This is a genomic window from Variovorax palleresanus (assembly GCF_051144945.1).
Lineage (GTDB): Bacteria > Pseudomonadota > Gammaproteobacteria > Burkholderiales > Burkholderiaceae_C > Variovorax > Variovorax paradoxus_S.
This window is the reverse complement of sequence record NZ_JBJNVP010000002.1, coordinates 836,028-948,149: the sequence shown is the minus strand read 5'-3', so window position 1 is coordinate 948,149 and position 112,122 is coordinate 836,028. Positions and strand designations below refer to the sequence as shown.

The following is a 112,122-nucleotide window of genomic DNA, read 5'->3' as shown; positions in this document are numbered from 1 at the left end:
GGGCACCAGCCTGCTGCAGATCGAGAACGAGTTCTACGGCACCATCCGGCCCAAGCGCGTGATCAACCCCGGCGAGCGTCCGCTGCATGCGCTGCGCGAGCGCGGTGTCGAGTACGTCGAGGTGCGGCTGATGGACCTCGACCCCTTCGAGCCGGTGGGCATCAACGCGCAGACGATGCGCTTCCTCGACGTGTTCCTGCTGCAGTGCCTTCTGAGCGACAGCCCGGCCGACACGCCCCAGGAAATTGCCGAACTGGCCCACAACCAGCACCTCACCGCCGCACGCGGACGCGAGCCGGGCCTGCAGCTGCTGCGCGGCGGGCGCAACGTTTCGCTGACCGACTGGGGCGTGGAGCTGGTCGAGCAATGCCTGCCCATCGCCGCGGCGCTTGACGCTGCCAATGGCGGCACGCAGCATGCCGACGCGGTGCGCGCAGCGCTTTCCGCCCTGCAGAACCCGGACAGCCTGCCCTCGGCGCGCGTGCTGGCTGCCGTCGAGGAGCGGCACGGCAACTCCTTCATCGGCTTCGTGCGGGCCCAGTCCGAGCAGACGCGCGCCACGCTGCTGGCGCTGCCGTTCTCGGCCGAGCAGCAGGCCGCGTTCGAGCACATGACCGAGGAATCGATCCAGGAGCAGAAGCGCATCGAGGCCGCGGACACCATGCCGTTCGAGATCTACCGCGAGCAATACGTGTCGCCGGCACGCCTGGGGCTCGGCCGCGGCCGGATGGCCGTCGCGGCCTGAACCGTCCCTGTCCTACGCGTCTCACCGTCACACAGCCCGCCTGACGACAGCGGCGGGGGCCGATGGCCTACAGGCATTGGCCGGCATGACCCACTGCGGGCGCCGCCACGGTGGCGACCATGGGAGCATGCATCCCGCAAGCTCCAGTTTTTTGTTCCGGCCCGCGGTTTGGCCGGAAATCCCGGTATGACTTTCAAGGCCTATCTTGTCGAGGACAGTGCCCTCATCCGTGAAAACCTCGTCGGTTTCCTTCACGACGTGGCCGACGCCGACGTGGTGGCCTGCGCCAGCAGCGAGGAAGAGGCAGTGCGCTGGCTGCGCCAGCATCGCGACGACTGGGACCTGACCATCGTCGACCTGTTCCTGGAGCGCGGCAACGGCCTTGGCGTAATCAAGGCCTGCCGCAACCGCAAGGCGAAGCAGAAAGTGGTGGTGCTGAGCAACTACGCCACGGCCGACATGCGCCAACGTTCCGAGCAACTGGGCGCCGATGCCTTCTTCGACAAGTCGGCCGAACTCGACCAGCTGGTCGCCTATTGCGAAACCCTGCGTCACGCGCGCGACTGAGCTGGCGGCCGGCCGGCAGGGTCGGCCTGCTTTTCTGAGGTAAAACGCCTCGCGGCCGCCATGGCCCGCACATCCCCATTCCCCAGCAAAGCAGCGAGAGCGACACATGAGCAACAGCATCATCGATTTCAAGGGCCGAGTGGCCATCGTGACCGGGGCGGGCGGCGGCCTCGGCCGCCAGCATGCACTGGCCCTGGCAGCGCGCGGCGCCAAGGTGGTGGTGAACGACCTGGGCGGTCCCGGCGACGGCTCCGGCGCCTCGGTGAGCGCGGCACAGGCCGTCGTCGACGAGATCAAGGCCGCGGGCGGGGAGGCCATGGCCAACGGAGCCTCGGTGACCGACTTCGACGCGGTGCAGGCCATGGTGCAGCAGGCTGTCGAGGCCTGGGGCCGGGTCGACATTCTGGTGAACAACGCCGGCATCCTGCGCGACAAGAGCTTCTCCAAGATGGAGCTTGCCGATTTCAGGCTGGTGGTCGACGTGCACCTGATGGGCGCCGTGAACTGCACCAAGGCCGTCTGGGCGCTCATGAACGAGCAGAAATACGGCCGCATCGTCATGACCACCTCGTCGTCGGGCCTCTACGGCAACTTCGGCCAGAGCAACTACGGCGCCGCCAAGCTCGCGCTGGTGGGCCTGATGCAGACGCTGAGCATCGAGGGTGCAAAGAATGACATCCGCGTCAATTGCCTGGCCCCGACGGCCGCCACCCGCATGACCGAGGGCCTGATGCCGCCGGAGGTTCTCGATGCGCTCAAGCCGGAGGCCGTGGTGCCCGCCATGCTGGTGCTGGCCTCCGCGGACGCGCCGAACCGCACCATCCTTTGCGCGGGCGCCGGCACCTTCGAGGCGGCGCACATCACCCTGACGCAGGGCGCCTGGCTCGGCATCGGTGTGGACACACCGGAACAACTGGCTGCGCGGCTCGCCGAGGTGACTTCGCGCGAGGGCGAGATCGTGCCGCAGAGCGGCACCGCGCAAGGCAGCAACGAGGTCGGCAAGGCCATGGCCGCAAACGCGCGCAAGGGCTGACGCGCACCCCCGTTCATGGCGCTTGACCTGAAGTGCACTCGAGCATTTCCAATGAATCGACCGGAGCTTCCGGTTCATTCATTCCACGAGGACAAGCAGCCATGAACACGACCACTACAGACAACAAGGCGCTGGTGCAGCGCATCCATGCCGAGCTGGACAAGGGCAACGGCCAGCTCTTCATCGACAGCCTGGCCGACGATGCCCGCTGGACGCTGGAAGGCACCACGCCGTGGTCGCGCACCTACGCGGGCAAGGCGGCCATCCGCGAAGAGCTGATCAAACCGCTGTTCGCGCAGTTCGCGGGCCGCTACGTGAGCAAGACCGAGGGCATCATTGCCGAGGGCGACCGGGTGGTGGTGCTGTTCAGCGGCGACGTGCCCACCAAGGCCGGCAAGCGCTACAACAACCGCTATTGCTACATCTATCGACTCGAAGGAGGCAAGGTGAAAGAGCTGACCGAGTATTTCGACACCGCACTGGTCCAGGAGGCGCTCGAGGCGCCGCCCGCCGCTGCTCTCCATGCCCATGCCGGCTGACCGCGGCACCCCTTTTCACATCGGCGAGCTTGCGACGCGCACCGGCCGCACCGTGCACGCCATTCGCTGGTACGAGGCGCAGGGTCTCGTGCCCGGCGTCTCGCGCGACGAGGGCGGCCGGCGCCTCTACGGGGAGCTGCACGTCGGCTGGCTGGACCTGATCGACCGGCTGCGCCGCACCGGCATGTCCATTGCCGAGATGCGGGAGTACACCGCGCTCGCGTTGCAGGGCAAGGCCACGCTGCATCAGCGCCGCGGCATGCTCGCAGCGCACCGTGCGCGCGTGGCCGAAACCATTGCCGACTGGAAACGCGCCCTGTCGCTGGTCGATCGCAAGATCGACTTCTACGACGAGTGGATGCACACCGGCCACCGGCCGCCGCTGATTCCCGCCGAAACACCCCGCCTCCGGGCGCTCGCGCCGAAACCGTCAAAACCACGGAAATCCCCATGACCATCGCCGAACTTGCCCCCATCCCGCTGCCCGCGGGCATCCGCTCGCGCCAGGTCGACAACGGCAATGGCCTGTCCATGCACGTGCTGGAAGCCGGCTTCGATGCGCCGGGGCGTCCTTGCGTGCTGTTGCTGCACGGTTTTCCGGAGCTGGCCTACAGCTGGCGCAAGGTGATGTTGCCGCTGGCCGAGGCGGGCTTTCACGTGGTCGCACCCGATCAGCGCGGCTATGGCCGGACCACGGGCTGGCAGCAGGGCTACGACGCCGGGCTGGAAGAGTTTCGCCTTCTCAACCTGGTACGGGATGCGGCGGGGCTCGTGTCCGCGCTGGGCCACCAGACGGCGGCGGTGGTGGGCCACGACTTCGGCTCGCCGGTGGCGGCCTGGTGCGCGCTGACCCGTCCGGACGTGTTCCGCTCGGTCGCATTGATGAGCGCGCCGTTTCCCGGCCCGCCGAGCGCTGGGGCGGCACCCGTGTTCGCGCAGGTCATCCGGCACCTGCTCGATGGCCTCGCCGCATTGCATCCGCCACGCAAACACTACCAGTGGTACTACTCGGGGTCCGAGGCCGATGCCGACATGCGGCAGGCACCGCAAGGGCTGCATGCCTTCCTGCGCGGCTATTACCACCAGAAGAGTGCCGACTGGCCGCAGAACCGGCCCTTCGCGCTGGCCGCAATGAGCGCCGCCGAACTGGCGCGCCTGCCCACCTACTACGTGATGCGGGCCGACCAGACCATGGCCGAGACGGTGGCCGACGAAATGCCCTCGGCCGAACAGATCGCCGCCTGCCGATGGCTGCCCGAAGAGGATCTGGCCGTGTACACCGCCGAATACGCGCGCACCGGCTTCCAGGGCGGGTTGCAGTGGTATCGCTGCGGCACGGGTGGGCGCTACATTCCGGAAATGCAGGCTTGGTCGGGGCGCACGATCGACGTGCCCGCATGTTTCATTGCGGGCTGCGGCGATTGGGGCGTGTTCCAGAAGCCCGGCGACTTCGAAGCCATGCAGGCAACGGCCTGCACGCAGCTACGCGGCGTGCACTGGATCGAGGGGGCGGGGCACTGGGTGCAGCAGGAGCAGCCCGCCGAAGTGAGCCGCCTGCTGCTGGATTTTCTGGCTACTCCGCGATAAAGCCCGCGTCCCTGCGGATCGATTCGCGGTCGCGGTGGTTGCTGAGACGGCCCAGCGTGTTGTCGAGCAGGCGCTTGAGCTTGTCGGCCGCGCCGCGGAAGGCCTCGTCCAGGCTGGTGGCGTGCTGCGTGACCGCAAGCGGTTGATGGTGGGCAAGGCGGGCTTCCATCACGCAGCATTTGTCGCCGCCGCCGGCCTTGTCGTGGTTCTCGTCGCTCAGATGCACCTCGACGCGTGTCACGTCTTCGACGAAACGGCCCAGTTGCTGCTTGATCTCGGTGTCGGCCCAGCGCTCCAGGGCGTCCTTGTTGTTGATGCCGTTGCTCGTGTTGACCTGAATCTGCATGCCATGTCCCTGCTGATGGATGAACGAGCCCCTACTGTGCGCCCTAAACGGTGACCCTGCGCGTAGGCGTGTTCCCCACCCCCGGGCCGGGCAGGGTCCGGGACCCGGCTTTTCAGCTCCGGATGTAGCTGGTGAGCTGGTCGATCGTCTGCTCGTGCTCGCTGATGATGTCGTCCATCAGGTCCTGGATGGAGATCATGCCCACCACCTTGTCGCCGTCGACCACGGGCAGGTGGCGGAACTTGCGCTGGCTCATGAGCGACATGCAGTCTCGCGTGTGGGTCTGCGGAGTCACGGTCATCACGTCGGGCGTCATGATCTCGGAAACCTTCATCTCCTTGGAATTCTTGCCCTGCAGCGCCACCTTGCGGGTGTAGTCACGCTCGGAAAGAAAGCCTACCAGCCGGTCGCCGTCCATCACCATCAGCGCGCCCACCTCGAAGCGTGCCAGGGTGGCCAGCGCATCGAACACGCTGGTGTCCGGCGAGGTGCGCCAAGCCGCGGAATCGTGGCGCTTGAGCAGTTCGGAGACGGGTTTCATCGCGGTAACTCCATCAAAAAAGTTTAGCTTCGACCGACGCGTCCATGCGCCGCACTCGGTCAAATGATAGGGGCGATATCGGTGGAACCGCTCCCAGCAATGCAAAAACCTCTAGGGGATTGCGCGCGTCGCGTCGCGCCGCGCGCCAGCGAGCGAACTAAGGTGTTGGCGCCAGCACGCGGCTGAGCGCCACGGGGTTGCCCGCGACGGTCTTGACCAGGCCCTTGTCGTCGAAATTCACCTGGTACTCCGACCAGCTGTCGCGCCAGTAGCGCCAGGTGGGTGCGTCGATGCTGGGGTTCTCGCCGGCCACCGGATAGCCGATGGCCATCAGCACCTGTTCGCGCGTCATGCCGGGCGCCACCTTTCCGGCGACGATGGCGTCGCGGACGGCGGGCGGGAAAGCGGCCATCTTCTGCTTCGGATCTTCGGTCACCACGTAGCGCTTCGCGAAGTCGGCGAGCGTGATGTTGCGGCTGTAGTCGTTCTTGATGCGCTGGGGCTTGCCCGCGAGATCGGCCTCGAACCAGCGGAAGTCGTAGGCCGTGATGCGCGCCGGCGTGCCCACCGCCACGATGCTCGTGCCTTGCTCGTCGTAGTTGATGTCGCTGATCGAGCTGCCGTAGGTCCGCATGTTGCAGCACAGGTAGCCGCTGAGCATCGGGCCCTGCGGCGGCGAGGGGCGCTGCGCATGGACGACGGTCGCGGGAAGGACGGTGGCTGCCAGCAGGGCGGCAGCGGCAAGGCGCTTGAACATGGATTTCCCTCGGTACTTATTTATTGAAGATGGCTGCGGCGCAGCGCGCGGATTCTAGAGGCCGAGGCACCCCGGACGCAGGCAGAATCGGCACTCGAGGCTATCGAAAGCATAGCGGTGTGACCTAACGCACATTCCGGGTCCACAATGCCCATCCGCCCTTCGGGCCGATTCCCAGACAAAGCGAAAGAAAGAGCATCCATCGATGGCGATCCAGTGGTTCCCCGGGCACATGTACACGACCCAGAAGGCCATCACCGAGCGGGTGAAGGACATCGACGTGGTCATCGAGCTGCTCGATGCGCGGCTGCCGGGCTCCAGCGCCAACCCGATGCTGGCCGAACTCACGGCGGGGCGGCCCTCGCTCAAGGTGCTCAACAAGCAGGATCTGGCCGACCCCGGGCGCACCGCGCTCTGGCTCGCGCACTACAACGCGCTGCCGGCCACGCGCGCCATCCCGCTCGACGCGAGCCTGACCACGCCCGCACAGGCCATCGTGCGCGCCTGCCATGAGCTCTCGCCCAATCGCGGCGGCATGGCCAAGCCGATGCGCGTGCTGATCTGCGGTATTCCCAACGTCGGCAAGTCGACGCTCATCAACACCCTGACCGGCAGCCGCAAGGCCAAGACCGGCGACGAAGCCGGCATCACCAAGCTGGAGCAGCGCATCACGCTGGCCGACGACTTCTACCTATGGGACACGCCCGGCATGCTGTGGCCGCGCATCGTGGTGCCCAAGAGCGGCTACAACCTTGCGGCCAGCGGAGCGGTGGGGCGCAATGCCTTCGACGAAGAGGAAGTGGCGCTCGAACTGCTCAACTACCTCAAGACGCACTATGCGGCGGGCATCGCGGAGCGATTCAAGCTGGTCGAGCTCGATGCAGCAACCATCGCCGGGATGAAGGACGAGGACGTGCTCGACACCATCGGCCGCAAGCGCGGCGCGCTGCTAGGCAAGGGGCGCGTCAACCTGCAGAAGGCGGCCGAGATCGTGATGCACGAGTTTCGTGCCGGCAACCTCGGGCGCATCACGCTCGAGACACCCGAGGAGTTTGGGCAGTGGCTCGCGGAAGGGCAGCGCATCGACGCCGAGCGGCAGGCAAAGAAGGCCGCGCGCGGCAAGAAGCGCAAACCGGGCGCCGAGCCCGCCGAAGGCCAGACGCCCGAGCCGCACTGAACTGCGCGCGCTCAGCGCTCAGCGAATCTGCAGCCGTGCGTCCTTCGGATAGCTGATGGTGTAGTCGGCCGCCACCCGAGCAGTCTTGCCCGCGTCGAGGTCGAAGCTCCACATCGCGAGGCCAGGCTGCTTGTTCCAGGCCAGTTCGCCGGGCTGGGGCGAGAACTGCGCAGCCACGCGCACCTGCTCGTCGACCGACACCGGGGCGGCCTCCAGCACCTGCACCGCAATCGGCGTGCGGTGGCGGTTCTCGACCACGTAGGCGCGCTGCACCTTGCGCTCGGCGCGCGAGCCGACGAAGCCGCCCGTGCCCTGGCTGTCCTGCTCGGGCTCGGGCTGCACGCGCACCAGCTCGTCGCGGCCAAAGGAGAGCGTCAGCTTCGAATCGCTGGGCGCGTTCCAGCGGCCGCTGCCCACGAAGTTGCCGTCGCGGTAGAGCTGCAGCGCACCGGCCGGCCACACGCCCGCCGGCTGGGCCAGTTCGGCAACCAGGAAAGCGCTCGCGTCCACGCGCGGGCTGGTGCGTGCGGCAAGCTTCGCCGTGTCTTCGTGCTGGCCCAGCGCAAGCGTCACGCGCTGGCCGTTGGAGGGTACGTCGATACCTTGGGGCACCGCGAATTCGGTGGCAAAGCTGTTGTCGAACACATTCACGTCGAAGAGCGGCTCTGCAGCCTCGGCCATTGCACGCTTGTCGGCGGACGCCATGGGCGCCGGCGCCGCCATCATGGCGGCCGGGGCCGGGCTTGCCGGCGCACGCTGCGGCGGTTCGATGCCGATGCGCCATGCGTTGGGCGTGCGGCCCGCGGTTTCGCGGCGCGGCTGCCCGGTGGAGAGCACCAGTTTCACGCCGCGCCAGTCTTCGCCCGTGGCCTGTGCCACCAGGGCCTGGCGTTCGATGCGCACCTTTCGCGTGGCGGTGTCGAGCAGCGCGCGATACGTGGGTGTCCAGCCGGGGCCGTTGACCTGGTAGCTGAGCTTCACCTCGGCATCGGCGCTGGCGGCCAGCGTGACGGTCACGGCCATCACCTGGGCGCCGTTGCCTTGCGAGCGCTTTCGCTCGGCCACCAGCGGGTTGAGCTGGCGGTCGATGTCGGCCTGCCTGCGCTGGATCTGGTGCTGCTTCAGCAGCGAGTCCTGACCGGTGCGGCGCATGGCCTCGGTCATTGCGGCGAGGTTGCGCGCGTCCAACGGCGCGCGTGCGCCCTGGGCCGATTCGCCGCCGCCGCCCGAGAGGCCCTTGAGATAGCCCGTCACCATGCCGAGCGCATCGTTCTCGGCCTGGAGCGCTGCCTTCTGGTCTTCGAGTTCGCGGATGCGGCCGTCGAGCGCGCTGGTCGCGCAGCGTGCCGAGAGTTCGCGCGGCTCGCTGAGCACCGAGGTCTCGCCCACGCGCACAGACGCCCCGGCCGAAACCTGCAGGCTCTGCACGTCGAGCGCCGCGGGCAGGCAGGCGAAAGTGACGGATCGGCTGCCGGCCGCGACGCGCGCCACGCGCTCCACCGTCGCGCTGCCGGGATAGACCTTGACCTGGGTGATGCGGGATGCATCCGCGCCGGTGGCGAGGGCCGTGGCCTGTGCATGGGCACCGATGCCGAGCACCAGCCAGGCCGCAGCAACGGCGGTGGCGCGCAAATTGGCACGAAAAGAGAAAGAAGAGGAAGAGATAGCTTTCATCGGAGCCTCGGTAGTGGATCGTTCCTCCACTCATACGGCGGGCCTCGCCGACCGGGGTTAAGCCTCCGCAAAAAAAGTGCGCTGTCGCCAAGGCAACTGGCCGGGCGTTGCGCGTCGCGGGCGCGACGGCGTGCAGCGGGGCCGCTTCGTAGAGTGGCTTTTTCGACGCTTCATCCTTCTTCGTGAAAGACCGCCATGCTCGACACCATTCAGGCCATCAACAAGACTGCCGCCTTCAATCGCTGGGCCGGCTTCGAAGTGACCCGCGCCGCTGACGGCGAAGCCGAACTGCGCATGGCGTGGCGCGAGGAAGATATGGGCCAGTACGCCGGTTTCCTTCACGCGGGGCTCATCGGGGCGATGCTCGACACGGCCTGCGGCTTTGCGGCCGCCACGGTGGCGGGGCGGGTGCTGGCTTCGCACTTCTCGGTCAACTGTTTGTCGCCCGCGCTGGGCCGCGCCTTCATTGCACGCGGCAAGGTGGTGAAGGCCGGGCGCAAGCAGGTGTTTGCGACCGCCGAGCTCTATGGCCAGGGCGAGGGCGACGGCCTCAGGCTCGTGGCGACGGGGAGCGCAATCCTGGTTCCGGTGGAAGAGGCCCCTCCGGCGAAGTAGCCCGCGGAGGGGTGCTCGCGCGCCGAGGCTTGAGTCCGAATAGAGGCCGCATCCAATTGACGCGCCGGATCAGCCCGTCGGTGAGCGCCCAGCAGCCGGCGATGGTCAACGCCACCAGCAAGGCCGGCTCCAGCACCGGGCCCAATGCAAAGGGTGCCAGCAGCGCAACGCCGGCAATGACCAGCGTCTGGTGCAGCACGTACCACGGGTACACCGACTCGTTGGCCCAGCGCAGCCAGGGCCACGGCCGGTTCAGGTAGCGGTGGCCATGGCCCAGGATGGTGGCCACCGCCAGCCACAGGTAGAGCATGCGCAAGGTGTCCATCAGCACGCCGGAAGGTGGCCCCTTGGCGCCGAGCCGGAGCAAGATGAAAGTGGCGATCACCGCCGCAGCCAGCGCCAGCGAAACCCGCCGCAGGCGTTCCAGTTCGCGCCACACGCCCGTGTCCACGCCCATCCAGTAGCCGTACAGAAACACCGTGAAGTAGATGCTGTGCAGGTGAAAGTCGCGGATCAGGTTGTGCGTGGGCGGAAAGTGCCGGGCCAGCAGCATCGTCCAGACCAGCAGCGGAAGCGCCGGCAGCAACAGCAGCTTCCAGCCGCGCAGCCCGTTGAAGCGGCAGCGCATCCACTGGCCGGCGGGCGATTTCCACAGCGGCAGCGTCAGCGCGACGATGGCCGTGTAAGTGAACAGATAGGGCAGGTACCAGAGGTGGTTCCAGGTGATGCCGAACTCCGCGCCGGCAAAAGCCTGCTTGGGCCACGGATCGCCCATCGACAGATAGCGCAGCAAAAACGCGCCGAAGCCCGGCGCCACCAGGCCGTTGGCCACGCCCTCTGCATAGGCCTGGTAGGGCACGATCACCGCCATGCCGAAAACCAGCGGCAGCATCAGCCGCACGCCACGGCTGCGCAGCAGGCCCCAGCTGCCCTGGTGGCGGCTCAGGAAGCCCAGCGACACGCCCGAGACCAGGAACACCAAGTCCATGCGCCAGAGGTTGAGCACGCGCATCGGCCACTGCAGCCATTCGGCCGCATGCGGGCTCTTGAGGTGCCAGGGCCAGTCGGCCACGTAGTACATCGCCACGTGGTAGAGGATGACCAGCAGGAAGGCCAGCGCGCGCAGCGCGTCGATGTCGTGGCGGCGGTCGGGTGCTGCGGACCGGGTGTCAGGGGTTGCGCTCATCGGACGCTCCTCGAAAACGCGTGGGAAGGAGGGGCCGATGGTTGCGTTCTTGCGCCGCGCGCGGTCTGCCTGAGGGACGGATCGCGGCCCTTTTGTGACGAGCGGTGGGCTCCGGGGGACGAAATTTTCCCGCCGAACGCGTGGATCGCGAGAATCCCGGGCATGGGAGATTCCCGAAAAAAGAACCTGTACGAGCGCTATGAACCCATCCGCCGCTGGGTGGAAGTGGGCTTCTGGGTCGTCTTCATGGGGCTGCAGGCGGTGTTCAACACCATGGTGGCGCTGGTCGATGCGCGTGATCGCGCAGTGCCGCGCGCCACCTGGGAAATCGTGACCTGGGAGGTGTCGAGCCACTTGGTGCTGCTGGCACTGGTGCCTGCCGTGGTCGCCGTCCAGCGCCGGCTGTCGCCGCTGGCGCGCACGAATCTGCTGCGCTACCTGGCGTGGCACGCGGCCGCCAGCGTCGTCTTCAGCCTGGTGCACGTGGCCGCGATGTTCGCGCTGCGTGCCATGGTCTATTCGGCCATGGGCGAGCGCTACGACTTTGCGGGCTGGACCGGACGCTGGGGCTACGAATACCTGAAGGACGTGCGCGCCTACCTGTCAATGGTGTTCGGCATCTGGGTCTACGGTGTCTTCATGCTGCGGCTGCAAGGCGAGGCGCGCGTGCTCGATCCGCCCGAGCCCGCCCAACCCGCTCTTGTGGAACCCGCGGTGCCGCCCGCCCGGCCGGAGCGCTTTCTGGTGCGCAAGCTGCGGCGCGAATTTCTCATTGCCGCGGGCGACATCGACTGGCTCCAGGCCGAGGGCAACTACGTCGGCCTGCACGTCAATGGCCACGACTACCTGCTGCGCGCCACGCTCACCGATTTTCTGACCCAGCTCGACCCTGCCCATTTCGTGCGAGTGCACCGCAGCCACGCGGTCAACCTGGGCCGCATCAAGGAGATCGAGCCACTCGACGGTGGCGATGCCCGGCTGCACATGGCCGATGGCACCACGGTGCCGTGCAGCCGCCGCTACCGCGAAGCCCTGCGCGCAGGGGCGACTTGAGTGGCCGGGGCAGGCCCGTGAGTGTCCTGTTCCGGTGCGAGCCTGAATCGTAAAGCCCCTTTATGGCTCATTTCGCACCATCGAAGAGCCTATAGGCACCATTTTTGCTTTCTTGCGGCGCTGCTCCGAGCAATTCGGGTGCACGCACCAATTCAAACCAGAAAACTGCAAGAAGCTCCCATGGACGCACTCAAACAGGGCGCTGACGCGCTGTTCATCCTTCTCGGCGCCATCATGGTGTTGGCCATGCACGCCGGTTTCGCCTTTCTCGAACTGGGCACGGTTCGCAAGAAGAACCAGGTCAATGCGCTGGTCAAGATATTGGTCGACTTCTCGGTCTCGACCATCGTGTACTTCCTGGTCGGCTACGGCGTGGCGTACGGCACCCACTTCTTCGTGGGCGCCACCGAGCTCGCCGCCAAGAGCGGCTACGAGCTGGTGAAGTTCTTCTTCCTCTTGACCTTTGCCGCGGCCATTCCGGCCATCATCTCGGGCGGCATCGCGGAGCGCGCCAAGTTCTGGCCGCAACTGATCGCCACGGCGGTCATCGTCGGCTTCGTTTACCCGCTGTACGAGGGCATCGCCTGGAACAAGGCTTTCGGCATCCAGGCGTGGATCGCCTCGGCCACGGGCAGCGAGTTTCACGACTTCGCGGGTTCGGTGGTGGTGCATGCGGTGGGCGGCTGGCTCGCGCTGCTGGCCGTGCTGCTGCTGGGCGCGCGCCGCAACCGCTACCGCGGCGACGGCTCGCTGAGCGCGCATCCGCCGTCGAACATTCCCTTTCTGGCGCTGGGCGCCTGGGTGCTTTGCGTGGGCTGGTTCGGCTTCAACGTGATGAGCGCGCAGAGCATCGACAAGATCTCGGGCCTCGTGGCCGTCAATTCGCTCATGGCCATGGTGGGCGGCACCCTGGTGGCCCTGGCGCTCGGCAAGAACGACCCCGGCTTCGTCTACAACGGACCGCTCGCCGGCCTCGTGGCGGTGTGCGCCGGCTCCGACCTGATGCACCCGCTGGGCGCGCTGGTGGTGGGCGGCGTGGCCGGCGCCATCTTCGTGGTGATGTTCACGCTCACGCAGAACAAGTGGAAGATCGACGACGTGCTCGGCGTGTGGCCGCTGCACGGCCTGTGCGGCACCTGGGGCGGCATCGCGGCCGGCATCTTCGGCACGCAGGCGCTGGGCGGCATCGGCGGCGTGAGCCTGTGGGCGCAGCTCATCGGCACCTTGATCGGTGTGGCCTGGGCTGCGCTGGCAGGGGCGGCGGTGTACGGCGCACTCAAGGCCACGATGGGGCTGCGGCTCACGCAGGAAGAGGAATACGACGGGGCCGACCTGTCGATCCACCATATTTCGGCGACGCCGGAGCGTGAGGCCAACTGGTAGGGCCCAGCGCGACGCTGAAGCGCATTTGTCCGTGATGCGCTTCATTTTTGAAGCGTATTTGCCTAAAATGCGCTTCATGTGGATCTGGCAAGCTAAAGAATGGCCGCACTTCGAGGTCGACGCGCAGGCGCTGCAGCCCGCGCTGTCGGCTGCGCGCCTGGCACAGGGGCGCATGCTGGGCGTAGCCGGCAACCTTCAACTCATCGATCTGAGCGAACTCCAACTCGGCGAGTGGACGCAGGAAGCCATCGCTACAGCGCAGATCGAGGGTGAAACGCTGCAGGTCAATTCGGTACGGGCCTCGGCGGCCCGGCGGCTGGGGCTCACGCCCGCCGATCGCGTGCCAAAGGATGCACGCACGGAAGCCACGCTCGACATCGTTGAAGCGGCCATCGCGCGCTGGAATGAACCACTGGCAGAAGGCAGGCTCCTCGATTGGCATGCCGCGCTTTTTCCAAACGGGCGAAGCGGCATCACGCGCATCGTCACTGGTGGCTACCGTGTCCACGAAGACCCCATGCAGATCGTCACGCCGCGCATTGGCAAGCCCGACACGGTGCACTATGAAGCACCTCCTTCCCGTGATGTGCCAGCGCAGATGAAGGCGTTGCTCGAATGGTTCGAAGAAGGGCGGCAGCACCCGAAGATTGATGGCATCGTGCGCAGCGCCATCGCACACCTATGGTTCGAAGCCATTCACCCGTTCGAAGACGGCAACGGCCGCATCGGCCGGGCGCTGAGCGACTTGGCGCTGGCGCAGGACCTGCGCAGCAACCAGCGACTGTTCAGCCTCTCGCAGCAGCTGTGGCTCGACCGCGCCGGGTACTACAACCAGCTGCAGGCTGCCAGCGCGCAGGGGCATATGGATGTCACACCCTGGGTGCGCTGGTTCATCGGCTGTATCGAAAAGGCGTGCCTCTCGACGCTGGCGCAGATCCAGGCCGCAGGCGCCAAGGCCGGGTTCTGGGCCCAACTGGACACCGCGCATCCGCAACTTACGCCGAGCCAGCGCAAAGTGTTGAACAAGCTCTATGACGCCGGTCCCGATGGATTCCTGGGCGGCATGAGCACGGAGAAATATGTGGCCATTGCGGGCGTGTCGCGCGCCACCGCATATCGGGAACTGACCGAGATGGTGGCATCCGGCTTGCTCGAAAAAACGGGGCAAGGCAAGGCAACTCGGTACGCGCTCATCCGCTCGAGGTAGCTGCGAGCAGCACAAGAAGCACGAAAGCGCAGCCTGTAGCAAACTCGCCCGACCAGTCCGCTTCAATTTCGCCAACGCCAACGCCAACGCCAACGCCAACGCCAACGCCAATGACCCAAACGCCCCCCGCCCTCGAAGTCCTCCCCCGCGACCTCTCCGCCTACCGCAAGGGCAACATCGGCATCGACTACGTGCATCGCTTCGAGTCCGGCAAGCCCGGCCCGCACGTGCTGATCAACGCACTCACGCACGGCAACGAAATCTGCGGCATGACCGCCGCCACGCATCTGCTCGACACCAACGTGCGCCCCAAGATCGGCACGCTCACCGTGAGCTTTGCCAACGTGGAAGCGTACGAGTCCTTCGACAAGGCGCTGCCCTTCGACAGCCGGCAACTGGTGCACAACCTCAACCGCATCTGGTCGCCCGAATGGCTCGACGGCACCGAGGACAGCCCCGAACTGCGCCGCGCGCGCGTGCTCCGTCCGGTGGTGAGCGCGGCCGACCACATCCTGGACATTCACTCCACCAGCCAGCCGGTGATTCCGTTCTGGGTGTACCCCGCATTCGACCGCAATGCCGAGGCCGCAATGGCCATCGGCCGCCCCTCGGTGCATCTGGTGATGCCCGAAGGCCTCGGCTCCGGCACACCGCTGATCCAGCACGGTCGCCACGGCCTTTCAGAAGGCAAGGGCGTGGCGCTGGTGGCTGAATGCGGCCAGCACTTTCTGCGCTCGGCCTCCGAACTGGCCACCGCCATCTCGCTCGATTTTCTGGCGCACTTCGGCCTCATCGACAAGGACCCCGCAGTGCCGGCGCCCGGCCCACAGCGCCGCTTCGAACTGCTGCAGACGCACGTCATCAAGTCGGAAGACTTTGCGTTCGTGCGCCCGCTGATCGGCTTCGAGACCTTTGCCAAGGGCGAACTCATCGCCACCAACGGCCCGGACGAGATCCGCGCGCCGTGCGACGACTGCACGATCTTCATGCCCGCGCAGCGGGTGATCGTTGGGCGGGAGGCGGTTTACTTGACGAAGCCGCTTTGAGGCAGCGATGAAGCTCAGGGCTCCTTCAGCTTCGATATTTGCTCGCGAAGCGGCGGCAGATCGTGCTGAATGGTTTGCCAGACGATCGCGTGATCGACAGTGAAATAGCCGTGAGAAAGCGCGTTGCGCATTTCGTAGGCAAAGCGCCAGGGGACATCGGAATGGGCCGCCGCAAATTCTGCATGATGCTTCACGACATTGTTGCTGGCCTCGCCGATCACTTCCAGGTTGCGCACCACGGCGTCTTGCGTTTTTCGGTCTGCCAGATAGCTTTCGCGCGTGGCTTGGCTCGTGTAGTCGCGAATGCTGTCAATGGCTTCCAGGATATGCCCCAGATAATCCGCAAGACGTTGCGGATCGCCTCGGCTCATATCGGCACAGCCTCGCGCAGCACCTGATCGCGGAACTTCGGAGGCAATCCGTTGGGCGTGAGCACGTCGACTTCCATGCCGAGAAGGCTTTTCAGTTCGTACCTGATGGCTCCGAGGTCCAGGAGTGTGGTTTGTTCCGTGGGCTCGACCAGCAGATCAAGATCGCTGTCAGGCCCGTCTTCTCCACGCAAGACGGAGCCGAACACCCTCACGCCGCTGACGTGGTGACTCAGTGCAATCTCGCGAATGCGCTCGCGATGCTGTGACAGGGCTTCAGAGGGACGCATGCTGCGGAGTGTAGTGCCGCCGCCCATTTGAATCATGTCGCAATGAACAACGCCGGATCCACCATCGCCCGATTGAGCATCACAGACCAATGCAGATGCGGCCCCGTCACGCGGCCGGTGGCGCCCACAGCAGCCAACCGCTCGCCGGTCTTCAGCACATCGCCCACCTTCACATCGACGCGGCTCAGGTGGCAATACATCGTCAGCAGGCCGCCGCCGTGGTCGAGCCACACCGTGCCGCCGTTGAAGAAATAGTCGCCCGTATCGATCACCCGCCCCGGCAACGGCGCCAGCACCGGCGTGCCGGTACCGGCGGCGATGTCCATGCCGCTGTGCGGATTGCGCGATTGGCCGTTGAACACGCGGCGTAGGCCGAACGAGCTGGAGCGGCGGCCCGGCACGGGGACGCGCATCTGCAGCGAGGCATCGGGCGGCAGATCGGTGAACGTTGCCATGACGGTGGCCAGGTGCGCGCGTTCTCGCTCATAGCGTGCTTCGTCTTCGGGCGACAGATCGACCGTGCGCGGTGGCACCGTGAGGCGTTGCTCGCGGTACTGCTTGGGGGCCACGGTGTAGGCGACCTGTTTTTCGGCGCCGCTCTCGGAGCGCACAACGATGCTTGCGTCGCCCGGAGTGGCGGCGAGCGGAATGCCCACGAGCGCTGTCCACTCGATGGCGTCACCCAGCACGAGCAATGGCACGTCGCCTGAAAAGGCGGCCGGTCGTTTGGCGCTGGGACCCAGCGACAGGCGTGCTACGCCGCCCGGCACCTGGGACGCGTGCGGCCAGACGTCGGGGCGCTGTTGCTTCGGCTTCGCAGGGGGCGCGGCACTGACGTGCGTTGCAGCAGGCAGCGCCAGCAGGCTCAGCGTGCCGAGCAATGCGCGGCGGCGATTCAGAGCGGGCGAGGGGAGATCGGGAAGATGGGTTTTGCTGCGCATAAGGGCGAATGAATGAAGGTGTGCGGCGGCGCTGCTGCGTTACTCCAGCCAGGTACCGGGCGCCAATCCGTCCAGCGTGTGCGGCCCGATGGCAGCGCGAATCAGGCGCAGGGTGGGAAGCCCCACGGCGGCGGTCATGCGCCGCACCTGGCGGTTGCGGCCTTCGCTGATCGCCAGTTCCAGCCATGCGGTCGGAATGTTCTTGCGTTCGCGGATGGGTGGTTGTCGCGCCCACACATCGGGCGGAGGATCGAGCAGGCGCGCACGGGCCGGGCGCGTGAGGCCGTCGTTGAGCTGCACGCCTTGGCGCAACGCGGCAAGCGCCTCTTCAGTGGGCACGCCTTCCACCTGCACCCAATAGGTCTTCTCCATCTTGAAGCGCGGATCGGCGATGCGCGCCTGAAGCTGGCCGTCGTTGGTGAGCAGCAGCAGGCCCTCGCTGTCGGCATCGAGGCGGCCGGCGACGTAGACGTCAGGAATGTCGATGAAGTCTTTCAGCCCGCGCCAGCGGCCCTCGGGCGTGAACTGGCTGAGCACGCCGTAGGGCTTGTTGAAGCGGATCAGGCGGGACGGGATTACTTGCCCCAGCTGTCCCGCATGCCCGCGGCGCGATTGAACACCCGCTTGCCGCCTGCACCAGCCTTCGCGTCGAGCACGAAGTACCCATGCCGCTCGAACTGAAACGCCGCGCCATCCTGAGCCTTGGCCAGTGAGGGCTCGGCGTACGCAGTGCAAACCTCCAGGCTCTGCTTGTTCAGCTCATCCATCAACTCTCCGCTGCCCGGATTCGCCGCCGCAAACAGCCGCTCATACAGGCGCACTTCGGCCTGCACCGCATCCGCCGCGGCCACCCAGGTGATGTTGCCCTTCACCTTGATGGCGTCCGCGCCGGGCGTGCCGCTCTTGGTGTCGGGCACCAGCGTGGCCTGCACTTCGACGAGCTTGCCGTTCGCGTCCTTGGTACCGCCGGTGCATTCGATGACGTGGCCGTATTTCAGCCGCACCTTGTTGCCCGGGAACAGGCGGAAGAAGCCCTTGGGCTGCACTTCTTCGTAGTCGGTGCGTTCGATCCACACCTCGCGGCCGAGCTTGAACTCGCGCTTGCCCATCTCGGGGTGGTGCGGGTGCACGGGGGCCGAGCAGTCGTCGAGCACGCTTTCATCCTTGTTGGGGCCGCCCATCAGCTCGCCCCAGTTGGTGATCACCAGTTTGACCGGGTCGAGCACGGCCATGGCGCGCGGTGCCGTGGGGTCCAAGGTGTCGCGCAGCGCGGCCTCCAGGCTTGCGTAGTCGATCCAGCCGCCGGACTTGGTGGTGCCGCTGCGTTCGCAGAACAGGCGCAGCGCCTCGGGCGTGTAGCCGCGGCGGCGCAGGCCCGCCAGGGTGGGCATGCGGGGGTCGTCCCAGCCGTCGACGTGCTTTTCTTCGACCAGCTGGCGCAGCTTGCGCTTGCTGGTGAGCACGTGGGTGACGTTGAGGCGCGCAAATTCATACTGGCGCGGATGCGGGCTGGCAATGAGGCCGCCTTCGGCCAAACGGTCGAGCAGCCAGTCGTAGAAGGGGCGCTGGTCTTCGAACTCCAGCGTGCAGATGGAATGGGTGATCTGCTCCAGCGCGTCTTCGATGGGGTGCGCAAAGGTGTACATCGGGTAGATGCACCACTTGTCGCCGGTGTTGTGGTGAGTGGCCCGGCGCACGCGGTACAGCGCGGGGTCGCGCATGTTGATGTTGGTGCTGGCCATGTCGATCTTGGCGCGCAGGATGGCGGCGCCGTCGGCCACCTGGCCACCCTGCATGGCGCGGAAGCGCGCAAGGTTTTCGTCGGGCGTGCGGGTGCGGAAGGGGCTGTCGGTGCCGGGCGTGTTGAAGTCGCCGCGGTTCGCGCGAACTTCTTCGGCCGTCTGTTCGTCCACGTAGGCAAGGCCGGCGCCAATCAGGTATTCCGCCGCGCGATACATGAAGTCGAAGTAGTCGCTCGCAAAGTATTCGTGCGGCTGCAGGGTGCCTGGCGCGCTGGGGCGGTCGGCCAGGTAGGTTTCGTAGCCGAGCCATTGGACGGCGTCGCGGATCGAATCGACGTATTCCTGCTCTTCCTTCTCCGGGTTTGTGTCGTCGAAGCGCAGGTGGCACACGCCGCCGTATTCCCTGGCCAGCTCGAAATTGAGCCAGATGCTCTTGGCATGGCCGATGTGCAGGTAGCCGTTGGGCTCGGGCGGAAAGCGCATGCGCACCTTGGCGGGGTCGGCCATGCCCTGGGCGTGATGGGCGGCGTCGCCGGGCGAGCCACCCCATTTGCGGCCAGAATAGGCCCCCTGCGCAAGGTCGTTTTCGATCACGTGACGCAGGAAATTACTCGGTGCAGCGGTCGTTTTCGCGCTGTCTTTGTCGGTCGGGGAGGTCATTGCGGCATTCTAGAGTGCACCCCCTGCCGGTTACCTTTGGCAACGTTCTTCACATTGCGGCGGGCAACCGCTTTGCATTTGGCGCGTTCAATACATACATGGGCAGGAAACGCCCCAACTAGGAGTCCAAGATCATGAGCCTCACACGTTCAACCTTTTTCAAATGGGCCGCCGCGGGTGTCGTGGCAGCCGGTGCATTGTTTGCGGCCACTTCGGCCAGTGCCCGTGGCGACGTGAGCTGGTCTGTCGGCGTGGGTCTGCCAGGGGTGGCAATCGGTGTGGGCGCTCCGGCCTACTATCCGGCGCCGGTCTATACGGCCCCCGCGCCGGTGTACTACGCGCCGCCGCCTCCGGTGTACTACCGCCCGCCGCCGCCGGTCTACTACCGTCCGGCCCCGGTGTACTACGCGCCGCCGGCCTACTACGCGCCCCGCTATTACGGTCCGCGCCATCACTACGGCCATGGCCACGGCCATCGCCACTGGCGCTAAGCGCGGTAGCTGGGGAGGGATTCCCGCCATGTGAAAAAGCCGGTCTCTCAGGGCCGGCTTTTTTATGCGCGCTTCGAGCCTGCAAATTTCACATTGCGCGAAACAGGTGCCCGTAGAGCCGGCTGACCGGAATTTTCTCGGGCCGGCCGCGCAGGTCCAGATGCAGCTTGCCCGCCTCGTCGCGGTGCACCGCTTCTATGGCCGAGCTGCGCACCACCACCGCGCGGTGCACCTGCCAGAAAACCTCGGGGTCGAGTTGGGTCAACAGCTGCTTCAGCGGCGTGCGAATCAGGTATTCGTGCGTGGCGGTGAGCACGCGAATGTATTTGTCCGCCGCCTCGAAATACAGCACCTCGTCGATCGGGACCATGCGCACGGTGCTGCCGCCGGCTTCGCTGGCTGCAATCATCCGGAGCGGGGCAGTGCCGGGTGCCTGCGCACCGCCGGACGCAGCCGCAAGCACCTGGCGCCACTGCGCAAGGGTTTGCTCCAGCACGTCGTCGGCTCCGTTCGGGGCTGGTTTCGATGGCTGCTGTGCGGTCAAGGCCTGTTGCAGCCGCAGCACGGTCTTGCGCAGGCGCTCGGGCTGCACCGGCTTGAGCACGTAGTCGATGGCCCGGGTTTCGAAGGCGCGGGCGGCGTATTCGTCGTAGGCGGTCACGAAGACCAGTTGCGGCATGGGCGCCTCGTCGGTGGGCCAGCTGTCGGCCAGTTCGGCGGCAGCGCCCAGGCCGTCGAGGCCGGGCATGCGAATGTCGAAGAACAGCACCTGCGGCAGCAGGCGCAGGGCCTCGCGCACGGCGGTCCGGCCGTCGCCCGTGATGGCGAGCACCTGCAGTTCGGGCCATGCGGCGGCCAGTTCGGCCTTAAGGGCCTGGGCGAGCAGGGGCTCGTCTTCGGCGATGAGGGCAGTGGGGTTCATGCGCGTGCCGGCAAGGGAAAGCTGATGGTGGTGCGGGTTCCGCCCGCGGGCTCGGGGGCCAGGCTCATGCGGCCCTGGTCGCCGTACACGGTGGCCAGCCGTTCGCGGACCTGCGCGAGCCCGAAACCGCCGCCTTCCGACGGCGACGGGTTTGCAGCGAGGGCGACCCCGGTGTCGCTCACTTCGATGACCAGCCGGCCCGCCTCCTGGCGGGCGTGCACGATGATATTGCCGCCTTCGACCTTGGGCTCGAGCCCGTGGCGGATGCTGTTTTCCACCAGCGGCTGAAGCAGCAGCGGCGGCACGGGCGTGTCGCGCAAGTCTTCCGGCAGATCGAGCGTGTAGCGCAGGCGCTCGCCCATGCGCACGGACATCAGTTCGAGGTAGTCGGCCAGCCGTTCGAACTCGGCCGAAAGCGGATGCGCCAGCGCGCGCGAGCCGTTGAGCGTCATGCGCAGGTAGTTGTTGAGCCGGTCGAGCATGGCAATGGCGCGCGGCGGGTCGGTTGCAATCAGGGCGCGCAGGTTGGCCAGCGTATTGAACAGCATGTGCGGTTCAAGCTGGGTTTCGAGCAGCTTGAGCCGCGCCTCGGTGGCATTGCGCTGCGCCAGTTCGATCTGGCCCCGCATGTGCTTGCTCCTGCCAAGGCTGTAGAAAAAGAAGCACATGCAGACCGTGGCTGTCACTGTGATGATGATCGTGGTGGCGAGCCTGCGCTCCGCGAAGCTGCGGAAATTGAGCAGGGGCTGATGGGTCCACGCATCGCCAATGGCATTGCCCCCCAGGAAGCCGACCGTCACACCGGCCGCCACCAGCAGATAGCCCCAGGGGCCGGACGGCCAGAGGATTTCCTTGTGGCCGCTGATGAGCAGCCGGCCCACGTCGATGAAGAGCCAGCTGATCAGCCCGATCGACAGCGAATACACCATTTGCGAGCCCCAGTCCCCGTGCTGCGTGATGGCCAGCGCCGCGGCAATGAAGCAGCAGAAGACGACGGTGATCAGCCCATGCCGAAGCATGCTCCGGACGTTCTCCGCGCGAAAACGAGAGAGCGCTTCAACACTCATTGGTGCACCCTTGGCGCTGCGCGCCGTCCCGCCAAGCGGGAGCGAGCGGGCTTGGGGCGGCCCTGCGCTCCGCTCATCCGCGCTCCCCGGAGCGTAGCGCGCGCCGTTCGCGTTCCACCAGCCGGTCATAGAAATTGCCGCCTGGCGCCACGAACCAGATCACGGCGCCGTGTATCAGGAGGCCCAGGCCCCAGCCCATGAGCGGGTACACCGCCCAGCTATGGCCGCGCGATGCCGAGAGCGCCACCAGCCCGAGGTTGACCAGCACATAGACGAAGGCATGGATGTACCAGCCCATCTTGGCGCCGGCGCGGCGTCGGGCGAGCTTCTCGACGTCGGGGGTGGAACGGTTTGCTTGTGTGGGGTTCATGACGGTTCTCCGATAACGAATGGTTCGAGGGCAGTCGATGAATCGGCTGGCGATCTTAGGCCGCGGGGGCTGCCACGGCCATGGCGTCGGTGCGGATGGCCAGCTTCCACAGGCGCACGGCCCGCGCCGCGAAGATGCCGCTGAAGGCGCCGTACAGCATGGGCACCGCGACGGCGAAGCTGGCCTGCTGGCGCAGTTCGGGGTGCATGGCCAGGGCCGCGCCCACCACGTACTTGGTGAAGAAGATGCCCATCATCAGCACCAGCGGCACCGCGCTCCCGGCCACGTGAAACTCGCGTGCGGCCCGGTCGTAGCGCGTGCTGGCGGGCAAGGGCTGCTGCAGCACCACCAGCACCAGCGCAGTCGCGACCACCGCCCAGCCGAGCAGGGCGCCGGGCGAATGGCCAAAGGCCGAGATCACGCCGGCCAGCGAGAGGCCGGTCATGGCAACCGGCACCATCGTGACCTTGGCCAGGCTGACACTGCCGGACATCAACTGCTTGCAGCCCAGCCACAGGAGCAGCACGAAAACGGCGAAGACCCACTTCGGGGTGTGAAGAATGATTTGCAGCAGCACGGCGTTTCTCCAACAAGAGGTGATTCGATGGGCCGGACTGTGCCGGCGCGCCCGCATCCGGGCCACGGGTCTGCGACGAAACGCAGGTCCGCGGCGCGAGACGCAGCCACCGGGCGCGAAACGCGCCGTTCGCAGCAGCTTTACCGTCGCTTTACGGTTCATAAGACAGGCGCGCTACGATGCAGCGCTCCACTAGCAGCCGTACTTGCGCACTGCCACATCACATGGAATCTCCGAACTCCGAGCCTTCTTCCGGCGATTCGCCTGCTGTTCAACCGGCAACACAACCTTCCTCGTCTCCGCCGCCACGGCCGCCCTCGCGCCGGAGGCTCTGGCTCGGAAGCCTGATCGCGCTGCTGTTGCTGCTGGCGCTGGGAGGCGGCGCCTGGTACCTCATCAACCGCAAGGCCAGCCCAACCGGCGGCCCGGGCTTCGGCGGCGCGACCGTCACGGTCGGCCATGCGGCGGCGCGCGAAGTCGAGCTGCCGGTCACCATCGATGCGCTCGGCACGGTCACGCCGCTGGCAACCATCACGCTCAAGGCGCAGGTCGGCGGCGTGCTGACCGAGGTGCTGTTCACCGAAGGGCAGACCGTTGCCAGGAACCAACTGCTCGCGCGCATCGATCCCCGGCCCTACGAGCAGGCGCTGATGCAGGCCCGCGGCACCCGCCAGCGCGACGAGGCGCAGCTCGAAGCCGCGCGCGTCACGCTGGCGCGCTATCGCACCCTGCTGGGGCAGGATTCCATCGCGCGGCAGGACGTCGACACCCAGGCCGCGCTGGTCCGCCAGCTCGAAGGCACGGTCACCACCGACCTGGCCGCCGAGGCCGCCGCCAAGCTGAACCTCGACTACACCCGCATCACCTCGCCGGTGGCCGGCCGCATCGGCCTGCGTGCCGTGGATGCGGGCAACACCGTCACGGCCAATGCGACCACGGGCATCGCAGTCATCACGCAGATGAACCCGATCGACGTGCAGTTCTCGGTGCCGCAAGACCGGGTGCCCGACATCCAGTCGCAGCTTGCCAAGGGTGAGCCGCTGCCGGTCACCGCGTTCGACCGCACCCGCGCGGTGACGCTCGACACCGGGACTTTTTCAACGCTCGACAACCTGGTCGACACCACCACCGGCACGGTCAAAGCCAAGGCCCGCTTCGGTAATGCAGAGACCACGCTGTTCCCGAGCCAGTTCGTCAACGTGCAGATGCTGCTGCGCAAGGTGCGGGCGGTGGTGGTGCCGGTGACGGCCGTGCGCACCGGCCCCAACGGCGACTATGTGTACGTGATCGACGAAGACCGCAAGGTGTCGACGCGGCCGGTGAAGCGCGGCGAAGCCAACGCCGAGGTGGTGGCCATCACCTCGGGCCTGCGTGTCGGCGAGAACGTGGTGACCGAAGGCGGCGACCGCATCAAGGACGGCGCGGTCGTGCAGCTGCAGGGCGACCGGCCCGCGGCGGGGCCGCGCGGTGCGGCTTCGGGTCCGCGCGGACAACGCGGAGAGCGCGGCGAAGGCGGAGAGCGGCGGCGCCAGCGCCCCCCGCAATGACGAGCAACCAAGACACACGGAACCAGCGAGCGCGTTCGCGATGAGCCCCTCCCGCCCCTTCATCGAACGGCCGGTGGCCACGGCGCTTCTGATGGTCGCCATCGTGCTGGCCGGCCTCGTCGGCTTGCGGCTGCTGCCGCTGGCCGCGCTGCCGCAGGTCGACTACCCGACCATCCAGGTTCAGACCCTCTATCCCGGCGCCAGCCCCGAGGTCATGGGCCGCACCGTCACGGCCCCGCTCGAGCGCCAGTTCGGCCAGATGGCCGGCCTCAACCGCATGAGCTCGGTGAGCTCGGCGGGCGTGTCGATCGTCACGCTGCAGTTCGCGCTCGACCAGACGCTGGACGTGGCCGAGCAGCAGGTGCAGGCCGCCATCAACGCGGGCAGCTCGCTGCTGCCGGCCGACCTGCCGGCGCCGCCCGTGTACGCCAAGGTGAACCCGGCCGATGCGCCCATCCTCACGCTGGCCGTGAGCTCCGAGACCATGCCGCTCACCGAGGTGCAGAACCTCGTGAACACGCGGCTCGCACAGAAGATCAGCCAGGTCAGCGGCGTGGGGCTGGTGTCGCTTTCGGGCGGGCAGCGGCCGGCCGTGCGCATCCAGGCCGACACCAACGCCCTCGCGTCGGTGGGCATCGGCCTGGACACGCTGCGCAGCGCCATCACCGCGGCCAACGCCAACAGCGCCAAGGGCAGCTTCGACGGACCGAAGCGGGCCTACACCATCAACGCCAACGACCAGCTCGTGACGGCGGACGACTACAAGAACCTCATCGTCGCGTGGAAGAACGGCGCGCCCGTGCGCATGACCGAGGTGGCGCGCGTGGTCGATGGCGCCGAGAACACGCAGCTGGGCGCCTGGGCAGCGCTTCGCGCCGGCGAGGAGCCGGCAACGCTCTACCCGGCCATCATCCTCAACGTGCAGCGGCAGCCCGGGGCGAACGTGATCGGCACGGTCGATGCCATCAAGAAGCAGCTGCCCGAACTGCAGGCATCGCTCCCGGGCTCGCTCAAGGTGGAGGTGCTGAGCGACCGCACCACCGGCATCCGCGCCTCGGTCTCGCACGTGCAGATCGAACTCGGGCTGGCCGTGGTGATGGTGGTGCTGGTGATCTTCTTCTTCCTGCACAGCGTACGCGCCACGATCATCGCCAGCCTGGCGGTGCCGATCTCGCTCGTGGGCACCTGCGGGTTGATGTACCTGCTGGGCTACAGCCTCAACAACCTGAGCCTGATGGCGCTGACCATTGCCACCGGTTTCGTGGTGGACGACGCGATCGTGATGATCGAGAACATCGCGCGCTACCTCGAAGAGGGCGACCCGCCGTTCAAGGCCGCGCTCAAGGGGGCCACGCAGATCGGCTTCACCATCATCTCGCTCACGGTGTCGCTCATTGCGGTGCTCATTCCGCTGCTGTTCATGGGCGACGTGGTGGGGCGGCTGTTCCGCGAGTTTGCCGTCACCCTGGCCATCACCATCCTGATCTCCGCCGTGGTGTCGCTCACGCTGGTGCCGATGATGTCGGCGCGCTGGCTCAAGCCCCAGGCCGAGGAGGGCGGGCGCTTCGGTGCCAGCGTGCAGCGCTTCTTCAACCGCGTGATCGCGCGTTATGACGTGTGGCTGCAATGGGTGCTGCGCCACCAGCCGCTGACGCTCCTCGTTGCGCTGGCCACGCTGGCGCTCACGGTGCTGCTCTACGTGGTGATTCCGAAGGGGCTTTTTCCCACGCAGGACACCGGACAACTGCAGGCCCGCATCGAGGCGGCGCAGGACGTGTCGTACACGCGAATGGCCGAGCTGCAGCAGCAAGCCGCCAAGGCCATCCTGGCCGACCCCGAAGTGGCCAGCGTGAGCTCGGTGGTGGGCGTTGACGCCGCCAACAACACGGCGCTGAACACCGGCAGCATGCTCATCAACATGCGCGCCGACCGCGGCAACCAGGAAGCCACAATGCAGCGCCTGCGCGAGCGCGTGCGTGCCGTGGCCGGCGTGACGCTGTACCTGCAGCCCACGCAAGACCTGACCATCGACGCCGAAACCGGCCCGACCGAATTCCGCGTCTCGCTCGAAGGGGTGGACACCAACACCGTCGATGCCTGGGCGCAAAAGCTGGTGGAGCGCCTGCGCTCCGAACCCCTGGTGCGCAACCCCACCACCACGGCGGGTGCCCAGGGCCTGGCCGCGTACGTGGACATCGACCGCAACACGGCCTCGCGCCTGTCGGTGACGGCCAGTTCGGTGGACGACACGCTCTACAGCGCGTTCGGCCAGCGCATCGTCTCGACCATCTTCACCGAAACCAACCAGTACCGCGTGATCCTGGAAGCGCAGCGCGAAGCCCTGGCGTCGCCGCAGCTGCTGGGCAACCTGCAGCTGCGCACGGGTGGCGGCGGTGCGACCACGCTGTCGTCGATTGCCACGGTGCGCGAGCAGCCGGCGCCGCTGCAGGTCACGCACGTGGCGCAGTATCCGGCGGCCACCGTGGGCTTCGACACGGCGGAGAACGTGGCGCTCGGAAAGTCGGTGGCGGCCATTCGCGCGGCGGCCAAGGAAATCGGCATGCCGTCGAGCATGACCATGACCTTCCTGGGTGCGGCGGGTGCTTACGAAAAGTCGCTTTCCAACCAGCTGTGGCTCATCCTGGCGGCGGTGGTGTGCGTGTACATCGTGCTGGGCGTGCTGTATGAGAGCTACATCCATCCGCTGACCATTCTCTCGACGCTGCCCTCGGCCGGCGTGGGCGCGCTGCTGGCCTTGATGGTCACCGGCAACGACCTGGGCGTGATCGGCATCATCGGCATCATCCTCTTGATCGGCATCGTGAAGAAGAACGCGATCATGATGATCGACTTTGCCATCGACGCCGAGCGGCGCGAGGGCAAGTCGCCGCAGGAGGCCATCCACCAGGCGGCATTGCTGCGCTTCCGGCCCATTCTGATGACCACGCTGGCGGCGCTTTTCGCGGCGCTGCCGCTGATGTTCGGCTGGGGCGAGGGCGCCGAGCTGCGCCGGCCACTCGGCCTGGCGATCTTCGGCGGGCTGGTGGTGAGCCAGGTGCTCACGCTGTTCACCACGCCGGTGGTCTACCTGGCGTTCGACCGGCTGGGCCGCCGCTTCGGGCCCAAGCGGGAGGCCGCGGCCGCATGAACCTCTCCAGGCCTTTCGTCGAACGTCCGATTGCCACGGTCCTTTTGACCATCGGCATCGCGCTGGCCGGGATCGCGGCGTTCTTCGTGCTGCCTGTGTCGCCGTTGCCGCAGGTCGACTTTCCCACCATCTCGGTGACGGCCAGCCTCGCGGGCGCGAGCCCGAGCACCATGGCATCGAGCGTTGCCACGCCGCTGGAGCGGCGGCTCGGCGTGATCGCGGGTGTCAACGAACTCACCTCGACCAGTTCCAACGGCTCGACGCGCATCAGCCTGCAGTTCGACCTCAAGCGCAACATCGACAGCGCCGCGCGCGAGGTGCAGGCCGCCATCAACGCGGCGCGGGCCGACCTGCCGGCCACCTTGCGCAGCAACCCGACCTACCGCAAGCGCAACCCGACGGCCGCACCCATCGCGATCCTGGCGCTCACCTCCAAGACGCGCACGCCGGGGCAGATCTACGAGGCGGTGTCCAACATCGTGAGCCAGAAGCTCTCGCAGGTGGAGGGCGTGGGCGAGGTCGAGATCGGCGGCGGTTCGCTGCCGGCCGTGCGGGTGGAGCTCGAGCCCTTCTCGCTCAACCGCTTCGGCATCAGCAGCGAAGACGTGCGCGCCGCCATCCAGGCCAACAACGCCAACCGTCCCAAGGGCGCGATCGAGAACGACGAGCGCCGGCTGCAGATCTACACGCCCTCGCCGGGCCGCCACGCAGTGGAGTACCGCGACATGGTGATCGCCTGGCGCAACGGCGCGGCCGTGCGGCTGGGCGACGTCGCGCGGGTGATCGACAGCGTGGAGAACACGCGCACCCTGGGTCTCTTCAACGGCCAGCCGGCGGTGGTCGTGCTGGTCACGCAGGAGCCCGGCGCCAACATCATCCAGACCGTGGACGGCGTGCGCGAGCTGCTGCCCGAACTGCGCGCGCAGCTGCCGCAAGACATCGAGGTGCAGGTGGCCTCCGACCGCACCAACTCCATCCGCGCCTCGCTGCGCGAGATCGAGGCCACGCTGATGATCTCCATCGCGCTTGTGGTGCTCGTGGTGGGCCTGTTCCTGCGCCGTGCGCGTGCCACCATCATTCCGGCCGTGGCCACGGTGGTGTCGCTGCTCGGCACCTTCGGCGTGATGCACCTGCTGGGCTACAGCCTGAACAACCTGAGCCTGATGGCGCTCACGGTGGCCACCGGCTTCGTGGTGGACGACGCCATCGTGGTGCTCGAGAACACCAGCCGCCACATCGAGGCCGGCGTGGGCCGCATCGAGGCGGCCCTGCGCGGCGCGCGCGAGGTGGGCTTCACCGTGCTGTCGATCAGCCTGTCGCTGGTGGCGGTGTTCATACCGCTGCTGTTCATGGACGGGCAGATCGGCCGCCTGTTCCGCGAATTCGCGGTCACGCTGTCGGTGGCGGTGCTGATTTCGCTGGTGATCTCGCTCACCACCACGCCCATGCTGTGCGCCATGCTGCTGCGGGCCGAGCAGCCCGGTGCCAAGCCGCCGGGGCGCCTGGCGCGCATGGCGGAAAGCGTCTATCAGTGGAGCCTGCGCACCTATGCCCACAGCCTCGACTGGGCGCTCGCGAGCAAGGCCGTGGTCATGGTGGTGCTGCTGGCCGTCATCGGGCTCAACGTGTACCTGTTCTCCGCCATTCCCAAGGGCTACTTCCCCGAGCAGGACAACGGCCAGCTCAATGCGGGCCTGCGCGCGGACCAGAGCATTTCGTCGGCCGCGCTGAGCGAAAAACTGCGCCAGGCGGTCGACATCATCCACAAGGATCCGGCCGTCGATACCGTGGTGGGCTTCGCGGGTGGCAGCCGCTCGGGCGGCGGCTTCATGTTCGTCAACCTCAAGCCGGTGTCGCAGCGTAGCGAGAAGACCGCCGCGGTGGTCAACAGGCTGCGGCCGCAGCTCAACCAGCTCACCGGCCTGCGGGTGTTCCTGAGCCCGGTGCAAGACCTGCGCATGGGCGGGCGTTCGAGCAACTCCGCCTACCAGTACACGCTGAAGGGCGACAACCTGGCCGACCTGCGCACCTGGACCGCCAAGCTGGCCGATCGGCTGCGCCAGGAAACGGCGCTGACCGATGTCGACAGCGACCAGGCGGACAACGGCGTGGAGACCTACGTCGATGTCGACCGCGAAAGCGCCGCGCGGCTGGGCGTGACGTCGAGCGCGGTCGACAGCGCGCTCTACAACGCCTACGGCCAGCGCTCGGTCGCCACCATCTACGACGAGCTCAACCAGTATTCGGTGATCATGGAATGGGCACCACGCTACCAGCGCGCGCCCGTCGTGCTGAAGGACCTGTACGTACCCTCGACGCTCACCACCAGCACCACCGCGAGCGGTGCCTCCGTCGTGAGTTCGCTGGCCAACACCACCGACGCGACCACCGGCACCTCGACCACCACGTCGGCCAACCCGGCACTGCGCACCGCGTCCACCGGCCAGGCGCTGGCCGCGAACACCACGCTGATGGTGCCGCTGTCGGCCATTGCCAAGGTCAGCGAGCGCGCGGTGCCGAGCTCCATCGACCACCAGGACACGGAGCTCGCGAGCACAGTCTCGTTCAACCTGGACGAGGGCGTCACGCTGCAGGAGGCGCGGCGCATCGTCGCGCAGGCCGAGGCCGACATTGCCATGCCCGTGAACGTGCGAGGCAGCTTCCAGGGCACGGCGCTGGCGGCGCAGCAATCGCAGGGGCAGCAGCTGGCGCTCATCGTGGCGGCCATCGTGGTCATCTACATCGTGCTCGGCATACTCTACGAAAGCCTGATTCACCCGATCACCGTGCTGACCACGCTGCCTTCGGCGGGCGTGGGCGCGGTGCTCGCGCTGCTGCTGTTCCGCATGGATTTTTCGATCATTGCGCTGATCGGGCTTTTCCTCCTGATCGGCATCGTGAAGAAGAATGCGATTCTGATCATCGACTTCGCGCTCGAGGCCGAGCGCGCCCGCGGCATCTCGGCGGTGGAAGCGGTGCGCGAGGCCTGCCTGCTGCGTTTCCGGCCGATTCTCATGACCACGCTGGCCGCCGCGCTGGGCGCGCTGCCGCTGGCCATCGGCTTCGGCCAGGGCGCCGAACTGCGCCAGCCGCTGGGCGTGGCGATCATCGGCGGCCTGGTGGCGAGCCAGCTGCTCACCCTGCTGACCACGCCGGTGGTCTACGTGCTGCTCGACAAGCTGCGCCGGCGCTCCGGCAACGAGCGCCACCTGAGCCGCGCGGCAAGCTCACCCGTATGAAACCCACCCCCGTCTCGCTCACTTCGTGTAGCTCGACTCTCCCCTCAAGGGGGCAACACCGGCGGCCCGGCAAAGCCGGTTCCGCGGTGTTCCCGGCCTCCGAGAAAATGAATCCCTTGCCATGACACATCGCACCCGCATCCCTTCGCTGTCCGCGCTCGCCTTCGCGGCCATGGTGGCCGGCTGCGCCGTAGGCCCTGCATACCAGGTGCCAAGCTCGGCCATGCCCGCCGGGTGGAAAGAGCAGAAGACCGCCGAGGGCTGGCTGCCCGCCGCCCCGGCCGACGCGCTCGACCGCGGCGATTGGTGGAAGCTCTTCGGCGATGCCGCGCTCGACGAGCTGGCCGCCAGGGTGCAGGTGTCGAACCAGAACATTGCCGCGGCCGTAGCCAACTACGCGCAGGCGAAGGCCCTGGTGCGGGGAGAGCGTGCCGCGCTGTTTCCCACGGTTTCGCTCGACGGCAGCGGCCGGCGAAGCGGCAACATCGGCGGCAGCAGCAATGCGTCCAATGCCTTTTCCGCCACGCTGGGTGTCGACTGGGCACCCGATGTCTGGGGCCGGTTGCGGCAGGCCGTGACCAGCGCCGAGGCCAATGCGCAGGCCAGCGAGGCCGACCTGGCGTCGGCACGCCTCTCGGCCATCGGCGACCTGGCGACCAATTATTTTTCTTTGCGCGAAGCCGACGCCGAGATCGTTCTGCTCGACCAGACCATCGAGGGCTACCAGCGCGCCTTCGAGATCACGAGCAACCGCTACAAGGCCGGCATCGCGGCCCAGACCGACGTGCTGCAGGCGCAGACCCAGCTCGTGACCGCGCAGGCCGAGCGCGTGGGCCTGCAGCGCTCCCGCACCACGCTGGAGCACGCCATTGCCATGCTGGTGGGCGTCGCCCCCGCCGACTTCAGCCTGCCCGCCGCGCAGTGGACACCCACGGTGCCCGGCATCCCCACCGGCGTGCCGTCGACCCTGCTGCAGCGCCGGCCCGACATTGCCGCAGCGGAGCGCGCGGTGGCCGCGGCCAATGCGCAGATAGGCATTGCGCGGTCGGCGTACTTCCCGAACTTCGGGCTCAGCGCTTCGGTGGGCAGCAGCGCGAGCCGCGTGAAAGACCTGTTCAACGCATCCAACACGCTGTGGGCGCTCGGCCTCTCGGTGGCGCAGGTGGTGTTCGATGCGGGCGCCATCGGCGCGAGCGTCGACTCGGCCAAGGCGGCCCACGAAGCCAGCGTGGCACGCTACCGGCAGGCGGTGCTCACGGCGTTCCAGGCGGTGGAAGACCAGTTGACGGCCGGCGCCGCGCTCGCACAGCAAGAGGGCCTGCGGCGCGAGGCTTCGGCCGCCGCCGACAAGACCGAGCAGCAGTTGCTCAATCGCTATCGCGCGGCCCAGGTGAGCTACACCGAGGTGGTCACGGCGCAGGCAGCCGCCCTCAGCGCGCGGCGCACGCTGGTGCAGCTGCAGGTCAATCGGCAGACCGCCGCGGTGGCGCTGATCCAGGCCTTGGGCGGCGGCTGGCAACAGCCTACTCCCCTCCGCTGAGCGGAGTGAACTGGCTGTGCGCGAGATGGGCGGCTGCCCATCTCCTCAGCCCCGGCGCGGATAGCGCTCGGAGCCGTTCTTCTTCACGGCGCGATGGTCATGCGCTCAGTGCGCGTGACGGTCCATCGACCCGCCGAGGTAGTCCTTGTCGGTCACCAGAACCCAGAGCGCGAGCACCAGGATCGCCGCCGCCACGAGCACCGCATTCACCATCGCTTTCTCGACGGTGGCAAAGCCGAGTACCCAGGGCGACACGGCCAGCCAGATGGCAATGGCGCCTTCGGTCCACTCTTCCCATGCACGCGGTACCAGGGTCGCCCCCAGCGCCACGGCGCCGAGCACGATGCCTGTCGCCACTGCGCTCCACATCGCGTAAGTGACGTCCTGGAACCCCAGGACCCAAGGCGAGATGATCAGCCACGCACCGAGCGCAACGCTGACCGGGTCTTGCCAATGTTTCACCTGCTTCATGGTCATTACCTCCTGTCGCGGCACACAACCGCGACAGTCGTTCGACTATTCGGGCTCGGGCGGGGTTCCGCCAATGCGGCACTGCAGCACGCGGATTCGGCTCGGAGGCCTAATTTCCGCGCGGCACCGGCGGCACCAGATAGGCCCCTGACTCGAACAGCTGCGCCTCGGCCTGGTCGATGCGCCGGATCACCGGCTTGCCCGCGCGGCTTGCGAGCAGTTCGACCAGCGCCTCGGTCACGGCAACCCCCGCCGCCACCGACGGAAAGAAAGAAGGGCTGTTGATCGTGAAAAGCAGCGTTTCGTCCGCCAGCAGCGACAGCGGCGATGCCACGCTGTCGGTGATGGCGACGATGCGGCAGCCGGCCGCCTTGGCCGCCTCTGCCACCTGCAGCGCCTCGCGCGAGTAGGGCATGAAGCTGGCCACCACCAGCGCGTCGCCCTTGGCAAAGGCGCGCTGCTGCATTTCGAGCGAGCCGCCCTGGCCGTCGACCAGGTGCACGCTGGCGCGGAAGAGCCGATACACGTAGACGAACGAAAACGCGATCGGAAAGCAGGCCCTGAAACCCGCCGCATGCACGGCCGGCGCTTTCTCGATCAGCGCACAGGCTTTTTGCAGCGCCTGCTCGCTCTGCTGGTGCGTGGCCTCGAGGTTGCGGCGCTGCACCTCGAACATCTCGGCCGTCAGGCTTCGGTCCTGCGCGCGGCCGATGAGTTGCTTGGCCCGCCCGCCGTAGGTTTCGCTGCCGAGGCCCATGTCGCCGGCAAAGGCTTCCTTGAGTTGCGGCCAGCCCGCATAGCCCAGGTGCTGCGCAAAACGCACCAGCGTGGCCGGCGTGCTCTGCGCGCGCGTGCCCACGTTGCGCATCGATGCGGTCACCACCTCGTTGGGGTGGTCGAGCACGTAGCGCGCAACCTGCTGCAGGGCCGGGCTCAACTCGTTGAAACGCTGGCGGATCTGGTCTCTGGCGCCCATGGCGGTGTCTCTCTTCTGGCGGTCGTTGGAACGAATGTACCGGACATGGAACGACGCAACAGTTGACGGAACAAATGTTCCAAACAATAATCCGGCGGAAACGTTAGTTCCAAACACGCAATCGCCATCCACCGCCGCCCAGCCGCCATGACGCACGTCTTTCACCGTCACCTTCGCCAGACCCCGCCCGTTGCCGCCGGCTCCGGCGGATTGTTCATCCGCGACGCCGAAGGCCGCGAATACCTCGATGCCTCGGGCGGCGCGGCCGTGTCGTCGCTCGGCCACGCGCACCCCGAGGTGCTGGCCGCCATGCATGCGCAGATCGACAAGCTGGCCTACGCGCACACCAGCTTCTTCACGAGCGAAGTGGCCGAGCAACTGGCCGACGAGCTGATCGCTTTCGCCCCCGAGGGCATGAGCCATGCGTACCTGGTGAGCGGCGGGTCCGAGGCGGTCGAGGCGGCGCTCAAGATGGCGCGGCAGTATTTCGTCGAAATCGGAGAGCCGCAGCGCACGCACTTCATCGCGCGCCGCCAGAGTTATCACGGCAACACGCTCGGTGCGCTGGCCGTGGGCGGCAATGCATGGCGGCGCGAGCCGTTCGCGCCCATCCTCGTGCCGGCCACGCATGTGGCGCCGTGCTACCCCTATCGCGAGCAGCGGGCCGATGAAAGCGCCGAGCAATACGGCCTGCGCCTTGCGGCCGAACTCGAAGCCGCCATCGTCGCGCAGGGCGCCGATCGCGTTATCGCCTTCGTGGCCGAAACGGTGGGCGGCGCCACGGCCGGCGTGCTCACGCCCGTGCCGGGCTACTTCAAGGCCGTGCGCGCGGTGTGCGACAAATACGGCGTGCTGCTGATCCTCGACGAGGTGATGTGCGGCATGGGCCGCACCGGCACGCTGCATGCCTGCGAACAGGAGGGCGTGGTGCCCGACCTGATGACCATTGCCAAGGGCCTGGGCGGCGGCTACCAGCCGATCGGCGCGGTGCTGGCGCAGGGCAGGATCGTCCAGGCCATGTCCAAGGGCAGCGGTTTCTTCCAGCATGGCCACACCTATCTCGGCCATCCGATGGCCTGTGCGGCGGCGCTCGCGGTGCAGCAGGTGATCCGGCGCGACGGCCTGGTCGCCAAGGTGCGCGAAGACGGCGCGGCCTTTGGCGCCATGCTGGCCGACGCGCTCGGCGGCCATGCGCACGTGGGCGACATCCGCGGCCGCGGCTTCTTCTGGGGCATCGAGCTGGTGGCCGACCGCGCGAGCAAGGCGCCGTTCGATCCGGCCTTGCAGGTCAACGCAGCCATCAAGAAGGACGCCATGGCGCGCGGCCTGCTGTGCTACCCCTTTGGCGGCACGGTCGATGGCCGGCAGGGCGACCACGTGCTGCTGGCGCCACCGTTCATCGCAACGCGGCAAGACCTGCGGGAAATCGCCACCCGCCTCGCTGCTTCGATCGACGCGGTGACGAGTGCCGCCGCGCGCTGACCACTTTCGATTTTCTTTCGCCGTTTTCTTCAACCGCCGTTCCGAGGAGCGCTCCCATGCCCAAGCTTCGTCTGCCGATTCCCTTCGGTGCTGCCGCTCTCGCGGTGGCCTTCGCCCTGTTGTTGCCGCACACGTCCGCACAGGCCCAGGACAACAACGACACGCTCGCCAAGATCAAGGCAAGCGGCACCATCACCTTCGGCTACCGCGAGTCGTCGTTCGGCTTTTCGTACCTCGATGGCAACCTGAAGCCCGTGGGCTACAGCATCGAGATCTGCAACCGCATCGTCGAGGCAGTGAAGAGCGAGCTCAAGCTGCCGGCCGTCGAGATCAAGTACCAGGCCGTGACCTCGGCCAACCGCATTCCGCTGGTGCAGAACGGCACGGTCGACATCGAGTGCGGCTCCACCACCAACCTGGTCGAACGCCAGAAGCAGGTGGCGTTTTCGCCCGACATCTTCCGCTACAACGTGCGCATGCTGGTCAAGGCCGATTCGGGCATCAGGAGCATTGCCGACCTGCAGGGCAAGACGGTGGTCACCACCACCGGCACCACCTCGTTCCGTCTGCTGCGCGAAGCCGACAAGGGCCGCAATCTCGAGGTGAACAACCTCGGCGGCAAGGACCACAGCGATTCGTTCCTGCTGGTGGAAAGCGGCAGGGCGCAGGCCTTCGTGCTCGACGACATCCTGCTGGCCGGCCAGATCGCGAATGCGCGCAACCCGAAGGACTTCATCGTCACCGGCGAGAGCCTGCGCACCGAGAACCAGTCGCTCATGTTCCGCAAGGACGACCCGGCCTTCAAGGCGCTGGTGGACCGCGTGGTGTCGGGCATGATGAAGTCCGGCGAGATGGAGAAGCTCTACAACAAGTGGTTCACGTCGCCGATTCCGCCCAAGGGCATCAACATCAACTACCCGCTCAACGCCGAGACCAAAGAGGCTTTCGCCAACCCGTCTTCGAAGGGCATCTGACCGCCGTTTCCGCATGACCCGCATCGCACTGATCCACGCGCTTTCGCATTCGGTGGCGCCCATCAACGCCGCCTTCGAGCGCGACTGGCCCGAAGCCGTGCGCATGAATTTGCTGGACGACAGCCTGTCGGCCGATCTGGCGCGCGGCGGCCACGGGCTCGACGCCGCCATGCACGAGCGATTTCAGCGGCTCGCGCAGTACGCGGTCGATACCGGCGCAGAGGGCATTCTCTTCACCTGCTCGGCCTTCGGGCCGTGCATCGAGGCGGTGGCGCGGCGGCATGCGGGCATTCCGGTGCTCAAGCCCAACGAGGCCATGGTTGCCGAGGCCGCGCAAGCTCAGACCGAAGGGCAGGGCAAGCTCGGCCTCATCGCAACCTTCGCGGCCACGCTCGTGTCGATGCCACCCGAATTCCCGTCCGGCATCGCGCTCGAACCCGTGCTCGCCGAAGGCGCGCTCGATGCGCTGAACGCTGGCGACACGCAGCGCCACGATGCGTTGATTGCCGCGCAGGCGCTGGCGCTGCGCCAACTCGGTTGCACGCGCATTGCGCTCGCGCAGTTCAGCATGGCCCGCGCACGCACCGCCTGCGAGCAAGCGAGCGGCCTGCCAGTGCTCACCACCGTCGACAGTGCGGTGCGGGCCCTGCGGCTGCGCGCCGGTCAAGTCCCCGGATAAGGCCCGCAATTGTCAGGGGCCAGCTGAACCGGGCCTGACTCGATGCCTCGCCATAATTGATGCTCTTTAAAGGAGTAAGCGTGGACATCGTTTTGCTGGTGAAGGCCGCGGTCATGGGCATCGTCGAGGGGCTGACCGAGTTTCTGCCCATCTCGTCGACCGGACATCTGATTCTTGCGGGCTCGTTGCTCGGCTTCGACGACGCCAAGGCCAAGGTGTTCGACATTGCCATCCAGACCGGTGCGATCTTCGCGGTGATCCTGGTGTACTGGCAAAAGATCCATTCCACCGTGGTGGCGTTGCCGCGGCAGGCCAGGGCCAGGCGTCTTGCGCTCAACGTGGTCATCGGCTTCATTCCCGCCGTGCTGCTCGGGCTGATATTCGGCAAGATGATCAAGGAGCAGCTCTTCACGCCCGTGGTGGTGGCCAGCACCTTCATCATTGGCGGTTTCATCATCCTGTGGGCCGAGAAGCGGCCGCCGGGCTCGATCCGCATCGAGCACGTCGACGACATGACGATGTGGGACGCCCTCAAGGTCGGCCTGGTGCAGTGCTTCGCGATGATTCCGGGCACCAGCCGTAGCGGCTCGACCATCATCGGCGGCATGCTGCTCGGCCTGTCGCGCCAGGCCGCCACGGACTTCTCGTTCTTTCTTGCCATTCCGACGCTGATCGGCGCCGGCGCCTACAGCCTCTACAAGGAGCGCGCACTGCTCTCGATGGCCGACGTTCCGTTGTTCTCCGTGGGGCTGGTGTTTTCGTTCGCGAGCGCGTGGCTTTGCGTGCGCTGGCTGCTGAAGTACATCAGCACGCACGACTTCATTCCGTTTGCCTGGTACCGCATTGCCTTCGGCATCGTGGTGCTGGCCACTGCATGGACCGGCACGGTGGTCTGGGCGGAGTGAGCGCGATGCGCCGCCGCGCCGGGGCTGCGAAGAGCCGCCCGCCTCAGCGCAGCAAAATGGTTCCATTGACCGTGTGCGCCGCTCCGGCTCGCGAGCCGAAGGCCAGCTTTCTATAGATGTCCCTGGTGCGGCGTTCCACCGCCAGCCGGGGCGTCGAAAGCGTTTCGGCGATGTCGCGGTGGGTCATCCCCTGCACCACGAGTTCCAGCATGTTGCGTTCGCGCAGCGTCAGCATCACGTCCGGCATGGACAGCAAGTCGCTGGCGTGATCGGCATGCCACGCGAGAATGCGCCGGGCAATGGCCGCATCGATGAGCGCGCCGCCTTGTTCGATGCTTCGCAGCGCGATGCTGAGTTCCAGATCGTCGCGTACCTTCAGCAAATAGGCCGCGGCGCCTGCGCGCAATGCCGAAAAAATGGCTTCCTCGGTGCGCAACGAGGCGGAAATTGCCACCGCGGACACCTGCGGGTGGTGCGCTTGCAGCCATTCGATGAGTTCGATTCCGCGGCCGTCCGGCAACCCGATGTCCACCAGGGCGACGCCGAAGTGCTGGCTCTCGAACAATTGGATGGCCGTCGCGTCGTCGTCGGTCCACGCGATCTGCGGCTCGTCGCATCCGAGCATCGACAAAACGTAGTGCAAACGTTCCTGCATCCCCCGGTCGTTTTCGACCACGAGGGTCGGGCTCAGGGAGATGGCTTCAAGGGCTTCCGACTGAGAAGTTGACATTCGTGGGACATTTTGGAACGGGGGCCTGCGAAGTGGGACGTTTTTACTTATTCTCGCCGAATGTTACAGGCGATTGCAATTTGTATCATCTGGTTTGTTCCCCTCTTGACAGGGCCTTTGCGGGGGCCGGCCCATCCGAGCGGATGTAGACGAAAAAATGCGCCGCGCGCGGGAGGCTCGGCGACCGCAGGGCGCTCAGGCGGCGGGTGCCAGCGGCATGCGCAGCGTCAGTTGCGTCTCGCCGGGCCGCGAATGCAGCTGAAGATCGGCCCCGAGGCGGCGGGCACGCGTGCGCAGACTGCGCAAGCCGGCGCCGGCCCCCTTGTCGACGCCATCCACCACGAAGCCGCGGCCGTCGTCGCGCACGCTGAGCTGCAGTTCGGCCCCGGCGCGCGTCACGGCCACGTCCACGCGGCGGCTTGCGCTGTGCTTGAGCACATTGGTCAGTGCCTCCTGCAGAAAGCGCAGCAGGTCGAGGCACTGCGAAGGCGGGAGTTCTAGCGTCTCGATGTTCGACACCTGCCACCGGCAGTCGATGCCGTTGGCGTCGAGCGACTGCGAGGTGCGGTGCCGCAGCGGCGCGAGCAGCTCGCCGAACGCCCGGGCGCCGTCGTGGCGGCCGGTGGCGTCGATGATCAGCCGCAGGTCGTCGCGCAGGCGCTTGAGCAGGGCCAGCAGTTCGGGCGCGGAGAGGTTCTCGGGCTTGCGTTCGAGCGTCGCGATGCTGCCGACCAGCATGCCGCCGAGTCCGTCGTGCAGGTCGCTTGCGAGGTTGACGCGCTCGCCGATGCGCGCATGCGCCAGCTCGAGCGCGTGCTGCTGCGCGAGCGTGGCGGCCAGCTCGGCCTTGGCGGCGTTCACTTCCTCGATCAACTCGGTGTTGAAGTTCTCGATGCGTTTCAGGCTCTGCACGAAGCGTGCGGCCTGGGTCAGCGCCATGCCGAGCAGCAGCAGGTACGACGAGATGGTCGTGTAGTAGACGTTGCTGTCGATCACCTGCGTGAACACCAGCAGATCGTGGGCACCTGCGACCGCGGACACCGCCATGAACGGCGCGAGCAAACGCATCGGACTGCCGGGATGGCGCCAGGCATGCACGATGGACGCGCTGTTGACGGCAATGGTGATGAGGCCGCCCACCAGGGTCCAGAAGGCGCGATGCATGGGAAGGCTCGGGCCGTTGGCCAGCCACAGGTCGAGCACGCCGGCCAGCGTGACCAGCAGTGCCGCCAGTTCCAGGCGCGGCATGCGGCGGTCGCAGAAGCGCAGTGCGAAGACGACATAGGAGGCGCTGAACAACAGCAGCAGCGAGGTGTTAAGCGCCTGCCAGCTGTGGTTGGAGGCAAAGGGCCAGGGGCTGGTTGCTATCTGGTTGTAGCCGAACAGCAGCCACAGCACGTCCATTACCGCGAACCAGCCGTAGGCGGTCTCGCGCCGGCGCATCAGCCACAGCGCGGCGAAGAGGGCCGAGACCGCGGCGCTCACCGCGAGGCCCAGCACCTGCAGGTCGCGGCGCACGATGTGCTCGTCGGTGAACGCGGCCTGCATCGTGGCCGGCGTGCCGAGGCTGACCGGGCCGAGGCCCGCCTGGTAGGCGGACAGGCCCGAGACGCGCACCAGCAGCGTGTTGCTGCCGCTTCGTAGCAGCGGCGGTGCCAGCAGCCAGTAGCGCGGCGTGTTCCAGGCGCGTGTGAGCGGCTCGACCAGGCTCTCGTCGCGCGAGATCGGCGTGCCGTTGAGAGACACCGCACCGGCCATGTTGAGGTAGTGCAGCAGCAGCCCAGCCTCCCGCACCTGTTCCGGCTGCTCCCAGGTCAGCCGGTACCAGACCACGCCGTCGAAGCCCGGCCAGCGTCCGGCCCAGCTGTCGGGCAGGGTAACGGGCGTCCAGCCGTCGGCCGGCGGGGCGGTGTCGTTCCAGCCCGGGCTGCGCACGGCTTCGACATGGAGTGGAGGGGCCGGCTGTTGCGCCCGCGCCATCGCCGGGACGGCGACAAGGAGGAGGAAGAGGAAAAGGAAGGCGCCAATCGACGCAGCAAGCCATGCCCGCGGGAGAGGTTCTCGGTGTGGCATTTACCAATTTTCGGGGATGGCCCCGTCGAGCCCGGAAAGACACACTTTGCCACGTTTGTTTTATTTGCTTTCGAAAAAGAGGAAGTCCATGCCAGTCCAGATCGGCACCAGTGGCACCCGTCAAGGGTTGCGCAAACTTCGGCATCTGCCTGCGATTGCGTTGCTGGTCGCGGGAAGCGCCTACGCGGCAGGATTTGCCGGTGGCACGGCGGGCAATGTCGGCCCTGCAACCAACAACGGGACGGCAGGCGCCGGAGGCGCTGCGGCCGTCGTCTCGGGAAACGGGGCCACGGCGGTCGGTGCCGGTGGTGATGGCGGCATCGGAACCGCGGGTGGCGTCGGCGGCGTGGGCGGGGCGGGAGCCAGCGCAACCGCAAGCGGCGCAACCGCCGTCGGGGGCGGCGGCGCTGGCGCACTGGGCGAAGCGGGGGGAACGGGCGGCGCAGGGGGACGTGGCGCCCAGGCCTCGGCGGGCGGCGCGATCGCGCTCGGCGCGGGAGGCGTGGGCACCGACGGTTGTTGCGGCAGTACCGGCCAGACGGGCGGCAGCGGCGCTCAGGCTTCGGGCAATGCGGCGATCGCCATCGGAAGCGCCTCCGGCACCAGCCAGGGCGCCGTGGCATCCGGCAACGGCAGCACCGCGATCGGCGGCGCCAGCGGCGGTGCTTCGGGTGCGGCCGCACTGGCCACGGGCAGCGTGGCGATCGGGTCCGGCAGCCAGGTCGCGAGCGGTGCGAACGGCAGCGTGGCCATCGGCGCGAACTCCGTCGCCACGGCGGCCAACACGGTGTCTTTCGGAACCGCGGGCCAGACGCGCGGCCTGGTCAACGTCAGCGCGGGGTCGGTAACCTCCACGAGCACCGACGCCGTCAACGGCAGCCAGCTGTACACCGTGCAGCAGACCGCCAGCACCGCGGCATCCACCGCCTCCGCGGCACAAACCGCCGCCTCTGCTGCACAAACCACTGCCAACGCAGCCGTGGGTGCCGCGGGCGCGGCACAGACAACCGCCAACTCCGCACTCGGCTTGGCGCAGAACTCGGCGCAGTACGGCGCAGGCGGCACTTCGCTGCAACTCAATGCCAACGGCGGCGCCGGCACCACCATCAGCAACGTCGGCGCGGGTCAGGTTACGACGGATGCCGCCAATGTCGGTCAGGTGCAGCAGGCCCAGCAGACCGCCATCACCACGGCCAACAACTTCACCGTTCAGCAGGTCACCGCATTGCAGGCCTTGATGAACCAGGCATTGGCCAGCGGTGTATGCGCGGTGGGCGCGGGCGGCGCCGTGGCCTGCGGGCCCGGGGCCAGCTCCAGCGGCGCCGGCAGCACGTCGATGGGCACCAACGCGAAGGCCAATGGCGAGAACACCGTCGCCATCGGGAATGGCGCGCAGGCCAACCATGCGGGCTCGGTCGCCATCGGCGCCGGCGCCAAGGCGCTGGCCGATCCCACCACCGCCGTGGGCAACAACGCGGTGGCCACCGGCAACAACGCCGTGGCGCTGGGGGCCAACACACTGGCTTCGGGCAGCAATGCGGTCGCGCTGGGGCAGGGCTCGGTGGCCGATCGCGACAACACCGTCTCGGTAGGCAACGCGGCCACCGGCCAGTTGCGCGGCATTGCGAATGTCGCCCCCGGTCTGCTGGGCACCGATGCCGTCAACGTCAACCAGTTGCAGCAGGCGGTGAGCAACGCAACCAACCAGGCGAACGCCTTTGCAGCGCAGGGCGTTGCGGCGGCGCTGGCCATGCCGTCGATGCCGACACTGCCGGTGGGCAGGAAATGGATGGGTGCCGCCGTGGGCAACTACGCCGGCGCGTCGGCGATCGGCTTCGCTTTCGGCTACCAGGTCAGCGACAACCTGAACCTGGGCCTGGGTGTCTCCACCGCAACCAGCAGCGGCAGCAGCAACCGCATTGCCGCCCGCGTGCAGGCGGGCTATGCATGGTGAGGCGCGGCAGAGAAGGAGGCCGGCGCGATCAGTGCAGCAAGCCGTGCCTTCGGGCCTGGTAGACGGCCTCGGTGCGCGAGGTGACGGCCAGCTTGCGGTAGATGTTCTTGGTGTGGCATTCCACCGTCAGCCTGGAGATCGACAGCGATTCGGCCATGTCGCGATTGCTCAGCCCCTGCGCCACCAGTTCGAGGATCTTGCGCTCTCGCGGGGTCAGCGCCACCGGGAGCGGGGCCGGCGCATCGGCCGCCACCACGGCGGGTAGCGGCGGCTGCTGCGCTGCAAGCCAGCCGAGGATATGGCGCGCAATGGCCGGATCGATGGGCGCGCCCCCTTGCTCGGTGCTGCGCAGCGCAATGCTCAGTTCGAGGTCGTCGCGCTCCTTCAGCAGGTAGCCGATGGCGCCGGCACGCAGCGCCGCGAAGATGATTTCCTCGGTCCGCCAGGCCGAGATCACCACCGCCGGCACCTTGGGATGCGTCGCCTGCATCCAGCCGATCAGTTCGACCCCGCTGCCGTCCGGCAGGCCGATGTCGACCAGGGCGATGCCGAAGCTCCGGGCCTCGAGCATGTTCTTGGCCGTGGCAATGCTGTCGGCCCATGCGATCTGCGGCTCGTCGCAGCCGAGCATCGACAGCACGCGGCCCAGGCGCTCGCGCATCGCCGGGTCGTCTTCGACGACCAGCGAGGGGCTCAAGGAAACGGCTTCAACGACTTCCGGTTGGGACATGGACATGTGCTCGGAGCATTCTGATCGGTGGCAAGGCCGGTAGGTCGTTTTTACTGATTTTCGGGGATTGTTCCAGGGTGGGTCAGTCCAGCGTCACGCCGCCGCTCATGTTGACCACCGTGCCGGTCATCGCGCCGGCGTGCTCCGAAGCCAGGAACACCGCGGTGCCCGCCATCTGGTCCAGAGACGGCAGCCGCTTCACCAGCAGACCGGCCGGCTTGGCCGCGAGCATCTGCTCGACCGTCATGCCCATGCTTTCGGCCACTGGGCGGAAGACCTCGCGGCTGTGCGAGCCCGCAGCGGCGGCCTCGGGAATGGCGTGCGATCGGATGCACACGCTGCGGATGTTGAAGGCCGCCAGCTCGCCTGCCATGTGGCGCGTGAGGGCCTCGACGCCCGCGCAGGCCACGGCGTGGCCCAGATAGCCCGGCCCGGGCAGGCGCGAGGCCGGCGTGGACACCGAGATGATCACGCCGCCGCCTTGCTGCGCCATGTGCGGGGCCACGGCCTTCGCGGTGAGGAAATTGCTGCGCGTGTAGGCCTGGACCGGGAGGAAGTAGTCCGCCAGCGAGAGTTCCGCCAGCGGCCGGCCCTGAACATGCATCACGCCGACGGCGTTGAACGCGATGTCGATGCCACCGGCCCGTTCGGCCACCTCGCTGGCGTGGCGCAGCATGGCCGCCTCGTCGAGCGCATCGACGACAGCCACTTCGGCACTGCCGCCCATGGCCACGATGTCCTCGGCCACGGCATCGAGCCTGGCGCGCGTGCGGCCCGCGAGGAAGACCTTTGCACCTGCGCCGGCAAAGGCCCGGGCCACCGCGCCGCCGATGGCGCCGCCACCGCCATGAACGACGGCGCACTTGTCCTGCAACGAATTCGACGACATGAACTTCTCCTTGGTGGTCGCCAGCGGAATGCGGGCGTTCGAACCAAGGACGACGGTGCCGGCGCCACCCGACAATGGCGACAGATTTTTTTCGATCAGACCTGCGGGATGCGCGCCGCAATCACGCCCGGGTCGTACCAGGTGACCGGCCGAATCTCGAACACGCCGGTTTCGAAGTCCAGCCGGCGCGCGGCATCGCGGGCCTGCTCGAGGGTGTCGCAGTCGACGATGTAGATGCCCATCAGCTGTTCCTTGGTCTCGGCAAAGGGGCCGTCGGTGACGAGCGGATGGGCGGTGGCGGCGCGGCGCACCGTGGTGGCGGTGTCGGGCATCAGCCGCAGCACCGTGCCGAGCCGGCCCTTGGCCTGCAGCTCGTCCCGCAGGTCGGTGTGCCGTTCGAGCATTTCGTCTTCGACTTCCGGCGCCCACGCGGCAACAGCGGACTCCGAACCGTAGATGAGGATGGAATAGAGCATCGGTCTTCCTTCTGGGGGCTTGGAGGGTCAGGCCGCAGGGTTGGTGCGGCCGCGCGGTGGGCGAATGTCTTCCAGCCGGTCGAGCATGAGGCGGATGTGCGCGGCTTCGGCGGCGGTGCGGGCGAGGGCGATGGCCTTGGCGAACGCGACACGCGCTTCTTCGATGCGGCCGAGCTGCATCAGCAGCCCGCCCTTCAGGCCGTGGAAATGGAAGTAGGCGGCCAGAGGCTGCGCCAACGGCCCGATCATTGCAAGCGCTGCCTCGGGCCCGCGCAGCTTGGCGATGGCCACCGCGCGGTTGAGCGTGACCACGGGCGAGGGCTGCAGCACTTCGAGCGCGGTATAGATCCGGTCGATTTCGGCCCAGTCGGTGTCCGCCGCGCTGGCTGCCTGGGCGTGCGTTGCCGCGATGGCCGCCTGCAGCTGGTAGGGTCCGGGCTGCCCGCGGCGCAGGGCCGCCTCGACGAGCGCCAGGCCTTCGTCGATGAGCGCCCGGTTCCAGAGGCTGCGGTCCTGGTCTTCGAGCAGGACGACCATGCCTTGGGAATCGAGCCGGGCCTCCGCCCGGGCATGCTGCAGCAGGAGCAGTGCGGCCAGGCCCATGAGCTCGGGCTCGTCCGGGAACAGATCCAGCAGCAGCCGTGCCAGCCGGATCGCCTCGTCGCACAGCGTGGTGCGCACGTGCTCGGCGCCGCCGCTTGCGGAATAGCCTTCGTTGAACAGCAGGTAGACCGTGGTGCACACGGCCGCCAGCCGCTCGCCGCGCTCCCGTGCACCGGGCGCATCGAAGGGGATGCCAGCCGAGGCGACGCGCTTCTTGGCGCGCGTGATGCGCTGCTCCATGGCGCTTTCGCCCACCAGAAAGGCACGCGCAATTTCCTGTACCGAGAGGCCCGACACGACGCGCAGCGCCAGGGCGATCTGCTGCGTCAGCGGCAGATCCGGGTGGCAGCAGACGAACAGCAACCGCAGCACGTCGTCGCGGTAGTGCGCGTGGTCCAGCGCTTCGACGAGCCGGGCTTCGGCATCGTCCGGATCGGAAATCGAAGCCTCGCCTTCGGGCAATGCGTCATGCCGCTGGCGGCGCCGCACCTCGTCGAGCGCGGCATTGCGCCCCACGAAGATCAGCCAGGCCAGCGGGTCGCGCGGTGGCCCGTTGCCGGGCCAGTGCTGCAGGGCGCGCAGGCTGGCTTCCTGGTACGCCTCCTCGGCCAGGTCGAGTTCGCGAAAGTAGCGCAGCAGCGCCGCCACCGCGCGCGGCCGCGAAGCGGTCAGCGTGGTGGCGATCCAGGCCGTGTCGGTCATGCGCATGGGCTTCATCGTTCCTGTCACCCCAAGGACGAACGAGTATGCGTCGAGCCGACAGCCGCCGTGAAAAAAATCCGCCTCGTGCGGAGACGCGGCACCTGTTGGCCGAGCCGTTGCCGATCAGCCCAGCAGGTTGCGCAGCGACGCCTCGATGGCCGCGGCGGTGGCCAGCGGCTTTTCCATGGGAAACAGGTGGCTGCCGTCGAGCATGGCAATGCGTCCCTTGGTGACCTGCTGGGTCATCTTCATGCCCACCTGCTTCATCTCGGCCGACTGGCGCCCACCGATGAAAGCCACCTTGCACTTGAGCGGATTGCGGCGCAGCAGGGCGCTCAGGTTGTGGGGCAGGGTGTTGTAGATCGCGGTTTCCACGTTGCGATCGAAGCTCAGCTCGCGGGTGTCTTCGCTGTCGAAGGTGCCGTGGTCGATGTAGTCGTGCAGCACCTGCTCGTCCCACTTGGCAAAGGCCTTCTTGCGGCGAAAGTGCTCGAACACTTCCTCGCGGTGCGCCCAGCGGTTCTTGCGCCGGCGGCTGATGGCGCCGGGCGACACGGTCTTCATCAGCGGGGTGCGCTTGACCAGGCTCAGCGTGTTCGCGCGCCAGCCACCGAGAACGGGGGAGTCGAGCAGCACCACGCCGCAGGTGAGCGCCGGATGCATGGCCGCGCACATCAGGCTCAGGAACCCGCCGAGCGAATGGCCGACCAGGAACACCGGCCCGCCCGCGCGGTCGGCATGCTGCTGCGCGAAGTCGGCCAGCTGCTGGACCAGGTGCGGCCAGTTGTCGGTGACGGGGTACTTCGGGTCGTGCCCGAACTTCTCGATGGCATCGACCTCGAAGCCGCGGTTGCGCAGGCTGTCGAGAACGACGCGGTAAGTGCTCGCAGGGAAACTGTTGCCGTGCGAAAAAACGACCGGAGGCACGGGATTCAGATCAGCTTTTCGTCGGGCGTGGAGATTTTCCGCAGCGGGCTGTGGCGGGTTGCCGGCATCTTCAGCGGATGTTCGGTGGCGGCGTCGTCCCACACCGGGTCTTCGATGCTGTCGAACACCTCGCGCAGCTTCTGGCCCCAGCTGTTGTGCATCATGCGGTAGTAGGGGTTGTCGGCGTCGATGCAGATCACGCGATCGGTCTCGAGCTTGTTGGCCTCGTACACCACCAGATCGAGCGGCAGGCCGACCGAAAGGTTCGACTTCATGGTCGAGTCCATCGACACCAGCGCGCACTTGGCGGCTTCGTCGAGCGGGGTTTCGGGCGTGAGCACGCGGTCGAGCACGGGCTTGCCGTATTTCGATTCGCCGACCTGGAAGTAGGGCGTCTCGGTGGTGGCTTCGATGAAGTTGCCGGCCGCGTAGACCAGGAACAGGCGCATGCCTTCGCCCTTGACCTGCCCGCCGAAGATGAACGAAACGTTGAAATCGAGCCCCGCATGCTTGAGCGCCTCGGCGTCGCGGTCGTACACGTGGCGCACGGCCGAGCCGAGCACGCGCGCGGCGTCGAACATGCTCGTGGCGTTCCAGATGGTGATGGGGGCGCCCTGGGTACCGTCTTCGCGGGTTTCGCGCAGTTCCTCGATCTGGAGGATTTCGCGCACCGACTGCGAGATGCTCAGGTTGCCCGCCGACAGCAGCACCATGACGCGGTCGCCCGGCTGCTCGTACACGATCATCTTGCGGAAGGTGCTGATGTGGTCCACGCCCGCGTTGGTACGCGAGTCGGAGAGAAACACCAGGCCGGCGTTGAGTTTGATGCCTACGCAGTAAGTCATGAGTTCGTCTCGCATGAATCAGGCCCGGTCAGCCGGCGGCACTGTGTTCACGCGTGTTCAGTTTTTGGAGGGCATAGAGCGCGTCGAGGGCTTCGCGCGGGCTCATCGTGTCGGGGTCGAGCGCAGCCAGCGCGGATTCTACGGCGCTGGCCATGGGAGCTTCAGCCGCGGGCGGCGGTGCGAACAGGTCGACCTGGGCACGGGTTTGCGCATGCTGCGACTCGAGTGCCTCCAGCGCCTGCCGCGCATGGTTGACCACCGCGGCGGGCATGCCGGCAAGCCGCGCCACCTGGATGCCGTAGCTCTTGCTGGCCGGGCCGGGCTGCATTTCGTGCAGAAACACGATGTCGCGGCCCGCTTCGGTGGCGCTCACGTGCATGTTCACCGCAGAGTGGTGCGTGGCCGGAAACTCGGTCAGCTCGAAGTAGTGGGTGGCAAAGAGCGTGAAGGCCTTGCTGCGGTCGTGCAGCTGGGCCGCGATGCCGGCGGCCAGCGCCAGCCCGTCGAAGGTGCTGGTGCCGCGGCCGATTTCGTCCATCAGCACCAGCGACTGGGCGGTGGCGCTGTGCAAAATTTGCGCGGCCTCGGTCATCTCGAGCATGAAGGTCGACTGCGCGTTGGCAAGGTCGTCTGCCGCGCCAATGCGCGTGTGGATCGCGTCGATCGGCCCGAGCCGGCAGGCCGCGGCCGGCACGTGCGAGCCGATGGAAGCCAAGAGCACGATGATCGCCACCTGCCGCATGTAGGTCGACTTACCGCCCATGTTGGGGCCGGTGATGATCTGCATGCGCTGCTGCGGCCCCAGCTGCGTGTCGTTGGCGATGAAGCCGCCCGACGATTTTTCGGCCAGGCGGGCTTCCACCACAGGATGCCGGCCCTGCTGGATCTCGATGCACGGGTGTGACACGAAGCTCGGTGCGCGCCAGTGCAGCGTGTGCGAGCGCTCGGCCAGCGCGCACAGCGTGTCGAGCGTGGCAATGGCACCGGCCAGTTGCGTGAGCGCCGGCACCGAGGGCTGCAGCGCATCGAGGAGCTGTTCGTAGAGCCATTTCTCGCGCGCCAGGGCGCGGTCTTGCGCGCTCAGCGCCTTGTCTTCGAAAGTCTTGAGCTCGGGCGTGATGAAGCGCTCGGCGTTCTTCAGTGTCTGGCGGCGGCGGTAGTTGTCGGGCACCTTCGAGAGCGCGCTTTGCGTCACCTCGATGTAGAAGCCATGCACGCGGTTGAACTGCACCCGCAGGTTGCTGATGCCGGTGCGCTCGCGTTCGCTGATTTCGAGCTTCAGCAGAAAGTCGTCGCAGTTCTCGCTGATGGCGCGCAGCTCGTCGAGCTCGGCGTCATGGCCGGTGGCGATCACCCCGCCATCGCGCACCAGCGCCGACGGATCGGGCTTGATGGCGCTCACCAGCAGGTCGGCGCAGCCCGGCGGCGGCGCCAGCCGTTCGGCAATCCGGTCGAGCAGCGCGGCCGATGCGGGAAGGAGCGGCGCCAGCTGCTCGGCCTTGGCGAGCGCCAGGCGCAGCGCCAGCAGCTCGCGCGGGCGCACCTGCCTGAGCGCGATGCGCGCCGCGATGCGCTCCACGTCGCTCGTGTTCTTGAGCTGCTCGCGCAGCGAGCGCCAGGGCGCGGCCGTGCCGCCCAGCACCGTGGACTGCAGCGCGCCGATGGCTTCGAGCCGGGCCTGCGCCTCGCCGCGGTCGCGCCGGGGCGACAGCAGCCAGCGCTTCAGGAGGCGGCTGCCCATGCCGGTCATGCAGGTGTCGAGCAGTGAGAACATCGTGGGCGAGTCTTCGCCGCGCAGCGTCTGCACCAGTTCCAGGTTGCGCCGCGTGGTCGGCGGCAGCTCGATCAGGTCGCCGTCGCGCTCCACCGAAAGGCGCTGCACGTGCGAGAGGGCGCGGCCCTGCGTGTGCTCGGCGTAGCCCAGCAGCGCGGCGGCCGCGGCATGCGCGTTGGAAAGCGATTCGGCGTTCCAGGCGGCCAGGCTGTTGCTGCCCATCTGCTCGCTGAGCTTGCGTTCGCCCAGACCCCCGTCGAACTGCCAGGCCGGGCGGATCGAGAGCGTGAAAGGCGTGGCCGCGCGCGCGGCCTTCAGGCGCTGCTCGAAGGCCGGCGTGACCTCTGCGCTGTAGAGCAGCTCGCTCGGCGCGATGCGCGCGATCCAGGCTTCGAGCGCGTCGGCCGGGCATTCGGCCAGCCGCAGCTCGGCTCCTGTGACGCTGAGCCAGGCCAGCCCGCAGAAATTGCGCGTGCCCGCATGCACCGCGAGCAGCAGCGATTCGCTCTTGTCGTTGAGCAGTTCCGAGTCGGTCAGCGTGCCGGGCGTGACCACCCGCACCACCTTGCGCTCGACCGGCCCCTTGCTGGCGCCGACCTCGCCCACCTGCTCGCAGATGGCGACCGATTCGCCGAGCTTGATGAGCCGTGCAAGGTAGGTGTCGACCGCATGAAAGGGCACGCCGCACATCACCACCGGCTGGCCGGCCGACTGGCCGCGCTGGGTGAGCGTGATGTCGAGCAGGCGCGCGGCCTTTTCGGCGTCGGCCCAGAACAGCTCGTAGAAGTCGCCCATCCGGTAGAACAGCAGGGTGTCCGGATGGTTTGCCTTGAGGCCCAGATATTGCGACATCATGGGCGTATGCCCGGAGAAGTCGCTGGTCGAGGGGGAGGGTTGCGCAGTCGTCGTTTTCACTCGGACGATTATCGGGGACGCCGGACGGCTCGGCCGACGGTCAACCTGGCCGGCTTGCCGATGCGAATCAGCGTGCACCCCGCCGTTCTAAAATCTGCCGGCGCGAACCCCCGCGTGAAGAACAAGGCGCCCATGGTCCACCCGGATGAATTCAAAGGCGGCCCTGACGCAGACGCACTGCCCGACACCGCCACCTTGCCCGCAGAGCTTGCCGCGCTGTACCTTTGCATGTCGCCGGCCCAGCTCGCCGACCTGCGCAAGTCGAGACGGCCCGATGGGCGAGCAGGCAATGGCCCGCCCGTCATCAAGCCGGTGGAAAGCGCCGCAAAGGGACCGAAAGACCCGGTGCTCTACGAACTGGGCACCTTGCGCGACTTTGCGAAGTCGGACACCGCCCCAACGGCCTTCGACACCGCGTTGAACTCCGGCATGCTGGGCTGGGTGTCCGCCAAGCTGCCCTTCTTTGCCGAGCTCGAACCTCGTGTCAAACGCGGCCGGCGCGTGCTCGTCGGCGGCGCCTGGGACCGGGCGGACCCCCTGCGCGAGAAACGCTTCGTGGAGCTGGCGAAGGGCCGCATCCGCTTCACGTCACTGACATGCGCCGAAGCCGCCGCGAGCCTGTGGGCCGACGTTGCAAGCCACTCGGCGTTCGCCGAAAAAGGGCTTGCCCTGCTCAGGAGCGAGACAGAGGCTATCGAGGCCTCGCTGGCAGCCACCGCCCTCCTGGCCGCGGCTTCGAATCCGGATGCGGTGAAGACCTGACCCCATATCCAGCCTGACCATGGACGAGTACCGATGCTGATCAACTGCGTTGCCTATGAAAACGGCGCCAAGCTCGCCGATATTCCAGTCGAGGACATCAGCGAATACATCATCCGGCCCGGCTGCTTCGTCTGGGTGGCGCTGAGCGACGCCACGCCGCAAGAGCTGGCCCAGATGCAGGAGGAGTTCAACCTGCATCCGCTGGCGGTGGAAGACGCCCACCACGGCCACCAGCGGCCCAAGGTGGAGGAATATGGCAACTCCCTCTTCGTGGTGATGCACCTGGTCGAGCCCTCGCCGGAGGGCGAACATTGCGTGAACGTGGGGGAGGTCGACGTGTTCGTGGGCAAGAACTACGTGCTCTCGGTGCGCAACCGCAGCAAGCAGGGCTTTCTGGGTGTGCGCGAGCGCTGCGAGCGCGAGCCCGAGTTGCTGCGCAACGGTGCGGGCTTTGTGCTCTATGCGCTGATGGACGCGGTGGTCGACCGCTACTTTCCGGTCATCGACGCGCTCGAGGTGGAGCTGGAGGCCATCGAGCAGCAGATCTTCACGCAAGGCGGCGCGGCGCGCGACAAGATCAAGCAGCTGTACGACCTGAAGCGGCGCAGTCTGATTCTCAAGCGCGCAGTGGCGCCGCTGGCGGAGGCGGCCGGCAAGTTGCACGGCGGGCGGGTGCCGCAGATCTGCGTCACATCGCAAGAATATTTTCGCGACGTGGCCGACCACCTGGGGCGCATCAACGGCTCCATCGACGCCATGCGCGACACCATCGGCACCGCCATTTCGGTGAACCTTTCGATGGTCACCATCGAGGAGAGCGAAGTGACCAAGCGGCTTGCCGCGTGGGCCAGCATCTTTGCGGTGTGCACCGCATTCGCGGGTATCTGGGGCATGAACTTCGAGCACATGCCCGAGCTGAAATTGCGCTATGGGTATGCGGCGGCGCTGACGCTGATGATCGGCACCTGCAGCTACCTCTATTACCGATTCAGGCGAGCCGGCTGGCTCTGAGTTTTATGTCTTTCTCCCTCCCCTTCCGGGGGAGGGTGGGGGTGGGGGCAGGCGGCGCATCAAGAGCCAGCGGCCTTTTCATAGGCCGCGTGCCCCCATCCCAACCTTCCCCCGGAGGGGGAAGGAGCAACGCGGGTCACTCGTCGTGCGTGTCGTGCGTCGCTACCGCGCCGCGCCGCCAGTAGCCCGAGGCGCGAATCCACTTCGGGTTGGCTCCGCGTTCGCCCACCAGGTGCGCGCGCAATGCCTTCGCAATCGCCGATTCGCACCCTACCCACGCATGAAAGTCGCCGGCCGGCAGCTTCATCGCCTCCAGCGCGTCGAGCAGCACGGGGCTCAGGCCCGGCTCGGCACCGCGGCGGTGTACCCACTGCAGCGTGAGTTCGGCTTGCGTCTCGAACGGAATCTGGTCGGCTTCGCTGTCGACCTCCGCCAGCACCACCACCCGCGCGCCGGCCGGCAGCTCGGCCAGGCGCCGGGCGATGGCGGGCAGGGCGGTGTCGTCGCCGATCAGCAGATGCCAGTCGAACTCGGTCGGCACGATGAACGAGCCGCGCGGGCCGCCGACGCCCAGAATGTCGCCGGGCTTGGCCTGCTCAGCCCATTGCGTGGCGGGGCCGGCCTCGTGCAGCGCGAAGTCGATTTCGAGCGTGTTGGCCTTGGCGTCGTACCGGCGCGGCGTGTAGTCGCGCATGGTCGGGCGGCCGCTCGCGGGCCACACCGGGCCGTCTGGGCCGACAGTCGGAAGCGTGAGCTGGCCTGTTGAGGCGTCGGGGAAAAAGACCTTCGAGTGATCGTCGAAGCCCAGGCTGGTGAAGCCCGCGAGATCGTCGCCCGTCAGCGTGATGCGGATCAGATGCGGCGTCACGCGCTGCACCGTCTTTACCGTGAGTTGGCGAAAGCGAAGCTCGTGGCGCACGCGGCGCGGGGTGCGGTCGGGCGCGCCGACAGGGGAGGTTGTGGTGGTGAAGTCAGTCATTCAAGAAAATTCTTTCTAGATGCGTTCCAGTTGCTGGGCGGCGCTGTCGAGCACCGCGGCGAAATCGTGGGCTTGTTGTTCGGTGAGGGGCTTGCCCGAGAGGCGCATGCGCATCGCGAGCTTCAGGTTCTCGATGGCGCGCGTGACCTGCGGCGGGCGCCCGCCGCGTGGGCCGGCGCCGTCGACGCCGCCGTTCATGCGGGCCATCATCGCGTCGGCCGTGTCGCGGTTGGCGGCCAGAAACTCCTGGCCGCTGGCGGTGATGCTGTAGCGCTTGCGCCCGCCGGTGTCGGCCGTTTCCACGCTGAGGTAGCCCATTTCTTCAAGCAGCGTGAGCGTGGGGTAGACCACGCCGGGGCTCGGCGCGTAGCTCCCGCCCAGGCGGTCTTCGATGGCCTTGATGAGTTCGTAGCCGTGCGCCGGCTTCTCGGCGATGAGCTGCAGCAGCACGAAGCGCAGGCCGCCATGGCCGAAGACCCGCCCGCCGCCGCGTCCGCCGCGGCCTCCTCCGTGCATGCGCTCTTCGCCGCCGCCGTGGCGGGGGCCGCAGCCGCCGGAGAGGCCGTCTTCGTGTTCGCCGCGGGGGGCGTGGCAGTGGTGATGGTGGTGGTGGCCGAAGTGGAAATGTCTCATGGCGGGCATCCTTTCCGAGGTGTGTCTAGATTATTTTAGATATATCTAAAATAAAGTCAAACCGATACCCATCGGAAGCCCGCACTCGCAGCAACAAGGGCGCAAAGACGCGAACTGTTCAAGTCCGAACGAGTGATCTGTGTATGCCCTCACTCTCGGCGTCACAATTCGCGTGACGCTCTCGCACCATTTGTATATATTGCGACAAAACAATACAAAATGCTGCGTTCTCTCCGTGCTGCATTGCAGCACCCAGAGCCAACCGGTCCGTGCCAACGACAGGATCAAATCCAATGTCATTGTCCGTCTGGGTCAGGATTCGCTTGCCGCTGGTGATCTTCGTGGCCGGCGCGGCGCTGTCGATCGCCCTCGGCGTCTCGGCCCGGCAGGAGATCGTGCGCAGCGCCCAAGCGCGCTTCGACGCAGCCGCCTTCGACCTGGCGCGCAAGGTCGAAGCCCGCTTCGACGACTACATTGCCGTCCTGATCGGCCTGCGTGCGCGATTCAACACCTCCGAGACCGTCACGCGAAGCGACTTCACGGACTACGTCGCGGGGCTGAACCTGGCGACCGCCTACCCTGGGTTCCAGGCCGTCAACTATGCGCCCCGCATCTTGGCCGACGACAAGCAGGCCTTCGAGCAACAGGTGCGCGGTGATGCCAGCCTCGACACCGGCATTGCCTCCAGCTTTGCCATCAAGCCGCCCGGCAAGCGGGACACGTACTACCCACTGATCTACATCGAACCGCGGGCCGGAAACGAGAGGCTGCTCGGCAATGACCTGGGCGCGATGCCCGACAGGGGAGACGCGCTCGAGCAGGGGCGCGACACCGGCGGGCTCGTCATGTCCGGCCGCAAGGTCCGCATCGCGGGCCGCGAGTCCGACATCGGATTGGCAATGCGGCTGCCGGTCTATCGCCCAAGACAATCGCTCGATACTCTCGAGCAGCGGCGCAGTGCCTATATCGGTTCGGTTGGCGCGGGCTTCAGCGTCGCGGGAATGTTGAGCGACGTGGTGGGTGCCAGCGCCGCCAGGACGTTCCGCTTGCGGTTGATCGATGCCGGTCGAGGCCAGGGGGCGATCGGGACACGCGTCGAGACCCGGTTTGTAGCGACCACTTCGTTCGGCGAGCGGCAATTGATGTTCGACAGCGCAGCCTCGGCCAAGCCTATTGCCGAACCGGCGCGCAGCCTGGAGCGCATGCTCGGCTTCGAGTTGGGCGGTCACTCCTGGCTCGTGGAAGTCGGTCAAGACGAAAACCAGGTCTTCGGCCCGCTCGACAAGGCCATTCCGTGGTTCATTGTCTTCGGCGGGCTGGCCACCAGCATGCTGCTTGCCGGCATCGTTTTTTCGTTGACCACCTCACGCAGCCGAGCCCAGGTTCTGGCCAACAAGATGACCGTTCATCTGCGCACCAGCGAGCGGCAGTTGGAAGAGGCCCAGCACCTGGCAAGCCTGGGCAGCTGGATCCTCGATCCCCAAACCGGAGCCCTGCAATGCTCCGATGAAGCTCGGCGCATCCTGGGCTTTGAACCCGGCCCTTCGCAGCCGGACCTGCCCACGCTGCTCTCGCGGGTTCCAACCTCAGAACGCGCTGCGGTCGAAGAGCAGATCGCACTGGCCTCGCAGTCCATGGAGCGCAGCGAATTCGAGCACCGCCTGTGCCTGCCCGATGGCACCGAACGCTGGCTCCATGTCATCGCGCAGTCGGCCGAAGAAGGCGGAAAGACGATGGTGCGCGGCACCGTGCGCGACGCCACGCGGCTGCGCAAGGACGCATTGCGCCAGGAGCTCGAGTACAAGATCGCCCGGCTGCTTGCCGGCGATGGCGGGGCCGAGACGGTGATCACGCAAGCGCTGGAAGCCGTATGCACCGACCTGCGCTGGGACTGCGGCGCAGTGTGGGGCGTTGGCGATGACGGCGTGGTTCGCTGCGCCGCCACCTGGCATGCCGAAGACATCTCCCCGGCCGTGCGGCAATTCGTCAGCGACAGCCGCTCGTTCGAATACCGGCCCGACGAAGGCTCGCTGGGCCGCGCCTGGGGAGCCGGCGGCATCGTGCAGATCGACACCCTGGCGGCTCCGGGCCACTTTGCGCGCGATGTGCTGGCCAGCCGGGCCGGGCTGACTGTCGGCGTCATCGTGCCGATGATCATTACCGGTTCGACCACCGCGCTGGAGTTCTTTGGCTCCAATCCCTACGCTGTCGACGCCGAGACGCTGGAGTCGCTGCGCGTGATTGCCTTGCAGATCGCCCAGTACAAGCAACGCAAGCTGGCGGAGAGAAGTCTTCGTTTCATGGCGAGCCATGACGAACTGACCGGGTTGTTCAACCGCGCCGCGCTGCAACACGAGCTTGCTCGCGCCATCAAGCGCAGCAACCGCCACCAGAAGCAGTTTGCGGTGATATTTGTCGACCTGGATCGCTTCAAGCACATCAACGACACGCTGGGCCACGGCGTGGGCGACGAGATGATCAAGATCTGCGGCGAGCGCCTCACGGGGCTGCTGCGCGAGGCCGATGTCGTGGCGCGTTTCGGCGGCGACGAGTTCGTGCTGCTCCTGGAGAACCTCTCCAGTGCGAACGAGGCCGCGATGCTCGCCGAAAAAGTGCTGGCCTGTTGCGCCGAGCCTTTCGTCATCACGGGGCGCGAGCTGCACGTTACCGCCAGCGTTGGCGTGAGCGTCTACCCCGACAACGGCGGCGACGCCGAAGCGCTCTTGAAGAACGCCGACACCGCGATGTACCGGGCCAAGGAAAGAGGCCGCAACACCTACCGGTTCTACGCGGCCAAGATGAATGCGCAGAGCACCGAACAGCTGATGCTGGAAAGCGCGCTGCGCCATGCCCTGGAACGCGGCGAGCTGGAAATGCACTACCAGCCGAAGATGAACCTGCAGACCCAGCGCATCGTCGGCGTCGAGGCGCTGATGCGCTGGCACCATCCGGTCCTGGGCATGATTCCGCCGGTCAAGTTCATTCCGATTGCCGAAGAGATCGGCTTGATCGTGCCTTTGGGCAAGTGGGCGCTGGAGAGGGCCTGCGCCGATTCGCGGTCGTGGCAGAAAGACGGTTTGCCCGAGGTGTTGATGAGCGTCAATCTGTCGCCGCGCCAATTCGAAAGCCGCACGCTCATCGCCGACATACAGTCCGTGCTGGAAGCCTCGGGCCTGGAGCCGTCGCTGCTGGAACTGGAAATTACCGAAGGCGCGGTGATGGCAAACCCCGAGCGTGCGGCGAAGTTGCTGCGGATGATTCGAGACATGGGCGTCGGCCTTGCCATCGACGATTTTGGAACCGGTTATTCCTCGCTCTCTTACCTGAAGCACTTTCCGCTGTCGACGGTCAAGATCGACCGCTCCTTCATCAACGACCTTTCGCAAGACGCCGACGCGCGAGCGCTCATCGACGGCATCATCACGCTGGCCCATGGGTTGCGGATGAAGGTGGTGGCCGAGGGCATCGAGACCACGGCCCAGCTCGACTATCTGCGCAGCCGCGGATGCGACGAGGCCCAAGGATATTGGCTCTGCAAGCCCGTGTCTGCCGACGACACACGCAATTTCATGGCGCGTCATCTGCGCACCCAGTTTGCTTCATCGGTGGTGGTCTGACCCGACGGCCAAACCTCGAAGCAATCGTCACCGGGCACGTTCGCTCGGACCTTCCGGCAACTTCACAGGAGCATTCATGATTCATTCCCCCCAATGCAAGACACTGGCGCAAACGATCGCTGCAATCGAGGGGCTCGACCTCACGCCGATCAAGTTCAAGGCCTGCCGCAAAGAAGACGGCTACGGCTGGTCTGCCGGCTACGCGGACCAGATGGAGGTGGCCTACAAGCGCTACCTGATCCTGCACGCCAAGCACCCCGACCTGACGCTCGCTCCCGAGCAGGACGTCGACCGCTTCTGGCACATGCACATCCTCGACACGAGAAAGTACGCCGCTGATTGCGAAACCACTTTCGGCTATTTTCTGCACCACTTTCCGTACCTTGGCCTGCGTGGCGAGGACGACGCCAAGGCCCTGCAAGATGCCTTCCTGGAGATGCAGCGCTTGACCGCCGAAGAATTCGGCGAGCCGACGCCCGCGGCCCGACACGAGCCGCGCAAGGATGGGGCCGCATGGTGCTCGCTGGAGGCGGGCAAGCCCACAGCCGCGTGGTGCTCGGTGGAGGCAGGCAAACCTTCGGCAGCGTGGTGTTCGCTCGAAGCGGACAAACCTTCAGCGGCATGGTGCTCGCTGGAGGCAGGCAAACCTTCAGCGGCATGGTGCTCGCTCGAAGCGGGCAAACCTTCGGCCGCATGGTGTTCGCTGGAGGCAGGCAAACCTTCGGCCGCATGGTGCTCACTCGAAGCAGGCAAACCGTCAGCCGCATGGTGTTCGCTGGAGGCGGGTGCTGCGGCAGGGCCCTCGGTGAAGGCCGGCGCGTCTGGGCTGGAAGCTTCGCGCGCAGGTTCCAGCTTGGCGTGAACGGATGAAGCTTGGCGGAGGAGGGGCGAGCGAGGCCGTTGGTTGGTACGCCTCGTCCCCCCGCACCGAGAACGATGGACATGTGACTACCCTTGCCGCGACTGTTTGCGCCATACCGCTTTCGTCGGATGCGCTTTTGCATCAGGCACTGCTAAAAAGCACGGGATTCGTCAAACGAGGGGCGGGGCATGGCACATCGATTCGTCAACTTGCGCGCGGACGGAAGTCCGATCCATCTCTTCGATGACAAGAAGAAAAAATTTCGCGAGGTGATCTGGGGCGACTACCTCAAGGTCAAGAAAGATCTCGGCGACGGATGGCTCGAGATCGACTGGGCCGCCCGCTCGCCCACCAAGCGGCGCACGCTCTACATCCGCAAGGAAGACACGGTCGCCCGCCGGCCGCTTGAAATCATCTTTGTCGACGTAGGGCAGGGCGATGGCGCCGTGCTGATCTCGCCCGAGACCGACGACGAAGAGCGTATCGTGGTCATCGACGCCGGCGAGGGCGGCAACATGCGCGCCTTTCTCGCCGGAAGGTTCCAGACCTATCGCGGCTTCAACTTTGCGGCCGCCGTCATGACGCATCCGGACAGCGATCACTACCTCGGCTTCAAGGACGTCTTTGCCGACCCCGGCATCGGCTTTGGCGCGGTCTATCACAACGGGCTGGTCGAGCGGCCCGTTGCAGGAACCTGGGAGAAGCTGGGCGGCAAGCCCGTGAAGGAAGACGGCGCCTCCATTGCCTACATAGGCGACCTGGCCACCGACTACGCAACCGTCAAGACGATCTTCGAGAACTCCGGCACCAGCCATCTCTTTCCACAAGTCATGAAAGCCGCACTCGACAACCCGAAGATCCAGGACATCCGCATGCTCTCGGCACAGCACGCGACGATCGAAGACGGCGCCGCCTGGATGCCCGACTTCGCCCCGTCGGACGACCGCGGCTACACGATGCGGGTGCTGGCCCCAGTCGTCGAAGAAGGCCCCGATGGCACCCCGGCGTTGCGGCAGCTGGGCTCCTACAGCGAAACCAAGAACGGGCATTCCGTCATCCTGCGGCTCCAGTATGGAAAGTTCAGCGTGCTGTTCGGCGGCGACCTGAACGAGGGCGCCGAAAAATTTCTGCTGCAGCACTACACCGGCGCGAGCAAGTTTCCGAAGACCGGCACCCCGGCCTACGACGACATGGTGACCAAGGCGCGCGACACCTTCAGGTCAGACGTCATGAAGTCGTGCCACCACGGCTCCGAGAAAGTCACCGATGCGTTTCTGGATGCCGTCAACCCGGCCGCCTTCATCATCTCGTCGGGAGACGAAGAGGGCCACATCCACCCGAGGCCCGACCTGCTGGGCCGCCTGGGACGCTTTGGCCGTGGCGGCGCACCGGTGATTCTTTCAACGGAGCTCCAGCGCTCCTCGCGGGCAATGGAAGACAAGAACGCGGTCGACAAGCTGCTGGCCGCCATCGACAAGCTGGCCGCGGGCACGCTCTCGCCCGACAAGGTCGCTCAGCTCAAGGCCGACGTGAAAGAGCTCGCGCGCAGCAATGTCGAGGTGTACGGCGCGATCTATCTGAAGACGGATGGGGAAAGGTTGATCACGGCGTTTCGCATCGAGGCGAAGTCGGAGACTGAGAAGTGGTTTTATTTTCGGTATCGGTTTGAGGGGGATGTGCTTGTTCGGGAGGACTGAAGCGTTGCACTTAGGGGCAGTGTCGTTAACGCAGGTCCCTGGCCCTTCGAATCGGCGCCACCCGCGCGTCGGCTGCGCGCGCCCTCAACTGGCCGCGTCTGCCGTCGACTTCCACCAGCTGAATTGCGCAATGCATTCATGGTGCTTAAGTCGAGGCGACGACTTCGAGGTTCCACTAGGCAGCGGTTGCTGCCAGTCGTCGTCTTGTCGTGACAGCCCAACAGCAGTCATCCGTGCATCGAGGCACTCACCGGTCCGACGGCCGATTTTTGGGAAAAGAAAAAGCTAACGGTGAAGGCTTGGGCCAAGGACCCAGGAGAACCATATCGCATTGCCATCTGTAGACCCTTACAGATGATGAAATGTGCTTCAGCGCGAGAGATTGAAGGATGGAAGTGGGCATGGCTTTTTCAGAGACGACATGCCATATTGCTCCCAAAATTTATCCGCTAAAGGGCAGCACGCTGCTTTGTGCCCGAAGCTCTCGATCTTGGCGACGCAGGGTTCGCCGCCGGCATCCAGAGCACAAGTCCCCCATAATCGGCCATCAGAGCGGCAGAGCGTCCCGGAAGCGCACGAGACCGCGCCAAGTAAAGCGTAGGGAGAGCTATGGCATTGCTGGTCGACAAGCGTGTTCCAGGTGAGCCTGGAGTTCACGCATTGCTTATCGGGGTGGGGCGGTACCCGCACTTGCAACCAGGTCACGAACTCGGGGAGTTCGCCCCAGACGCTGGACTGAAGGAGCTCACATCGCCGTTGCACTCGGTCGAGGCGTTTGCGGACTGGATTGAAGCGGATTTGCGTGTAAGTGGCGCACCACTGCGTTCCCTACGTCTACTTGCATCGTCTCCGGACAAGCAAACGCCCTGGCTGAACAGCGAGCCGACTTTCGACAACATCCAGAAGTACATCAGAGCTTGGTTCAAGGACGTCAATTCGCACGAAGAGAACTTAGCTCTGTTTTACTTCTGCGGGCATGGCCTGCGCGTAGGCGATGTGCACGCCCTTCTAGCGCAAGACTTTGGTTCGAACAGTGACGTGCCGTTCGACCATGCCTTCGAGCCCGAGCGCTTTGCTGGCGCGATGGTCAAAGCCAAGGCCAGACGGCAGATCTATTTGATTGATGCTTGCAGTACCCGCGTCCCACTGCCGGAGGACTACGAGAAGGTGCAACCTCGCTCCGTCATCACTCCAGCGACAAACAATAACCTTGGCATCGTGAGGCCCGTCTACGTTCGGGCCAGCGAGTTTGGCACCAAGGCTTACGGCGTTGTCAATGCGCCGTCACTCTTCATGACCGCATTCTTGGAAGCCATGAAGGGCGCAGCTGCAGCGAAGCAAGGGGCGACCCAATGGGTTGTGAAGACGGACCGGCTAAAAACTGCGCTCGACTGGCTCATCCAGCGACGTCCCGACGGCCAAGGGCAGGAAGTCATGTATGGCGCCGGTTTTTCGTCTGCCGTGGACTTCCATGAGTTGCCCGGTGCGCCGCTCGTGCCTGTGAAGGTGTTGTGTCAACCGGAGGACTTCGAAGCGTTTTCCTGTTTGCACGTCGACCAGACTGAACATTTTGGCGCAGGCCAATCGCCTTGGAATGTGGACCTGATACGGGGACCTCACGATTTTGAGGCGATCGAGTCGGTCTCCGGCGCGCCAACGGTGCATGGCCAGGCGCTGGCAGAACATGTTTCTCCACCCTACGAGACGGTGTTTATATCTTGTGGAGACAAGCCATGAGCACCACCGTAGACGTCGATTTCAGCCGAGTTCTTCCTCTCAACGCAGCGCGCCCGCGCGTGGCCGTGGCGGATATCGTCGAGTTGAGCGATGGGGGAGCCGAAGAGCGGCAGGTCAAGACAGGTATCGCAGTCAACCTCAGGCGAGGGCCGGTCAAGGAGAGGGTCCCGCCTGGTCAGTATCTCGTCCGCCTGCGCGTCCCTACCGGACAGGTGCTGCAAAAACGGGTGCGCGTCCGAGACGAGGGCCACGACACTGCGCTTGAATTCGTTCCCGAGAGGACGGCAGCCCGCGGCGTGGACAGCTATGAAGACGGGGGGGAGCGTCTCGTCGTTGAAGGCCAGTTAGGCGACAGGCTTCCCTCTTCGGGCGACCTGTCGTCGGGCTCTGCGGACAGGGAGCGCTGGACTGCCAGACTAATTGAGCCGGGTCTTGTGCCCGCGGCTTTGAACTACCTGCCAGGCTTGCCAGTCCGCGAGGTTGTGAACAAGCGCCAGGATTTCATGGGTGTCGCAAGGCTCAAGACACGGACTCGCAGCACCGCTTTCCAGCAGCAGGAGGACCTTTCGTCGTATTTGGTAGGGGACATTGATGCCGTCCAAGCTACTCGGCTGTATGGCAACCCAAAGGAGTTGCACGCGCACTGGAAGTATCCGTTGCGCAACCAGTCGATCATCGGGCGCGTCTCCGATGAAGGGAAAGGAGCTCGCTACTTCGCTTTGTCTTATCGCGCGACCGACGACTTCTATCCGCTTCAAGTGGCGTGCATGCCCGGCCGCTGGATGACTCAGGACGGAACGTTGGCCCCAGTGAGCGCCAGTTATCACGTCAGAGAGGTCGGTCAACGCAGGTACCGCGCTCTACGGCTTGAGGTCGACGACCCCGACTTTGGTGGGCTCATCGACTTCCTGCAACAGGGCGACCTGGCGGGCTCTGTGAGCGTCGTGAACCGATCGCTGGAGATTCTGTATGCGAAGTGGAGGAACCCGTATGCTGCCGCAGTCGCTGGCTATGTGCTCTTGAATGCGGGATTGCCACAGGGAGAGGGCTGGATGAACTGGCGACAGTGGGTGCTCAACCTTGCAAGCCGCTATACGGGCCTTCCCGATGGGGCCATTCTCTACTCCACCCTTTTGCTGCAGGGGCCGCCCCGTGTCAGCGAAGGGTTGCAGTTCATGGGTCCAGGCTACGAGCCTTTCCGCTCGTCGCTCGACGCGACCCTTGAGGCGGTCCGACGAGGGCCGCCACTGTTTCGCTACGGATTGAAGTTGTTGGCAACGAACCTCGAAATACTCACTGCGGAAGCCGAATCGGCACGGATCACCCGCATTCGGCGAGAGCTCCAGTCGGCGCAACGCTACGTCAGGGAGCTGTTGCTGCGCGTTGACCCTGACCAACCCTTCTGCGTATTCGATGTCGCACGATGATGCCGCCTTGCCGGGAAAGCATCGGCTCAACTTCCATGCGCTCGCCGCTCAACACGGTGACTGCATCGTTCTGAGCTACGGCGATGAAGGACACGACTATCGAATTGTTGTGGACGCAGGTGTTGAGGGAACAGCGGAGCGACTGAAAAAGGTCCTAAACGAGGATCCGAACGCCATCTGGGAGTTGCTGGTTGTCAGCCACATCGACGCCGACCACATCGGCGGAGTCCTCACCTTGCTGGCCGACAAGTCTGTTGCTGGTCGATTTCAAGACATTTGGTTCAACGGCAGACACCATCTTGATCCGCCCGGCACGGAGTCACTCGGTGTTGCTCAAGGGATCGAACTGCAAGAGGCGCTCTGTGCAGACGGCATCTCGTGGAACCGTGCTTTCGGCAAGAATGCGGTTTGCCTAGATGCTGACGTTCCAGTGAAGAAGACCTTAGATTCAGGAGCCAAGATTACCCTTCTATCCCCGACCCTCCCACGTTTGACGGCAGTCCGGCACCTTTGGGATAGGTACTTGCGAACCGTAGAGGAAGCCAAGAAGGAACAACCATCCAAGGCCGAGCCTGCGCCACCTGGGCTCGAGCGTATGGGTGGCGAAGCGATGAACATTTCGAACTTGGCGGCGACCAAGACCCAATTGGACGGGTCAGCAACAAATGCGAGCTCGATTGCATTCCTTTTCGAGTTTGGCGGGAAGCGTCTCCTGCTGGGCGCCGACGCCAATCCAAAGGACCTTGTTGCGGCGTCGCTGCACGTGGCGGAGGAGGTCCGTAAGGATCTTCACGTTTTTAAGCTGCCGCACCACGGCAGTGCCAAGAACGTGACTGAGTCCTTGCTAAGGGCCTACTCCGCATTGAACTATGTGGTTTCGACCAACGGCGATCATCACGGCCATCCGGATGACGTCGCAATCGCGCGCGTTGTTGAGAGCAGGCCGGACGCCCGGCTGCTTTTCAACTACGCCGGCAAAGCGTCCGGGCGATGGCAAGAGCAGGCGGCGCTGCCCGGCAAAAAGTTCACGGTTTTGGCGGGTGAGGGTGAAGAAGGAGTTCGTCTTCGGCTTCTGTAGCTTACGTAGGGCTTTTTGGCTGGTGATGCGAGCTTGGCGCTCGAAGTCACGACTTGATCTCGAGGGCTCTGCACTGCTCCGCGGCTCGCCCCAGCAACCGGGAGAGCTGAACACCCCAAGTGTGGCGCTGCAGAACTTCGCTCGATGGTGGGGGGCTCTTGCCAATGCGAGCAATTTCCTCAAGGTTCTCGGCAAGACGGGCGCATTCGTCGGCGCGCGGTCCGTTACCGATGCGTAGGTACTTCGCCAGCCGAATTGGACCTTCAATTGCTACTACAGGGCCGCCATCTGGCGTGGGGATGGTGGCAGCCTCATTGAGCTCGTCGAGTGCTGCGACCCATTCACGGAGCACCTTTCGGGCGTTGGCCGGCATAGGGGCGTCGCTCAGCAAAATGGACGCAAGCACAAAGTACTTCTCAGGGGTTTGGTCGAGCCACCGGTCTATGACCGGCATCGCAACATGTGTTGGAGAGCGGGCCAAGGACCGGGCACAAGCAGTGATAGTCGTTATGCGTCCCGGCCGTCCATTGAAGGGCTTGCCTACCTGGGTCTGCAGATCCAAAAGTTCAGCCACGTTAATCGGCCACCACTTGACCATCTCCTGCGCGCGGTAGTAACCGACACAGTCGATAAAGACGGCCCCTGGCTCATCGCGCCTCGTGAACTGCACCAGACAAAACGACGCGAAGTCGTTCTTGGCGCCCGACGCCTCCTTGAAGTCGACCGATGGGTCCACCAGCAATGCTATTGCGCGTGTCGTCTGCCGGTCCTTCAGCAGGGTGCGAACCCGATCTATCTGGTCGAGGTTGCTCCCGTAGTTGCGCAGTCGCGTGCCGTGAATGTAAGGCACGCGTTCCTGCAGCTGCGATTGGGGCAGTTGCCACCAGTCCACCAGGTCCTTTAACCATGCGGCCCTTTCGGCCCCCGCAGTGATGTTGCTCGGGTAGTCGTCGGGAAGGCGCTTTACTGCTGTGAAGTCCGAAAGGTCAAGCTGAACGATGAGCGTCTTGTCCTTGGCTTCCTCGCGTGCCGCCAGAATGACTCGAGCGTAAACCTCGTCGAAGTTGCTACCCTGAATGACGACTGGCGCTTCAGCGGCACTATCGGTGGCGGCCCACAGTCGCGAACTCGACGCTGGCGCCGGCGCCGGATCTAGACCACCGCGCGGGATAGCGAGCGGCTCAACGCCCAGCGACGGTACCCAGGGCAAGCCGGTGAGGTCGAGAATCCGCATCGCGTCGGCATGGTCGGACGCGCTGAACGATGCTCCAGCAACCATAAGCACCTTGTGCGGGGGACGGCCGAGACCTGGTTCAACTACATCGGAGTGGACCCGCCCCACGTGCTTGTGACCGTGAAGCACGACTCGAATGTTCTGCTCGGCAATGAACGTGCGAATCTGCTCGAGGTTGCTGATGTCGGCGAATGGCTTCACCTCCTCAGCAACGGATGGCGCACGCAAGTGATGGTGCAGCACCATCATCCTGAGCTGCTTTCCGTGGTCAGCCCGAGGAAGACTTTTGAGCATCCATCGGAGAGCGTCAAGTTGATTCGGTGACACCCGCGCCACGTCGTACCTTGCCAGCATGTTCAGCTCCTTGCGGAGCGCTGCCTCTAGGTCCGAGTCGCCCGGTGCCAGTGTGGCCGGAATCCTGTCCCACATGCTTGCCAGCTTGGGCGGAATGGCGTTGACATGAGACCAGTTGCTGGAGTTGACGGCGATAATGGCCCAGGCGTTGTCAGGTCCGAGCAGGATGTGGTTCGCAAAATCTGGCTTCGGCAGGTCGATACCATCTAGCCACGGCGTTATGCAGCCTGCAGCGCGCCAAGCCTCGAGGAATTCCTTGTAGCGCGCGTCTGAGCCGGGCTCAGCACCTTGAGGGACATCGTGGTTGCCTGGCACCGCGACGATGCACTGCGCCGTGATGCCGTGGGGGCCAAGATGGCGGAGGATCAAATCGAGGAGCAGCTTGTCGCCGCCGGCTTTGCCACCACTCAACGCGTCGCCGCTGAAGATGACGCCATCCAGACGCTGGTTGTCTTGAGTGAGCCTCTCCGCTAATCGCTCGAGCCCACCCTCAAGCGAGCCTTCGCGCGTCTGGGGCTCGAGCTGAATGTCCCGCTTTCTGTCGTCGATCTCGAACGCGGAGCCGCCAGGTTTCAGGTGCGTGTCGGTGATGTGCAGAAAACGCGCTGCTCGCGTCATGGCGCCTCCTCCGGCGTTGTTGCTCTAGAATTTACCGGAACGCCCGTACTCGCGGGTCCACGACCTATGCTCCTAATCGGGCGATGGTGGAGACACCTACTTGCCACTCAACCAAGCGCAGCTGTTTGACGACGTCCGCGACGCGCTCCAGCTCGACGAGTACCAGGACTTTACAGCAATGTCAGACAGGTCTGGCCTTGCAGGGGCCGACGGGCTTGGGTTTGTGCTTCTAGGGCTGTTCGGTGAGGTTGGCAGTCTTCTGAGCGCGCTCAAGAAGAAAAAGCGCGACAAGGATGCCTTCCTCGCCTATGACGCGGCCGTCGTAGAAGAGTTCGGCGACGCTCTTTGGTATTTGGCCAACGCGGCGGGTCGGGTCGGGCTCAAGCTGTCGGATCTTGCAGGGCGAGTGGTGGCCAGTCACGCTGACTGGAGCTACCATGGCCGGCCTGTCGTCCACACATTCGCCCACCTCCAGAACACCAGCAACCTCGCAGCTTCGTCCGGCACGGCTTTTGAGCACCGTCTCATTGAGCTGGCCGCCAAGACCGGCGGACTCCTCGACAGCTACGCTAGCGGACGCATCGACAACAACCGTGACCGCCTCGCCGCCGACCTGGTCGAGGTCTTCCGGTCTCTGGTTCGCGCAGCAGACGATGCAGACATCAGTCTTGACATCGCTGCCCGGCGCAACGTCGCCAAGTCCGAAGGGCGCTGGCCTCGCCAGAAGTCCTGGGGTGGTTCGTTCGACGAAGTGTTTCCGGTGCAAGAGCAGTTCCCGCGTCACATGGTCTTCGACTTCTTCGAGCGGACAGAGAACGGGAATACCTTCGTCGTGGTTGAATTGGACGGTGTCAACGTTGGCGACCGGCTGACCGACAACCGCAGCCTTCAGGACGACTATCGCTTTCACGACGTGTTCCATCTTGCGCATGCTGCGGTGTTGGGCTGGTCGCCAACGCTGAGGGGCATGCTCAGGCGCAAGCGGAAGTCCAACCCCCAGGTGGACCAGAACGAAGATGGGGCCCGCGCCATCCTTATCGAGGAGGGCATCTCTTCCTGGATTTTCAACCACGCCGCCCATGCGATGTTCTATCGCTCGACTACCTCGCTGGACTTTGAGCTGCTGAAGTCCGTTCGAGAGTTTGTTCAGGGCTACGAGGTTGAAGCCCGGCCTATGTGGCAGTGGGAGATCGCAATCCTGGAGGGATATCGCGTCTTCCGCTTGCTGAAGGAACACCGCGGCGGAAGGGTGACGGTCGACCTTGACCAGCACACGTTGGTATTCGAACCAAGGTGACCATCCTGCCGCCACTGCGGCTTGCCTAGCGAGACCGCATCCTCAGGCAAAGAGCTCGTTCTGAGCCTTCCGCTTGCTCACCTTTGGGAATGGCCAGACGGTTGTGTCTTTCGGCAGATCCAGTATTAGGTTCCACTTCGGTGGGAAGAACGGCGCAGGCAGGTCACCGTTGCTCGAGAACTTCTGCTTGATGCGTGCACGCCCGGTGAGGGCGCTGAATTCTGGATGCATTACACGTGCATACTTGTCAACCTCACAGAAGAGGTTCTGACAGTCGATGAGCTGTAGTGGTCGTCCCCACAGCGACCTGAACGCAAGACCTCTGGCCTTGAGCTCTGCGTCTTGTCGTTCGGTGACCCACCGGATTGCATCGGCAGGGGAGTAGTCGCCAAGCGATGAGAAGCATTTCGTCAAGCCGTTCAAGGCACCTGGTCCTGGCTGTACGAACTCGTTCTCACTGAATTCAGAAATGGCGCTGTAGTTGAGGTCAACCGCGTACTGGTAAGCCAAAAACGGTCCAATGCTTGGCAGAGAGAGAAGCAGCTCATAGACCTGCTGCATGGAGCCGGCCTCAACCAGCTGTTGCAGTAGGCCGCTCTTCACCACGGAATGGAGCAAGTCCAGATGGGTGCGGTGCTTATATGAGCCCTCTAGCAGGCGAGGAGCGTTGGGCATGATGTAGGCTGCGGAATAGATCCGAATGCCCGCCCGTAGCGCTTCGCTAAGCGCAGCGTCAAATCGCTCAACGTCGAAGGTAGCCCTCGACAGAGTGCCGAAGCGAGCTGTCAGTAGCTCCCAGGTCTCGATCTTGTTGAAAAGCTTGAAGAGCAGGATGCGAAATGCCACGTCTAGCTCGTCGAAAGCTCCCTGATAGATAACGACCCGGATGAGGTACTGGCTCACACGGTCGGCTGCGCGATACGCGTTGGTGAACTTGTACTTGGAGAGCACTGGGTCCTGTGTCCACGGTCCGTGTTCAGCCGTGAGCCGGTTGAAGTACAGCTGCTGGCGTTCGGTAGCGAAGCGCCAGTAGGAGTCATAGACGACGGTGGAGGTTGGCGCGGTGCGCCGTGCAAACGTGGTCAGCCCGTTCTTAGCTGGGGAAGAGCGCTTGGGCCCAAGATTCTTGCCGGTCACCGTTACATTTCTCAAGTAGCTTAGTGAGGTCGTCTGGGGGGCGTTTGAGACGCTCCCCGCGCCAGCGTTTCATTGTCTCATGCGCTGCCGAACGTGCCCCTGGCGTCCCCTTCTTTGCTTTAAATCAACGTCAGGCGGCAGCCCGCACGGTCCAATGGATGGCGTCGCACAGCGCCGGTGCGCGTTTAAGCCTTGAGCGCCATACCGATCTAACAGCGACTTCGGACTGCGAAGGGCCTCCATGAACGCTCACCCAGACACCCACGACTCGAAGCATCGACGGTCGCTGCCGGTCGCCATCGCGCGCTCGAGTTCTTGTGCGCAAGAGCCGGGATATGCATTGGACCTGCCTCCCTCGGTGAAGGACGGCTGGAGGGGCTGCGAGCCTGCGAATGAGGCGCGAGCGATAGTCACGGTCGCTTGGGTGAGGGATGTCGCTATTACCGCGGTCGTCCTGGCCCACCGGCGAGGTTCGATTGCTGTCGTGCTCGATCCGTCCCTCAAAGAGGTTGCCAACGCCATCGAACAATGGCGAGAGCAGGGTTGTTTGCCCGTCAAGGTTCGCATGGGCTCGTTGGATGTCTTGGCGCATGTACCCGTCCATGTCGACGCAACGGTTGACGAGGCGTTGATGTCCCTCGGCAGAAAGCAAGGCGCAGGGACCTTTGCTCGCGCTACCAAGGACTTCTCCAACGTCGAGGGCGTGTTGAGCCGCCTGGCCAACACGCGTCGCGTCGCGTGGGCGGTGAGTCGGCCACAGTTGGTCTCGACGGCGCCGAGTTAGCAGGTTGGTAACGCCTTCGGGGGCGGCCCGCAGTTCCGCCCGGAGTTTCCTCAGTCGCAGGAACCTGGTCGGTACACTCCGTCATGTGGGCGGCAAGTCGGCCGGTGGCCTCTCCTGCAGGAGCCCTGTCAGCAGCGCCCTTGTGTGCTCATCGGGAATGGGGTGCTTGGCAAGCATGTTGGTGACGGCGAAACCTGGCGTGCGGAGCGTGTGCTGGTCGTCGACGACAGCGCCATAGCCGGTGATGTAGACCGCATTGACGTGCCGCGCCTTGTATTGACCGAATAGCGCGCCCGACAGGATGAAGGCTCGTCGCTGTACATGTGGCAGGAATAGGTCGGCCGGCTCCATGCCGTGGTCCTGCAAAGCCAGTAAGCCAGGCCTTGTCTTGCTAAGCTGACTGGCGCCTTTGCGCATCGCTTCGAGCGTGGGGAAGGAAGGATCGTCTTCCTTCGTACTTCTCATCACAAGTAGGTACGCGCTGTCCGATCCCTGCCAGCCGGCGGCATGAAGGTCTTTGCCGAACGCCTTGTTCAGAGCCGCTTGAAGCAGCTTGGGGTCTCGGAGGTTCTCTTCGACGCCGGGGACATCTTCGAAGCGAGCTTTGCGCAGCTCAAATCCGCTGCCCTTCATCGCAGATGTCGCGTCAGAGTCGATCAAGGCGCTGACGGCATTCGCAAGCAGCGACTGTTGGGCGAGGTCGGCGCTCAAGCGACCGGACAGCGTCACCAGGACCACCTCCCGACGCTTGGGCAGCCCCGGATTGGTCCCCGGCTGGAGCAACGCCATGAAGCGATAGAAGTGCTTGCGGTGAATCTGTCGGCCCGCATCAGCCGACTGACTCTTGCACTCGACTTCAGCGGAGAAGCCGTCACGAGTTATCAGTAAGTCGAACTGACCAGTACCCTCCATGTCCGGCAGCTGGATATCGAAGTCCCATGTCAAAAGCCGTTGCACGAGCGAGAGCTCGAGATAGAGTGCGGCGAAGCCGGTCTCGGCCTTGAGGGCATCGAAGAGGCGACCTTCGAGCACGCGCTTGCCCTTGGGCCCTAACTGCCGATGAACCACGACGGCCGTTGCTGCGAAGTTCAGCGCAGCCAGGCTTAGGTGCGGGCGCACAGTCAGGTCCACGCGGTTTTCCCGGGTGAGCACCTCCCACTGATGGCAGACGTTCATCTCGAGCCAGTGATAGTCGAGCACGATCTTGTGGAGGTAGGCGGAGCGATCCATCTCGTCGGCGAGCTGGTTGGCTCGCTTGAGCCACCTCTCCGTTCCGACCAGGGCCATGAACTCAGGCAGATAGCGAGCAAGTGCCTCCGGCTCGGCGGGTAAGGTGAAGCGCATGATTGAATGTACTCAGCTAACCACGAGGAAGTCGGACTTGCCACCTATCGGACTGCATTGGGTCGCCGAGCGCTTGGTCGCTCGTGTTGTGCCGATTTCTCCGACCCCTGCGATGCTCTGGCCGGACGAGGAACTCCTCGTCGTTGGCGCGACCGCGCGGCGTCGCGCGCAGTTCGCGGCGGGTCGTGACGCAGCCCGCCAGGCGATGGCCGTCTTGGGTGTACCGGCCGTTGGCATCGGGCAGGGAGCTGAAGGGGAGCCACTCTTTCCAGCGGAGCTGCGCGGAAGCATCAGTCACACGCGCGAGCACGCCGTCGCGCTGGTCGGCCTCGCCGTTGATTACTGCTCCTTAGGCGTCGATCTTGACGACGCACGGCCACTTGGCGACGCGGCTGCGGCGGGTGTGACCTGGATGTCTGAGGTCTCGCGCGTCCAGCGCGCCATGGGTCTCGCCGACCACGCGGCAGCCCAAAACTTCGCCTTTTCGGCGAAGGAGGCCATCTTCAAATGTCAGTATCCACTGACATTGAACTCAAAACTGGGGCATCTGCAGGCACGTCTGCTGGCCGGCCAGAGCGATGCCGGCGTCATGTCCGTCGCGGGCTGGCGCGTAGCCGCGCTCACTGCTGCGGTCTTAAAGCGCGTCGTGGTGCGTCGCCTGGCCCTGGGCGCCTCGCCGCTCGCTTTCGCCATCATCGCGGCGCAATCGCCGCCCTGATTCGCCCATACGCCGGCGACAGGCGATTTGTCGTTAATGTTGGAAAATCGAACAACATGTGATACGCTTCGTTTGAATTCCGAACAGGAGTGCGCATGAGCAAGCCAAAGATGTTGAGCCCGTCCGAGTTCTCGGGCCTGCTGCCTAAACTGATGGACCGGCTGACAAAGGATCTCCAGCGAGAGCAGGAGGACTGCGCACTGCCTGACCTCAAGAAGGATCCGTTGTGGGACACGCCAGAGGTGGACTCGAAGACCGTCGCGAAGTTGTCGCCGGCCGTCAAGGAGTTGACCGGCGAGTCCCTCGACCCGCGTTGGATCCAGCGCGGCGGCTATCACACGGTTGAAGAAGCTGTCGCGCACATCATTAGCCAAATCAAACAGCACCGCGTGGCTGTGCCGGCCGCGCCGGTTTCTGCGCCTGCAACGGAAGTGGCAGACGCGGTCCACTAGAGCAGGAGACCTGAAAATGTCCGACGACCAAGCCGCTATTGCCTCAAGGCTCAGAGAAGCTCGCGAATACCTCGGCCTGTCGCAGCAAGAGGTCACTGACGCCACAGGCATTCCTCGTTCTGCCGTCTCACTTATAGAAAGCGGGAAGCGCAGTGTCGTCGCCCAAGAGTTGACGGCCCTTGCTCGTCTCTATCAGCGACCCACTGCCTACTTCACGGGCGAGGACCAGCTTGCTTATCCGGCCGACGTCAACATGTTGGCGCGTCAAGCATCGACGTTGTCTGAGAAGGACCGCTCTGAGCTACTGAGATTCACCGAGTTCCTCATGCAGCGTTCGCAGCCTGGGGACGGCAGCAATGGCTAAGCGCGACGCCATCCTCAGTGGAATAGCGCGTGCGGCGGAGCTGCATCACGCGATGGGCATTCGAGAGCAGTTGAGAGATGGTAGCCGTCCCATGGACGTCTTCGCGGCCATCGAGGCGCTCAAGATCATGGTGCTGTTCCGTCCGCTGGATGGGCTGCTCGGGGCGTACGTGCCGACGCCGAACTCCGCCGGAATGCTCGTGACCACGCGGCGTGACCATCACGTCCAGCGGTTCACGGCTGCGCATGAGCTTGGCCACCACGTCCTTCAGCATCGGACCATGAGTCTGGACATCAACGTCGGATACGTTGGCCGCGGTGAGAAGACGGGCTATGGCCAGCAGGAGCTTGAGGCGGACTCGTTTGCCGCCGAGTTCATGCTCCCGAAGTGGCTGATCGCAGCACACGCCCGGCGGCAAGGCTGGGGTCTTGAGTCGTTCAGGTACTCCGGGGTCATCTACCAGTTGTCCCTGCGGCTGGCCGCCAGCTATTCAGCCACCTGCTGGGCCCTGGCTTCCGCAGATTTCCTCACCCACAACGAAGCTCGAGCGCTTGCCGCCCGTCCCCCAAAAGAGGCGAAGCAGCGCGCGATGTCCGACGTTGAGCCGGCGTCTTGGCATCCCGACGTGTGGCTGCTTTCCGACCGAGACAAGGGTGCGCAGCTTGTCGGGAGCCCGGATGACTTCCTCGTGCTGAACCTCGAGGAGCACTTGGCGGGCGGCTACGAGTGGGAGATTGAACCGGATCCATCCAACGGCCTGGAAGTCAGGAAGGACAGGCGAGCCGACTCGGCCGACGACGCCATGGGGAGCACCGTGACCAGGCGCGTCGTCGTCCAAGGTAGCGCACCGGCGCGCACGAAATTGCGTCTGGCTGAGCGCCGGCCGTGGGAAAGTGGAGACAGTGCTATCAACTCGATGGAATTCAACCTGGCGCTTCTGGGGAAAGAGCCGGTTGGCCTGCTGCGCGCGGAAAGACTGAACGCGACATGAGCGACGTTGGAGGCATCGTCGTTGAAGCAGACGCACGCCATGCATGGACGGAAGTCCGGGACCAAGGCGCGCGCCCGACGTGCATCGCTTGCGCGGTTTCGGACGCCCACGCCCATGCGCATGGTCTCGGCCAACCGCTGTCCGCCGAGTACCTCTTCTATGCTGGCCTGAAGAGAGTGCCGTCGCTGAACCCGGCCAAGGGTTTGACACTTGGCGCGGCGGATCAGGCACTGCGCAGCGATGGTCAGCCAAACGAGCTCGAGTGGCCGTACCAGACCAAGACGCCAAGCCCTTGGGCGCCGCCATCATTGACGACGCTTTGGTACGGTGGCTTGGATCCGTGCGCGGCATACGAAGTTGTCGACGCGCTCCAAGCCGGGCTGCCGGTTGTGCTTGGTTTGCGGCTGGTGCCCGGCTTTAACCGTGTGCAGCAGAGCCCGTACATCATCGACACGTCCGGCACTCCCGTCGGCGGACACAGCGTTCTGGGCGTTGGGCTCGGAGCCTCAATTGCCGCGGGCGCCATCGACCTGCTGCTTTTGCGAAACAGCTGGGGGTTCAGGTGGGGCTTCGGCGGGTACGCCTGGCTGCCCTTGAGCTACTTGACCGGGAATCTCATTGGCTCAAGAACTCTGGTGCCGCTAGCGCTTGCCGCGTAGTCAAAGGAACATATGAAACCCGTGCCCGCAACGTCCCGTGCCGAAGCTTGGTTGAAGTCCGCTCGTCTGCTTTACAAGGAGCACGAGCGCATCTACAACCTCATCGTCGAGATCCAGGAGCCCGGACTTGAAACGGAAGCGACGAAGGCCATCGAGCGGCGTGTGGATGCGTTCTTGGCTGAGCACAACTGCCTGCCCGTGCAAACAGTTTCAGACACGATTTTCCCGGCGGCTGAGTACAAGTCCGGGGGGCTGAAAAAGGTCTTTGCATACCCGACTGACGTTTACCCGCACATCAAGGGCATCCCCGCAAACCGCTGGGGAACCTACGCTCTGAGGTTGACGCAGCGCACTTGTTCGGACGGCAGGACTATCAACCCGCTCGAGATCGTGATCGACAAGTTGAAGGCGGCCATGGCTGCGGCCAAGCGTGTCAAGAACGGACCTCCACGGGCGGTCTATGAATTGGACATGACCCTGGAGCCGCTAGAACTGAAATTCTATGACGCTGAGAACGACTACGACAACGGGCGTGGTGGCCAGTGCCTAAGTCACGTCAGCCTGAAGCTGGGGCCTAAGCACGAGCTTTACCTGACTGCTGTCTATCGCTATCAATTCTTCATCCAGAAGGCGCTGGGGAACTTCAAGGGCCTTGCTCGACTGCAGGCCTGCATCGCCCGAGAAGTCGGCATCCCGGTGGGTCCGCTGGTTTGCCATGCCACGCTTGCAACCCTTGAAGAGGGCACCGGCGAAGGTGGGCAAACGCGGTGGGGACGCCGTGCGCTGGAGAGCCTTGTGGCCGACTGCGAGGCGATCCTGTCTCAGGCAGGCGAAGTGGCAGTCGCCTGAAGCAGCGAAGGCGTCCCGCACTCACGAAGAGAGTCGGACGCCGCTTGAGATAGCCTTGTAACGACTTCAGGCAAGCGAAAGCGAGCAGTCTCGCAGCCGCCGGTCGATACCCTTGACCGCGAATGGCCGGTGATTGCGACAGGGGTCCTGGGTACAGTCTTAAGCAGCCCTTGAGAAACCTCCAATCAGTCGTCTTCGGAAGCAACATGCACGGCATGTATTCCCCGCGCCGCTGCACCCCTACCGCTGCGGCATATCCCTAACCGAATACCCCAAACTAACCGTCGCATCCTCCGGAATCCCAGGCATCGTCGCATTCCAAGCCAGCCAGTCAGCCCGCATAACCGCCAACCGCTCCGGCTCTTTCTTCGCGAGATTCGCCCGCTCGCGCTCATCTGCCGGAATGTTGAAGAGGTACTCGTACCCGTCCACCTTCAGGTACTTCCAGTCGCCATCGCGCATGGCTTCCTGCCCGCGATGGTTCATGCGCCAGTGCAGCGGGCGGCGGAAGCTGTGCTTCGCGTCTTTCAGCACGGGCATGAGCGACACGCCGTCCAGCGGGTAGGCTGCATCGGCCTTCACGCCGGCCGCGTCGAGCATGGTGGCGGACCAGTCCATGGTCATGCAAAGTTGCTTGCTCTCGCCGCCCTTGGCAATTACCGCGGGCCAGTGCGCGATCCATGGCACGCGGATGCCGCCTTCGGTCAAATCCATCTTGCCGCCGACCAGCGGCCAGTTGTCGGAGAAGCGTTCGCCGCCGTTGTCGCTGGTAAACACCACCAGCGTGTTGTCGGCCATGCCGTGCTTTTGCAGCGCGGCCATGATCCAGCCGATGCCTTCGTCCATGTGATGGATCATGCGGCGGTACACATGAATGTTGCCGCCGGCCAGGTCGAAGAGGTTGTCCTTCACGGTCGGCGCCTTCTCGGCGTCGTCGCGGGTTTCCCAGGGCCAGTGGGGGGCGGTGTAGTGCAGGCTGAGGAAGAAGGGGGCTTCTTGCTTGGCCATGCGCTCCACGTAGTCCACGGCGCGTTTGGAGAGGATGTCGGTGAGGTAGCCCTCTTCCTTCTTGTCCTCTTCGCCAAGCCACAGGTCGTGGCCGCCGGTGGAGTCGCAGTGGGTGAAGTAGTCGACTCCGCCCGACATGGGCCCGAAGAATTCGTCGTACCCGGAGCGCAGCGGGCCGAAGCTGGGCGGGTAGCCCAGGTGCCATTTGCCGATGAGCGCGGTCTGGTAGCCGCTGGCCTTCAGCAATGATGGCAGGGTGGGGTGGTCGGTCGGCAGGCCGAGCGTGGTGCTGCCGCGGCTGCTGCTCCTGATGGGCTCTTCGGCCGCGCCGCGCAGGCGGTACTGGTAGCGCGCGGTAATCATCGCAAAGCGCGTGGGCGAGCACACGGGCGAATTCGAATAGCCCTGCGTGAGCTTCAAACCGTTGGCGGCCAGGCCGTCGAGCACGGGCGACACGGGTCCGAAGGCGGCATCGCGGCCGCCGTAGCAGCCCAGGTCGGCATAGCCGAGGTCGTCGGCCACAATGAAGATGATGTTGGGTCTGGTCATGTGTCTGAAACGGTTCAGGGCTGGTAGCCGGACTTCTGGACAACGGGGGCCCACTGCGCGCGGTAGGCCTTGAGCATTGCGGCGGTCTGCGCCTGCGTGCTCACCACCGGCGTCATGCCGGCGTCCTTGAACTTGCGCTGCGTGTCGGCGTCTTGCATGACTTCGCGGATCAGGTTGGACAGGCGTTCGGCCTTCTCCTTGGGCATGCTGGCGGGCGCGAAGAAGGTGTTCCAGCCGGTGGCGGCCAGGTCGAGGCCGGCTTCCTTGAAGGTCGGAATGTTCGGCGCAAAGGGCGAGCGCTTGGCGCCGGAGATCGCAAGGATGCGCAGCTTGCCCGCGTTGTGCTGCGGCAGCACCACGTCTTCGGTGTCGATGGAAATCGGCACCTGGCCGCCGAGCAGGTCGTTCAGCAGCGGGGCCGAGCCGCGGTAGCCGATGATCTGCGTCTCCACTTTGGCCTTCTCGCCCACCATGAGGCCGAAGAAGTGCGGCAGGCTGCCGGTGGCGGGCACGCCCACGTTGGCCTGCAAGGGGTTGGCGCGCATCCAGGCGAGCAGGTGGTTCAGCTCGCGCACCGGCAGGTGGGGCGACACGGACAGCGCAAAGTCGTAGGCATTGACGTGCGACACGGGCACGAAGTCGCGCTCGGGGTCGTAGTTGTTGTCCTTGAAGACAAGCGGCGCCACCACCATCACGGCGGGGTTGGCGAGCATCAGCACGTTCTGGCTGGCGGTCGCGGTCTTGACCTGCTGCGCCGCCAGGCGGCCACCCGCGCCGGGCTTGTTGTCGACGACCACCGGCACGCCCAGGCGTGCGCTGAGCTTGTCGCCAACGATGCGCGCCACGCGGTCGGTGGCGCCGCCGGGCGCATAGCCAACCACGATGTGCAGGGGGCTGTCGAGCGTCGTCTGCGCCCCCGCCGTGGTGGCCATGGTGGCAATGGACGCCATGAAGCCGGCCGCGGCAAGCAGCGTGGCCAGGCGGCGGGTGATGGGGGTGTTCTTCAGCATGATGGGGATCCTCCTCGTTCAGTCAGTCAATCATTGAATCATTCGGCCGTTGGGGGGCGTTCCCGGGTCTTCTCGGGTTGGCGTTCGATCTCGAACGACTGTAGAGACGCTACATTCGATTGATCTAATCCACCATCCTCCAAACTAACCCGCAACGCCACATGGCGCACCAGAACCCTTCCGCACCAGACCCGGCCAGTGCATCGAACGAGCGCCAGCAGATGGTCGATGCGCTGCGCGGCTTCGCGCTGATGGGCATCCTGGTGGTCAACATCGCGAGCTTCGCCTCGACCTACTACGCCCTGGGCATTCCCGATCCGCTGGGTATGTCGCTGCCCGATCAGATCGCCTCGTTCGTCCGGGCCTTTGCGTTCGAGACCAAGTTCTACCTGCTGTTCTCGTTCCTGTTCGGCTACAGCTTCACCCTGCAGATGCGGGCGGCGGAGCGTGATGGCAAACCCTTCGTGCCGCGCATGGTGCGGCGGCACCTCGGGCTGTGGGTCATGGGCGTGGCGCACGCCGTGCTGCTCTATTACGGCGACATCCTCATGGCCTATGCGGTGCTGGGCGCCGTGCTGCTCATGCTGCGGCGGCGCGGCGATGTGTTTCTGGCGTGCGCGGCCATCGCGCTGGTGCTGCTCACTTCGCTGTTGTGGGCCGGCGTCGGCCGCATGTATTCGCAAATGGATATGCAGATGGCCGTGCAGGCGGCCTACGGCGACGCCGCCGCGGCGCTGGCCGCCTACCGCGCCACGCCGGCCTTGGTGATGGCGCAGCATGTGCGCGACCTTTCGCTGACCTGGTGGATGACGGCGCTGGTGCAGGCGCCGGAGGCGCTGGCCATGTTCTTCCTGGGGTTCATTGCCGGCCGGCGCGGGCTTCTTGCGCACGTCGAAGCGCATCGCGCCCTGCTGTGGCGGGTGCTGTGGTGGGGTCTGGCCATCGGCCTGCCGGGTGCGCTGGCCTATGCGCTTCCAACCCTTCGCCTGAACGCGGTACGCGAGGTCCAGGGCCTTGCGGTCACGCTGCTGACGGCACCGTTCCTGGCGGGCGCATACGCGGCCGGCATGCTGCTCGTGTTCCAGAGCGGGCGCGGCCGCGTGCTGGCGCGGATGCTTGCGCCGGCAGGCCGGATGGCGCTGTCGAACTACCTGCTGCAATCGCTGGTGTGCGCGTGGCTCTTTCTCGCCTACGGGCTGCGGTGGATCGGCACCATGGGGCCGCTGGCCACTTTCGGCGTCGCGCTGGCGATCTTCGCGGGCAACCTGCTGCTCAGCGGGTGGTGGATGCGCCGCTTTGCCTACGGGCCGGCGGAGTGGCTGCTGCGGGCGTTCACCAACCTCCGGCTTCCGGCGATGCGCCGCAGCCTTCACGCAGGTTAGCGCAGGTTAGCGCGGCGCTTGGTGTGGAGGCGCGGCTTCCTGACCCAGCGGGTGGTCCGCGCGTGCGGCCTGCATCGCGTCGCCCTCAATGCGCATCTTCGGCAAGAACTGCGAATACTCCCGCTGCATGAAGTCGATGAGCCCTTCGCGCACTTTGCAGCGCAGCTCGAAGGCGAGGCTCGAGTTGCCCGCGGTGCAAAGCACGCGAATCTGCATGGTGCGCTCGGTGGCGTCGGTTACCTGCAGGTTGAAGAAGCGGCCGTCCCACTCGGAGGCGCCCTTCACGATGCGCTCGACCTCTGCGCGCAGCGGGGCCACCGGCATGCCGTAGTCCACGTAGATGAAGACCGCGCCAAGCAGCTGCGACGACTGGCGCGTCCAGTTCTGGAACGGCTTCTCGATGAAATAGCTGAGCGGCAGAATCAGCCGCCGGTCGTCCCAGATTCTCACGACCACGAAGGTGCCGGTGATCTCCTCGACACGGCCCCATTCGCCCTCGACCACCAGCACGTCGTCCATGCGGATGGGCTGGGCCAGTGCAATCTGCAAGCCGGCAATCAGGTTGCTGAACACCGGCTTGGCCGCCAGGCCCGCCACGATGCCGATGACGCCCGCCGAGGCCAGCAGGCTGGCGCCGACCTGGCGCGCACCCGGAAAGGTCATGAGCATCATCGCGCCGCCGGCCACCAGCACCATCGACATGGCGGTGCGCGCAAGCACGCGTGTCTGGGTGAGCACGCGGCGCGCATGGAGGTTGTCTTCAACGTCGTGCGGGTGCTGCGCCAGCACGCCGTCCGCGAATCCGCTGATGGCCTTGACGGCAAGCCATGTGGTGGCGGCAATCAGCAGCAGGCCGTTGAAATGCCGCACGCTGCCAATGAAGCGCAGGTTGTCGGGCGCGGCCTGAAACACCAGCAGCAGCGCGACCAGCGGCAGCACCAGCCGCGCCACCGCCTTGCAGTTGACCACCATCGCGTGAAGCGCCGGTGTCGGGCGCGTGACCCGCAACAGCACGAGGCCGCCCACGCGGTGGATCAAGAGGGCGACCGGAACGCCGACAAAGGCTGCGAGCCAGGTGCCGAACCAGGGGTGGGCAAGGATCTCTTGAGTCATTGGACGGTGGCGGTCGTGGTGGTCTGTGTCTCGTTCAGAGGTTGAAGAATGCGCGCCGCGTCGTCGCGCAGCTGCGTGGCAAGCGCCGTGGCCAGGTCGAGACGGCGCAGCAGCCAGGGGCTGATGTCGTTGTCGAACGGGTCGGGCAGGGGAATCGGCCCGCCTACGGTGGTGGAGGCGGAGCTTTCGGGAAGCGAGGGGCCGGTGGTCGGGGCGGTGCCGATGGCGGCGTCGATGCGCTGTGCCGTGCGCGCGAGCGGGCCCTCGATATCGGCCGGCGTGAGCCGGTCGCGCCGCAGCACGAGCATCGACTTGACCGCGCTCAGCTGCGCCAGCAACTGGTAGCTGTGCGCCTGCAGGTGCTCGAGCGGCTCGAGCGGCGGCTGCACCGCGCGCGGTTCGGACAGCGAGCGCTGCGTGGCCTGCACCAGCGCCGAGAGGCTGTCGTAGGCCTCACGGCGCGCAAGCCGCCATTCGAGCTCGGGGCTGCTGTCGATGGCCTTCAACTGGCCGAGACCGAGCGCCAGGCGTGCATGGCGCGCCTGCGCGGTGAGCGTGCGCGCCACGAGCGCCGGAATCTGCCCGCGCTCCCACGAGGGCAACACATAGCAGAAGCCCCAGGCCAGCGCGGCGCCGATTAGCGTGTCGGCAATGCGTTCGAACAGCGCGAAGATGGGCGCGGCGCCGGTGTTGAGCATGTGCGCCTGCACCAGGCCCAGCACGGTGGCCGCAACCGCCGTGATCAGATAGCGCCGCACCGCAAAGCTGTGGGCAATGGCCTGCGACACCGTGATGATGGCCAGCAGCATCAGCGGCGACGGATGCGCGGAGAGCAGCCCCACCGCGAGCACGCTGCCCAGCAGCGTGCCGGCCACGCGGCTGTTGCGCCGCTCGAGCGTTTGCGAGAGGCTGCCGCGCAGCACCACTACGATGGTCAGCAAAATCCAGTAGTCGTGTGATCCCCAGGGCAGCGACACCGCAATGGCGTAGCCGGCCGCAATGGCCAGCGCCGCGCGAATGGCGTGGCGCAGCGGCGGTGCGTCCCAGCGCCACAGCGTGAGAAAAGGCCGCAGCGACCAATCGGTGGGGCTCACGAACATCTGCCAGTTGGCGCGCACCACGGCAAGGTTGGGCTCGGCGTCGCCGCGCGCCATGGCCGACAGGCGCAGCACCTCGTCGTTGATGTGGCCGATGCGGCTCGCAAGGCCGCGCGCGAGCATGGCGGCATTCGGGCCGGGCAGTCCATGGCCCGCGCCATCGTCCTCGCCGGAAAGATGGATCGACGCGAGCCGCGGCCGCCGGTCGGCCACCGCTTCGGGCTGGCGGCCCATCAGCAGCGCATCGCCTAGCGCGGTGGTTTCGTCGGCCAGCTCTTCGAGCACGCGGCGCATTTCGATCAGCGCCTCGGCATGCGCGGGATGGCTCTTGAGCGCGTCCAGGTCGAGCTCGCTCGCGAGCAGTTGGTCGCGCATCTCGAGCACGATCACCAGCATGGCCGCCAGCCGCTGCCGGCGCGGCGTGCGCGGCGACTCCAGCACGATGTCGCGCGTGGCCTGCAGCTGGTCGGCCAGCGCGGCCTGTTCGCGCAGCAGTTGGCCCAGCAACGGCGCGGGGGTTTCGCGGATGTCGCTGGTGTCGTCGAGCGGGGTGAACTGGCTGGCCTCGGTGCGCATCAGCGCGGCCAGCGAATAAAGAACGTCCGAGACCGACTGCACGCGAAAGCGCGTGTTGAGCGCGTGGTTGGCCAGCGTGGCCCAGATCACGTAAAGCCCTGCGCCCAGGCCGAAGTGCCAAGTGCGTTCGAGCGCCTCGGCCATGCCGCTGGGCGCCGGCGTGGCCATCGAGAAAATCATCGAGAACATCACCGCGATGGCAATCGGGATGCCCCGCTTGCCCCACGCCATGGCCAGGAAGGCGATGAAGGTGGCGGGCACCAGCACCAGGCCGAGGCGGATGGGCGCGGCGTGCAGCAGCTGCACCAAAAAGAAGAGCGGCAGGCCGATCAGCGGCGCCGGCAGCATCTGGAAGAACTTGCCGCGGCGCGGGCCGGGCAGGTCCGGCGGGGCCGTGACGATCACGCCCACCGCGGCCGACGCCGCCGCAATGGCGCCGAGCCACAGGTGCGCGCCGGCCGAGATGACGAGCAGGCCGAGCGCGACCGTGAGCCCGCTGGCGACGTACTGGCTCAGCGCGATGCGCAGCGCCGCACGGAGCCGGAGGGCGGCACGTGGCCCCTGCATCACTTGGCGGAAGTGTCGCCTTCGGAAGGGCTGCCGTCGGCAGGCGCGTCGCGGCGAATGCGCGTGAGCTTGCGCGACACCGGCGCTGCTGCGGCGGCCGGCGCGGGCGCTTCGCCGTCGAGCGGCGCGGCCGTCAGTTCGGTGACGGTGCTGCGGGCATACAGGTCGACCGATTCATCGGCACCAGGCCGCGCGGCGGCCGACACAGCGCGCACCCGGTCGCTCGCGCGCATCTTGTCGTCGATGCCGGCAAATTTCGAGTACTTGGCGAGCAGCGGCACCAGCTGGCCATAGATGCGCGGCGCGCCGGCCAGGCATTCGCGCTGTTCGAGAAAGTCGGGCTCGCCCGTGAAGTTGCCGATCAGGCCGCCGGCCTCGGTCACCAGCAGCGAGCCTGCGGCCACGTCCCAGGGGTTGAGGCCGGTCTCGAAGAAGGCATCGGTAAAGCCGGCCGCCACGTAGGCCAGGTCGAGCGCTGCCGCGCCGGGGCGGCGCAGGCCCGCCATGCGGGGCATCATGTCGGCCATGATGGCCAGGTACTGCTTGAAGTTGTCGCCGCTGCGAAACGGGAAGCCGGTCGATACCAGGCATTCGCTGAGCCGGGTGCGCTTGGAAACGCGGATGCGGCGCTCGTTCATGTAGGCGCCGCGGCCCTTGGTGGCGGTGAAGAGGTCGTTGCGGCTCGGGTCGTAGATGACCGCTTGCTCGATCTTGCCGCGCACCGACAGCGCGATGGAAACGCAGTAGACCGGAAAGCCGTGGATGAAGTTGGTGGTGCCGTCGAGCGGATCGATGATCCAGACGTAGTCCGAATCCTTGGCGCCATGCTGGGTGCCCGATTCTTCGGCCAGGATGCCGTGCCCCGGATACGCGCCAAGCAGCGTTTCGATGATGACCTGCTCGCTGGCGTGATCGACTTCGGTGACGAAGTCATTGACCTGCTTTTGCGAGATGCGCACGGCCTCGACGTCGAGGGCGGCGCGGTTGATGATCGCGCCGGCGGCGCGTGCGGCCTTGACGGCCACATTGAGCATGGGATGCAGGTTGGGGGACGACATTGGATTGTGAGAAGAACGGCGGAAGGAGCGGCTGGCGCCCCGATGAGCGGCCCGGCGATGCGGGCGGCGAGAATCGGGCATTTTACCGGCTCCGCCCGCTTTGTGTCTCCAAACCCCCATGCGCACCCGTTTTATCCTGATCCAGACCAGCCATGCCGGCAATGTGGGCGCCGCCGCCCGCGCCATGAAGACCATGGGTTTCGACGACCTAGTGCTGGTGGCGCCGCGGTGGGCCAACGTGCTGCGGCGGGAAGAAACCATTCAGCGTGCGAGCGGCGCGCTGGACGTTCTGAACAACGCCCGCATCGTTGAAACGCTGGACGAGGCGCTCGACGGCGTGACCCACCTGTGCGCCACCGCCATGATCCCGCGCGACTTCGGCCCGCCCACGCGCACCCCGCGCGAGCACCTGGAGCCGCTCGTGAAGCAGGGCGACCAGCATGTGGCCTTCCTCTTCGGCTCCGAGCGTTTCGGCATGCGCAACGAAGACGTCTACCGCTGCAACGTGGCGCTGAGCATTCCCACGGATCCGAAGTTCGGCTCCCTGAACCTCGGCGCCGCCATCCAGGTGGTTGCCTACGAATGGCGGCTGGCCCTGGGTGGCTACGAGGTGCGCGACGCCACCGCGCCCGTGCAGGCGGCCGATGCGAAGGCGGTGGCCGGCATGCTCGAGCACTGGGAACGGTCGCTGGTGGAAATCGGCTTTCTCGACCCGCAGGCGCCCAAGAAGCTGATGCCCCGGCTGCAGCAGCTTTTCAACCGCGCCCAGCCCACGCCGGAGGAAATTCACATCCTCCGCGGCATCGCCAAGGCCATGGCCGACGCCGCGCATGCGCCTAAAACCCCATCGCCCGTACGCGAAGACCCTGCGCTTTAGACTGCCCGGCCCCTATCGATATAACGACAACAAAGGCAGCGATGTTTTCTCGAATGCGCGCCGACATCCGGTGCATCCTCGAACGCGACCCGGCCGCCCGCAGCGCCTGGGAAGTGATCACGGTCTACCCCGGCTTCCATGCCGTGGTGCTGCACCGCTGGGCGCATGCGTGTTGGACGCACGGTTTCAAGTGGCCGGCGCGCTTCATCGCGCACTGGGCCCGCTGGCTCACCGGCATCGAGATTCATCCCGCGGCCAAGCTCGGCGAGCGGGTGTTCTTCGACCACGCCATGGGCGTGGTGGTGGGCGAAACCGCCGAGATCGGCGACGGCTGCACCATCTACCAGGGCGTGACGCTCGGCGGCACCTCGCTCTACAAGGGCACCAAGCGCCATCCGACGCTGGGGCGCAACGTGGTGGTGAGCGCGGGGGCCAAGGTGCTGGGCGGGTTCGTCGTCGGCGATGGCGCCAAGATCGGCAGCAACGCGGTGGTCATCAAGCCTGTGCCGGCAGGGGCGACCGCGGTGGGCATTCCCGCACGCATCATCCCGTCGAAGACCGGCGAGAGCGCCGATGTGGCCGCGCCGCAGAAGTTCTCCGCCTACGGCATCACGCAGGACGACGACCCGCTGAGCCAGGCCATGCGCGGCCTCGTCGACAGTGCCGCGAGCCAGGAACACCAGATCGCGCTCTTGTGGCAGGCCATCGAGAAGCTGTCTGCGCATCCCGGCACCAAGGATTGCGTGCCCTGCGATGCGGCGCGTGACGAGAGCTTCGAGGCGGAGAAGCTCACGCAGCTCATCGGCAGGTAGCGAGGCCTTTCAGGTCGATCGTTTCGCGGCCGTGTGCAGCGACCCATGCACATGGCCCGCGTGCTGCCCGAACGGCTCCGTTGCGAGCGCGGCGGTGTCCAGCTCTTGCAGGATGCCGCAGTTCTGCGCCGATTCAGGCCCGCAGCATTGCTGGCGCAGCGCCTTCAGCTGCTTTTCCAGTGTCTTGAGTTCGGAAATGCGCGCGGCCACGTGGCCGATGTGGTCGTCCAGCAGCTGGTTGACCTCGCCGCAGTCTTCGCCGGGCGCATCGCGAAAGCGCAGCAGGCTGCGGATTTCATCGAGCGTCATGTCCAGCGAACGGCAGCGGCGGATAAAGCCCAGCCGCTGCGCATGCTCGTCGTCGTAGATGCGGTAGTTGCCTTCGGTGCGCGCCGGCTCGGGCAGCAGCTGCTCGCGCTCGTAGTACCGGATGGTTTCGACCGGCGTGTTCGCGACCTTGGCCAGTTCTCCGATTTTCATGATGCGGCAAGAAGGGGAGTGGAGGAATCTAGCGTTTGACTCTACACCTGCTTCAGGGTTTCCAATGCACTTCATGACGAACCAGAACGCTCTGAAACCGGTGGCGCCGCATGCGCATGCTCATTCGCATGCACCGGCCGAAACCGCCTGCTGCGGCAGTTCCGCATGTGGATCGGCGGCAGTTGTCGCTGCCGCCAATACCGCAGACATCCCCAAGGGCGCCTTGCTCTTCCGAATTCCCACCATGGATTGCGCCGTGGAAGAGTCCGAGATCCGCCGCGCGCTGGAGCCGGTTCGCGGCATCAGCGGGCTGCGCTTTCGGCTCGGCGAACGGACGATGGCGATCACCGCCGACGACACTGCCTTGCCCAATGCGCTCGAAGCCATCCGCAAGGCGGGGTTCAAGCCTGAGCCGCTGAATGAGGTGGCCGGTGCGCCGCCCGCTCCCGGCACGGCGCGCGCCGCCGGCCTCATGACGCCGGAGCTCTGGCGGCTGGTGGCCGCGCTGGTGCTGGCCATCGCGGCCGAGACGATTTCCTTTCTCGCACCGGAGGGCATCGGGTTCACGGCGGTGGAGATGGGGTTGGCGCTCGCAGCCATCGCGCTGGCCGGGCTCGACACCTACAAGAAGGGCTTCGCCGCATTGGTGCGCGGGCGCCTGAACATCAACGCCCTGATGGCGGTGGCGGTCACGGGTGCCTTCGTCATCGGCCAATGGCCCGAGGCCGCGATGGTGATGGCGCTCTATGCCATTGCGGAAATGATCGAGGCGCGTGCCGTCGACCGCGCCCGCAATGCCATCCAGGGCCTGTTGGCGCTGGCGCCCGAGCTGGCCGATGTCAGGCAGCCCGACGGCAGCTGGAAGACGGCAAAGGCAGACACCGTGGCGCTCGGTGCCCTGGTGCGCATTCGCCCCGGCGAGCGCGTTCCGCTCGACGGCGTGGTGACGGAGGGCATGAGCGCCATCGACCAGGCACCCGTTACCGGCGAGAGCATTCCGGTCGACAAGTCGGTGGGCGATGCGGTGTTTGCGGGCACCATCAACCAGACGGGCGCGCTCGAATTCCGCGTCACGGCCGTGGCTGCCAACACCACGTTGGCGCGCATCATCCACGCGGTCGAAGAAGCGCAAGGCACGCGCGCGCCCACGCAGCGCTTCGTCGACCGGTTTGCCGCCGTCTATACACCCGCGGTCTTCGCGCTGGCAATCGCCGTGGCGGCGCTCACGCCCTGGCTCATGGGCTGGACCTGGATGGAGGCCGTCTACAAGGCGCTGGTGCTGCTGGTCATCGCATGCCCCTGCGCGCTCGTCATCTCGACACCCGTCACGGTGGTGAGCGCGCTGGCATCGGCCGCGCGGCGCGGCATCCTGATCAAGGGCGGCACCTACCTCGAAGAGGCGCGCAAGCTCAAGGCCGTCGCGCTCGACAAGACGGGCACCATCACCGAAGGCAAGCCGAAGCTGGTCGAAACCAGCCTGCTCGACAAGACGGCGGACGAGGGCGAAATCCTTGCCATTGCCGCGAGCATCGCGGGCCGCTCCGACCACCCGGTGTCGAAGGCCATTGCCCAGGGCCTGAAGCGCGAGCCCCGGCCGGTCGGCAACTTTGCGGCCCTGCCGGGACGCGGCGTGCAGGCCACGCACGAAGGCCGCAGCTATGTGCTTGGAAACCATCGCCTCATCGAAGAACAGAAGCTGTGCAGCCCCGCGCTCGAAGCCGAGCTGAAGCGGCATGAGGAGGCCGGGCGCACCGTCACCCTGCTGGCCTCTGGCCATGCGGTGCTGGCGCTGTTCGCGGTGGCCGACACCATCAAGCCATCCTCGCAGGCGGCCATGGCCGAGCTGCGCGCGCTGGGTGTCACGCCCGTGATGCTGACCGGCGACAACGCCGCCACGGCCAAGGCAATCGGCGTTCATGCGGGCATCGACGACGTGCGCGGCAACCTGCTGCCCGAGGAGAAGCTCGATGCCATCAAGGCGCTTCAGCAGCGCTACGGCATGGCCGGCATGGCGGGCGACGGCATCAACGACGCACCCGCGCTCGCGCAGGCCGACATCGGCTTTGCGATGGGCGGCGCCGGCACCGACACCGCCATGGAAGCGGCCGACGTGGTCATCATGAACGACGACCTGCGGCGCATTCCCGAAACGATTCGCCTCTCGCGCCGCGCGCATTCGGTGCTGTGGCAGAACATCACGCTGGCGCTCGGCATCAAGGCCGTGTTCTTCGTGCTCGCGGTGTTCGGCGGCGCAACGATGTGGATGGCGGTGTTTGCGGACATGGGGGCAAGCCTGCTGGTGGTGGCGAACGGCTTGCGGCTGATGCGCGCGTCCAGGTGAGTTGCCCGGGGGGGCGCCAAGCGCCTCGCGCTGAACCAGTGGGCCAACCGCTGGTTCGGCGACACGGCTTGGAACTAACATCGGCTGTTTCCCCTTGCCGACCCCAGCCCCTCGATGTCCGTCACCTCTCTCCTGCTGCAACTTGTCGTCATCCTGACCACCGCGCGCCTCTGCGGCTGGGTGCTTCGCTACCTTGGCCAGCCGGGCGTGGTGGGCGAAATGGCGGCGGGCCTCATGCTCGGCCCGGCGGTCATGGGCGCGCTCTTCCCCTCGCTGCACGCGCAGCTGTTTGCCAAGGACTCGCTGCAGGGCCTTTCTTCGCTGTCGACGGTGGGGCTGGTGCTGTTCATGTTCGTGGTGGGCCTGGAATTGCGGGCCACGCGGAACATGCGGGCGCAACTCAAGGCGGCGGGCGCCGTGGGCGTGCTCAGCGTGATCGTGCCGCTGGCGCTGGGCATTGCGATCTCGCCTGCGCTGTACCCCACGCTCGCGCCGGCCGGTGTCGCTTTCTGGCCCTTTGCGCTCTTCATGGCGGCTGCGCTTTCCATCACGGCCTTTCCCGTCATGGCGCGCATCCTCAAGGACCGCGGCATGACGCGCACGGCCTTCGGCCAGCTCTCGCTCAGTGCCGCGGCCGTGGTCGACGTGTTCGCCTGGATCCTGCTGGCTTTCGTGGTGGCGCTGGTTGGCGCGGGCGAGGGCTACGAGAGCCTGATCAAGATCACCGTCGGCGTGGTCGTGATGCTCGCCTTCCTGTTCTTCGGCCTGAAGCCCGCCTTTGCCTGGCTGCTGCGCGTGAAGGCGCCCGACGGCGAGCCTTCGACCACGGTGATGGCCTCGCTCATGATCGGCCTGTTGCTCACCGCGCTGCTGACCGAATGGCTGCACCTGCACGCGGTGTTCGGCGCCTTCCTGTTCGGTGCCTGCCTGCCGCGCGACGACCGCCTGCTGCGCTCGCTGAGCGAACGCATCGAGCCGATTTCCATCGTCGTGCTGATGCCGCTGTTCTTTGCGCTTGCGGGGCTGGGCACCACGGCGAATGCCTTCTCCGGTGCGAGCCTGGGTGCGATGCTGCTGATCGTGGGCGTGGCCACCGTCGGCAAGATTGCCGGCGGCGCGGCCGGCGCGCGCATCGCGGGCTACAGCTGGCGCGACAGCCTGGCCACCGGTTCACTGATGAACGCGCGCGGGCTCATGGAGTTGATCGTGATCAAGATCGGGTTCGACGTGGGACTGATCGGCCCCGAGCTGTTCACCATGCTGCTGGTGATGGCCCTGGCCACCACCGCGATGACGGGGCCGCTGATGACGCTGTGCATTGGCCGCAAGGCGCCGCGTGCCGGCGACGCCGAGGGCAAGCCAGAGGCGCCTGCCAAACCCTGACACCGGGGATGCGTGAGCCGGTGCCGCATGGGGGCGGCCCGGGGCTCGCGATCAGGAGCGATCTTCGAGCACGTAGCCCCTGCCGCGCACCGTGTGCAGCAGCTTGACGTCGAAAGCGTCGTCGATCTTGCTGCGCAGCCTGCGAATGGTCACTTCGACCACGTTGCTTTCGTTCTCGAAGGCTGCATCCCACACCTGTTGGCCGAGCGTGCGGCGTGAAAGTATCTCCCCGTGGTGGCGCAGCAGCAGCGCCAGCAGCATGAACTCCTTGGCCGTGAGGTCGATGCGCGTGCGGTTGCGAACGCACGTGCGGCTGGCCGGGTCCAGCGCCAGGTCGGCAAGCCGGAGCATGGTGGACGCCTGGCGCGTGCCCCGGCCCAGCAGGGCCTCCACGCGCGCCAGCAGTTCGGAAAGCGAGAAGGGCTTGACGAGGTAGTCGTCGGCGCCGTGCTGCAGGCCGCTGACCCGGTCTTCGACCTTGTCGCGGTCGGTGAGCACCAGAACGGGCACGTTGCTGGTGCGCCGGATGGCTTGCAGCGCCGCAAAGCCGTCGATCCCGGGGCGCGTCACGTCGAGCAGGATCAGCGCGTACCCGTCCAGGGTGGCCAGCAAGCGGCCTTCGACGCCGTCGCGTGCGGTGTCGAGCACATGGCCGCTTGCTTCCAGGCCCTTCTTCAGATCGTCGCCCAGTCCGGGCTCGCCTTCTATGACGAGAATTCTCATCGATGAAATGTCCGCCGTGGAGTGGCCCGGCGGAAGTTATGGATTCGCACGCCGAACGACAGCCGAAACGCCGCGCGCTTGTCGTACATTGCGCCGCAACCTGCAAACTGCAAGGGCATTGCAGACCGGCGGGCCCCACGGCGCCGATATACTTTTTGCACCATGCGCCGCTGGCTTCAGATCTTCTTGCTGCTTTTGCTTCCGTTCCAGTTCAGCTGGGCGGCGTCGGCGGCCTATTGCCAGCATGAACGCGATGTGCAACCGAGCCACTGGGGGCATCACGAGCACGAGCCGAGCAACAGCGCGGGCGATTTGCGCACCACCGACGACGCGCAGAAGAGCCCCGGCACCCAGCCCAACGCCGTGCTCGGAGATTGCGCCGTCTGCCACCTGGGCCACGCGCAACACCTGCCGGCGATGGCCGATCGCGTGCATGCACCGCCAATGGCGCAGGCACTGCGCGCCATGCGCGCGGAACATTTCGTCTCGCACATCTCCGAAGTGCCCGTGCCTCCTGCCTGGCCTCTCGCCCTTTGATTCGGCGAGAGAACAACCCATTTTCCTGATACTCATCATCAGCTGAGCTCTCGCCGAATTCCCCCGCCCGTTGTTTTGCAACCCAGGAGAATTCGATGCGCACGCTCTTCGTGCCGCTGGCCGTCATGGCCTTGGCGGTGTTCCCGGCATTTTCACAATCCACTGCCGGTTCCAATCCTTCGCCGCTCGGGCACGCCGCCCCCGGAGCGGCAGAACCCGCAGGTCCGCTGGACCTGCCCAGCGCGCTCGCGCTGGCACGGCAGTTCAACCCCGGGCTCTCGTCCGCCGCGCGCGAACGGGAGGCCACCGATGCGGCCGTGGTGCAGGCCGGCGCCTGGCCCAACCCGGTGTTCGGCGCGCAGGTGGAAGACCTGCGGCGCGACAACCGCACCACCACGCTGCAGCTGAGCCAGCCCATCGAGCTGGGCGGCAAGCGCGCGGCGCGCGTGACGGCGGCGGAGCGTGCCCGCGACCAGGCCGAATCGGCGTTGCTTGCGCGGCGTTCCGAGTTGCGTGCGTCGACGATCACGCTGTTCTTCGAGGTGCTGGCCGCGCAGGAGCGCTTGCGGCTGGCGCAAGACTCGGTCGGACTTGCAGAAGTGGCAACCCGCGCGGCCGCCAACCGGGTGGCGGCCGGCAAGGTTTCGCCGCTCGAGGAGAACCGGGCGCGCGTGGCCGAGGCCGGCATCCGCGTCGAGCTGCTGCAGGCCGAGGGCGCGCTGCGCTCGGCGCGCCGGCAACTCGCTGCGCTCTGGGGCAATGCGTCGCCACGCTTCACGCACGCAGACGGCGCGCTCGACTCGTTGCCCGCAGCGGTTGCGGACGTGCAGAGCCGGCTTTCCGAGGCACCGGTGCTGCGCCAGGCGCGGCTCGAGGTCGAACGGCGCCAGGCGCTGTCGGAACTGGAGCAGGCCCGGCGCGTGCCCGACATCACCGTGTCGCTCGGCGCGAAGCGCGTGCCGGCCGATGAAGGCATGGGCAGCGGCAGCGGCCGCAACCAGGTCGTGGTGGGCGTGTCGGTGCCGCTGCCGATCTTCGACACCAACCGCGGCAACGTCGCCGAGGCGCTGAGCCGCGAAGAGAAGGCGCGCGACGATCTTCTGGCGGCCGAACTTCAGCTGCGTGCCGACGTGGCGCAGGCTACCGAGCGCCTGCGTTCGGCGCGCGCCACCGCACAGATGCTCCAGCGCGACGCGCTGCCCGGCGCCGAAGCCGCCCGCCAGGCCGCCGCCCGGGGCTTCGAGCTCGGGAAGTTCAGCTTTCTCGACGCACTCGATGCCCAGCGCACGCTGTTCCAGGTGCGCAACCAGCACCTGCTCGCCCTGGCCGAGGCGCATCGCGCGGCCGGCGAACTCGACCGGCTGCTCGGCACCGGCGGCGGCGACACCCTCCATGCGGCACCCGCTCCGCGCTGACAAGGACTCCACGAATCATGAACACGCAAGAACGCAAGACCTTTGCCGAACGTATCGGCAAGAAGCAGTGGCTGGCCATCGTGGCCGTGCTGGTGGTGGGCCTCGCGGCCGGCGCAATGATCCTGCGCACCACGCCCGCCCAACCCGAAGCCGCCGGACATTCGGAAGCCGGAGAGCACGCCGAGGGCGAGCACCATGAAGAGGGCGACGAACACGGCCATGGCCACGGCGAGGCCAAGGGCCACACCGGCGAGGCGCACGAAGAACGAGAAGACGAGAAAAAAATCGTCTTCACCGACGAGCAGGTCCAGGCCGCCGGCATGGCCATCGAAAGCGCCGGCCCCGCGCGCATCCGGTCGTTGCTGCAACTGCCGGGCGAGATCAAGTTCAACGAAGACCGCACGGCCCACGTGGTGCCGCGCGTGGCGGGCGTGGTCGAGAGCGTGCCGGCCAACCTTGGCCAGGAGGTGAAGCGCGGCCAGGTGCTGGCGGTGCTGTCGAGCCCGGGGCTCTCGGAGCAGCGCAGCGAACTGCAGTCGGCGCAGCGCCGGCTGGCGCTTGCCCGCACCACCTACGAGCGCGAGAAAAAACTCTGGCAAGAAAAGATCTCCGCCCAGCAGGACTACCTGCAGGCGGAGCAGGCCATGCAGGAGGCGCAGATTGCCGTGGCCAACGCGAACCAGAAGCTGCTGGCGCTGGGCGCCACGCCGGGCTCGTCGGCGCTTGGCCGCTACGAGCTGCGCGCGCCGTTCGACGGCATGGTGGTCGAGAAGCACATCTCGCTCGGCGAGTCGGTCAAGGAAGACGCCAGCGTGTTCACCATTTCGGACCTCTCCACGGTCTGGGCCGAGATCAGCGTGGCTGCCAACAACCTCAATCTCGTTCGCATCGGCGAACCGGTGACCATCCGCTCCAGCGCTTTCGACCAGACCGCCAGCGGCACGGTGTCGTACCTGGGCTCGCTCATCGGCGCGCAGACGCGTACAGCGACGGCGCGCGTCACGGTGACGAATCCGCAGCGCGTGTGGCGGCCCGGACTGTTCGTGAACGTGGAGCTTGCTTCGTCCGAAGCCGAGGCCCCGGTGACGGTGTCGGCCGAGGCGGTGCAGACGGTGGAAGGCAAACCCACGGTCTTCGCCAAGGTGCCCGGCGGCTTCATGCCACAGGCGGTGCAGACCGGGCGCAGCGACGGCCGGCGCGTCGAGATCGTGAGCGGCCTCGTGCCCGGCACCGCGTATGCGGCGAGCGGCAGCTTCGTCGTGAAGTCTCAGCAGGGCAAGAGCTCTGCCACGCACACCCACTGAGGACGCCGCATGTTCGAACGAGTCATCCGGTTTTCCATCGAACAGCGCTGGCTGATCCTGCTCGCGGTGCTGGGCATGGCCGCGCTCGGCATCTTCAGCTACCAGAAGCTGCCGATCGACGCGGTGCCCGACATCACCAACGTGCAGGTGCAGATCAACACGGCGGCGCCCGGCTATTCGCCGCTCGAGGCCGAGCAGCGCGTGACCTATCCCATCGAGACGGTGATGGCCGGCCTGCCGGGCCTGCAGCAGACCCGCTCGCTCTCGCGCTACGGCCTCTCGCAGGTGACGGTGATCTTCGAGGACGGCACCGACATCTACTTTGCGCGGCAGCTCGTGAACGAGCGCATCCAGTCGGCGCGAGAAAGCATGCCGAACGGCATCTCGCCGGTGATCGGCCCGATCTCGACCGGCCTCGGCGAAATCTATCTCTGGACCGTGGAAGCGGAAGAGGGCGCGAAGAAGGCCGACGGCAAGCCCTACACGCCGACCGACCTGCGCGAGATCCAGGACTGGATCATCAAGCCGCAGCTGCGCAACGTGAAGGGCGTGACCGAGATCAACTCCATCGGCGGCTACGCCAAGGAGTTCCAGATCGCGCCCGACCCTGCAAAGCTCCAGGCACACGGCCTCGCGATGACCGACCTGGTGGCCGCGCTGGAGCGCAACAACGCCAACGTGGGCGCGGGCTACATCGAGAAGCGCGGCGAGCAATACCTGATTCGCGCGCCGGGGCAGGTGAAGACCGCGGAAGACATCGGCAACGTCATCCTGGGCAACGCGAACGGCATTCCGCTGCGCGTGCAGGACGTGGCCGAGGTCGGCATCGGCCAGGAGCTGCGCACGGGTGCGGCCACCGACAACGGGCGCGAGGTGGTGCTGGGCACCGTGTTCATGCTGATCGGCGAGAACAGCCGCACCGTCTCTCAGGCGGTCGACAAGAAGATGCAGGAAATCAACCGAACGCTGCCCGCGGGCGTGAAGGCCGTGACGGTGTACGACCGCACCGTGCTGGTCGACAAGGCCATTGCCACGGTGAAGAAGAACCTGCTCGAAGGCGCGGTGCTGGTCATTGCCATCCTGTTCCTGTTTCTTGGCAACATGCGCGCCGCGCTGATCACCGCGCTGGTGATTCCGCTGTCGATGCTGTTCACCTTTACCGGCATGGTGAACCAGAAAATCAGCGCCAACCTCATGAGCCTGGGCGCACTGGACTTCGGCATCATCATCGACGGCGCGGTGGTGATCGTGGAAAACTGCGTGCGGCGCCTCGCGCATGCGCAGGCCAAGCACGGGCGGCCGCTCACGCGCAGCGAGCGTTTCCATGAAGTGTTCGCGGCCTCGCAGGAGGCACGGCGGCCGCTCTTGTTCGGCCAGCTGATCATCATGATCGTGTACCTGCCGATCTTTGCGCTCACGGGCGTGGAGGGCAAGCTGTTCCACCCGATGGCCTTCACCGTGGTGATTGCGCTGCTGGGCGCAATGATCCTGTCGATCACGTTCATCCCCGCGGCCGTGGCGCTCTTCATCGGCAACAAGGTGGGCGAGAAAGAGAACCGCCTGATGCACTGGGCCAGGCGCGGCTACGCGCCGCTGCTGGCGCGCGCCATGGGAGCCAAGCCGCTGGTCATCACCACTGCGGTGGTGGCGGTGGTGCTCTCGGGCCTGCTGGCCACGCGCCTGGGCACGGAGTTTGTGCCGAGCCTGGGCGAGGGCGACTTCGCCGTGCAGGCGCTGCGCATTCCGGGCACCAGCCTCACGCAGTCGGTCGAGATGCAAAAGCAGATCGAACGCACGCTGAAGGCGAAGTTTCCGGAGATCGAGCGCGTGTTCGCGCGCACCGGCACGGCCGAGATCGCATCGGACCCGATGCCGCCGAACATTTCCGACGGCTACATCATGCTGAAGCCTGAGAGCGAGTGGCCCAAGTCGCAAGGTACACCGCGCCGCACACGCGCAGAGCTGCTGGCGGCCGTGCAGGAAGAGGTCGAAAAGCTGCCGGGCAACAACTACGAGTTCTCGCAACCGATCCAGCTGCGCTTCAACGAGCTGATCTCCGGCGTGCGCAGCGACGTGGCCGTGAAGATCTTCGGCGACGACATGGAGGTGCTGAACAAGACGGCGGCCGAGGTGTCGGGCGTGCTGGGCAAGATCCCCGGCGCGGCCGAGGTGAAGGTCGAGCAGACCACCGGCCTGCCGATGCTCACGGTCAACATCGACCGCCAGAAGACCGCGCGCTACGGCCTGAACGTGGGCGACGTGCAGGACGCCGTCTCCATCGCGGTCGGCGGCCGCGAGGCCGGCACGCTGTTCGACGGCGACCGGCGCTTCGACATCCTCGTGCGGCTGCCCGAGCACCTGCGCACCGACTTGGAGGCGATCAAGCGCCTCCCCGTGGCGCTGCCCCGGGGTGCGGGCGCGGAGGCGCAGCAGCGCACCAGCTTCATCCCGCTCGGCGAGGTGGCCACGCTGGAGCTGGCGCCCGGCCCCAACCAGGTGAGCCGGGAGAACGGCAAGCGCCGCATCGTGGTGAGCGCCAACGTGCGCGGCCGCGACCTCGGCTCCTTCGTGGCCGAGGCCGAGGAAGCGATGCGCAAGGTGAGCATTCCGCCGGGCTACTGGACAGCCTGGGGCGGCCAGTACGAGAACCTGGCCTCGGCCACCGAGCGGCTGCAGGTGGTGGTGCCGGTGTCGCTGCTCCTGGTGTTCACGCTGCTGTTCGCGATGTTCGGCAACCTGAAGGATGGTCTCCTGGTGTTCACCGGCATCCCCTTCGCGCTCACGGGCGGCATCGTCGCGCTGTGGCTGCGCGGCATTCCGCTCTCGATCTCGGCGGCGGTGGGGTTCATCGCGCTTTCAGGCGTGGCGGTGCTCAACGGGCTGGTGATGATCTCGTTCATCCGCAACCTGCGCGAGGGTGGGCTGCCGCTCGATGCTGCGATCCGCGAAGGCGCGCTCACGCGGCTGCGGCCGGTGCTGATGACCGCGCTGGTCGCTTCGCTGGGCTTCGTGCCGATGGCGATTGCCACCGGCACCGGCGCCGAAGTGCAGCGGCCGCTGGCCACGGTGGTGATCGGCGGCATCCTGTCGTCGACGATGCTGACGCTCCTGGTGCTGCCGCTGCTCTACCGCATGGCGCACCGGCGGAGCGAAGAGAACAGGCCCGTGGGCTAGTTCCTGATGGCCGACTTGGGCCGGAACGCCTTGCAGACCGTGTCGTCGGTCTCCAGGTACGGCCCGCCGATCAGGTCGATGCAGTACGGCACGGCGGCAAAGATGCCGGGCACCACCTGCTTGCCGTCCGCGTCCTTCAGCCCCTCGAGCGTTTCCGCAATCGACTTGGGCTGCCCCGGCAGGTTGATGATCAGGCTCTTGTCGCGGATCACCGCCACCTGGCGCGAAAGGATCGCGGTGGGCACGAAGCGCAGGCTGATCTGGCGCATCTGCTCGCCGAAGCCGGGCATTTCCTTGTGGGCCACGGCCAGCGTGGCCTCGGGCGTCACGTCGCGCAGGGCCGGGCCGGTGCCCCCGGTGGTCAACACCAGCGAACAGCCGGCGTCGACCAGCTCGATCAGGGTGGCGCTGATGAGGGCCGTTTCGTCGGGAATCAGACGGGCCTCGAAATCGATGGGGTTCTTCAGCGCCCGGCCGAGCCATTCTTTCAGCGAAGGCAGGCCCTTGTCCTCGTAGGTGCCGCTGGAGGCCCGGTCGCTGATGGAGACGATGCCGATGCGTACGGGGTCGGGTGTGCTCATGGTCTCATGCCTCTTGCTCCCTCTCCCGCTTGCGGGAGAGGGCTGGGGTGAGGGCTGCTGGCGGTGGAAAGAGCGTACGCGTGGACAGGCCGTCGACCCTCACCCCGACCCTCTCCCGCAAGCGGGAGAGGGAGAAAGTCAAAAGTCAGAAAGCTCATGCGTCGTCTTCCCGGTCTTGCGCGGCAGCCTCCGCAGCGTGGTCGGCGCCACCATGCACCGCCAGCTGGGCACGCACCAGCTGAAAGATCTCGCGATAAGCCTTGCCCTGGCGCGGCGCTTCGCCGGCGGGGCCGGACTTCATGTCCTTGCGGGCCTGGCGCACCAGGGCGCGCAGCTGCTGCGAATCGGTGGCGGGGTGGGTTTCGATCCAGCCGCCCAGCGCATCGTCGTCGGCAATCAGCCGGTCGCGCCAGCGTTCGGCTTCGTGCAGCGCGGCGGTTTCAGCCGCCGGCACGCTGTTCTGCTCGGTCAGGGCGAGCTTCACGGCCTCCAGCACCTCGGGCTCCAGTTTGCGCATCAGCTTGCCGATGAACTGCATCTGGCGGCGCTTGCCCTCGAAATTGGTGATGCGCTTGGCCTCGGCCACGGCGTCGACCAGTTTTTCGTCGAGCGGGAGCGCATCGAACAGGCCGGCGCGCAGGCCGAGCAGTTCGGTTCCGAGCTTTTGCAGTTCGTCGCTTTCGCGCTTGAGATCGGTGCGGCTGGCTTCGTCGGTGCCCTTGAGCTCGCGCTTGAGCTCCAGGTCGAGCTCGCTGCCTTCGGCGACGAACTGGCCACGGACGAAATAGCCTTTTTTGGGTTTGCGGGACATGGGGTGGATTCTGGGCCGCACCGTGCGGCGTTGCAACGCGTGCAATGCGCAGTGGGAAGCTGAAGGGAAAACGGAATGTGGGGGGCGCAAGTATCATAGCCACCACATGACGACATCCTCCTCGCGCGCCGATTCCGGCTTCGCCTACAGCCGCTCCTTCTTCGAAAACCTGGTCGACTCGGCCCTGGCCCACGCCAAAAAGCTCGGTGCAACCGATGCCGGCGCCGAGGCCTCCGAGGGCTGCGGTCTCAGCGTCTCGGTCCGCAAGGGCGAACTCGAGAACGTCGAGCGCAACCGCGACAAGTCGCTGGGCATCACGGTCTACGTGGGCCACCGCCGCGGCAACGCCAGCACCTCCGACTTCTCCGAGGCGGCCATTGCCCAGACGGTGCAGGCCGCCTACGACATTGCCCGCTTCACGGCCGAAGACCCGGTCAGCGGCCTTCCCGACGAGGAAGACATCGCCAAGGAACACCCCGAACTCGACCTGTTCCACCCCTGGGATGTGACGAGCGAGCAGGCCGCCAGGCTGGCACTCGAGTGCGAAGCGGCGGCGCTTTCGACCGACAAGCGCATCACCAACAGCGAAGGCGCGGGCGTTTCGGCCCAGCAGAGCCACTTTTTCAGCGCCCACACGCACGGTTTCCGCGGCGGCTATGCCAGCTCGCGGCATTCGATTTCGGTTGCGCCCATTGCCGGCAAGGGCGACGACATGCAGCGCGACTCCTGGTACAGCTCGATGCGCTCGGCCGGCGAACTGGCCAGCCCGCAGGCCGTGGGCCGCTACGCCGCCGAGCGGGCGCTGAGCCGGCTCAAGTCGCGCAAGATCAAGACCACCGAGTGCCCGGTGCTGTTCGAGTCGCCGCTGGCCGTGGGCCTCTTGGGCGGGCTGGTGCAGGCCGTGAGCGGCGGGGCGCTGTACCGCAAGAGCACCTTCCTGCTCGATTCGCTCGGCAAGCCGGTGCTGCCCAAGCACGTGGACGTGGCCGAAGACCCGCACGTACTGCGCGGCAAGGGCAGCTCGCCGTTCGACGACGAAGGCGTGGTGACCCGCGCGCGCAAGGTGGTGGACGCGGGGCGGCTCGAAGGCTACTTTCTCTCGACCTATTCGGCGCGCAAGCTGGGCATGAAGACCACCGGCAACGCCGGCGGCTCGCACAACCTGACCCTGAATTCGCGCCTCACGAAGCCGGGCGACGACCTGGACGCCATGCTGGCCAAGCTGGGCACCGGCCTGTTCGTGATCGAGCTGATGGGGCAGGGCGTGAACTACGTCACCGGCGACTACTCGCGCGGCGCCAGCGGCTTCTGGGTCGAGAAGGGCCGAATCGCCTTCCCGGTGCATGAAATCACCATTGCCGGCAACCTCAAGGACATGCTGATGGGCATCGAGGCCATCGGGGCCGATGCCTACACCTTCGGCGCCAAGACCACGGGGTCGGTGCTGGTCAACCGCATGAAGGTGGCCGGCAGCTGAGCACTTGCGGACCGTGCTATTTGATGGTTTGCCTGATCGCCCTCAGCGGATAGAGCGCAACGGCCCTTCAGAAGCGCGCGGCTAAGATGTGCTTTCAATGAATCAAGACCCAGAAAGACAGGCCCGCCCGCAGATCTACCTTGCGGGCCCGGACGTCTTTCGCCCCGACGCCAGGGACCACTTCGTGAGGCTCGCGGCGGCTTGCGATGCGCTGGGGCTTGCGGCCCTGCTGCCGGCCGATGGCAACGATCAGCCAGGCGCCGGCGCGCCGGAAGAGCAGATCTACGAGGCCAACATGCAGCGGCTTCGCGGCGCGGACGGTGTGGTGGCCAACCTCGCGTGCTTCCGCGGCCTGGAGCCCGATTCAGGGACAGTGTTCGAGGTGGGCGCTGCGGTGGCGCTGGGGATTCCGGTCGTGGCCTACGGCGTGCCTGCGGGCAGCTATGCGGACCGGGCCCGGTCTCTCTTGCAGTGCGCGCCCGATGCGGCCGGGGTGCTGCGCGAGACCGGCAGCGGCATCGCGGTGGAAGATTTCGGCCAGCCGCTGAACCTGATGCTGGCCTGTTCGATCCACATCGCGCCGACGCCGGAAGAAGCGCTGCGGAAGATGGCGGAGCTGCTTGCGCTCCAGCCGCGCTGAGCCGCAGCCGGCCTCGCGTTCAGGTTACTTCGCCGCAGCCTTCTCGGGCGGCGCCAACAGGTGCTCGAGCATCCGCCGGGCGTTGAGCGGCAGATCTTCCGACGAACGCACGCAGGCCATCAGCGTGCGCTCGGCCCATGCATCGCTGAGGTTGGCGCGCGCGATCTTCATCGAGCGGGCGCAGCGCGCGGCCGCGGTCTGCGGCACGATGCCCACGCCGATGCCATGCGCGACCATGCCGCACACGGCCTCGAAGTTGCGCACGCGCACGCGGTAGGCCAGTTGCTTGCCGAGCGCACGGGCATGCTGCGTCACCAGCTGCTGCAGCGCACTGTCCTCGGTCAGGCCGACGAATTCGCTGTCGGCCACCTCGGCCAGCCGCACGCGCCGGCGCCCCGCGAGCGCATGGCCACGCGGCATCACGAGCACCAGATCGTCGCGGCGGAAGGGGTGGCATTCGAGCCCCTCGGTGCCGACCGCGTCCGAGACGATGCCGATGTCGCACAGCCCGGCGCGCAGCGCATCGACCGATTGCGGGCTCGGCCGCTCCTCGAGATCGACCGAGATGCGCGGATGCTGCGCAAGAAAGCGGCTCAGCACCTCGGGCAGGTGCTCGTTCAGCGCCGAGGTGCCGCACATGAAGCGCACGTGGCCCTTGAGGCCCTGGCCGTATTCACCGAGTTCGCCGCGCATGCGTTCCATCTGCTGCAGCACGACACGCGCATGGTGCAGCAGCGTGCGGCCGGCCTCGGTGGGGCGCACGCCCTGCGCGTGCCGCGTAAGCAGCGGGCTGCCAAGGGCGTCCTCCATGCCGCGCACGCGCTGGCTGGCCGAGGCGAGCGTCATGTGCGAGCGCTGTGCGCCGGCGGTCAGGCTCCCGGCCTCCACAACGTGGAGGAAGAGCCGCAGGTCTGTGAGATCGAATCGCATGGTGAGGCCGCAAGGTAGCACGGGAGCCTCAGCCTGTGCCTGAGGCTGGCTGCGCGAATGCCGCATTTTCAGCCTCGGCACAGGCCGGCAGACTGCGCCGCAATGACGATCTCGAACGAACTGGCAACAGGCCACTGGGCCGCGGCCGCCGCGGTATTTCTCCTGGCCGGGGTGATCAAGGGCGTGGTCGGGCTCGGGCTGCCGACAGTGTCGATGGCGCTGCTCGCGCTGTGGATGCCGCCGGTGCGCGCGGCCGCGTTGTTGATCGCACCCTCGCTGGTCACCAATCTTTGGCAGACCGGGCCGCGCGCGACCTTCTGGCCGGTGCTGCGGCGCATCGGTGGCATGCAGGCGGGCATCGTGGTGGGTTCCCTGGGCGGCGCGCTGTGGCTCGGGGTGCCGGCTGGCGCCTGGGCTTCGGTGGCGCTCGGCGTGGCGCTGGTGGCCTATGCGCTCTGGGGGCTCACGGGGCGGCAGCTGCATGTGCCCGCGGCGCACGAGCGCTGGCTGGGGCCGCTGGTGGGCGCCGCGACGGGTCTGGTGACGGCGGTGACCGGCGTGTTCGTGGTGCCGGCCGTGCCCTATCTGCAGGCCCTGGGTTTGCAGCGCGATGCGTTGATCCAGGCGATGGGTATTTCGTTCACCACCTCGACCGTGGTGCTGGCCATCGGGCTGGTCGGCAACGGCAGCTATCCCGCTTCGGCGGTCGGCGGGTCGGTGGCGATGTTGCTGCCGGCCCTCGCCGGCATGGTGCTGGGAACGTGGCTGCGCCAGCGCTTGTCGGTGGCGGTGTTCCGGCGCTGCTTCCTGGCCGGATTGGCGCTCCTGGGGGTCTACATGGTGGCGCACGCGCTGGCCTGAGCCAGGTGAGCCTCCGAAGAACCCCGGTGCGATCTTCAGGGGGCGAGCAAGGCCGCGCGAACGCGTGCGATGGCCTGCCTGTAGGGCAGGGCGAAGTTCTCGATGCCGTCGTCGGGCGCGAGCCAGCTGAACGAAAACACCAGGCCGTCTTCCTCGGGGCTGCCCATGGCCACGTGCTCGAAGGTTTCGGGCAGCGGGCCGTCGGCACGCATCAGGAAAAGATGCCACAGCTGGGGATGGCGCACCGTGTTGCCCTCGATGCCGGCCTCGCAGTCGCGCTGCAGGGTGCCGAGCGGCTGCAGTTCGCCGACGTGGTCGATGCCCGATTCCTCGAGCAGCTCGCGGCGCACCGCCGTCTCGGGCGACTCGCCGGGCTCGATGGTGCCCTTGGGCAGCTGCATGTTCCCGTCGCCGGGATGGCGGAACACCAGCAGCCGGCCCCTGGCATCGACCAGGCAGGCGCAAGCCTTCGGGATCGTCGTGGTGGCGCCGGCGCCGCCGCTGCGCATCAGGCGCTCGCCAGGGCCGCCTTGACCGCCGCGCTCACCTGGCCCATGTCGGCCTTGCCGGCGAGGCGCGTCTTGACCGCGCCCATCACCTTGCCCATGTCGCCGGGGCCCTTGGCGCCCAGCTCGGCCACGATGGCCTTCACTTCGGCAGCCACTTCGTCGGCGCCCATGCGCTGCGGCAGGTAGACCTCGAGCACCTTGATCTCGGCGGCTTCCTTGTCGGCCAGGTCGGCGCGCCCGCCGGTCGTGAACGCCGCGATGGAGTCCTTGCGCTGCTTGACCATCTTGTCGACGATGGCAACGACCATGGCGTCGTCGAGTTCCACGCGCTCGTCGACTTCCTTCTGCTTCAGGGCTGCCAGCAGCAGGCGGATGGTGCCGAGGCGCTCCGAGTCCTTGGCGCGCATCGCGGTCTTCATGTCTTCGGTGATCTGTTCCTTGAGGCTCATGCTCGGGGCTCCTGGTTCGGGAAAAACAAAAGCCGCGGCAGGTTTCCCTGGCGCGGCTGAGGCAGCAATCGGATCGCTGGGCCGACTTGCGTCAAAGGCCGGCGATCCTGTTGCCAACGGGCATCAGTACAGCTTCTTGGGGAGCTGCATGCTGCGCACGCGCTTGTAGTGGCGCTTGACGGCGGCTGCCTTCTTGCGCTTGCGCTCGGCGGTCGGCTTTTCGTAGAACTCGCGGGCGCGCAGGTCGGTCAGCAGGCCGAGCTTTTCGATGGTGCGCTTGAAGCGGCGCAGGGCGACGTCGAAAGGCTCGTTTTCTTTAACGCGGATGGTGGTCATTGATGAATCGTTGAACTGAATTTGGCTCGGGGAGATCGAGGCCCCAAGCCGGGGTTCCTCAACTGAAAAATTTTTGCGGCCGTTGAGGGGAGGCCAAAGTTAGCCCGCGATTATAGCGCGGTTGCGCACGCATGTGCGCTCGCCCAGGCCCACTGGAAGTTGTATCCGCCCAACCAACCCGTCACGTCGACCACTTCGCCGATGAAATACAGACCCGGCTGCCTGGATTCCATGGTCTGGGAGGACAGATCGCGGGTGTCGATGCCGCCGGCCGTGACCTCGGCCTTTTTATAGCCCTCGGTGCCGCTGGGGGTGATTTGCCAGCGGGCAATGCGCTCGGCCAGGGCGGCCAGGGCCTTGTCGGCGGCCTCGTTGACGGGGCGCTGCAGGCCCGGATCCTGCCCGACCCAGGCATCCGCCAGCCGGGAGGGCACCAGCATGGCCAGTTCGTTGGCGATGCGCTTCTTCGAGCGGAGCTTGGCGTCGCCCAGGGCTTCGGCCACGTCCACGCCGGGCGCGAAGTCGAGCGTGAGCGGGGTGCCGGGCTTCCAGTAGCTCGAAATCTGCAGCACGGCCGGGCCCGAAAGGCCGCGATGGGTGAACAGCAGGTCTTCCAGGAAGGTCATCTTTTCCTTCTTGGCACCGGTTTCGATGCGCACCGGCAGCGCCAGCCCGGCCAGTTCGGCATACGGCGCCCAGGCTTCGCCGCCGAAAGTCAGCGGCACCAGGGCCGGGCGGGGCGTGACGACGCGCAGGCCGAACTGCTCGGCCAGGCGGTAGCCGAAATCGCTGGCGCCGATCTGCGGGATCGACAGGCCGCCCGTGGCAACCACGAGCTTGGGCGTTTCGACGAAGCCCTTGCTGCTATCGATCTGGTAGCTGCCTGGGCTCGTCGCATCAGGGCAGCCGGAAGTGGAAAACACGATCTTTCCGAGCTTGCACGGCTGCCAGCGCGTGACGTTGCCCGCGTCGCATTCCGCCAGCAGCATGTCGATGATCTGCTGCGAGGAGCCGTCGCAGAACAGCTGCCCCTTGTGCTTCTCGTGAAAGGCGATGCCGTGCTTCTGCACCAGTTCGATGAACTGCTGCGGCGCATAGCGCGACAGGGCCGAGCGACAGAAATTCGGGTTGTCGCCGATGAAGTGGCGCTGCGGCGCGCGCACGTCGAGGTCGCGGTTGGTGAAGTTGGCGCGGCCGCCACCCGAGATGCGGATTTTTTCGGCCACTTTTTCGCTGTGGTCGACCAGCAGCACCTTCAAGCCGCGCTGGCCGGCCAGCGCCGCGCAGAACAGGCCTGCGGCACCGGCGCCGACCACGACGACGTCGAAATGATCCGAAGAAGAATTGCTCAAGGCGGTCAGGGGCCGTCAGCGGCAAGCAGCGGCGGCGGGTTGTACTTGAGGTGGCCCACGTAGCGCAGCGGCTGCGTGGCGGCAATCGAGGGCACGTCGCCCTCGCGCATGTGCAGCAGGTCGGCCGGGCTCACCCAGCGCGGGTCGGCGTCGGTGATCGGCAGGCCGGCCCGGCGGTAGGCCTCGAGCACGAACTGCGAACAGAAGAACTGGTCGTCGCGGCTCGCGCCCAGCTGCACCATTGCCATGCCGCTGATGCAATAGTGGCTGACGGCCGATGGAATCAGCGGCAGTTCGCACAGGCGCCGGTTCAGCACGAAAGGCGCATTCAGCAGCACGCCGGTGGTGTTGTAGCGAATGCCTACCTGCGAGTTGGCCCAGGTGCGGAGTTTCTGGGCACCCGCGGCATCGAGCCCGGGCACGCGAAAGGCCACCACCATCTGTTCTTCGTCCACCACGTCGGCCAGCGGACGCGCGCGCACGCCGCTGCCCACTGCCTCGGCGATCAGGCCGTCGCCCAGGTAGAGCACGGCGTGGCTCACGGGCGAGAAGGTGCCCAGCCGGATGCCGAAGGAATTGACGGTGGCAATGGAGGTCAGCAGGATGTCGCCGGGCTGCAGCGCGTCGGCGGCGATCAGCTCGCCGCCGTTGCCGGGCGCGATGACCGAGCTCTGCACGCGCAGGCGCAGGCCCGCGTCTTTCGACGGCAGGTCGACGCGGGTGGCGCAGGCCGAGAGCAGCAGCATTGCGGCAGCGCCGAGCGCCGCCGCGCCGAGATGGCGCCGCATCATCCTTTCCAGACGAAAGGAAACTTCAACTGCTTGAAGAAGCCGTTGGGCACGTAGTCGCCGAGCACGCCATACTTCTCGGGCCAGAGCTTGGTGCTCTTCACCGCGGTGCCGAAGAGATAGTCGAGAAAAGCGTAGTGCGCCGAATAGTTCTTGTCGAGCGCCTCGACGTCCTGGCTGTGGTGCCAGTGGTGGAAGTTGGGCGTCACGATGATGTAGCGCAGCAGCCCGAGCCGGACGCTCACGTTGCAGTGGTTGAACACCGCCTGGAAGCCCACCACCACGATGTACGCGTCGATCACTTCCTTGGAGAAGCCCAGCACGTAGATGGGGGCCAGCACCAGCGTGCGCGTGATCAGCAGCTCGAGGATGTGCTGGCGCGAGCCGGCCATCCAGTCCATGCTCTTCACGCTGTGGTGCACGGCATGCAGGCGCCAGAGCACCGGCACCTCGTGATAGGCGCGGTGGGTCCAGTACTGCACCAGGTCGGCCACCAGGACGATCAGAAGCAGCCCGGCCCAGAACGGCAGATTGCCCACCCAGCCGCGAATGCCGTCGTTGGCCGCCCAGCCGAAGAACTTGTGCACCATCAGGTTGGTGGCCAGCAGCACGAAGCCCACGATCATGTGGTTGACCACGAAGTGGTGGAAGTCGGTCTGCCATTCGGCGCGAAAAACCGGCTGGTCCTTGCGCAGCGCGAAGAGCTTCTCGATGAAGATGAAGATCAGCGATGAGCCCAGCAGGTCGAGGATGAACCAGTCCAGGCCGATGTAGGGCGTGTTGTCGGCAAAGTCGTTCACCGGCACCTTGTGCCCGCCCAGCAGCGCCGCCGCGACCACCAGCAGGAACGCGGCAGAAGACAGCCAGCGCGAGCGGTTGAAGATGATGTTCACCAGCGCCATCCCGCCCGCGACGACCATGGCCGCCAGCAGGATGAAGCGCATCACGTCGACGTTGTAGCTCTTGCGCAACTCGGGCGTCGTGAGGTACTGCGGAAAGTGGAACGCCAGCACGCCCAGGAAGCACAGGATGCCCAGGCTCAGCGCAATGGTTCCCGTGACAAGGCCTCGGCCGCGGCGCAGCTCGCCGTGGCTTTCTGTGAATTCATTGAGTTTTTCGAGCATTTTTTCCCTCTGGTCTTCTTTTGCAGATGCAAGAATCTGTAAACAATGCGTGGAATTATCGGCTGGGCTGGCCGTTGGGTGTTGCTGCCGGACCGAAGTGCCACCCGCAGAACAATCAATTGTGCGAGGAAGAGGGAACAACATGGATCAACTTTATCCAGCGGGTCCCGCTGGCACCGGCAGCCAACTCGCGAAAGCGTCGCCTGCCTATCGGCGGCATGCCTGGCTCGCAATGTTCGCGCTCATGGCATTTATCGCGGCTTACCTGCTGTTCTCGGGCTGGCTGGCGTGGAAAGCGTATCAGTCCATCCGGGCTTCGGTCTATGGGTCCGGCGGCGACGGCCTATTGCTGATGGGAGTGGGCCTGGGGGCCGCGTTCCTCGCCGTGTTCATGCTGAAGGCGCTGGTGTTCGTACGGCGCGGCGAGACGGGCGTTTCGGTCGAGATCACGGCAGCCGAGCACCCCAGGCTGTTCGCCTTTCTGCACCGTCTGGCGGACGAAGCCCGGGCCCCACGGCCTGCGAGGGTATATGTGTCGTCACGCGTCAATGCGGCGGTGTTCTACGACCTTTCGCTGCTCAACTTCTTCTTCCCCTCGAAGAAAAACCTGGAGATCGGCCTTCCACTGGTGAATGTGCTGACCGTCTCCGAGTTCAAGGCGGTGCTGGCGCACGAGTTCGGGCACTTCGCGCAGCGCAGCATGGCGGTCGGCCGTTGGGTCTACCTGGCGCAGCAGATCGCGGCGCATGTCGTGGCCAAGCGCGACCGGCTCGATCGCTTTCTCGAAGGTCTTTCGCGTACCGACATTCGCATTGCCTGGGTGGGTTGGCTTTTCTCGCTGTTGGTGTGGTCCATCCGCTCCGTCGTGGACAGCCTGTTTCGCATCGTCGTGCTGGCCGACCGTGCGCTGTCCAGGGAGATGGAATTCCAGGCCGATCGTGTTTCGGTGAGCCTGGCGGGTAGCGACGCGCTGATCGAGGCGCTCTACAGGATGCAGGCGGCCGATGCGGCCTGGGACCGTACGCTCGATTTCGCAAACCGGCAATTGCACAAAGGCACAGCCGTCCCGGATCTCTATGAGATCCAGTCGAAGATTCTGCAGAAACTGCGGGTGATCCTTGACGATCCCGGCTACGGGATTCCACCGCCACCGCCAACGCAGGGCCCCGAGGCGCATCGCATCTTCAAGCGCGACAAGGTTTCGGTGTCGCGGATGTGGGCCACGCATCCAGCCAGCCACGAGCGCGAGGAGAACGCCAAGAAAACCTACCTCGCGGCCGAAGCCCGGCAAAGCTCCGCGTGGGACCTGTTCGACGAGGCTTTGTCATTCCGGGAACGCATCTGCGCAGGCATGATCAGCCACATCGTTCCGCCGCCGCTGACCGGCACGCGCGAGGCCGCGGCGGAGGCACTCGACGCCGAGTACGACCGGGAGTCCTACAAAAGGCGCTATCGCGGCATCTATCTGGCGCGGACCGTTACGCGCACGCAAAACCTGGTCGAGCAGCTCTTCGACCGCATGAGCGCTTCGGACGCCGCGGCTTCGCTGCCTGAGCTCTATCCGGATTCGCTGTCGGGCATGCTCGAGCGGCTCGATGCGTTGCTGCACGAGCGCGCCGCGCTGGTCGCCGTTCAGGAGGGCATTGCCCGCACCGAAGGTCCGCGCCTGGAACATCGGGGCAAGGGCATCAAGAAGCGCGAACTGCCCGGCGCCATCGACGAGGTCTCTCGCGACATCGCCGACGTCGAGCGCGAGCTCGAAACGCAAGACCGCCGCTGCCGCTCCACGCTACATGCATTGGCCGTCGTCAAGGGGCCTGAATGGGAAGCAGCGTGGCTTGGGCAGTTGCGGCTTCTGCACTATGCCGAACATGCCGAAGCCAACCTGGCGGATCTGCAATCCACGTTGTCCAACACCCTGGCAATGGTCACTGCCAAACGCAAAGTCAATGACGCCGAGGCTCAGCGCGTGCACGCCGATGCCGGCGCGCTTTTCACCGCCATGGCCGAGATCGGAAAGGATGCACCCGACATCCAGGCCGGCGCCGATGCATTGGCCTTGTTGGGCCACGACAGCTGGGCTTCGCTGGTGGGGAAATTCGAATTCGGGTACCCGACGCGCGAAAACCTCAACGAATGGATCAAGCACGTGGACAGCTGGCTGAAGCCGATGCTGCGCGCGCTGGGGCATTTGCGGCGTGCCGCACTCGATCAGCTGCTGCACACCGAAGCACGGATCGCGGCCGAGCCGTTGTCGCCGGAGGCGGCGGGCGGAGCATCAGACGCGCCCGTGGTGCCATCGACCTATGCCACGCTGACAAGTGGCCAGGAAAGACCACGGCAGAAAAAGCTCGATGCCTGGTCGAGGTTTCAAACGGCGGACGGCTGGTGGGCCGGCGCGGCGCGGTTGACCGTGGCCGGCGGTGTGATCGCAAGCCTGATGGGTATCAGCACCTCGCTGGGCAGCGCCCGCGTCATTGCATTCAATGGGCTTGACCGCCAGGTGAAGGTCCGCATCGGCGGCAGCAGCGCAACACTCCCGGCGGGCGGCAGGCAGACTTTCGAAGTCGAGGCCGACAAGACGATCGAACTCAGTTCGCACACGACCGAGGGGCAGAAGATCGAATCGTTTTCGGCCAACCCGGAGCTGATCGGCGTGCGTTACGTTTACAACGTGGCAGGGGCTGCGCCAATGGTTGCTTGGACCGCGATGTACGGACGTGGATCGCCACCCCCAGAAAGAAAGCTCGGGGCGCCGCGCTGGTCGATGCAGTCCGCAGATGCGCTGTTCGAACCACCGCCGCAGCAGATCACCACTCCCAAGGGCAGCGCCGGCGGCACGCGCTCGGTCATCAGCGGCCCGGAGACCCGCTCCGCGAACAACGCACTGGGCATGATCGACGCCGAGAGCGACCGCAAGGCGCTCATCGAGGCACACGCCAGGTGGGATTCGGAAAAGTCACCCTACCTGCTCGAATGGCTGGCGGCCGCCGATCAGTACGCCCCGGAAAACCGCGCGCAGATCATCGCCGCGCGGTTGGAGCGCGCGCCGCTCGAAGTCACCTCGCTGCGCGAACAGCAGAACCACGCCAGCACGCCCGAAGCGCGCGAACGCGTTTGCGGGCAGCATCGCGCATTGGCGCAAGCCCATCAGGCTGCGAGCGATCTCGGCTATCTGGTGGTGCGCTGCATGGACGACAGTCCTGCCAAGGACGCGGCTTTCAAGAAGGGCGCGGCCGAGCACCCGGACAGTGCCTGGTTCGCCTTTGCCGCCGGGCATGCCTGGGCGGGAGAACAGGCCTGGCCCGAAGCGCGCCGGGCCTACGAAAGGGCGGGAGCCAAGTCGCCTCTCCTGAGCCAGATCACCACGGACGACCTGGCGCGCATCCGGCGCATCGAACAGGGCGAAACCGTGTCGCTCGACGATCTTGCGGCCAAGTCGAGCTTCCTGCAGATGCAGCAGGTCCTTGGCAACGGCAAGGACATTCCTCCGGAGAGCTCCGCGTTCGGCTACATCGAGATGAGTCGCGGCAATCTGGACAAAGCCTCTGCTATCGCGACGTCGGGCACGCAGCCGCCCGTCCGCCTGCTGGTGTTCATCGGCGCGTCGGATGGGGCGAGCCCGAAGCAGGTGGCGAAGGCGCTCGATGCCAGCCAGGCGATGACGATCGGCGACTTCGAGTCTCTGTTGCCCGGCATCGGCCTGGCAATCAAGCATGGGGGCTCGATGGACAAGCAGATGGAGTTGCTCAAATACATGTCGCCCGACGACGCACAGAGGGTGCGTGCCTTCGTGACCGTGCTGCGGACCAGCAGGGACCCGCGCCAAGCCGAAGAAGCGCTCGCAGGCCTGACGCCGCAATTCCGGGCCTACGCCTATAGCGCAGGCTTGGTCGTGTTGGGTCAACGCGCGCCTGTGCAATGGCGCACGTTCGTCAAGCGGGCACTGTTTCCCCTGGAGCACCCTTATTTCGGTTGAGGCCGGTCCCGGTCTCAGCGCGGCCGAACGGCGCGGCGGCGCAGCAGCGCGGCCGTGCCCAGCGCCACGGCCATCACGAGCAGCGACACCACGGTGGTCACCGTGCCGAGCGCATAGATCGAAGGCGTCGTGACGGTCGAGGTCAGGCCCTGCAGCTCGAGCGGCAGCGTGTTGACGTCACCGATGGCCTGGGAGGTGCGGGCAATCTCGTCCCACGACAGCGTGAAGCCGAACATGCCGATGCCGACGATGGACGGACCGATCAGCGGCAGCACCACATGCCGGAAGGTCTGCCAGGGCGTGGCGCCGAGGTCGCGCGCGGCTTCCTCGTAGGCCGGGTTGAAGCGGTTGAACACCGCGAACATGATGAGCAGCCCGAAGGGCAGGGTCCACGTCAGGTGGGCGCCGAGTGCGGAGCTGAACAGGCCGAGCGCGGTGCCGTACCCTTCGAGCAGGGTGGTGGCGTCCATGGCCGTGAGCAGGCTCTTGATGCCGGTGTCGATGAGCCGGAACTGCAGACCGATGCCCAGAGAAATGATGATCGACGGCATGATGAGGCTGGCCACCGTGACGAAGAACAGCGCGTTGCTGCCCGCAAGCTTCTTGCGGAAGGCGAGGCCGGCCAGCACCGACAGCACCACGGTGAACGCCATCACCACCGCGCCGAGCGCCAGCGAGCGCCTGAAGGCCGCGCCGATGTCGACGGTGCCCAGGCCCTCCGCCAGTTTGTGGAACCAGTGCAGCGAAACGCCGCGCAGCGGAAAGGTCAGGCCGCCTTCGGGGCCCTGGAAGCTCAGGATGAAGATCGTGATCATCGGGCCGTAGAGGAACAGCACGAAGAGGGCGAACACGATCGCCAACGGCCAGAAGCCGGGGGCGCGTTGTTCTCCGATGCGTTGGCTCATCAGAGCTCCTTGCGAATATCAACGAGCCGCGTGAGCCCCCAGATGATCATCAGCACCACCGCCAGCAGGATCATCGCGTTGGCCGCGGCCAGCGGAAACTGAAGGTACGAGGTCTGCACCTGGATGATCTTGCCGATCGATGCGATCTGCTGGCCGCCCATCACGCCGATGGTGACGAAGTCGCCCATCACGATGGTGATGACGAAGATCGAGCCGATGAGAATGCCGGTGCGCGACAGCGGCACGACCACGTTCCAGAGCGTTTGCCAGCTTGAGGCGCCCGCGTCGCTGGCGGCTTCGAGCAGCGAGCGGTCGATGCGCATCATGCTGTTGAAGATCGGCACGATCATGAACATCGTGTAGAGGTGCACGAAGGCGAGCACCACCGAGAAATTGGAAAACAGCAGCCACTCGACCGGATGGTCGACGAGGCCGAGGCCCGCCAGCATCTGGTTGACCAGACCGTTGCGCCCCAGGAGCGGCACCCACGAGATCATGCGGATCACGTTGGAGGTCCAGAACGGCACCGTGCACAGCACGAAGAGCACCGTCTGCATGGTCGACGAGCGCACGTGGAATGCCAGAAAGTACGCCACCGAAAAGCCGATCAGCAGCGTGATGCCCCACACCAGAAAGCAGAACTTGAAGGTGCTCAGGTAGGTGTTGAGCGTGACGCACAGGTCGCCGTTGTCCGTGAGCTGAGAGCAGCCCTCGAACAGGCTCAGGTAGTTGCGCAGCGTCACCGCCGGGATCAGCTCGTACTCGTTGAAATTCCACAAGCTGACCATCGCGACCAGCCCCAGCGGAATCAGGAAGAACAGCAAGAAGACCAGCGCGAACGGCGCCGCCTGCCACCATGCCTTCACGGCATGGAGGGACGGACTGGGCGCATGCGCGCTGGCGGTTG

General features: G+C 66.1%; 99 protein-coding genes (2 of these 99 running past the window's edge). 51 read left to right on the top strand and 48 right to left on the bottom strand.

Annotated elements, in window-relative coordinates; all coding sequences use genetic code 11:
• The 6 genes from gshA to ACJ7Z0_RS08120 form a co-directional block, all read left to right on the top strand.
• Positions 1-745: the final stretch of a glutamate--cysteine ligase gene (gene gshA, locus ACJ7Z0_RS08145; RefSeq protein ID WP_434789430.1), read on the top strand. 812 nt of this gene lie to the left of the window's left edge; only the last 745 of its 1,557 coding nucleotides appear in the window; the start codon falls outside the window, past its left edge; it ends in the stop codon at positions 743-745.
• A 186-nt stretch (positions 746-931) separates the two neighbouring features.
• On the top strand, positions 932-1,312 hold the full coding sequence (locus tag ACJ7Z0_RS08140) for a response regulator transcription factor (protein WP_369655322.1): 381 nt from the start codon (positions 932-934) through the stop codon (positions 1,310-1,312).
• A 106-nt stretch (positions 1,313-1,418) separates the two neighbouring features.
• Positions 1,419-2,345 (top strand): SDR family NAD(P)-dependent oxidoreductase, encoded by a 927-nt coding sequence (locus tag ACJ7Z0_RS08135; protein WP_434789429.1) that lies wholly within the window; start codon positions 1,419-1,421, stop codon positions 2,343-2,345.
• Positions 2,346-2,446: 101 nt separating this feature from the next.
• Positions 2,447-2,884, top strand: a complete 438-nt coding sequence (locus ACJ7Z0_RS08130; RefSeq protein WP_434789428.1) for a nuclear transport factor 2 family protein — start codon at positions 2,447-2,449, stop codon at positions 2,882-2,884.
• Positions 2,874-3,338 carry a MerR family transcriptional regulator gene (locus ACJ7Z0_RS08125; RefSeq protein ID WP_434792630.1) on the top strand — a complete coding sequence of 155 codons (465 nt, stop codon included), beginning with the start codon at positions 2,874-2,876 and terminating at the stop codon, positions 3,336-3,338. Before ACJ7Z0_RS08130 ends, ACJ7Z0_RS08125 begins: the two co-directional genes overlap by 11 nt.
• Entirely contained in the window at positions 3,335-4,471 is a 1,137-nt protein-coding gene (locus tag ACJ7Z0_RS08120) for an alpha/beta fold hydrolase (RefSeq protein WP_434789427.1), read from the top strand. Before ACJ7Z0_RS08125 ends, ACJ7Z0_RS08120 begins: the two co-directional genes overlap by 4 nt.
• On the opposite strand, the gene ACJ7Z0_RS08115 is transcribed toward ACJ7Z0_RS08120, so the two are convergent.
• From ACJ7Z0_RS08115 to bamE, 3 genes are all read right to left on the bottom strand, one after another.
• Positions 4,458-4,817, bottom strand: a complete 360-nt coding sequence (locus tag ACJ7Z0_RS08115) for an HPF/RaiA family ribosome-associated protein (protein WP_431129540.1) — start codon at positions 4,815-4,817, stop codon at positions 4,458-4,460. The genes ACJ7Z0_RS08120 and ACJ7Z0_RS08115 overlap by 14 nt on opposite strands.
• A 112-nt stretch (positions 4,818-4,929) precedes the next feature.
• The gene (locus tag ACJ7Z0_RS08110; RefSeq protein ID WP_431129543.1) at positions 4,930-5,358 is read right to left on the bottom strand and encodes a CBS domain-containing protein; all 429 of its coding nucleotides are present in this window, start codon (positions 5,356-5,358) and stop codon (positions 4,930-4,932) included.
• A gap of 157 nt (positions 5,359-5,515) precedes the next feature.
• Positions 5,516-6,115: an outer membrane protein assembly factor BamE domain-containing protein gene (gene bamE / locus ACJ7Z0_RS08105; RefSeq protein WP_434789426.1), complete on the bottom strand. Its 600-nt coding sequence runs from the start codon at positions 6,113-6,115 to the stop codon at positions 5,516-5,518.
• Positions 6,116-6,320: 205 nt separating this feature from the next.
• Between bamE and ylqF the strand changes: the two genes are divergently transcribed.
• Entirely contained in the window at positions 6,321-7,292 is a 972-nt protein-coding gene (gene ylqF, locus ACJ7Z0_RS08100; protein ID WP_434789425.1) for a ribosome biogenesis GTPase YlqF, read from the top strand.
• A gap of 18 nt (positions 7,293-7,310) precedes the next feature.
• Here the strand turns inward: ylqF and ACJ7Z0_RS08095 are convergent, their stop codons facing one another.
• The gene (locus ACJ7Z0_RS08095) at positions 7,311-8,966 is read right to left on the bottom strand and encodes a DUF4139 domain-containing protein (RefSeq protein WP_434789424.1); all 1,656 of its coding nucleotides are present in this window, start codon (positions 8,964-8,966) and stop codon (positions 7,311-7,313) included.
• A gap of 195 nt (positions 8,967-9,161) precedes the next feature.
• Here ACJ7Z0_RS08095 and ACJ7Z0_RS08090 point away from each other — a divergent pair, with 195 nt between their 5' ends.
• A complete protein-coding gene (locus ACJ7Z0_RS08090; protein WP_434789423.1) occupies positions 9,162-9,581 on the top strand; it encodes a PaaI family thioesterase in 420 nt (139 codons plus the stop codon).
• On the opposite strand, the gene ACJ7Z0_RS08085 is transcribed toward ACJ7Z0_RS08090, so the two are convergent.
• Complete coding sequence (locus tag ACJ7Z0_RS08085; RefSeq protein WP_434789422.1) at positions 9,517-10,767, bottom strand: acyltransferase family protein; 1,251 nt, start codon at positions 10,765-10,767, stop codon at positions 9,517-9,519. The two genes, ACJ7Z0_RS08090 and ACJ7Z0_RS08085, sit on opposite strands and share 65 nt — an antisense overlap.
• Positions 10,768-10,929: 162 nt before the next feature.
• On the opposite strand from ACJ7Z0_RS08085, the gene ACJ7Z0_RS08080 reads away from it, so the two are divergent.
• The 4 genes from ACJ7Z0_RS08080 to ACJ7Z0_RS08065 all read left to right on the top strand — a co-directional run bounded on the left by ACJ7Z0_RS08080 (position 10,930) and on the right by ACJ7Z0_RS08065 (position 15,456).
• On the top strand, positions 10,930-11,820 hold the full coding sequence (locus ACJ7Z0_RS08080) for a LytTR family DNA-binding domain-containing protein (protein ID WP_434789421.1): 891 nt from the start codon (positions 10,930-10,932) through the stop codon (positions 11,818-11,820).
• 180 nt (positions 11,821-12,000) lie between these two features.
• The gene (locus tag ACJ7Z0_RS08075) at positions 12,001-13,203 is read left to right on the top strand and encodes an ammonium transporter (protein ID WP_434789420.1); all 1,203 of its coding nucleotides are present in this window, start codon (positions 12,001-12,003) and stop codon (positions 13,201-13,203) included.
• Positions 13,204-13,237: 34 nt separating this feature from the next.
• A complete protein-coding gene (locus ACJ7Z0_RS08070; protein WP_434792629.1) occupies positions 13,238-14,410 on the top strand; it encodes a Fic family protein in 1,173 nt (390 codons plus the stop codon).
• Between the two features lie 110 nt (positions 14,411-14,520).
• Positions 14,521-15,456: a M14 family metallopeptidase gene (locus tag ACJ7Z0_RS08065; protein ID WP_434789419.1), complete on the top strand. Its 936-nt coding sequence runs from the start codon at positions 14,521-14,523 to the stop codon at positions 15,454-15,456.
• Positions 15,457-15,470: 14 nt separating this feature from the next.
• Here ACJ7Z0_RS08065 and ACJ7Z0_RS08060 read toward each other — a convergent pair whose 3' ends face one another.
• Genes ACJ7Z0_RS08060 through ACJ7Z0_RS08040 form a run of 5 tightly spaced genes read right to left on the bottom strand, consistent with a single transcriptional unit; the run spans position 15,471 to position 19,457 of the window.
• Entirely contained in the window at positions 15,471-15,827 is a 357-nt protein-coding gene (locus tag ACJ7Z0_RS08060; protein ID WP_434789418.1) for a HepT-like ribonuclease domain-containing protein, read from the bottom strand.
• Positions 15,824-16,114 carry a nucleotidyltransferase family protein gene (locus ACJ7Z0_RS08055; protein WP_434789417.1) on the bottom strand — a complete coding sequence of 97 codons (291 nt, stop codon included), beginning with the start codon at positions 16,112-16,114 and terminating at the stop codon, positions 15,824-15,826. The genes ACJ7Z0_RS08060 and ACJ7Z0_RS08055 overlap by 4 nt, the downstream gene beginning before the upstream one ends.
• Positions 16,115-16,146: 32 nt before the next feature.
• Positions 16,147-17,055, bottom strand: coding sequence for a peptidoglycan DD-metalloendopeptidase family protein (locus ACJ7Z0_RS08050; protein WP_434789416.1), 909 nt, complete (start codon positions 17,053-17,055; stop codon positions 16,147-16,149).
• Positions 17,056-17,094: 39 nt separating this feature from the next.
• Positions 17,095-17,631, bottom strand: coding sequence for a pseudouridine synthase (locus ACJ7Z0_RS08045; RefSeq protein ID WP_434792628.1), 537 nt, complete (start codon positions 17,629-17,631; stop codon positions 17,095-17,097).
• The gene (locus tag ACJ7Z0_RS08040) at positions 17,631-19,457 is read right to left on the bottom strand and encodes a glutamine--tRNA ligase/YqeY domain fusion protein (RefSeq protein ID WP_434789415.1); all 1,827 of its coding nucleotides are present in this window, start codon (positions 19,455-19,457) and stop codon (positions 17,631-17,633) included. Before ACJ7Z0_RS08040 ends, ACJ7Z0_RS08045 begins: the two co-directional genes overlap by 1 nt.
• A 134-nt stretch (positions 19,458-19,591) precedes the next feature.
• Here ACJ7Z0_RS08040 and ACJ7Z0_RS08035 point away from each other — a divergent pair, with 134 nt between their 5' ends.
• On the top strand, positions 19,592-19,948 hold the full coding sequence (locus ACJ7Z0_RS08035) for a hypothetical protein (RefSeq protein WP_434789414.1): 357 nt from the start codon (positions 19,592-19,594) through the stop codon (positions 19,946-19,948).
• An 88-nt stretch (positions 19,949-20,036) separates the two neighbouring features.
• On the opposite strand, the gene ACJ7Z0_RS08030 is transcribed toward ACJ7Z0_RS08035, so the two are convergent.
• The 4 genes from ACJ7Z0_RS08030 to ACJ7Z0_RS08015 form a co-directional block, all read right to left on the bottom strand.
• Entirely contained in the window at positions 20,037-20,870 is an 834-nt protein-coding gene (locus tag ACJ7Z0_RS08030) for a LytR/AlgR family response regulator transcription factor (RefSeq protein WP_434789413.1), read from the bottom strand.
• Positions 20,867-21,937: a sensor histidine kinase gene (locus ACJ7Z0_RS08025; protein ID WP_434789412.1), complete on the bottom strand. Its 1,071-nt coding sequence runs from the start codon at positions 21,935-21,937 to the stop codon at positions 20,867-20,869. The genes ACJ7Z0_RS08030 and ACJ7Z0_RS08025 overlap by 4 nt, the downstream gene beginning before the upstream one ends.
• Before the next feature lie 73 nt (positions 21,938-22,010).
• The gene (locus ACJ7Z0_RS08020) at positions 22,011-22,307 is read right to left on the bottom strand and encodes a 2TM domain-containing protein (protein WP_434789411.1); all 297 of its coding nucleotides are present in this window, start codon (positions 22,305-22,307) and stop codon (positions 22,011-22,013) included.
• Positions 22,308-22,362: 55 nt separating this feature from the next.
• Complete coding sequence (locus tag ACJ7Z0_RS08015) at positions 22,363-22,884, bottom strand: DUF6622 family protein (protein ID WP_434789410.1); 522 nt, start codon at positions 22,882-22,884, stop codon at positions 22,363-22,365.
• Positions 22,885-23,108: 224 nt separating this feature from the next.
• Here ACJ7Z0_RS08015 and ACJ7Z0_RS08010 point away from each other — a divergent pair, with 224 nt between their 5' ends.
• The 4 genes from ACJ7Z0_RS08010 (at position 23,109) to ACJ7Z0_RS07995 (ending at position 32,358) form a co-directional block, all read left to right on the top strand.
• Positions 23,109-24,431, top strand: a complete 1,323-nt coding sequence (locus ACJ7Z0_RS08010; protein WP_431129596.1) for an efflux RND transporter periplasmic adaptor subunit — start codon at positions 23,109-23,111, stop codon at positions 24,429-24,431.
• A 40-nt stretch (positions 24,432-24,471) separates the two neighbouring features.
• The gene (locus ACJ7Z0_RS08005) at positions 24,472-27,579 is read left to right on the top strand and encodes an efflux RND transporter permease subunit (RefSeq protein WP_434789409.1); all 3,108 of its coding nucleotides are present in this window, start codon (positions 24,472-24,474) and stop codon (positions 27,577-27,579) included.
• Complete coding sequence (locus tag ACJ7Z0_RS08000; RefSeq protein WP_434789408.1) at positions 27,576-30,818, top strand: efflux RND transporter permease subunit; 3,243 nt, start codon at positions 27,576-27,578, stop codon at positions 30,816-30,818. The genes ACJ7Z0_RS08005 and ACJ7Z0_RS08000 overlap by 4 nt, the downstream gene beginning before the upstream one ends.
• 121 nt (positions 30,819-30,939) lie before the next feature.
• Positions 30,940-32,358 carry an efflux transporter outer membrane subunit gene (locus ACJ7Z0_RS07995; protein ID WP_434789407.1) on the top strand — a complete coding sequence of 473 codons (1,419 nt, stop codon included), beginning with the start codon at positions 30,940-30,942 and terminating at the stop codon, positions 32,356-32,358.
• A 105-nt stretch (positions 32,359-32,463) separates the two neighbouring features.
• On the opposite strand, the gene ACJ7Z0_RS07990 is transcribed toward ACJ7Z0_RS07995, so the two are convergent.
• Complete coding sequence (locus ACJ7Z0_RS07990; protein ID WP_307576822.1) at positions 32,464-32,829, bottom strand: SPW repeat protein; 366 nt, start codon at positions 32,827-32,829, stop codon at positions 32,464-32,466.
• Positions 32,830-32,938: 109 nt separating this feature from the next.
• The gene (locus ACJ7Z0_RS07985; RefSeq protein WP_434789406.1) at positions 32,939-33,805 is read right to left on the bottom strand and encodes a MurR/RpiR family transcriptional regulator; all 867 of its coding nucleotides are present in this window, start codon (positions 33,803-33,805) and stop codon (positions 32,939-32,941) included.
• Between the two features lie 147 nt (positions 33,806-33,952).
• On the opposite strand from ACJ7Z0_RS07985, the gene ACJ7Z0_RS07980 reads away from it, so the two are divergent.
• From ACJ7Z0_RS07980 to ACJ7Z0_RS07965, 4 genes are all read left to right on the top strand, one after another.
• Positions 33,953-35,287 (top strand): aspartate aminotransferase family protein, encoded by a 1,335-nt coding sequence (locus ACJ7Z0_RS07980; RefSeq protein WP_434789405.1) that lies wholly within the window; start codon positions 33,953-33,955, stop codon positions 35,285-35,287.
• Positions 35,288-35,343: 56 nt separating this feature from the next.
• Entirely contained in the window at positions 35,344-36,261 is a 918-nt protein-coding gene (locus ACJ7Z0_RS07975; protein WP_434789404.1) for an amino acid ABC transporter substrate-binding protein, read from the top strand.
• A gap of 13 nt (positions 36,262-36,274) precedes the next feature.
• Complete coding sequence (locus ACJ7Z0_RS07970; protein WP_434789403.1) at positions 36,275-36,940, top strand: aspartate/glutamate racemase family protein; 666 nt, start codon at positions 36,275-36,277, stop codon at positions 36,938-36,940.
• 80 nt (positions 36,941-37,020) lie between these two features.
• Positions 37,021-37,845 (top strand): undecaprenyl-diphosphate phosphatase, encoded by an 825-nt coding sequence (locus ACJ7Z0_RS07965; RefSeq protein ID WP_434789402.1) that lies wholly within the window; start codon positions 37,021-37,023, stop codon positions 37,843-37,845.
• 43 nt (positions 37,846-37,888) lie between these two features.
• Here ACJ7Z0_RS07965 and ACJ7Z0_RS07960 read toward each other — a convergent pair whose 3' ends face one another.
• The gene (locus ACJ7Z0_RS07960) at positions 37,889-38,521 is read right to left on the bottom strand and encodes a response regulator (RefSeq protein WP_434789401.1); all 633 of its coding nucleotides are present in this window, start codon (positions 38,519-38,521) and stop codon (positions 37,889-37,891) included.
• Between the two features lie 249 nt (positions 38,522-38,770).
• A complete protein-coding gene (locus ACJ7Z0_RS07955; protein WP_434789400.1) occupies positions 38,771-40,510 on the bottom strand; it encodes a sensor histidine kinase in 1,740 nt (579 codons plus the stop codon).
• 226 nt (positions 40,511-40,736) lie between these two features.
• Here ACJ7Z0_RS07955 and ACJ7Z0_RS07950 point away from each other — a divergent pair, with 226 nt between their 5' ends.
• Positions 40,737-42,602: a YadA family autotransporter adhesin gene (locus tag ACJ7Z0_RS07950; protein ID WP_434789399.1), complete on the top strand. Its 1,866-nt coding sequence runs from the start codon at positions 40,737-40,739 to the stop codon at positions 42,600-42,602.
• Positions 42,603-42,630: 28 nt separating this feature from the next.
• Here the strand turns inward: ACJ7Z0_RS07950 and ACJ7Z0_RS07945 are convergent, their stop codons facing one another.
• The 7 genes from ACJ7Z0_RS07945 to mutS all read right to left on the bottom strand — a co-directional run bounded on the left by ACJ7Z0_RS07945 (position 42,631) and on the right by mutS (position 50,403).
• Positions 42,631-43,338 carry a response regulator gene (locus tag ACJ7Z0_RS07945; protein ID WP_434789398.1) on the bottom strand — a complete coding sequence of 236 codons (708 nt, stop codon included), beginning with the start codon at positions 43,336-43,338 and terminating at the stop codon, positions 42,631-42,633.
• A gap of 76 nt (positions 43,339-43,414) precedes the next feature.
• Positions 43,415-44,221, bottom strand: a complete 807-nt coding sequence (locus tag ACJ7Z0_RS07940; RefSeq protein ID WP_434789397.1) for an SDR family NAD(P)-dependent oxidoreductase — start codon at positions 44,219-44,221, stop codon at positions 43,415-43,417.
• A 95-nt stretch (positions 44,222-44,316) separates the two neighbouring features.
• Positions 44,317-44,697, bottom strand: a complete 381-nt coding sequence (locus tag ACJ7Z0_RS07935; RefSeq protein ID WP_431129639.1) for a YciI family protein — start codon at positions 44,695-44,697, stop codon at positions 44,317-44,319.
• A gap of 27 nt (positions 44,698-44,724) precedes the next feature.
• Positions 44,725-46,002: an RNA polymerase sigma factor gene (locus ACJ7Z0_RS07930; protein ID WP_434789396.1), complete on the bottom strand. Its 1,278-nt coding sequence runs from the start codon at positions 46,000-46,002 to the stop codon at positions 44,725-44,727.
• A gap of 123 nt (positions 46,003-46,125) precedes the next feature.
• Positions 46,126-46,929, bottom strand: a complete 804-nt coding sequence (locus ACJ7Z0_RS07925) for an alpha/beta fold hydrolase (protein WP_434789395.1) — start codon at positions 46,927-46,929, stop codon at positions 46,126-46,128.
• A gap of 5 nt (positions 46,930-46,934) precedes the next feature.
• A complete protein-coding gene (locus ACJ7Z0_RS07920; RefSeq protein WP_431129646.1) occupies positions 46,935-47,774 on the bottom strand; it encodes a proteasome-type protease in 840 nt (279 codons plus the stop codon).
• A 28-nt stretch (positions 47,775-47,802) separates the two neighbouring features.
• Positions 47,803-50,403, bottom strand: coding sequence for a DNA mismatch repair protein MutS (gene mutS, locus ACJ7Z0_RS07915; RefSeq protein ID WP_434789394.1), 2,601 nt, complete (start codon positions 50,401-50,403; stop codon positions 47,803-47,805).
• Between the two features lie 6 nt (positions 50,404-50,409).
• On the opposite strand from mutS, the gene ACJ7Z0_RS07910 reads away from it, so the two are divergent.
• Both ACJ7Z0_RS07910 and corA read left to right on the top strand, forming a co-directional pair.
• Positions 50,410-51,225 (top strand): hypothetical protein, encoded by an 816-nt coding sequence (locus ACJ7Z0_RS07910; RefSeq protein ID WP_434789393.1) that lies wholly within the window; start codon positions 50,410-50,412, stop codon positions 51,223-51,225.
• Between the two features lie 33 nt (positions 51,226-51,258).
• Positions 51,259-52,236, top strand: coding sequence for a magnesium/cobalt transporter CorA (corA, locus tag ACJ7Z0_RS07905; protein ID WP_434789392.1), 978 nt, complete (start codon positions 51,259-51,261; stop codon positions 52,234-52,236).
• A 136-nt stretch (positions 52,237-52,372) separates the two neighbouring features.
• Here corA and ACJ7Z0_RS07900 read toward each other — a convergent pair whose 3' ends face one another.
• Together ACJ7Z0_RS07900 and ACJ7Z0_RS07895 are read right to left on the bottom strand one after the other, a co-directional pair.
• Positions 52,373-53,215: a siderophore-interacting protein gene (locus tag ACJ7Z0_RS07900; RefSeq protein ID WP_434789391.1), complete on the bottom strand. Its 843-nt coding sequence runs from the start codon at positions 53,213-53,215 to the stop codon at positions 52,373-52,375.
• Between the two features lie 15 nt (positions 53,216-53,230).
• Complete coding sequence (locus ACJ7Z0_RS07895; protein WP_434789390.1) at positions 53,231-53,848, bottom strand: PadR family transcriptional regulator; 618 nt, start codon at positions 53,846-53,848, stop codon at positions 53,231-53,233.
• A 293-nt stretch (positions 53,849-54,141) separates the two neighbouring features.
• Between ACJ7Z0_RS07895 and ACJ7Z0_RS07890 the strand changes: the two genes are divergently transcribed.
• From ACJ7Z0_RS07890 to ACJ7Z0_RS07865, 6 genes are all read left to right on the top strand, one after another.
• Positions 54,142-57,465, top strand: a complete 3,324-nt coding sequence (locus ACJ7Z0_RS07890) for a bifunctional diguanylate cyclase/phosphodiesterase (RefSeq protein ID WP_434789389.1) — start codon at positions 54,142-54,144, stop codon at positions 57,463-57,465.
• Positions 57,466-57,541: 76 nt separating this feature from the next.
• On the top strand, positions 57,542-58,327 hold the full coding sequence (locus ACJ7Z0_RS07885; protein WP_434789388.1) for a glycine-rich domain-containing protein: 786 nt from the start codon (positions 57,542-57,544) through the stop codon (positions 58,325-58,327).
• A gap of 188 nt (positions 58,328-58,515) precedes the next feature.
• On the top strand, positions 58,516-60,024 hold the full coding sequence (locus ACJ7Z0_RS07880; protein WP_434789387.1) for a ComEC/Rec2 family competence protein: 1,509 nt from the start codon (positions 58,516-58,518) through the stop codon (positions 60,022-60,024).
• 609 nt (positions 60,025-60,633) lie between these two features.
• Positions 60,634-61,761, top strand: coding sequence for a caspase family protein (locus ACJ7Z0_RS07875; protein WP_434789386.1), 1,128 nt, complete (start codon positions 60,634-60,636; stop codon positions 61,759-61,761).
• A complete protein-coding gene (locus ACJ7Z0_RS07870; RefSeq protein ID WP_434789385.1) occupies positions 61,758-63,188 on the top strand; it encodes a hypothetical protein in 1,431 nt (476 codons plus the stop codon). Before ACJ7Z0_RS07875 ends, ACJ7Z0_RS07870 begins: the two co-directional genes overlap by 4 nt.
• Positions 63,145-64,266, top strand: coding sequence for an MBL fold metallo-hydrolase (locus ACJ7Z0_RS07865; RefSeq protein ID WP_434789384.1), 1,122 nt, complete (start codon positions 63,145-63,147; stop codon positions 64,264-64,266). The genes ACJ7Z0_RS07870 and ACJ7Z0_RS07865 overlap by 44 nt, the downstream gene beginning before the upstream one ends.
• Positions 64,267-64,312: 46 nt before the next feature.
• Here the strand turns inward: ACJ7Z0_RS07865 and ACJ7Z0_RS07860 are convergent, their stop codons facing one another.
• Positions 64,313-66,472: a metallophosphoesterase gene (locus ACJ7Z0_RS07860; protein ID WP_434789383.1), complete on the bottom strand. Its 2,160-nt coding sequence runs from the start codon at positions 66,470-66,472 to the stop codon at positions 64,313-64,315.
• 100 nt (positions 66,473-66,572) lie between these two features.
• Between ACJ7Z0_RS07860 and ACJ7Z0_RS07855 the strand changes: the two genes are divergently transcribed.
• The gene (locus tag ACJ7Z0_RS07855; protein WP_434789382.1) at positions 66,573-67,769 is read left to right on the top strand and encodes a nucleoside triphosphate pyrophosphohydrolase family protein; all 1,197 of its coding nucleotides are present in this window, start codon (positions 66,573-66,575) and stop codon (positions 67,767-67,769) included.
• 42 nt (positions 67,770-67,811) lie between these two features.
• Here the strand turns inward: ACJ7Z0_RS07855 and ACJ7Z0_RS07850 are convergent, their stop codons facing one another.
• Positions 67,812-68,906 carry a nucleotide kinase domain-containing protein gene (locus ACJ7Z0_RS07850; protein WP_434789381.1) on the bottom strand — a complete coding sequence of 365 codons (1,095 nt, stop codon included), beginning with the start codon at positions 68,904-68,906 and terminating at the stop codon, positions 67,812-67,814.
• Positions 68,907-69,390: 484 nt separating this feature from the next.
• On the opposite strand from ACJ7Z0_RS07850, the gene ACJ7Z0_RS07845 reads away from it, so the two are divergent.
• Complete coding sequence (locus ACJ7Z0_RS07845) at positions 69,391-69,690, top strand: hypothetical protein (RefSeq protein WP_434789380.1); 300 nt, start codon at positions 69,391-69,393, stop codon at positions 69,688-69,690.
• Positions 69,691-69,771: 81 nt separating this feature from the next.
• Here ACJ7Z0_RS07845 and ACJ7Z0_RS07840 read toward each other — a convergent pair whose 3' ends face one another.
• Positions 69,772-71,034: a hypothetical protein gene (locus tag ACJ7Z0_RS07840; protein WP_434789379.1), complete on the bottom strand. Its 1,263-nt coding sequence runs from the start codon at positions 71,032-71,034 to the stop codon at positions 69,772-69,774.
• Between the two features lie 112 nt (positions 71,035-71,146).
• Here ACJ7Z0_RS07840 and ACJ7Z0_RS07835 point away from each other — a divergent pair, with 112 nt between their 5' ends.
• From ACJ7Z0_RS07835 to ACJ7Z0_RS07810, 6 genes are all read left to right on the top strand, one after another.
• On the top strand, positions 71,147-71,752 hold the full coding sequence (locus ACJ7Z0_RS07835) for a 4'-phosphopantetheinyl transferase family protein (protein ID WP_434789378.1): 606 nt from the start codon (positions 71,147-71,149) through the stop codon (positions 71,750-71,752).
• Positions 71,753-71,847: 95 nt separating this feature from the next.
• A complete protein-coding gene (locus tag ACJ7Z0_RS07830) occupies positions 71,848-72,204 on the top strand; it encodes a hypothetical protein (protein WP_434789377.1) in 357 nt (118 codons plus the stop codon).
• A 16-nt stretch (positions 72,205-72,220) separates the two neighbouring features.
• A complete protein-coding gene (locus tag ACJ7Z0_RS07825) occupies positions 72,221-72,568 on the top strand; it encodes a helix-turn-helix domain-containing protein (protein ID WP_434789376.1) in 348 nt (115 codons plus the stop codon).
• A 91-nt stretch (positions 72,569-72,659) separates the two neighbouring features.
• Positions 72,660-73,559 carry an ImmA/IrrE family metallo-endopeptidase gene (locus tag ACJ7Z0_RS07820; protein ID WP_434789375.1) on the top strand — a complete coding sequence of 300 codons (900 nt, stop codon included), beginning with the start codon at positions 72,660-72,662 and terminating at the stop codon, positions 73,557-73,559.
• Entirely contained in the window at positions 73,556-74,218 is a 663-nt protein-coding gene (locus ACJ7Z0_RS07815) for a C1 family peptidase (protein ID WP_434789374.1), read from the top strand. Before ACJ7Z0_RS07820 ends, ACJ7Z0_RS07815 begins: the two co-directional genes overlap by 4 nt.
• 12 nt (positions 74,219-74,230) lie before the next feature.
• Positions 74,231-75,067, top strand: a complete 837-nt coding sequence (locus tag ACJ7Z0_RS07810) for a hypothetical protein (protein ID WP_434789373.1) — start codon at positions 74,231-74,233, stop codon at positions 75,065-75,067.
• Between the two features lie 240 nt (positions 75,068-75,307).
• Here the strand turns inward: ACJ7Z0_RS07810 and ACJ7Z0_RS07805 are convergent, their stop codons facing one another.
• Both ACJ7Z0_RS07805 and ACJ7Z0_RS07800 read right to left on the bottom strand, forming a co-directional pair.
• Positions 75,308-76,624, bottom strand: coding sequence for a sulfatase family protein (locus ACJ7Z0_RS07805; RefSeq protein ID WP_434789372.1), 1,317 nt, complete (start codon positions 76,622-76,624; stop codon positions 75,308-75,310).
• Between the two features lie 14 nt (positions 76,625-76,638).
• Positions 76,639-77,634, bottom strand: a complete 996-nt coding sequence (locus ACJ7Z0_RS07800) for a Bug family tripartite tricarboxylate transporter substrate binding protein (protein WP_434789371.1) — start codon at positions 77,632-77,634, stop codon at positions 76,639-76,641.
• Positions 77,635-77,795: 161 nt separating this feature from the next.
• Here ACJ7Z0_RS07800 and ACJ7Z0_RS07795 point away from each other — a divergent pair, with 161 nt between their 5' ends.
• Positions 77,796-79,016 (top strand): DUF418 domain-containing protein, encoded by a 1,221-nt coding sequence (locus ACJ7Z0_RS07795; protein ID WP_434789370.1) that lies wholly within the window; start codon positions 77,796-77,798, stop codon positions 79,014-79,016.
• A 6-nt stretch (positions 79,017-79,022) separates the two neighbouring features.
• On the opposite strand, the gene ACJ7Z0_RS07790 is transcribed toward ACJ7Z0_RS07795, so the two are convergent.
• The 3 genes from ACJ7Z0_RS07790 to ACJ7Z0_RS07780 are packed head-to-tail and all read right to left on the bottom strand — an operon-like array spanning position 79,023 to position 83,427.
• Positions 79,023-80,129, bottom strand: a complete 1,107-nt coding sequence (locus tag ACJ7Z0_RS07790; protein ID WP_434789369.1) for a mechanosensitive ion channel family protein — start codon at positions 80,127-80,129, stop codon at positions 79,023-79,025.
• Entirely contained in the window at positions 80,126-82,369 is a 2,244-nt protein-coding gene (locus ACJ7Z0_RS07785; RefSeq protein WP_431129702.1) for an FUSC family protein, read from the bottom strand. Before ACJ7Z0_RS07785 ends, ACJ7Z0_RS07790 begins: the two co-directional genes overlap by 4 nt.
• Positions 82,369-83,427, bottom strand: coding sequence for an inositol monophosphatase family protein (locus ACJ7Z0_RS07780; RefSeq protein ID WP_434789368.1), 1,059 nt, complete (start codon positions 83,425-83,427; stop codon positions 82,369-82,371). The genes ACJ7Z0_RS07785 and ACJ7Z0_RS07780 overlap by 1 nt, the downstream gene beginning before the upstream one ends.
• Before the next feature lie 118 nt (positions 83,428-83,545).
• Between ACJ7Z0_RS07780 and ACJ7Z0_RS07775 the strand changes: the two genes are divergently transcribed.
• Positions 83,546-84,304, top strand: coding sequence for an RNA methyltransferase (locus tag ACJ7Z0_RS07775; protein WP_434789367.1), 759 nt, complete (start codon positions 83,546-83,548; stop codon positions 84,302-84,304).
• A gap of 20 nt (positions 84,305-84,324) precedes the next feature.
• Positions 84,325-85,116 (top strand): serine O-acetyltransferase, encoded by a 792-nt coding sequence (cysE, locus tag ACJ7Z0_RS07770; RefSeq protein WP_434792627.1) that lies wholly within the window; start codon positions 84,325-84,327, stop codon positions 85,114-85,116.
• A gap of 9 nt (positions 85,117-85,125) precedes the next feature.
• On the opposite strand, the gene cadR is transcribed toward cysE, so the two are convergent.
• Positions 85,126-85,596, bottom strand: coding sequence for a Cd(II)/Pb(II)-responsive transcriptional regulator (gene cadR / locus ACJ7Z0_RS07765; RefSeq protein WP_434789366.1), 471 nt, complete (start codon positions 85,594-85,596; stop codon positions 85,126-85,128).
• 73 nt (positions 85,597-85,669) lie between these two features.
• Between cadR and ACJ7Z0_RS07760 the strand changes: the two genes are divergently transcribed.
• Together ACJ7Z0_RS07760 and ACJ7Z0_RS07755 are read left to right on the top strand one after the other, a co-directional pair.
• Positions 85,670-87,937: a heavy metal translocating P-type ATPase gene (locus ACJ7Z0_RS07760; RefSeq protein WP_434789365.1), complete on the top strand. Its 2,268-nt coding sequence runs from the start codon at positions 85,670-85,672 to the stop codon at positions 87,935-87,937.
• Positions 87,938-88,051: 114 nt separating this feature from the next.
• Complete coding sequence (locus ACJ7Z0_RS07755) at positions 88,052-89,320, top strand: cation:proton antiporter (protein ID WP_434789364.1); 1,269 nt, start codon at positions 88,052-88,054, stop codon at positions 89,318-89,320.
• Between the two features lie 51 nt (positions 89,321-89,371).
• Here ACJ7Z0_RS07755 and ACJ7Z0_RS07750 read toward each other — a convergent pair whose 3' ends face one another.
• On the bottom strand, positions 89,372-90,043 hold the full coding sequence (locus ACJ7Z0_RS07750; protein ID WP_434789363.1) for a winged helix-turn-helix domain-containing protein: 672 nt from the start codon (positions 90,041-90,043) through the stop codon (positions 89,372-89,374).
• 162 nt (positions 90,044-90,205) lie between these two features.
• Here ACJ7Z0_RS07750 and czcI point away from each other — a divergent pair, with 162 nt between their 5' ends.
• From czcI to ACJ7Z0_RS07730, 4 genes are all read left to right on the top strand, one after another.
• The gene (gene czcI, locus ACJ7Z0_RS07745; RefSeq protein WP_434789362.1) at positions 90,206-90,580 is read left to right on the top strand and encodes a cation efflux protein, CzcI family; all 375 of its coding nucleotides are present in this window, start codon (positions 90,206-90,208) and stop codon (positions 90,578-90,580) included.
• A 95-nt stretch (positions 90,581-90,675) separates the two neighbouring features.
• Positions 90,676-91,995, top strand: coding sequence for a TolC family protein (locus ACJ7Z0_RS07740; protein WP_434789361.1), 1,320 nt, complete (start codon positions 90,676-90,678; stop codon positions 91,993-91,995).
• Between the two features lie 17 nt (positions 91,996-92,012).
• A complete protein-coding gene (locus tag ACJ7Z0_RS07735; protein WP_434789360.1) occupies positions 92,013-93,299 on the top strand; it encodes an efflux RND transporter periplasmic adaptor subunit in 1,287 nt (428 codons plus the stop codon).
• A gap of 9 nt (positions 93,300-93,308) precedes the next feature.
• Entirely contained in the window at positions 93,309-96,473 is a 3,165-nt protein-coding gene (locus ACJ7Z0_RS07730; RefSeq protein WP_434789359.1) for a CusA/CzcA family heavy metal efflux RND transporter, read from the top strand.
• On the opposite strand, the gene mog is transcribed toward ACJ7Z0_RS07730, so the two are convergent.
• Entirely contained in the window at positions 96,470-97,054 is a 585-nt protein-coding gene (gene mog, locus ACJ7Z0_RS07725) for a molybdopterin adenylyltransferase (protein WP_434789358.1), read from the bottom strand. The genes ACJ7Z0_RS07730 and mog overlap by 4 nt on opposite strands.
• Before the next feature lie 154 nt (positions 97,055-97,208).
• Positions 97,209-97,865, bottom strand: coding sequence for a ribosome biogenesis factor YjgA (gene yjgA / locus ACJ7Z0_RS07720; RefSeq protein ID WP_093016224.1), 657 nt, complete (start codon positions 97,863-97,865; stop codon positions 97,209-97,211).
• Between the two features lie 106 nt (positions 97,866-97,971).
• On the opposite strand from yjgA, the gene pmbA reads away from it, so the two are divergent.
• Together pmbA and ACJ7Z0_RS07710 are read left to right on the top strand one after the other, a co-directional pair.
• The gene (pmbA, locus tag ACJ7Z0_RS07715) at positions 97,972-99,342 is read left to right on the top strand and encodes a metalloprotease PmbA (RefSeq protein ID WP_434789357.1); all 1,371 of its coding nucleotides are present in this window, start codon (positions 97,972-97,974) and stop codon (positions 99,340-99,342) included.
• Between the two features lie 97 nt (positions 99,343-99,439).
• Entirely contained in the window at positions 99,440-99,982 is a 543-nt protein-coding gene (locus ACJ7Z0_RS07710) for a nucleoside 2-deoxyribosyltransferase (RefSeq protein ID WP_434789356.1), read from the top strand.
• A gap of 24 nt (positions 99,983-100,006) precedes the next feature.
• On the opposite strand, the gene ACJ7Z0_RS07705 is transcribed toward ACJ7Z0_RS07710, so the two are convergent.
• A complete protein-coding gene (locus ACJ7Z0_RS07705) occupies positions 100,007-100,912 on the bottom strand; it encodes a LysR family transcriptional regulator (protein ID WP_434789355.1) in 906 nt (301 codons plus the stop codon).
• Between the two features lie 102 nt (positions 100,913-101,014).
• On the opposite strand from ACJ7Z0_RS07705, the gene ACJ7Z0_RS07700 reads away from it, so the two are divergent.
• Complete coding sequence (locus ACJ7Z0_RS07700) at positions 101,015-101,773, top strand: sulfite exporter TauE/SafE family protein (protein ID WP_434789354.1); 759 nt, start codon at positions 101,015-101,017, stop codon at positions 101,771-101,773.
• A gap of 35 nt (positions 101,774-101,808) precedes the next feature.
• Here the strand turns inward: ACJ7Z0_RS07700 and ACJ7Z0_RS07695 are convergent, their stop codons facing one another.
• The 6 genes from ACJ7Z0_RS07695 to ACJ7Z0_RS07670 all read right to left on the bottom strand — a co-directional run bounded on the left by ACJ7Z0_RS07695 (position 101,809) and on the right by ACJ7Z0_RS07670 (position 106,331).
• A complete protein-coding gene (locus ACJ7Z0_RS07695) occupies positions 101,809-102,282 on the bottom strand; it encodes an NUDIX domain-containing protein (RefSeq protein ID WP_434789353.1) in 474 nt (157 codons plus the stop codon).
• Positions 102,282-102,731 carry a GatB/YqeY domain-containing protein gene (locus ACJ7Z0_RS07690; RefSeq protein ID WP_055798861.1) on the bottom strand — a complete coding sequence of 150 codons (450 nt, stop codon included), beginning with the start codon at positions 102,729-102,731 and terminating at the stop codon, positions 102,282-102,284. The genes ACJ7Z0_RS07695 and ACJ7Z0_RS07690 overlap by 1 nt, the downstream gene beginning before the upstream one ends.
• Positions 102,732-102,854: 123 nt before the next feature.
• Positions 102,855-103,067, bottom strand: coding sequence for a 30S ribosomal protein S21 (rpsU, locus tag ACJ7Z0_RS07685; protein ID WP_007833691.1), 213 nt, complete (start codon positions 103,065-103,067; stop codon positions 102,855-102,857).
• Between the two features lie 110 nt (positions 103,068-103,177).
• Positions 103,178-104,419 (bottom strand): BaiN/RdsA family NAD(P)/FAD-dependent oxidoreductase, encoded by a 1,242-nt coding sequence (locus tag ACJ7Z0_RS07680; protein ID WP_434789352.1) that lies wholly within the window; start codon positions 104,417-104,419, stop codon positions 103,178-103,180.
• A gap of 5 nt (positions 104,420-104,424) precedes the next feature.
• Positions 104,425-105,210 (bottom strand): YaeF family permuted papain-like enzyme, encoded by a 786-nt coding sequence (locus tag ACJ7Z0_RS07675; RefSeq protein WP_434789351.1) that lies wholly within the window; start codon positions 105,208-105,210, stop codon positions 104,425-104,427.
• Complete coding sequence (locus ACJ7Z0_RS07670) at positions 105,207-106,331, bottom strand: sterol desaturase family protein (protein WP_434789350.1); 1,125 nt, start codon at positions 106,329-106,331, stop codon at positions 105,207-105,209. Before ACJ7Z0_RS07670 ends, ACJ7Z0_RS07675 begins: the two co-directional genes overlap by 4 nt.
• Before the next feature lie 232 nt (positions 106,332-106,563).
• Between ACJ7Z0_RS07670 and ACJ7Z0_RS07665 the strand changes: the two genes are divergently transcribed.
• Positions 106,564-110,310 (top strand): M48 family metallopeptidase, encoded by a 3,747-nt coding sequence (locus tag ACJ7Z0_RS07665; RefSeq protein WP_434789349.1) that lies wholly within the window; start codon positions 106,564-106,566, stop codon positions 110,308-110,310.
• Positions 110,311-110,324: 14 nt separating this feature from the next.
• Here the strand turns inward: ACJ7Z0_RS07665 and ACJ7Z0_RS07660 are convergent, their stop codons facing one another.
• Together ACJ7Z0_RS07660 and ACJ7Z0_RS07655 are read right to left on the bottom strand one after the other, a co-directional pair.
• Positions 110,325-111,215, bottom strand: a complete 891-nt coding sequence (locus ACJ7Z0_RS07660; protein WP_431129768.1) for an ABC transporter permease — start codon at positions 111,213-111,215, stop codon at positions 110,325-110,327.
• Positions 111,215-112,122 carry the 3' portion of an ABC transporter permease gene (locus ACJ7Z0_RS07655; protein WP_434789348.1) on the bottom strand. 10 nt of this gene lie beyond the right edge of the window, so only the last 908 of its 918 coding nucleotides appear in the window; the start codon falls outside the window, past its right edge; its stop codon occupies positions 111,215-111,217. Before ACJ7Z0_RS07655 ends, ACJ7Z0_RS07660 begins: the two co-directional genes overlap by 1 nt.

Excerpts from the sequence above, each read along its gene's own strand:
- ACJ7Z0_RS08070 (WP_434792629.1), top strand. The coding sequence starts at position 13,238 with ATGCGCTTCATTTTTGAAGCGTATTTGCCTAAAATGCGCTTCATGTGG.
- ACJ7Z0_RS07835 (WP_434789378.1), top strand. The coding sequence starts at position 71,147 with ATGCTCTGGCCGGACGAGGAACTCCTCGTCGTTGGCGCGACCGCGCGG.
- ACJ7Z0_RS08095 (WP_434789424.1), bottom strand. The coding sequence starts at position 8,966 with ATGAAAGCTATCTCTTCCTCTTCTTTCTCTTTTCGTGCCAATTTGCGC.
- ACJ7Z0_RS07825 (WP_434789376.1), top strand. The coding sequence starts at position 72,221 with ATGTCCGACGACCAAGCCGCTATTGCCTCAAGGCTCAGAGAAGCTCGC.
- ACJ7Z0_RS07670 (WP_434789350.1), bottom strand. The coding sequence starts at position 106,331 with ATGCTCGAAAAACTCAATGAATTCACAGAAAGCCACGGCGAGCTGCGC.
- ACJ7Z0_RS08055 (WP_434789417.1), bottom strand. The coding sequence starts at position 16,114 with ATGCGTCCCTCTGAAGCCCTGTCACAGCATCGCGAGCGCATTCGCGAG.
- ACJ7Z0_RS07815 (WP_434789374.1), top strand. The coding sequence starts at position 73,556 with ATGAGCGACGTTGGAGGCATCGTCGTTGAAGCAGACGCACGCCATGCA.
- ACJ7Z0_RS07700 (WP_434789354.1), top strand. The coding sequence starts at position 101,015 with ATGACGATCTCGAACGAACTGGCAACAGGCCACTGGGCCGCGGCCGCC.
- ACJ7Z0_RS07870 (WP_434789385.1), top strand. The coding sequence starts at position 61,758 with ATGAGCACCACCGTAGACGTCGATTTCAGCCGAGTTCTTCCTCTCAAC.
- ACJ7Z0_RS07975 (WP_434789404.1), top strand. The coding sequence starts at position 35,344 with ATGCCCAAGCTTCGTCTGCCGATTCCCTTCGGTGCTGCCGCTCTCGCG.
- bamE (WP_434789426.1), bottom strand. The coding sequence starts at position 6,115 with ATGTTCAAGCGCCTTGCCGCTGCCGCCCTGCTGGCAGCCACCGTCCTT.
- ACJ7Z0_RS07880 (WP_434789387.1), top strand. The coding sequence starts at position 58,516 with ATGGCACATCGATTCGTCAACTTGCGCGCGGACGGAAGTCCGATCCAT.
- mutS (WP_434789394.1), bottom strand. The coding sequence starts at position 50,403 with ATGATGTCGCAATATCTGGGCCTCAAGGCAAACCATCCGGACACCCTG.
- ACJ7Z0_RS08010 (WP_431129596.1), top strand. The coding sequence starts at position 23,109 with ATGGAATCTCCGAACTCCGAGCCTTCTTCCGGCGATTCGCCTGCTGTT.
- ACJ7Z0_RS07840 (WP_434789379.1), bottom strand. The coding sequence starts at position 71,034 with ATGCGCTTCACCTTACCCGCCGAGCCGGAGGCACTTGCTCGCTATCTG.
- ACJ7Z0_RS08065 (WP_434789419.1), top strand. The coding sequence starts at position 14,521 with ATGACCCAAACGCCCCCCGCCCTCGAAGTCCTCCCCCGCGACCTCTCC.
- ACJ7Z0_RS07710 (WP_434789356.1), top strand. The coding sequence starts at position 99,440 with ATGAATCAAGACCCAGAAAGACAGGCCCGCCCGCAGATCTACCTTGCG.
- ACJ7Z0_RS07995 (WP_434789407.1), top strand. The coding sequence starts at position 30,940 with ATGACACATCGCACCCGCATCCCTTCGCTGTCCGCGCTCGCCTTCGCG.
- ACJ7Z0_RS07830 (WP_434789377.1), top strand. The coding sequence starts at position 71,848 with ATGAGCAAGCCAAAGATGTTGAGCCCGTCCGAGTTCTCGGGCCTGCTG.
- mog (WP_434789358.1), bottom strand. The coding sequence starts at position 97,054 with ATGAGCACACCCGACCCCGTACGCATCGGCATCGTCTCCATCAGCGAC.
- ACJ7Z0_RS08035 (WP_434789414.1), top strand. The coding sequence starts at position 19,592 with ATGAGCCTCACACGTTCAACCTTTTTCAAATGGGCCGCCGCGGGTGTC.
- ACJ7Z0_RS08040 (WP_434789415.1), bottom strand. The coding sequence starts at position 19,457 with ATGACCTCCCCGACCGACAAAGACAGCGCGAAAACGACCGCTGCACCG.
- ACJ7Z0_RS08140 (WP_369655322.1), top strand. The coding sequence starts at position 932 with ATGACTTTCAAGGCCTATCTTGTCGAGGACAGTGCCCTCATCCGTGAA.
- ACJ7Z0_RS07940 (WP_434789397.1), bottom strand. The coding sequence starts at position 44,221 with ATGTCGTCGAATTCGTTGCAGGACAAGTGCGCCGTCGTTCATGGCGGT.
- ACJ7Z0_RS08090 (WP_434789423.1), top strand. The coding sequence starts at position 9,162 with ATGCTCGACACCATTCAGGCCATCAACAAGACTGCCGCCTTCAATCGC.
- ACJ7Z0_RS07735 (WP_434789360.1), top strand. The coding sequence starts at position 92,013 with ATGAACACGCAAGAACGCAAGACCTTTGCCGAACGTATCGGCAAGAAG.
- ACJ7Z0_RS08110 (WP_431129543.1), bottom strand. The coding sequence starts at position 5,358 with ATGAAACCCGTCTCCGAACTGCTCAAGCGCCACGATTCCGCGGCTTGG.
- ACJ7Z0_RS07675 (WP_434789351.1), bottom strand. The coding sequence starts at position 105,210 with ATGATGCGGCGCCATCTCGGCGCGGCGGCGCTCGGCGCTGCCGCAATG.
- ACJ7Z0_RS07890 (WP_434789389.1), top strand. The coding sequence starts at position 54,142 with ATGTCATTGTCCGTCTGGGTCAGGATTCGCTTGCCGCTGGTGATCTTC.
- ACJ7Z0_RS08085 (WP_434789422.1), bottom strand. The coding sequence starts at position 10,767 with ATGAGCGCAACCCCTGACACCCGGTCCGCAGCACCCGACCGCCGCCAC.
- ACJ7Z0_RS07970 (WP_434789403.1), top strand. The coding sequence starts at position 36,275 with ATGACCCGCATCGCACTGATCCACGCGCTTTCGCATTCGGTGGCGCCC.
- ACJ7Z0_RS07775 (WP_434789367.1), top strand. The coding sequence starts at position 83,546 with ATGCGCACCCGTTTTATCCTGATCCAGACCAGCCATGCCGGCAATGTG.
- ACJ7Z0_RS07930 (WP_434789396.1), bottom strand. The coding sequence starts at position 46,002 with ATGACCGACACGGCCTGGATCGCCACCACGCTGACCGCTTCGCGGCCG.
- ACJ7Z0_RS07950 (WP_434789399.1), top strand. The coding sequence starts at position 40,737 with ATGCCAGTCCAGATCGGCACCAGTGGCACCCGTCAAGGGTTGCGCAAA.
- ACJ7Z0_RS08020 (WP_434789411.1), bottom strand. The coding sequence starts at position 22,307 with ATGAACCCCACACAAGCAAACCGTTCCACCCCCGACGTCGAGAAGCTC.
- ACJ7Z0_RS07810 (WP_434789373.1), top strand. The coding sequence starts at position 74,231 with ATGAAACCCGTGCCCGCAACGTCCCGTGCCGAAGCTTGGTTGAAGTCC.
- ACJ7Z0_RS07895 (WP_434789390.1), bottom strand. The coding sequence starts at position 53,848 with ATGAGACATTTCCACTTCGGCCACCACCACCATCACCACTGCCACGCC.
- ACJ7Z0_RS08125 (WP_434792630.1), top strand. The coding sequence starts at position 2,874 with ATGCCGGCTGACCGCGGCACCCCTTTTCACATCGGCGAGCTTGCGACG.
- ACJ7Z0_RS07980 (WP_434789405.1), top strand. The coding sequence starts at position 33,953 with ATGACGCACGTCTTTCACCGTCACCTTCGCCAGACCCCGCCCGTTGCC.
- ACJ7Z0_RS08030 (WP_434789413.1), bottom strand. The coding sequence starts at position 20,870 with ATGAACCCCACTGCCCTCATCGCCGAAGACGAGCCCCTGCTCGCCCAG.
- ACJ7Z0_RS07875 (WP_434789386.1), top strand. The coding sequence starts at position 60,634 with ATGGCATTGCTGGTCGACAAGCGTGTTCCAGGTGAGCCTGGAGTTCAC.
- ACJ7Z0_RS07920 (WP_431129646.1), bottom strand. The coding sequence starts at position 47,774 with ATGACTTACTGCGTAGGCATCAAACTCAACGCCGGCCTGGTGTTTCTC.
- ACJ7Z0_RS08135 (WP_434789429.1), top strand. The coding sequence starts at position 1,419 with ATGAGCAACAGCATCATCGATTTCAAGGGCCGAGTGGCCATCGTGACC.
- czcI (WP_434789362.1), top strand. The coding sequence starts at position 90,206 with ATGCGCCGCTGGCTTCAGATCTTCTTGCTGCTTTTGCTTCCGTTCCAG.
- ACJ7Z0_RS07860 (WP_434789383.1), bottom strand. The coding sequence starts at position 66,472 with ATGACGCGAGCAGCGCGTTTTCTGCACATCACCGACACGCACCTGAAA.
- ACJ7Z0_RS07985 (WP_434789406.1), bottom strand. The coding sequence starts at position 33,805 with ATGGGCGCCAGAGACCAGATCCGCCAGCGTTTCAACGAGTTGAGCCCG.
- ACJ7Z0_RS07790 (WP_434789369.1), bottom strand. The coding sequence starts at position 80,129 with ATGACTCAAGAGATCCTTGCCCACCCCTGGTTCGGCACCTGGCTCGCA.
- ACJ7Z0_RS08080 (WP_434789421.1), top strand. The coding sequence starts at position 10,930 with ATGGGAGATTCCCGAAAAAAGAACCTGTACGAGCGCTATGAACCCATC.
- ylqF (WP_434789425.1), top strand. The coding sequence starts at position 6,321 with ATGGCGATCCAGTGGTTCCCCGGGCACATGTACACGACCCAGAAGGCC.
- ACJ7Z0_RS07660 (WP_431129768.1), bottom strand. The coding sequence starts at position 111,215 with ATGAGCCAACGCATCGGAGAACAACGCGCCCCCGGCTTCTGGCCGTTG.
- ACJ7Z0_RS07755 (WP_434789364.1), top strand. The coding sequence starts at position 88,052 with ATGTCCGTCACCTCTCTCCTGCTGCAACTTGTCGTCATCCTGACCACC.
- ACJ7Z0_RS07935 (WP_431129639.1), bottom strand. The coding sequence starts at position 44,697 with ATGCTCTATTCCATCCTCATCTACGGTTCGGAGTCCGCTGTTGCCGCG.
- ACJ7Z0_RS08025 (WP_434789412.1), bottom strand. The coding sequence starts at position 21,937 with ATGAGTGTTGAAGCGCTCTCTCGTTTTCGCGCGGAGAACGTCCGGAGC.
- corA (WP_434789392.1), top strand. The coding sequence starts at position 51,259 with ATGCTGATCAACTGCGTTGCCTATGAAAACGGCGCCAAGCTCGCCGAT.
- ACJ7Z0_RS08120 (WP_434789427.1), top strand. The coding sequence starts at position 3,335 with ATGACCATCGCCGAACTTGCCCCCATCCCGCTGCCCGCGGGCATCCGC.
- rpsU (WP_007833691.1), bottom strand. The coding sequence starts at position 103,067 with ATGACCACCATCCGCGTTAAAGAAAACGAGCCTTTCGACGTCGCCCTG.
- ACJ7Z0_RS07730 (WP_434789359.1), top strand. The coding sequence starts at position 93,309 with ATGTTCGAACGAGTCATCCGGTTTTCCATCGAACAGCGCTGGCTGATC.
- yjgA (WP_093016224.1), bottom strand. The coding sequence starts at position 97,865 with ATGTCCCGCAAACCCAAAAAAGGCTATTTCGTCCGTGGCCAGTTCGTC.
- ACJ7Z0_RS07900 (WP_434789391.1), bottom strand. The coding sequence starts at position 53,215 with ATGACTGACTTCACCACCACAACCTCCCCTGTCGGCGCGCCCGACCGC.
- cadR (WP_434789366.1), bottom strand. The coding sequence starts at position 85,596 with ATGAAAATCGGAGAACTGGCCAAGGTCGCGAACACGCCGGTCGAAACC.
- ACJ7Z0_RS07820 (WP_434789375.1), top strand. The coding sequence starts at position 72,660 with ATGGACGTCTTCGCGGCCATCGAGGCGCTCAAGATCATGGTGCTGTTC.
- ACJ7Z0_RS07690 (WP_055798861.1), bottom strand. The coding sequence starts at position 102,731 with ATGAGCCTCAAGGAACAGATCACCGAAGACATGAAGACCGCGATGCGC.
- ACJ7Z0_RS07695 (WP_434789353.1), bottom strand. The coding sequence starts at position 102,282 with ATGCGCAGCGGCGGCGCCGGCGCCACCACGACGATCCCGAAGGCTTGC.
- ACJ7Z0_RS07795 (WP_434789370.1), top strand. The coding sequence starts at position 77,796 with ATGGCGCACCAGAACCCTTCCGCACCAGACCCGGCCAGTGCATCGAAC.
- ACJ7Z0_RS07805 (WP_434789372.1), bottom strand. The coding sequence starts at position 76,624 with ATGACCAGACCCAACATCATCTTCATTGTGGCCGACGACCTCGGCTAT.
- ACJ7Z0_RS07800 (WP_434789371.1), bottom strand. The coding sequence starts at position 77,634 with ATGCTGAAGAACACCCCCATCACCCGCCGCCTGGCCACGCTGCTTGCC.
- ACJ7Z0_RS07740 (WP_434789361.1), top strand. The coding sequence starts at position 90,676 with ATGCGCACGCTCTTCGTGCCGCTGGCCGTCATGGCCTTGGCGGTGTTC.
- ACJ7Z0_RS08000 (WP_434789408.1), top strand. The coding sequence starts at position 27,576 with ATGAACCTCTCCAGGCCTTTCGTCGAACGTCCGATTGCCACGGTCCTT.
- ACJ7Z0_RS08050 (WP_434789416.1), bottom strand. The coding sequence starts at position 17,055 with ATGCGCAGCAAAACCCATCTTCCCGATCTCCCCTCGCCCGCTCTGAAT.
- ACJ7Z0_RS08130 (WP_434789428.1), top strand. The coding sequence starts at position 2,447 with ATGAACACGACCACTACAGACAACAAGGCGCTGGTGCAGCGCATCCAT.
- pmbA (WP_434789357.1), top strand. The coding sequence starts at position 97,972 with ATGACGACATCCTCCTCGCGCGCCGATTCCGGCTTCGCCTACAGCCGC.
- ACJ7Z0_RS07750 (WP_434789363.1), bottom strand. The coding sequence starts at position 90,043 with ATGAGAATTCTCGTCATAGAAGGCGAGCCCGGACTGGGCGACGATCTG.
- ACJ7Z0_RS07910 (WP_434789393.1), top strand. The coding sequence starts at position 50,410 with ATGCCCGGAGAAGTCGCTGGTCGAGGGGGAGGGTTGCGCAGTCGTCGT.
- ACJ7Z0_RS07885 (WP_434789388.1), top strand. The coding sequence starts at position 57,542 with ATGATTCATTCCCCCCAATGCAAGACACTGGCGCAAACGATCGCTGCA.
- ACJ7Z0_RS07705 (WP_434789355.1), bottom strand. The coding sequence starts at position 100,912 with ATGCGATTCGATCTCACAGACCTGCGGCTCTTCCTCCACGTTGTGGAG.
- ACJ7Z0_RS07945 (WP_434789398.1), bottom strand. The coding sequence starts at position 43,338 with ATGTCCATGTCCCAACCGGAAGTCGTTGAAGCCGTTTCCTTGAGCCCC.
- ACJ7Z0_RS08060 (WP_434789418.1), bottom strand. The coding sequence starts at position 15,827 with ATGAGCCGAGGCGATCCGCAACGTCTTGCGGATTATCTGGGGCATATC.
- ACJ7Z0_RS07665 (WP_434789349.1), top strand. The coding sequence starts at position 106,564 with ATGTTCGCGCTCATGGCATTTATCGCGGCTTACCTGCTGTTCTCGGGC.
- ACJ7Z0_RS07785 (WP_431129702.1), bottom strand. The coding sequence starts at position 82,369 with ATGCAGGGGCCACGTGCCGCCCTCCGGCTCCGTGCGGCGCTGCGCATC.
- ACJ7Z0_RS08005 (WP_434789409.1), top strand. The coding sequence starts at position 24,472 with ATGAGCCCCTCCCGCCCCTTCATCGAACGGCCGGTGGCCACGGCGCTT.
- ACJ7Z0_RS08115 (WP_431129540.1), bottom strand. The coding sequence starts at position 4,817 with ATGCAGATTCAGGTCAACACGAGCAACGGCATCAACAACAAGGACGCC.
- ACJ7Z0_RS07780 (WP_434789368.1), bottom strand. The coding sequence starts at position 83,427 with ATGTCGTCCCCCAACCTGCATCCCATGCTCAATGTGGCCGTCAAGGCC.
- ACJ7Z0_RS08075 (WP_434789420.1), top strand. The coding sequence starts at position 12,001 with ATGGACGCACTCAAACAGGGCGCTGACGCGCTGTTCATCCTTCTCGGC.
- ACJ7Z0_RS07760 (WP_434789365.1), top strand. The coding sequence starts at position 85,670 with ATGACGAACCAGAACGCTCTGAAACCGGTGGCGCCGCATGCGCATGCT.
- ACJ7Z0_RS07990 (WP_307576822.1), bottom strand. The coding sequence starts at position 32,829 with ATGAAGCAGGTGAAACATTGGCAAGACCCGGTCAGCGTTGCGCTCGGT.